The organism is Rhodococcus gordoniae (genome assembly GCF_001646655.1).
Lineage (GTDB): Bacteria > Actinomycetota > Actinomycetes > Mycobacteriales > Mycobacteriaceae > Rhodococcus > Rhodococcus gordoniae.
Genome location: NZ_LPZN01000050.1, coordinates 1 through 115,343, shown reverse-complemented (window position 1 = coordinate 115,343; position 115,343 = coordinate 1). Strand labels below are relative to the sequence as shown.

Sequence of the window (115,343 nt, the reverse complement as noted above, 5' to 3'; positions counted from 1 at the left end):
CCTGGCCGTAGCTGAAGTCCATGTTCACGTCCCGGACTTCCATCTCGGAGCCGGGCACCTTCGACCCGAAGCGCATCGTGATGCCTTCGTCGGGTTGTACGCGGATCACCAGCGCGTTCTGACCGAGCTCCTCGGTCATGGTCTTGTCGAACGGCAGGTGCGGGGCCCGCTTGAAGACCACTGCGATCTCGGTGACGCGGCGGCCGAGGCGCTTGCCGGTGCGCAAGTAGAAGGGCACACCCGCCCAGCGGCGGGTGTCGACCTCGAGGGTGATGGCCGCGTACGTCTCGGTGGTCGAATCCGCCGCGAAGCCCTTCTCCTCGAGCAGACCGACGACCTTCTCGCCGCCCTGCCACCCGGATGCGTACTGGCCGCGCGCGGTGGTCTCCTCGAACGGCTCGGCCGGCCGGGTCGCCGACAGCACCTTGATCTTCTCCGCGTGCAGCTCCGACGCCGCGAAGCTCACCGGCTCCTCCATCGCGGTGAAGGCGAGCAGCTGAAGCAGGTGATTCTGGATGACGTCGCGGGCTGCTCCGATGCCGTCGTAGTAGCCGGCGCGACCACCGAGGCCGATGTCCTCGGCCATCGTGATCTGCACGTGGTCGACGTAGTGTGCGTTCCACACCGGCTCGAACATCTGGTTCGCGAAACGCAACGCGAGGATGTTCTGAACCGTCTCCTTGCCGAGATAGTGATCGATGCGGAAGACGGATTCCTCGGAGAACACCTCACCGACAACCGAATTGAGTTCGCGTGCGCTCTCGAGGTCGTGCCCGAAGGGCTTCTCGATCACGACGCGGCTCCACGAGCCGTTGCGTTGCGCGGCCAGACCCGAACGCGACAGCTGCCCGCACACCACGGGGAAGGCGTCCGGCGGGACCGACAGGTAGAACGCGTGGTTGCCGCCCGTACCCCGTTCGCGGTCGAGCTTCTCGAGGGTCGTCGCGAGTTCCGCGAATGCCGCGTCGTCGTCGAAGGTGCCCTGCACGAAGCGGATCCCTTCCGCGAGGCGCTGCCAGACCTCCTCGCGGAAGGGGGTACGCGAATGTTCACGCACCGCGTCGTGGACCACCTGACCGAAATCCTCGTCGGCCCAATCCCTCCGGGCGAAACCGACGAGCGCGAATCCGGGCGGCAGGAGACCGCGGTTGGCGAGATCGTAGACGGCGGGCATCAACTTGCGCCGGGCGAGATCGCCGGTCACACCGAAGATCACCAGCGCGCACGGGCCGGCGATACGGGGCAGTCTGCGATCTCTGTTGTCCCGGAGCGGATTCACCCACTCCGCCGCACCGGATTCGGGCACGTTCAGCCCTCCGCGCCCGGCGCGTGAGCCGCGAGCTGTTCCGCCGTTGCCGCGAGCAGGTCCTTCCAGGACACGACGAACTTCTCCACGCCCTCGTCCTCGAGCTTGCGGAAGACGTCGGGAAGATCCACGCCGACCGAGGTCAGCGCGTCGAACACCTGCTGGGAAGCGGCGACGTTGCGTGTCACGGTGTCGCCCGTGACCTCGCCGTGGTCGGCGACGGCCTCGAGGGTCTTCTCCGGCATCGTGTTGACGGTATTCGGCGCGACCAGCTCGGTGACGTAGAGCGTGTCGGGGTAGTCGGGGTTCTTCACACCCGTCGACGCCCACAGCGCACGCTGGGGAACGGCACCGGCCTCGGCGAGCTGCTCGAAGCGCGTTCCGCCTTCGAACGCCCGCTGGTAGGCGGCGTACGCGAGTCGCGCGTTGGCCAAGCCGGCCTTGCCGCGCAGAGCCAGCGCCTGATCGGTGCCGATCTCCTCGAGGCGCGGGTCGATCTCGGTATCGACACGCGAGACGAAGAACGACGCCACCGAGCGGATCGCCGACAGGTCGTGCCCGGCGGCCTTCGCCGCGGTGAGACCGTCGAGGTAGGCCTCGATGACCCGCTCGTAGCGCTCGACCGAGAAGATCAGGGTGACGTTGACGCTGACACCCTCACCGATCACCCGGGCGATGGCCGGCAGGCCCGCCACCGTCGCGGGGATCTTGATGAACAGGTTCGGGCGGTCGACGACGCGCCACAGGTCGAGGGCCTGCTGGACGGTGTCGTCCGTCTTGTGCGCCAGACGCGGGTCGACCTCGATCGACACCCGTCCGTCGAGACCGCCGGTCGCCTCGAACACCGGTGCGAGGACGTCGCAGGCCGAACGGACGTCGTCGGTGGTGACCGTGCGGATCGCCTCGGTGGCGTCGGCGCCGGCTCCGGCGAGGTCGCGGATCTGCGCGTCGTAGGCGTGGCCCTTCGACAGGGCGGCCTGGAAGATCGACGGATTGGTCGTCACACCGACGACGCTGCGGGTGGCGACGAGCTCGGCGAGCTTGCCGGAGTCGATGAGGTCGCGCGACAGGTCGTCCAGCCACACCGACACACCCTGGGCGGACAGTTCGGCCAGCGCAGCGTTCTGCGTGGAGGTCTGCTGGGTCATCGGATCATCCCTTCACTCGGGTCAGCGAGCGGCGCGCAGCGTCGACGACGGCCTCGGCGGTGATGCCGAACTCGCGGTACAGGGTCTTGTAGTCGGCGGAAGCGCCGTAGTGCTCGAGCGAGACCGGCTCACCGGCGTCGCCGATCAGGCGGTACCACGGCATGGCGAGCCCGGCCTCGACGGACACGCGGGCGCGCACCGACGGGGGCAGGACCTCGTCGCGGTAGGCCTGGTCCTGCTCGAGGAAGCGGTCGAGCACCGGCACGGAGACGACGCGGGTGGCCACACCGTCGGCCTCGAGGGTCTCGCGGGCGGCGACGGCGAGCTGGACCTCGGATCCGGTCGCGAGGATCACGACCTCCGGGGTCCCCGAGGCCGCCTCGGCCAGGACGTAGGCGCCGCGGGCGACACCCTCGGCGGCCTTCTCCCGCGTGCCCTCGAGCACGGGGACGTTCTGGCGGGTCAGCGCGAGCGCGGTCGGGCCCGTGCGGTTCTCCAACGCGGCCTTCCACGCGAACGACGTCTCGTTGGCGTCGGCCGGGCGGATCACCGCGAGGTTCGGGATCGCTCGCAGCGCCGCGAGGTGCTCGATCGGCTGGTGGGTCGGGCCGTCCTCACCGAGACCGATCGAATCGTGCGTCCACACGTAGATCGACGGGGTCTGCATGAGGGCCGCGAGACGCACCGCGGGTCGCATGTAGTCGGAGAAGACGAGGAAGGTGCCGCCGTAGGGGCGGGTCGGGCCGTGCAGGGCGATGCCGTTGAGGATCGAACCCATGGCGTGCTCGCGCACACCGAAGTGCAGGGTGCGTCCGTAGGGCTGCGCGTTCCAGTCCTTCGTGGAGATCGCCTCGGGGCCGAAGGAGTCGGAACCGGGGATCGTGGTGTTGTTGCTGCCGGCGAGGTCGGCGGAGCCGCCCCACAGCTCGGGCAGCACCGGTCCGAGCGCGGCGAGGGCCTTGCCGGACGCCGAGCGGGTCGCGGGACCGCTCTCGGTGGGCTCGTAGGTCGGCAGGGCGTCGACCCAGCCCTCCGGGAACTCACCGGCGTACAGGCGGTCGAACAGCTCCTTGCGTTGCGGCTCGCGGGTGGCCCACGCGTCGAAGTCGGCCTGCCACGCCGCGCGCGCCTCGGCGCCACGCGTCACGACCTGCCGGGTGTGCTCGATCACCGCCGGATCGACGTCGAAGTTCTTCTCGGGGTCGAAGCCGAGGATCTTCTTGATCTCGGCGACCTCGTCGGCGCCGAGCGCGGCACCGTGCGCGTCGCCGCTGTTCATCTTCGTCGGGGCCGGGTAGCCGATGATCGTGCGGACGGAGATGAAGGACGGACGGTCGGTGACGGCCTTCGCGGCCTCGACGGCCTCGAGCAGTGCGGTGACGTTCTCGCCGCCCTCGACGGTCTGTACGTGCCAGCCGTACGCCTCGTAGCGCTTGGCGACGTCCTCACCGAGAGCGATCGCGGTGTCGTGCTCGATGGAGATCTTGTTGTCGTCGTAGAAGACGATCAGGTTGCCGAGCTGCTGGACACCGGCGAGCGACGACGCCTCGGAGGTCACGCCCTCCTCGATGTCGCCGTCGGAGGCGATCACGTAGACGTAGTGGTCGAACGGGCTCTTGCCTGCGGGCGCCTCGGGATCGAACAGGCCGCGCTCGCGGCGGGCAGCCATCGCCATGCCGACCGCGGACGCGAGACCCTGGCCGAGCGGGCCGGTGGTCATCTCGACCCCGGCGGTGTGCCCGTACTCGGGGTGGCCCGGGGTGAGCGAACCCCACGTGCGCAGTGCCTCGAGGTCGGCGAGTTCGAGACCGTAGCCGGACAGGTACAGCTGGACGTACAGCGTCAGGCTCGAATGTCCGCACGAGAGTACGAAGCGGTCGCGGCCGACCCACTCGTGGTCGGTCGGATCGTGGCGCATCACACGCTGGTAGAGGGTGTACGCGAGAGGAGCGAGGCTCATCGCGGTACCGGGATGCCCGTTTCCGACCTTCTGCACGGCGTCGGCGGCGAGCACGCGCGCGGTGTCGACCGCCTTGGTGTCCAGGTCGGTCCAGTCGGCAGGATGCGCAGGCTGGGTGAGGGTGCGGATCTCGTCTGTGATCGACACGAGCGTGAAGTCTCCTGACATGGGTGTACGGGGTCCCGGCGGGTGGAAGTCGGCCCGCGCGCTACTTCAGACTAGTGCGCTGCTCCGAACGGGTCGATTCGGTCCGGGCAACGGTCCGGTCTACCATCGTTCGTAGTAGAGGAGCGTCCGGAACCGGGCGACCGTGAACGGGCGAAACGAAGGTGCGGATCCGCGTGGGACAAGGAGACAGTGTGCGGGCAGGGCGACGGCCGGGAGGACACGGCTTCGGCGCCCCCGAAGCGCCGAGCGCCCCGCGCTCCGACACCGCGTGGGGCCGGATCTCCGGCACCGTCCTCGCCTACATCGCGTTGACGAAGCCGCGCGTGATCGAACTTCTGCTGGTCGCGACCATTCCCGCGATGCTGTTCGCCGATCGCGGGAACGTCGACATCGTGCTCATCCTGAGCACATTGTTCGGCGGCTGGATGGGCGCCGCGAGCGCCAACTCGCTCAATTGTGTCGTCGACGCCGACATCGACAAGGTGATGAAACGCACGGCGTTGCGTCCGCTGGCCCGGCAGACGGTGCCGACGCGCAACGCCTTCGTCTTCGGCATGGTGCTCGGTGTCGCGTCGTTCGTGTGGTTGTGGTGGCGGGCCAACCTGCTGGCCGGCGTCCTGGTCGTGGCGACCATCGCGTTCTACGTGCTCGTGTACACGATGGTGCTCAAGCGCCGGACCTGGCAGAACGTGGTCTGGGGCGGGGCGGCCGGGTGTATGCCCGTGATGGTCGGCTGGGCTGCCGTGACCGGTTCGCTGAGCTGGGAACCGGTCGTGCTGTTCCTGGTCATCTTCTTCTGGACGCCGCCGCACACCTGGGCGCTCGCGATGCGCTACAAGGAGGACTACAAGGCCGCGGGCGTGCCGATGCTGCCGGTGATCGCCACCGAACAGCACGTCACCAAGCAGATTCTGATGTACACCTGGGCGACGGTGATCGCGACGCTGGTGATCGTCCCGGCCGCCGGGGTGATCTACGCGGCGGTCGCGCTGCTCGCGGGCGCCTGGTTCCTGCTCGTCGCCCACCAGCTGTACAACAGCGTGCGCGGCGGAGCGTCGGTCAAGCCGCTCAAACTGTTCCTGCAGTCCAACAACTACCTCGCGGTGGTATGTCTCGGTCTGGCGATCGATTCCGTACTCGCACTGCCCACGATCGGCTCCTACTTCTGATCGTCACTCACACGACGACTGCTCCACAGCGACGCCCCGGCCGAACGGTCGGGGCGTCGTCGTGTGGGCTCGGTCGATCACGGGATCAGGACGATCGAGCCGGTGGTCCGGCGTCCCTCGAGATCGGTGTGGGCACGGGCGGCCTCCGCCAGGGGGTAGCGCGCACCGACACGGAGCTTCAGCGACCCGTCGGCGAGCGCCGCGAGCACGTCGCCCGCACGCCACAACAGCTCGTCGCGGTCTCGGGTGTAGTGCGCCAGGGTCGGGCGGGTGACGAACAATGATCCCGCCGGGTTGAGGCGCTGCAGGTCGAAGGGAGGGACGGGCCCGCTCGCAGCACCGAACAGGGCGACCGTGCCGCGCACGCGGACCGACGCCAGCGACGACTCGAAGGTCGCGGCACCGACACCGTCGTACGCCGCGGCCACCCCCTCGCCGCCCGTGAGGTCGCGCACGTGCCCGGCGAGGTCGTCGCCGTAGTGCAGTACCTCCGTGGCGCCGGCCTCCCGTGACAGGGCTTCCTTCTCGTCGGACGACACGGTGGTGATCACCCGCACACCCTTCGCGACGGCGAGCTGAGTCAGGATCAGCCCCACACCGCCTGCACCGGCGTGGACGAGCACCGTCTCGCCGGGCTGCGCCGCGTAGACGGAGTTCAGGAGGTAGTGCGCTGTCATGCCCTGGAGCAGGACGGAGGCGGCCTGGTCGGCCGGTACGGACTCCGGGACCGGGACCGCGATGTTCTCGGGGACCCGGACGAGTTCGGCATAGGAAGCGGGCGCCGCGCACCACGACACGCGGTCACCCACCGCGGTGTCGCGGACGCCCTCGCCCACCGCCACGACCGTGCCGGTGCCCTCCGAGCCGGGGATGTAGGGCAGGTCGGTGGGATAGAGACCCGTGCGGAAGTAGGTGTCGATGAAGTTCACGCCGATCGCGTCGGTGCGGACGAGCAGTTCTCCGAGGCCGGGCTCGGGGTCGGGTCTTGCGACGGAGACGAGGACGTCGGGACCACCGTGCTGTGCCACTTCGATCGCATGCATGCGGCTCACAGTATTCTGCAGACATGAGCGTGGAAACCCAGGTCGTGGCCGCACCGGCCGACATCGTCTCGTCCATCCGCAGCTTCGTCGCGGCGCACGGAGGTTCCGGCAAGGCCGTGCTGCAGCCCATCGGTCTGTCGGGCGTCCGGATCACCGTGGTCGCCGCCGACGGCACCCTCGGCGACCGTGTCGCGAAGGATCTGCCGACGGCGCGCGCCATCGTCGAAGAAATCCCTGACGTCACGGTCTCGGAGTGGGACCGTGAGGTCACCAGCATCGCGAACCCGCAGAAGGGGCACTGGGCGAGGATGGCCGGCTGGGTGGCGCGTCAGACCAAGTTCCCGAAGGCCCGCAACGAGCGCTGACGGACCCGACACCCCGTACGACGATCGCGGCCCCCTTCCCGAATTCGGGAAGGGGGCCGCGCCGGCTGTCGGTCAGACCGGAACGGGCTCGCGATCCGGGATCGTCGTGCGTGTCCGTCCGGCGGCCCAGACCGCGGCGGTGGCCGCCGTGCACAGTCCGGCCCCGGCGACGTGGCAGACGACCAGCACGGCGGGCACGTCCGTCCAGAACTGCACGAGGCCGATGCCGGCCTGCGCGACCACCAGGGCGAGCACGACCTTCAGACGGAGCGTGACGGCTCGCGGGGCGTGGACCGCGTAGACGGCGAAGGTCAGGCCGATCAGCAGCGCGAGATAGCCGACGAGCGCCTCGGCGTGCAGATGGACGAGATTGGTGATGTCGAGCGCGAGGCGCGGGACGGGATTCTCGACGCTCTTGTCGCCGGCGTGCGGGCCGGCGCCGGTGACCATCGTGCCGAGCACGAGGACCACACCGAGTGCGACTCCCGACAGTGCGGTGAGCCATCGCAGCGTCGGGGGCAGCACCTGCACCACCGTGCCGTCGTCCGGCTCGCTCACCTTCGCGTAGAGCACCGTTGCCAGCCACACCATGAGCATCGACGCGAGCAGGTGGATCGCGACCGTCCACCAGGCGAGACCGGCCAGCACGGTGATCCCGCCGATGATCGCCTGCAGCACGGTGCCCGCGGGCATCACCCATGCCCAGGCGATGACCTCCTTGCGGCGACGGGCCCGGGTGACGGCCAGCACGATCGCGGCGGCGACGGCCACGACCACGAAGGTCAGCAGCCGGTTGCCGAATTCGACGATCTGGTGAAGCGTGTTCACCCCGCTCGACACACCCACCGGGACCAACGAGCCGGGGAAGCACTGCGGCCAGGTAGGGCAACCCAGTCCGGAGGCGGTGACGCGGACGACCGAGCCGGTCACGGCGATGCCACCCTGGGTGAGAATCGTGAGGAACGCGATGATCTTCTGCGTCCGCAACGAGGGCAGGGGAAGACGGTCGACAAGGCTCAGGTAGCCGCGATACAACACGATTCGATGGTACGGCGTGAACCACTACACGCTGTAGTTGGGTTGCGCCGGATCGGGTATCCCGTCGCTCAGGTGAACCGGAAGCATCTCGCCGCGGCGGTGCCGCCGATCACCGTCCACACCACGAGCGCGACGATCGACAGCCAGTCGAACACACCCGTCGTGGCGCTCTCGAGCGCAAGGGTCAGCGCCCCGGACGGGACGATCCGCAGCAGGTGGGCCACCGCTTCCGGGATCACGTCGCCGAGTACCACGATGCTGCCGATCCCGAGCAGCACGAACCACACGATGTTCGCGAGGGCGAGCACGATCTCGGCACGGAGCGTTCCGCCGAGGAGCAGACCCAGTGTCGCGAACATCACCGTGCCGAGGGCGATGACGACCGCCCCGATGAGCAGATCGACGGGGGAGGGTCGCCAACCCAGCGCCAGTCCTATCGTTCCGAGCAGCACGGACTGCAGGGCGACGACTATCCCCACGGCCGCGCTCTTCCCGGCGATGATTCCCCACTTGGGAAGCGCTGTCGCGCCGATCCGCTTGAGGGCGCCGTAGCGCCGGTCGAAGCCCACGGCGATCGCCTGCCCGGTGAACGCCGTCGACATCACCGCCACCATCATCACCGCAGGCAGCACGCGATCGACCCGCGAGTCGCCGAGATCGCCGATCGGCAGCAGGGACAGCCCGATCAACAGGGTGATCGGGATGAACATGGTCAGCAGGAGTTGCTCGCCGTTGCGCAGCAACAACTTCAGTTCCATGACTGTCTGCGCCGCGAGCATCTTCGACGGCGAATTCGGCTGCGGTCGCGGGGTGAACGTCCCCTCCGCGAACCGGTTGTTCGCCAGACGATCGTGGGTCACGCTCACCCTCTCAACTCCCGACCGGTCAATTCGAGGAAGACGTCCTCGAGGCTGCGCTGATCCACGCGGATCTCGGTTGCCAGTGCTCCCAGGCTCGCGCACCAGGTCGCTGCCGCCGCCACGACCGACGGTTCGATCGTGCCCTCCACGAGATACCGCCCGGGATTGTCCTCACGGACCCGATGAGTGCCGGCAAGGGTCGACTGCAGTGCGCTCAGGTCGAGTCCGGCAGGCGCGGTCAGCCACAGCTGGCCCTCGGCGCCGTCGCGGGTGACCTCGTCGGGCGTACCCGCAGCGACCACCCGGCCGTGATCGATGATGACGATCTCGTCGGCGAGTTCCTCGGCCTCGTCCATGAGGTGAGTGGTGAGCAGCACGCTCACGCCGTCGCGGCGCAGGGCGTCGATCAACTCCCAGACGAGCAGCCGGGCCTGAGCGTCGAGGCCGGCCGTCGGTTCGTCGAGGAACACCAGTTCGGGGCGCCCGACCAGCGCGCACGCGAGCGCGAGACGTTGCTGTTGCCCGCCCGACAGTCGGCGGTAGGGGGTGCGGCGGGCGTCCGTGAGTCCGAGGCGCCGGAGCAGCCAGTCCGGATCGAGGGGGTCGGCCGAGTACGCCGCGACCAGGTCGAGCATCTCGCCGGCCCGTGAACCCGGATAGGCGCCTCCGCCCTGCAGCATCACCCCGATCCTGGGGCGGAGAGCGTCGGAATCGGCGACGGGGTCGAGACCCAGGACGCGGACGATGCCGGCGTCGGGAGTGACGAACCCCTCGCACATTTCCACGGTGGTGGTCTTACCGGCGCCGTTCGGACCGAGAAGGGCGAGCACCTGGGCGCGTTCGACGGTCAGGTCGAGACCGTTCACGGCGGTGACGCCCCCGTAGGTCTTGACGACGCCATCCAGGCGCACGGCCGGTACCGCACCGGCGGGAGAACTCGGGATCACAGGGTTCCAGCCTAGGCGTCCGCTGTTTCCGCCGGACGCGGTGGTGTGCGCTCCTGCAGTCGCCACGGCAGTCGGGAGCGTGTCGCGACGATGATCAGACCGACCACGACGATGGTCGCTATCGACGCCTGGACGATGATGAACGGTTGGTACTCGCTGCCGTTGGGCATGAGGATCATGCCGACCACGGACGAGAACGCGATGGTGGGGATCCGGAACACCGGGCGCGTCGCCCAGGCGGCGAGCGGGATCACCGCCCACAGCAGATACCAGGGTTGTACCACCGGGAAGAGAAGCACGATCGCGCCCAGCGACACGCCCAGCGCACCCACGGGATGGATCCGGCCTGTCAGCACCGCGAGCAGCATGCGCACCGTGATGAAGGCCGCCACCAGTGCGGCGATGGGGCGCGTGATGGACAGCACGGCCGTCGTGTGGTCGCCCAGGCCGAGCAGCACGCCCCCGAGCCCCGTGCCCATGCCCAGGAGGGTCGGGATCGACATCCAGCTGCGGACCTCGGTGGCGGTCCCGAGGGTCTTCGTCCAGCCGAAGCCCAGACCGCTGCCCCAGCTCACGGCCACGATCACGACGCCGGTCCCGACACCGAGGATCACGGCGGCGAGGATCACGGCGCGGAAGGTGGCACCCCACTTGCGGGCCAGGGCCATGCCGACGAATCCCAGCGCGAGCAGCGAGGGCACCTTGATCATCGACGACAGGGCGATCAGCGCCGTGCCGGCAGCGAGCCATCCCGCGAGACGCAGACGCGACACGGACTCGTCGCCCGGGTGGACCGCCCGCAACGAGAGTTCGACGCCGGCGAGCATGAGGCCGAGCATCAGGGCTTCGTTGTGGATGCCCGCGACCAGGTGGAACAGCAACAGCGGGTTGGCTGCGCCGAGCCACAACGCGCTCACCGACGCCACCCCGCACCGGCGGGCCAGCCGAGGCAACGCCCACACGATCAGGGCCACACCGACGAGCGCGAGCAGTCGGTGGACGAATATGCCGGCCACGATGTTCTCGCCTGTGACGTAGGTGATCTTCTCGCCGAGCCACAGGAAGGCCGGACCGTAGGGGGCCGAGGTGTCGCGCCAGATGTTCGGCACCGTCCGGGTCAGGACGTGGTCGACGCCCAGCGCTCCCGCCGGTCCGATCGCGTAGGGATCGAGTCCGCGTGCCGCGATCTCGCTCTGCGCGAGATAGGAGTACACGTCCTTGCTGAACATCGGTGGCGCCACGACGAGCGGGAGGATCCACAACAGCAGGGTGCGGTCGAGTTGCGACCGGGACAGTCGGTGCACGGGACCGTCCGGCGCGCTCCGGCCGATGGCGAATCGTCCGAGCAGCAGCCAGGCGAGGATCACCAGCGCCGTACCGATCATGGTCGTGGTGAGCGCGGCGCTCGGCATGCGCGCCGCCAGCCCGAGAGCTCGTACTCCCTGCACAGGGTTCTGCAGGACCGGCTGCGCCCCGGCGCCGAGCGCGCCGACCGCCATGAGCACGGCACCGGTGGCGCCGAGCAGCCGGATACGGTGCAGATACGTGTTCTCCGTCGCGTCGAGTCCGCGACCTTCGGCCTCGTCGCCGTGCAATACGACGGAGACGTCGGCATGGGGACCGGGGGCCTCGAGCCCCAGGGCGCGTCGGACCCACGCGTGCAGGTGTTCGCGGACTCCCGATCGACCCGACGACGGAGGAGTCGTGCGCGGGGCTGACAGGGAAGGAGTCGACGGCACGTCAGAAGCGTAACGGGAGGGTGGATGTGGTTTCCGCGGACTCCGTGATGAGGGTGTAACAAAGGGCACCCTTGGTGGACCGTACTCCTGAATTCCGTCACACTGGTGTTGTGAAATACCCGTCCGACACCACCGATGCCGCAGAACGCGCAGGTCACGTACCTGCCGCGGTGGCGTCGCGCGTCGAGGACGTACGCAGGAATCCTCCGTCGACCGGTCGCGAGATCCCGGAGGGTCAGACGCGCGCCGCGGTCGTGCAGCTGCTGCTCGAAGAAGGCCCGATCACCGCGCCGGAGATCGGCGACCGTCTCGGCCTGAGTGCCGCCGGTGTGCGACGCCATCTCGACGCGCTCATCGAGTCCGGCGAGGCGCAGGCTGCCGCACCTCCGCGCAGGCAGGGCCGCGGTCGCGGCCGACCGGCACGTCGTTTCCAGCTCACCGCCGTCGGGCGCGCCCGGCTCGGCCACTCCTACGACGATCTCGCCACCGCCGCGATGCGTCACCTTCGCGAGCTCGGCGGCGACGCCGCCGTGGAGGACTTCGCGCGTCGCCGCGTGGACTCGATCCTCGGGAATGTGGCGCCCGCCGACGAGAACGTCGACGACGTCGAGAGCGTTGCCGAGGAGATCGCCGGCGCGTTCACCGCCTCCGGGTTCGCGGCCTCGACCCGGCGGGTCGGCACCGGCGTGCAGATCTGCCAGCACCACTGCCCGGTCTCGCATGTCGCCGAGCAGTTCCCCGAACTCTGCGAGGCGGAGCAGGAGGCATTCGTGCGGATCCTCGGAACCCACGTGCAACGCCTCGCGACGATCGCCAACGGCGACGCCTTCTGCACGACCCACGTGCCCGTTCTCCCCAGAGCGGATGTGCCCCGGCCGGAGCCGCCCACGTGACGTCCCCCACTCGAGTGCTGCGAGACACCGGGCACAACACGAAGACATCCACCCACCCGTCGACCGTCGACGCACAGCCCGCGCCGACGCCCACCAGACTCCGGAAGGAGCTCGCATGACCGTCGCATCGGATCAGACGTCCGGCGCCGCGCCGCTGACGCAGGAAGAGACGATCGATTCTCTCGGACACTACGAATACGGCTGGGCGGACCCCGACACCGCCGGTGCCACGGCGCAGCGCGGGCTGTCCGAAGAGGTCGTGCGGGACATCTCGTCGAAGAAGAACGAACCCGAGTGGATGCTCGACATCCGTCTCAAGGCGCTGCGCACCTTCGACAAGAAGCCGATGCCGGTGTGGGGTTCGAACCTCGACGGGATCGACTTCGACAACATCAAGTACTTCGTGCGCTCGACGGAGAAGCAGGCCGCGAGCTGGGACGAGCTCCCCGAGGACATCAAGAACACCTACGACCGGCTGGGCATCCCGGAGGCGGAGAAGCAGCGCCTGATCGCCGGTGTCGCCGCCCAGTACGAGTCCGAGGTGGTCTACCACCAGATCCGCGAGGACCTCGAGAGCCAGGGCGTGATCTTCCTCGACACCGACTCGGGTCTGCGTGAGCATCCCGAGCTGTTCAAGGAGTACTTCGGCACGGTCATCCCGGCCGGCGACAACAAGTTCTCCGCCCTGAACACCGCGGTGTGGTCGGGAGGCTCGTTCATCTACGTTCCGCCGGGTGTACACGTCGACATCCCGCTGCAGGCCTACTTCCGCATCAACACGGAGAACATGGGCCAGTTCGAGCGGACCCTGATCATCGTCGACGAGGGCGCCTCGGTGCACTACGTCGAGGGCTGCACCGCGCCGATCTACAAGTCCGACTCGCTGCACTCCGCAGTGGTCGAGATCATCGTCAAGAAGGGCGGTCACTGCCGCTACACGACGATCCAGAACTGGTCGAACAACGTCTACAACCTGGTGACCAAGCGCACCAAGGTCGAGGCCGGCGGCTCGATGGAATGGATCGACGGCAACATCGGTTCCAAGGTGACGATGAAGTACCCGGCCGTGTGGATGATGGGCGAGCACGCTCGCGGTGAGGTGCTCTCCGTGGCCTTCGCCGGCGAGGGTCAGCACCAGGACACCGGCGCGAAGATGCTGCACCTGGCTCCGCACACCTCCTCGACCATCGTGTCGAAGTCGGTGGCGCGCGGCGGTGGACGTGCCTCCTACCGCGGCCTCGTGCAGGTCAACAAGGGAGCCCACGGCTCGAAGTCGACGGTCAAGTGCGACGCGCTGCTCGTCGACCAGATCAGCCGCTCCGACACCTACCCGTACGTCGATATCCGTGAGGACGACGTCACGATGGGTCACGAGGCGACCGTCTCGAAGGTGAGCGACGACCAGCTGTTCTACCTCATGAGCCGCGGACTCGACGAGGACGAGGCCATGGCCATGGTGGTGCGCGGGTTCGTCGAGCCCATCGCCAAGGAACTGCCGATGGAGTACGCCCTCGAACTCAACCGCCTGATCGAACTGCAGATGGAAGGGGCAGTCGGCTAAATGACTGCGGAAGCGAAGAACGCTCCGGCTACCGGAGTGCAGGAAGCCGTGCGCGGGGAGAACCGTGCCCCGGCGATCGACAACGCCGGCAAGCCGGCAGTCAACAAGGGCGAGGTCTTCACGTCGTTCGATGTGAACGCCTTCGAGGTTCCCTCGGGACGCGACGAGGTCTGGCGGTTCACCCCGCTGCGCCGCCTGCGCGGTCTGCACGACGGCACCGCCACCGCGACCGGCACCGCGACCGTCGAGGTCACCCCGGTCGACGGCGTGCAGGTCGAGACCGTCGCGCGCGACGACGCGCGGCTCGGACAGGCCGGTGTGCCGTTCGACCGGATCGCAGCGCAGGCCTACTCGGCGTTCGAGACCGCAACCGTCCTCACCGTCGGCCGCGAGGTCGTGGTCGCCGACCCCGTCACCGTGACGATCACGGGACCGGGTGAGGGAGCCGTCGCCTACGGTCACGTGCAGATCCGGCTCGAGGAGTTCGCCAACCTCACGCTCGTCATCGACCAGCGCGGTAGCGGCACCTACGCCGAGAACATCGAGTTCGTGCTCGGCGACAGCGCGCAATTGAAGGTCGTCGCGGTGCAGGACTGGGCCGACGACGCCGTGCACGTCGCCGCGCACCACGCCCGCCTCGGCCGCGATGCCGTGCTCCGTCACTTCACGGTCGCGCTCGGCGGCGATCTGGTGCGCGTGTCGGCGACCACCAAGTACGACGGTCCCGGCGGCGACGCCGAACTGCTCGGCCTGTACTTCGCCGACGCCGGTCAGCACTTCGAACAGCGCCTGCTCGTCGACCACTCGCAGCCGAACTGCAAGTCGAACGTCGTGTACAAGGGTGCGCTGCAGGGCGATCCGGCCTCCGGCAAGCCCGACGCGCGCACCGTGTGGATCGGCGACGTGCTCATCCGCGCCGAGGCCGAGGGCACCGACACCTTCGAGCTCAACCGCAACCTGGTGCTCACCGACGGAGCGCGCGCCGACTCGGTGCCGAACCTCGAGATCGAGACCGGTGAGATCGTCGGTGCCGGTCACGCGTCGGCGACCGGCCGCTTCGACGACGAGCAGCTGTTCTACCTGCGTGCTCGCGGTATCCCCGAAGAGGAAGCGCGTCGCCTCGTCGTCCGCGGATTCTTCCACGAGCTGCTCGAGCGCATCACGGTCGCCGAGGTCCGCGAACGGCTCGAGGCCGCCATCGAGGCGGAACTCGCCGCCGTCGGCGCCTGACGGCCGTCTCCCCGTACTCCCGATACCTCTCCACTAAGGAAACGCATTTCGATGTCCACACCTTCGAACGTCCTCGAGATCAAGGACCTGCACGTCCGTGTCGCTCAGACCGACGAGAACGCCGAACCCATCGACATTCTCAAGGGCGTCGATCTCACGGTCCGCTCGGGTGAGACGCACGCCATCATGGGCCCCAACGGCTCCGGCAAGTCCACCCTGTCGTACGCGATCGCCGGCCACCCCAAGTACGAGATCACCTCGGGCAGCATCACCCTCAACGGTGAGGACGTACTCGAGATGAGTGTCGACGAGCGCGCCCGCGCCGGCCTGTTCCTCGCGATGCAGTACCCGGTCGAGGTGCCCGGCGTGTCGATGTCGAACTTCCTCCGCACCGCCGCGACCGCCGTGCGCGGCGAGGCCCCCAAGCTGCGCCACTGGGTCAAGGAGGTCAAGCAGGCGATGTCCGAGCTGGACATCGATCCGGCCTTCGGCGAGCGCAGTGTCAACGAGGGCTTCTCCGGTGGCGAGAAGAAGCGCCACGAGATCCTGCAGCTCGGTCTGCTGAAGCCGAAGATCGCCATCCTCGACGAGACCGACTCGGGCCTCGACGTGGACGCGCTGCGCGTCGTCTCCGAGGGCGTGAACCGCTACCAGGAGAACGAGAACGGCGGCGTCCTGCTCATCACCCACTACACCCGCATCCTGCGCTACATCAAGCCGCAGTTCGTGCACGTCTTCGTGGGTGGCCGCGTCGTCGAGTCCGGTGGCCCCGAGCTCGCCGACGAGCTCGAGACCAACGGCTACGTTCGTTTCACCCAGGCAGCAACGCAAGGAGCGTGATCGGATGACGGTGCCGGTGCGGACCTTGGACATCGCCCGGATCAGGGCGGATTTCCCGATCCTCGCGCGCACGGTGCGCGACGGCAAACCCCTGGTCTACCTCGACTCGGGGGCCACCTCCCAGCGTCCGGTGCAGGTGCTGGACGCCGAGCGTGAGTTCCTCGCGACGCGGAACGCGGCCGTGCACCGCGGTGCGCATGCGTTGTCGGAGGAGGCGACCGACTCGTACGAGGACGCCCGCGCTGTCATCGCCGGCTTCGTCGGGGTCGACGTCGACGAGGTGGTGTTCACCAAGAACGCCACCGAGTCGCTCAACCTCGTCGCCTACGCCTTCGCCGACGACCGGTTCCCGCACCGGCTCGGACCGGGTGACGAGATCGTCGTCACCGAGCTCGAGCACCACGCGAACCTCGTTCCGTGGCAGGAACTCGCGCGGCGCACGGGTGCCACCCTGCGCTGGTACGGCGTCACCGACGACGGCCGCATCGACCTCGACTCGCTGACGCTGACCGAGGCCGTGAAGGTCGTGGCGTTCACGCACCAGTCGAACGTGACCGGCGCGGTCGCCCCCGTCGAGGAGATCGTGCGACGCGCGAAGGAGGTCGGCGCGATCGTCGTGCTCGACGCGTGCCAGTCGGTGCCGCACATGGCCGTCGACTTCCGCGCGCTCGGAGTCGACTTCGCCGCCTTCTCCGGCCACAAGATGTTCGGTCCCTCGGGTGTGGGTGTCCTCTACGGACGACGCGACCTGCTCGCCGACGTGCCGCCGTTCATCACCGGTGGCTCGATGATCGAGACGGTCACCATGGAGGCGACGACCTTCGCCGCACCGCCGCAGCGGTTCGAAGCCGGTTCCCCGATGTCCTCGCAGGCCGTGGGGCTCGGTGCCGCCGTGCGTTATCTGCAGGAGATCGGCATGGACGCGGTGGCCGCGCACGAGCACGAACTCACCACTGCGGCGCTCGCCGAACTCGCCGGCATCGAGGGCGTGCGCATCATCGGTCCGACCACCGCCGACCAGCGCGGTGGGGCCGTGTCGTTCGTCGTGGACGGAATCCACGCCCATGATCTCGGCCAGATCCTCGATGACGAGGGCGTCGAGATCCGGGTCGGGCATCACTGTGCCTGGCCGTTGCACCGCCGCTTCGGGGTGGCCGCGACCGCCCGCGCGTCGTTCGCCGTGTACAACACGCCGGACGAGGTGCAGGCACTCGGCGCGGCGATCCGGCGCGCCCAGAAATTCTTCGGGGAGGCGTGATCCGATGCGGATGGAGCAGATGTACCAGGAAGTGATCCTGGACCACTACAAGCACCCGCATCACCGCGGGCTGCGCGAACCGTTCGGCGCCGAAGTACATCACGTCAACCCGACCTGCGGCGACGAGGTGACGCTGCGTGTGCATCTCGACGGCGACACCGTTGCCGACGTCTCCTACGACGGCCAGGGGTGCTCGATCAGCCAGGCGTCGACGTCCGTGCTCACCGACCAGGTGATCGGTGCTCCGCTGGGCGATGCGCTGAAGATGGTCGACGGGTTCGTCGAGATGGTGAGCAGTCGCGGCACCGTCGACGGCGACGAGGAGTTGATCGGCGACGGCATCGCGTTCGCCGGCGTGGCGAAGTACCCGGCGCGCGTGAAGTGCGCGTTGCTGGGCTGGATGGCTTTCAAGGACGCGGTCGCGCAGACCGTGGACGCCGCCTCCGACACCCTGACGGACGGCGCGCACACCCTTTCGAGCGAAGGACAGAACCGATGACCGAACCCGCACCCGGCACCGTGAACACCGACGAGGATCCGACGGCCGACGCCGGCGCGGACGAGACCTCGACGCTCGTCGCGGCCACGGCCCCCCCGCTGGATCCGGGCCGCCTCGACGAACTCGAGGAAGCGCTGCGCGACGTCGTCGACCCCGAACTCGGCATCAATGTCGTCGATCTCGGTCTCGTCTACGGGATCTCCGAGGCCGACGAGATCGTGACCGTCGACATGACCCTCACGTCGGCGGCGTGCCCTCTCACCGATGTCATCGAGGATCAGGCCAAGGGCGCACTCGTGCGCAGCGGTCTGTGCGACGAACTGCGTATCAACTGGGTGTGGATGCCGCCGTGGGGTCCCGACAAGATCACCGACGACGGACGCGAGCAGCTGCGCGCACTCGGGTTCACCGTCTGATCCGGCTGCCTCCGGCTCCGAGCCCCGGCGCCTGATCTCCGACTTCTCGTCGGGGGTCAGGCGCCTTTGCGTTCGCCGGAGGTCTTCTTGGCAGCTGTCTTCTTCGCAGGACTCTTCCTGGCCGCCGTACTCGTGGACGCGGTCTTCTTCGCGGTGCTCTTCTTCGCGGGACTCTTCTTCGCCGTGCTCTTCGATGCGGTCTTCTTCGCGGGAGCCTTCTTCTTCGCGCCCTCGTCGTCTTCGTCGTCCTTCGAGGACTTCTTCCCGTCCGAGGACGAACCAGACGGAACCTTCTTACCCGCCGCGTCGACGCTGCGCTGCAGGGCAGCGACGAGGTCGAGCACCTCGGCGTCCTCCTCGTCGGTGTCGGGTTCGGCGACCTGGAAGACCTTCTCGCCACCGCGCGCGAGGGCCTCGTCGATCAGCGTGCGCAGCTCCACCTGGTATTCGTCGGTGAACTCGGTGGGATCGAAATCGTCGGACATCGATTCGACGAGGGTCTCGGCCATCGCGAGTTCGCGTTGTTTCGGCTTCTCGATGTCGTCGAGCGACTCGAACTCGGCCGCGCGTACCTCGTCGGGCCACAGCAGGGTCTGCAGGATGAGCAACCCGTCGCGGGTGCGCAGCGCCGCCAGTCGCGTGCGCTGACGAAGCGTGAAGTGCACCAGCGCCGTCCGGTCGCTCTGCTCGAGGGTCGCGGCGAGCAGGCCGTAGGCCTTCGGCGACGACGAATCGGGCTCGAGATAGTAGGACTTCTCGAACAGGATCGGATCGATCTGTTCGGTGGGCACGAACTGCAGGACCGGGATCTCGTGCTTCTCCGCCGCGGGAAGCTTCTCGAAGTCCTCGTCGGTGAGCACGACCCGCTCGCCGTCCTCGGAGTCGTAGGCCTTGTCGATCTCCTGGTAGGGAACGACCTCACCGCACTCGGTACACACGCGCTGGTACTTGATCCGCCCGCCGTCCTTCGCATGCACCTGGTGGAAGGTGATGTCGTGCGACTCGGTGGCCGAGTACACCTTCACCGGCACGTTGACGAGGCCGAACGCGAGTGAGCCTTTCCAGATCGACCGCATGTGTCCATCATGATCGACACCCCGGGAGAACGCTGGAAAGCTGCGAAACTCACCGGGCGGCTCGTCGAGACATTCACCACACCGTCGTAGCCGGGAGATCAGCGGAGCGACCGCAGGATCGTCATGCGCCGGGGCCGGGGTAGCACCCGGAACAGCCGCCACATCGCGCTCGCCACACCCGACGCGTCGTCGCGACCCGACAGATACGCCCGTTGCTGCGCGACCGGCAGGTCGAAGAACGCGTCGAAGAACTCGATCGCACCGTGCGCGTCGAGTCGCAGCAGGACCCGCAGTCCCATCTGCCGCATCGCCGCCACCGAACGGGCGCGGGCAGACCACAGGACATGCTGCGGGTCGTCGCCGCGGCGCATCGCGTCCACCACCGCATCCGCGGTGGACAGCGCCGTGGCCACCGCGTATCCCGTGGCCGGATGCATGAGACCGCCGCGGGCACCGAAACCGATCACCCCGGGCGACGTCGGTGCGCCCTCCACCGCGAAGCGCACCCGTTCGACCCGTTCGTCGCCGGTCGTGCACACCCCTCGTGCCGCGAGCCGGACACGGAGGCGTCGTTCGAGTTCGCCGAGGTCGAGTGCCGGGCGCCCGACGAGACAGGTCTCCTCGAGGATCGTGCGGCCGTCACCGACCGGCACCGCGTAGAGGAAGGACGGGACATCGTCCGGAGCGGTCCCGTTGTCGCGACGCCAGTCCATGAACCAGGCGTCGTGCCCGTCGAGGGCGGGTGCCGCGGTCGCGTCGTCCACGATCACGCCGAATGCCGTCTGCTGGGCGCGCTGCGGATCGGCAGGAACCCCGCGGGCGTCGACGACGTAGCGCGCACACACTCGGCGCCCGTCCTCGAGGACGACACCCTCCGATCCGACGTCGCGTACGCGACCCCGGACCACCGCGACCGCGCCGAGGTCGAGCACGTCCTGCAGCCGCGCCGTATCCAGCACCCGGTAGACGCGATCGAGGAGGCGGGGCCCGGTCGTCCACACGGCGGGTCTGCCGATGTGCGACGCCACCGTCTCCGCAGGTAACCAGGCCGGCAGCTCGTCGGCCCACGCCGCGTAGGTCGCGGTCCACCGACGCTGCGGGCGCACGTCGACGGCCGTCACGGACAACCCGGCCGCGGCCGCGCGGAACGCCAGTGCCCGGCCGGCGGGGCCGAGCCCGGCCACGACGAGGTCGGTAGGGGGACGGTGCGTCACGGGCGCCAGCCTAGGTCGCCCGCCGGTGGGGGCAGGGGTGCGCCGCGGGAGGGTAGCGAATCTCACCGTGAGGGTGGGGCCGCGCCACGGTAAAATGAGTGGTTCGTGTGCCCGGCTGTTTGCCACCATGGCACCCATCCACCGTCTTTCTTCCTAGGAGCCCGTGCGTGATCACCGCTACCGACCTCGAAGTCCGCGCCGGCGTGCGGACGCTGCTCACCGCCCCCGGCTCGGGGCTGCGGGTGCAGGCCGGGGACCGGATCGGCCTCGTGGGACGCAACGGCGCCGGCAAGACCACGACCCTGCGAATCCTCGCGGGTGAAGGCGAGCCCTACGCCGGCACCGTGATCCGCTCCGGCGACATCGGGTACCTGCCCCAGGACCCCAAGGAGGGCAATCTCGACGTCCTCGCCAAGGACCGGGTGCTCTCGGCGCGAGGCCTCGACGAGATCATGCGCAGCATGGAGAAGCAGCAGGCGCTCATGGCAGAGGCCGTGGACGAGAAGATCCGCGACCGTGCCGTGCGCAAGTACGGGTCACTCGAGGAACGCTTCGCGACCCTCGGTGGATACGTCGCCGAATCCGAGGCCGCGACCATCTGCCACAGTCTCGGTCTGCCCGACCGCGTCCTCGGCCAGCCCCTGCACACGCTGTCGGGTGGTCAGCGCCGCCGTGTCGAACTCGCCCGCATCCTGTTCGCGGCCTCGGACGGGTCCGGCGGAAAGTCCGACACCACGCTGCTGCTCGACGAACCGACCAACCACCTCGACGCCGACTCGATCACCTGGCTCCGTGGCTTCCTGCAGAACCACGACGGCGGGCTCATCGTCATCAGCCACGACGTCGACCTGCTCGCCGACGTGGTGAACAAGGTCTGGTTCCTCGACGCGGTGCGTGGCGAGGCCGACATCTACAACATGGGCTGGAAGAAGTACCTCGACGCACGTGCCACCGACGAGCAGCGTCGTCGCCGCGAGCGTGCGAACGCAGAGAAGAAGGCGTCCGCGTTGCAGAAGCAGGCCGCCAAGCTCGGAGCCAAGGCCACCAAGGCCACGGCCGCCCAGAACATGGCGAAGCGCGCCGAGAAACTTCTCGACGACCTCGACGACGTGCGGGTGGCCGACAAGGTCGCGAAGATCCGGTTCCCGACGCCTGCTGCATGTGGAAAGACACCGCTGATGGCGAAGGAACTGACCAAGGTCTACGGTTCGCTCGAGATCTTCACCGGTGTCGACCTCGCGATCGACCGCGGCAGCCGCGTGGTCATCCTCGGCCTCAACGGCGCCGGTAAGACCACCCTGTTGCGTCTTCTCGCCGGAGTGGAAACCCCCGATCTCGGCGAGCTCGTCCCGGGCCACGGTCTGAAGATCGGGTACTTCGCCCAGGAACACGACACCATCGACGACTCGGCGTCGGTATGGGAGAACATCCGGCACGCCGCGCCGGACGCCGGCGAACAGGACCTGCGGGGACTGCTCGGCGCGTTCATGTTCACCGGCCCCCAGCTCGAGCAGCCCGCCGGAACGCTCTCCGGCGGTGAGAAGACCCGGCTGGCGCTCGCGGGGCTCGTGTCGTCGGCGGCGAACGTGCTGCTTCTCGACGAGCCGACCAACAACCTCGATCCGGTCTCACGTGAGCAGGTGCTCGACGCTCTGCGCAGTTACGAGGGTGCCGTCGTGCTGGTCACCCACGATCCGGGGGCGGCCGAGGCGCTCGATCCCGAACGGGTGATCCTGCTTCCCGACGGAACCGAGGACCACTGGTCCCAGGAATACCTCGAACTCATCCAGCTCGCCTGATCGGCTCCGCTGGTCCGATCTGCGTCCGCGCACCCGGGCGGTCCTCTAGCCTGGGAAAGGGACCTTTGGCGAGGGCGCAGGGAGGATCCGATGGCGCGAAATTCCGGTGGTGGAGAGACGACCTACGCGAAGGGAGCCCGGGTTACGGGGGAATCGCGGGACCGCTTGCAGGAGGATCTGAAGCGCCGCTACGAGGAGGGTGCGAGCATTCGGACGCTCGCGCAGGAAACCGGTCGATCCTACGGTTTCGTGCACAACGTGCTCGTGGAGTCGCAGGTACGGCTGCGGGGCCGCGGCGGGCCGAACCGCCGCAGGGCGGCAGCGGGCGACGAGACGGGCTGAGCAGGCGACAGCGCGTGTCAGTCGCGTCGGCGCACCGATTCCTCGACGAGATCGAGGACCGCGACGAGATCCTGTTCGGCGTGCCCTGAGGCGAGGCGGGCGACGAGACCGTCGAGGACGAGGTCGAGATATCCGAGGAGAACTTCGGTCGGCACATCGTCGCGGAGCCTGCCCGCTTCGCGCTGTCGTTCGAGACGACCCACGGTGGCCTCGGTCAGTTCTGCGGAATGCTGCGTCCATGCCTTCGCGAACTCGGGATCGGTACGCAGGCGGCGGGTGATCTCGAGTCGGGTTCCCAGCCAGTCGAACTGGTCGGGCGTGGACAGCATGTCGCGCATGACCTGCACGAGACCCTCGTTGGCGGCGACGTCCGCCATGCGCCGTGCGTCCTCCTGCGCGAGCGCGAGGAACAGGCCGTCCTTGTCCTTGAAATGGTGGAAGATCGCACCGCGGGACAGGCCCGTGGCATCTTCGAGCAGTCGCACGGTCGCGCCTTCGTAACCGTATTCGGCGAAACAGCGACGGGCACCGTCGAGGATCTGCCTGCGCCGCGCGGCGAGATGGTCCTCACTGACCTTGGGCACGCGCCACTTCCTTTCCGCTCGAGGAGACGGCGGGCCCGAGACGAGTCTCGTCCCGGGCCCGCCGCTTCACACAGGTGTGACCGATCGGGTCACGTGCAGTGCTCTCTAGCCGCGGATCATGTTCCGCAGCACGTACTGCAGGATGCCGCCGTTGCGGTAGTAATCCGCCTCACCCGGGGTGTCGATGCGGACCACGGCGTCGAAGGTGACCTTCTCGCCGTCCTCCTTGGTCGCCGTGACCTTGACGGTCTTCGGCGTGACGCCCTCGTTGAGCTTCTCGATGCCCTCGATGTCGAAGACCTCGGTGCCGGTCAGGCCCAGGGACTTGGCCGACTCGCCCGCCGGGAACTGCAGCGGGATGACGCCCATGCCGATGAGGTTCGAGCGGTGGATGCGCTCGAACGACTCGGTGATGACGGCCTTGACGCCGAGCAGGCGGGTGCCCTTGGCGGCCCAGTCACGCGAGGAACCCGAACCGTACTCCTTGCCACCGAGGACGACCAGCGGGATTCCGGCCTCCTGGTAGTTCTGCGAGGCGTCGTAGATGAACGCCTGCGGAGCACCGTCCTGGGTGAAGTCGCGGGTGTAACCACCGGAGACACCGTCGAGCAGCTGGTTCTGCAGACGGATGTTCGCGAAGGTACCGCGGACCATCACCTCGTGGTTGCCGCGACGCGAACCGAGCGAGTTGTAGTCCTTGCGCTCGACACCGTGGGCGTCGAGGTACTGCGCGGCCGGGGTACCCGGCTTGATGGGCCCGGCCGGGCTGATGTGGTCGGTGGTCACCGAATCGCCGAGCAGCGCGAGCACACGCGCACCCTTGATGTCGGAGACCGCATCCGGATCCATCGTCATGCCGTCGAAGTACGGAGCCTTGCGGACGTACGTCGAGTTCTCGTCCCACGCGAAGGTGTCACCCTCGGGGGTCTCGAGGTTCTGCCAGCGCTCGTCGCCCTTGAAGACATCGGCGTAGGACTTGCGGAACATGTCCTGGCTGATCGCCGACTTGATGGTGTCGTCGATCTCCTGCGCAGACGGCCAGATGTCCTTCAGGAAGACGTCGTTGCCGTCGGTGTCCTTGCCCAGGGCGTCGGTCTCGAAGTCGAAGTCCATCGTGCCCGCGAGCGCGTACGCGATGACCAGCGGCGGCGAGGCCAGGTAGTTCATCTTCACGTCGGGGGAGATGCGACCCTCGAAGTTGCGGTTGCCGGAGAGCACCGCGGTGACCGAGAGGTCGTTGTCGTTGACGGCCTTCGAGATCTCCTCGGGCAGCGGGCCCGTGTTACCGATGCACGTGGTGCAACCGAAACCGCCGAGGTAGAAGCCGAGCTTCTCGAGGTACGGCCACAGGCCGGCCTTCTCGTAGTAGTCGTTGACGACCTGCGAACCCGGAGCCATGTTGGTCTTGACCCACGGCTTGGTGGACAGGCCCTTCTCGACCGCGTTGCGAGCGAGCAGTGCGGCACCGAGCATGACCGACGGGTTGGAGGTGTTGGTGCAGGAGGTGATGCCCGCAACCACGACCGCGCCGTGGTCGAGGACGAACTCGCCGCGCTCCTCCGAGACGACCTCGACCGGCTTCGACGGACGGCCGTGGGCCCCGTTGGCAGCCGAGTGGACCTCGACGGCACCGTCGTCCGCGAAGGACAGCACGGCCGGGTCGGACGCCGGGAAGGACTCTTCGACGGCCTCGTCGAGCTTGCTGTGCTCGGCCGGGAGGTTCTCCTCCACGTAGTTGTGGATGTCCTTGCGGAAGGCGACCTTCGACTCGGACAGCAGGATGCGGTCCTGCGGGCGCTTGGGGCCGGCGATCGACGGGACGACCGTCGACAGGTCGAGCTCGAGGTACTCGGAGAACTCGGGCTCGCGGCTCGGATCGTGCCACAGGCCCTGCTCCTTGGCGTACGCCTCGACGAGAGCGAGCTGCTCGTCGCTGCGGCCGGTCAGGCGCAGGTAGTTGATGGTCTCGCCGTCGATCGGGAAGATCGCTGCGGTGGAACCGAACTCGGGGCTCATGTTGCCGAGGGTCGCGCGGTTGGCGAGGGGGACCTCGGCCACGCCGGCGCCGTAGAACTCGACGAACTTGCCGACGACGCCGTGCTTGCGCAGCATGTCGGTGACGGTGAGCACGACGTCGGTGGCGGTCACGCCGGGCCGGATCTCACCGGTGAGCTTGAAGCCGACCACGCGCGGGATCAGCATGGAGACCGGCTGGCCGAGCATGGCGGCCTCGGCCTCGATGCCGCCGACGCCCCAGCCGAGCACGCCGAGACCGTTGACCATCGTGGTGTGCGAGTCGGTGCCGACGCAGGTGTCGGGGTAGGCCTGCCCGTTGCGGACCATGACGGTCGGGGCGAGGTACTCGATGTTGACCTGGTGCACGATGCCCATGCCCGGCGGGACGACGCGGAAGTCGTCGAAGGCGCCCTGACCCCAGCGGAGGAACTGGTAACGCTCGCCGTTGCGCTCGTACTCGAGGTCGACGTTGCGCTCGAGGGCGTCGGCACGACCGAAGTAGTCGAGGATCACCGAGTGGTCGATGACCATGTCGGCGGGGGAGAGGGGGTTGACCTTGTTCGGGTCGCCGCCCAGGGTGGTGACGGCCTCACGCATGGTCGCGAGGTCGACGACACAGGGGACGCCCGTGAAGTCCTGCATGATCACGCGGGCAGGCGTGAACTGGATCTCGATGCTCGGGTCGGCGGAGGGATCCCAGTCGGCGATGGCCCGGATGTGATCGGCCGTGATGTTGGCACCGTCCTCGGTGCGCAGCAGGTTCTCGGCCAGGACCTTCAAAGAGTAAGGAAGTTTCTCGGTGCCGGGGACGGCCGACAGGCGGAAGATCTCGTACGAGTTGTCTCCGACCTGCAGCGAACCCTTGGCGCCGAACGAATCACTACTGGTGCTCACGTCAGCTCCACTCGTCGTTTCGGCTGGCCGCCGACGGGGCTGTGTCGACGGCTGAAGCGAGGCACACGACTTCCACCCACGGCCCGTGGCCCGGATGCAGAATGTCGTGGCGTCTCGCACTCGATTCTAACAGTACGCTTGTCCTGTATTGAACCGAAGCCGGGGTTTGTCGTGCCGTCGCGGGGCGTCACGGGTATCGGTCCTGTTCGCGACGAGTGCTGCGAGCCGCCGTCGCGCGATCGCGTAGTGTTCTGCACTGCCGCACGGGTGTGGCGCTTCGTGTCGTTTCCGAGCGGCCGGACCGCCGGTCGCCCGGACTTTGTTCAGTACCACCGGAGAGAGATGTCTGCGCCACTGCTTCGTATACCGGGCCCTGCGCTCACGGATCTGCCTGCCGGGGTCTCCGTCGACAAAGTGCTCGCCGATCTTGCCGACGATCAGGTTGCGGCACCGTCGCAGTACGTCGACGATCTCGTCGCAGAGGTGCAGCGCGCGCACGAGAACGGGATCGACCTGAGTGTGGTCGTACTCGACCGGGACCCGCGTATGGATTCGCAGCTTCGCGACCTCGCGACGGAGGTGGGGGCCGAGGACGGCGGGACCGTGCTGGTCCTCAGCCCCGGCTGGGTCGGGACGTTCAGCGCGGATCTCGACCGGGTCACCCTCGAGGCGGCCCAGGACCGCACATATACCGGCGATCCGGTGGTGTCCACGCGCAACTTCGTCGATTCGGTGCTCGAGCCGTCGCCCCCCTGGACACTGATGACATTGCTGATCGTCGCCGTCGTCGCTCTTGCGGCCGGTGCGACCTTCCTGGCGAAGCGGCGCCGGACGGATGGTGACCAGACCGTTGCCGGAGGTAACGGAATGTCATCGCCCGACGCCTCCTGACGTCTCTTTCCCGTCACCACCGCGGGGTTGTCCGGGCCGCCCGTCCGACGATTCCGCCGAGATCCGGCAGATGATGCCGTTCGGTGTCCTCACGGTGTTCTTCGAACGATCTTCGTGACTGTCATGCGACATACCCCTGTGGTGTCGTACGGTTCTCATGACGCTCTTGGGGAAGGTGTGTCACAACCCGGTTCGTGGGGACGCTGTCCACAGCCGGTGTACGACCGCAGCGTGTGAGCCATGGGGTACCCACGGCTGACCGATGCTGCCTGCCTTCCTCGGGTCGTCCGGCCGGATGCCTTGGCCACCAGGTGCGATCGAGGGAGACGCAAGTGAGACGGTTCGGTATCCACGGGGGGATTCCGCGACGGTCGGGGCCGGACGGTGCCGGCCGGGCGCTCACTGCAGGCCCTCGGCCCGACAGTCCGACGCCCCGCCGTACCCCGCGGGCGCGCACCGGCACGCTGCTCGCCGGTTTGGGACTGGTCACAGCCGTACTTCTCACCGTCTCCACGACGGCCTCTGCCGCGCCGCCCCCGCCGCCGAACCCGTCCGACGCGGAGATCGATCGCGCAGGAGCGGCCGTGGCGGCCAATATCGATCGGGTCGGGCAACTGATCGTCCGGATCGCCGACGCCGATCAGCAACTCGCCGAGCTCGACGCGCAGGTCGCGATCCGACGCGAGGATGTCAACCGGGCCCTTGTCGACCTGCAGAACGCGCGCGATGCGGCAGATCTCGCCGAACGGGTGGTCGCGGATTCCCGTCGTGCACTCGACGACGCCGCCGATCGGATCGCCGCCGCGCAGCAGAACTTCGACGCGTTCGTCCGCGACAGCTACACACGCGGCGCCAATTCGGTGTCCCTCGCGGCCTTCCTCGACGTCGACGGTCCCGACGACCTGCTCGACCGTGCCCAGGTGATGCGGGTGCTCTCCGCCGGGCGTACCGCCGTGCTCGACGCGCTCCAGCGCGCCCGGGCCACGGAGGCCAACTCCCACTCGCGGGCGCGGGCGGCCAAGCTCGAGGCCGACGCGGCTGCGGATGCGGCCGAACAACGCAAGGCCGAAGCGGAGGCCGCGATCGCGGTCGCCCGTGCCGAACTCGGCCGGCAGGCCGCCGAGAAGTCGCGCATCGAGCAGGAACGTGCGGGCGCCCAGAGCGAGCTCGACACGGCCCGTGTGAACGTCGCCGGACTCGAGGGGCAACGCGCGCAGTATCTCGACTGGGATCGTCGCCGTGCAGCCGAGGAAGCGGCTGCCGCGGCGGCTGCCGAGGCGGCGCGGGTCGCGGCTGCGGGGGCGGCCGAGCGTGTCGCGGCCGACGCTGCAGCCCGGGCACGTGCGGCGGAACTCGCCAACGGCCGCCGCCCCCACACCCTGGTCGAGGAGTCACCCGCGGCGACCGACGGCGACGTCGCGTTGCCGGATGTCACCACCGAGTCCGGGGCACCCCAGGACGACGGCACCGGTACGGGTACGGATTTGCCGGACTACACCGAGGGTGGGACCGTCCCGGACTACACGGACGACGACACGGACGGTGGGACCGTCCCGGACGATACGGGTGGTGGCACCGTCCCGGACGACACCGAGGGTGGGACCGTCCCGGACGACACGGACGGCGGCACCGTTCCCGACGTGGACGACGGCACCGGTAGCGACGACGGCGGGATCGACTGGGACAACCCGGATCCGGGCGACCCCGTCGTGGAGAGCCCGGGATCCGGCACCGGCGGAACGGGCTCCCGTCCTTCCACATCTGATTCGCCGCCTCGCGCCCCGTCCCGTCCGAGCGTCACCGGTCCTGCCGCGGTGGAGGTCGTCATCGACCGCGCGATGTCCCAGATCGGCGTGCCCTACGCCTGGGGCGGCGGGAACGAGAACGGACCGACCCGCGGTATCCGCGACGGCGGTGTCGCCGATGTCCACGGCGACTACGCCAAGGTCGGCTTCGACTGTTCCGGACTGATGATCTATGCGTTCGCGGGCATCGGCGTCTCGCTACCGCACTACACCGGCTACCAGTACACGGCAGGCTCACAGATCCCGTCGTCGCAGATGAGACGGGGCGACATGATCTTCTACGGACCCAACGCCAGTCAGCACGTCGCGCTGTACCTCGGTGACGGACAGATGCTCGAGGCGCCGCAGTCGGGGTCGTACGTGAAGATCTCGCCGGTACGCTGGGGCGGCATGACACCGTACGTGGTGCGCATGGTGTCGTGAGGGCGAGGTTTGCCGCGGCCCTCGTGCCGCCGAGGACAGGCGCCCATCCGGTCGATCCGGGTGCGTCTCCCGGTCGGTGCAGGGGTGACGACACACCGAGCCGGCACCTGCAATAGTGGTGCAGCAGGTGTTTCCAACGGAGCGACGTAGGCGAAAGCGGTGGATTGTCGGTGACCTCACGCGAGGGTGGAACGTCCGGTTCGGCAACGCCGGGCAACCAGGGTGGCAACGACGGGCGGAAGAACAACCAGGCTGCGGCGGGTGCTGCGCCGGCGCCGAAGACGACCGGCGTGAACATCTCACCGGCACCGCGGGCGTCCGGTGTGAATACCCGTGAGCCCGGCGGCGACGCCCCTGCGAAGGCGTACGACCCGGCCGACGACGTCCGTCTCCTCGAACGGGCCGTCTACGAGGTCAAACGCGTGATCGTGGGCCAGGACCTGCTGGTGGAGCGGATGCTCGTCGGTGTTCTCGCCCGCGGCCACGTGCTGCTCGAAGGTGTGCCGGGCGTGGCGAAGACGCTGGCCGTCGAAACTTTCGCGAAGGTCGTCGGCGGGTCCTTCTCCCGGGTGCAGTTCACTCCGGACCTCGTGCCGACCGACCTCGTCGGTACTCGCATCTACCGTCAGGGACGCGAGGAGTTCGACACCGAACTCGGCCCTGTCGTTGCGAACTTCGTGCTCGCCGACGAGATCAACCGCGCGCCGGCGAAGGTGCAGTCGGCTCTGCTCGAGGTGATGGCCGAACGGCACGTCACCATCGGCGGGAAGACCTTCCCGATGCCTGAGCCGTTCCTCGTGATGGCAACCCAGAACCCCATCGAGAACGAGGGTGTCTATCCGCTGCCGGAAGCGCAGCGCGACCGCTTCCTGTTCAAGGTCCTCGTCGACTATCCGACGGTGGAGGAGGAGCGCGAGATCGTCTACCGGATGGGCGTCGCCGCTCCGGAGCCGAAGCAGGTGCTCGACAACGAGCAGCTCCTGCGCCTGCAGAAGATCGCCGGACGTGTCTTCGTCCACCACGCGCTGGTCGACTACGTCGTGCGTGTCATCTTCGCGACGCGGCAGCCCACCGAACTCGGGCTGCACGACGTGCAGGGCTGGATCGCCTACGGCGCATCGCCCCGAGCGACGCTGGGCATCATCTCCTCGGCACGTGCCCTCGCACTCGTGCGGGGCCGCGACTACGTGGTGCCGCAGGACATCGTCGACGTCATCCCCGATGTGCTCCGTCACCGTCTGGTGCTGTCCTACGACGCGCTCGCGGACGATGTCTCCGCGGATCAGATCATCACCCGAATCCTGCAGACGGTCGGCCTTCCGCAGGTCGCGCCGCAGGCGAACGCACCCGTGCCGTCGGCGACACCGGCTCCCGTCGATCCGCGGTCCGCGGCCGGCCCGCAGACACCCGTCGGTGCGCCCGGTCCGCAGGGAGGTGCGGGCGCGCGGTGAGCACACGTCCTCACGACGGGTCTCCACCGCGGTTCAGATCCGGTGAACTGCGCGATCCCGCGCTCACCGCCGCGCTCCGCACCCTCGAGCTGACCGTGCGGCGCCGTCTCGACGGTGTCCTGCACGGCGATCACCTCGGTCTGATCCCGGGGCCGGGTTCCGAACCGGGCGACGCCCGGGAGTACCAGCCGGGCGACGACGTGCGGCAGATGGACTGGTCGGTCACCGCGCGCACCACGCATCCGCATGTGCGTCAGACCGTCGCCGATCGCGAACTCGAGACGTGGCTCGCGATCGACCTGTCGGCCAGCCTGGACTTCGGTACCGGTCTGTGCGAGAAGCGCGATCTGGTGGTCGCGGCGGTGGCCGCGCTGGCGCACCTGACCACCGGCGGCGGAAACCGGATCGGGGCGGTGGTCTCCACCGGCAGCGAGACGGTCCGCGTCCCCGCGCGTGGCGGACGGCTGCATGCCCAGTCGCTGTTGCGGACGGTCGCGACCACCCCGCATCCGCCGGACGGGACCCGTGGTGATCTCCGAGGCGTCGTCGAGGCGCTGCGACGCCCTCAGCGCCGCCGGGGGCTCGCCGTCGTGGTGAGCGACTTCCTCGGTCCGCTCGACTGGGAGAGGTCCCTGCGGGCACTGTCCGGCCGTCACGAACTCCTCGCCGTGGAAATCCTCGACCGCCGCGACCTCGAACTGCCCGATCTGGGCGATGTGGTCCTCCACGACCCGGAGACGGGCCGCACCCGCGAGTTTACGACCACTCCGGAACTGCGGGCCGACTACGCGCAGGCGGCCGCCGAGCATCGGGCGGCCGTGCACCAGGCGCTGCGCAGCTGTGGTGCGCCCGTCCTGACCCTGCACACCGACCGCGACTGGATCGGCGATGTCGTGCGGTTCGTCGCGGCGCGTCGGCACAGCTACGGCGTACCCGCACGGCAGGGGGGACGATGAGCCTGTCCGGATTCACCTCACCGTGGTGGTTGCTGCTGCTGCTCGTCGTCGCTGCCCTCGGGGGCGCGTACGTGCTGGTCCAGCGTCGGCGCCAGGCGAACACGCTGCGCTTCACGAATCTCGAACTGCTCGAGAAGGTCGCTCCCGCCCGTCCCGGACGCGCCCGGCACATTCCGGTCGCCCTGCTGCTCGTGGGCCTGGTCTTCCTCACGGTGGCGCTCGCCGGTCCCACCGCCGAGCAGCGGGTACCGCGCAACCGGGCCACGGTCGTGCTCGTCATCGACGTGTCGCTGTCGATGGAGGCCACCGATGTCGCGCCCACCCGCCTGGCGGCGGCGCAGGAAGCCGCCAAGCAGTTCGCCGACGACCTGACGCCCGGCATCAACCTCGGTCTCGTCGCGTTCTCGGGTACCGCCTCGGTTCTGGTCTCACCGACCACCAACCGCGAGGCGACCAAGTCCGCGATCGACAACCTGCAGCTGAGCGAACGCACCGCGACCGGCGAGGCGATCTTCACGGCGATGCAGTCGATCGACACGCTCGCCGCGGTACTCGGCGGCAGCGACCAGGCGCCGCCCGCGCGGATCGTGCTCCTGTCCGACGGCAAGCAGACCGTGCCCGAGAGTCCCGACGATCCGCGCGGCGGGTTCACCGCGGCACGACAGGCCGCGGAGAAGGGCATCCCGGTCTCGACGATCTCGTTCGGCACGCAGACGGGAACCGTCACCATCGAGGACGATCGGATCCCCGTGCCCGTCGACGATCCGTCGCTCAAGGAGATCGCCAATCTCTCGGGCGGCAGCTTCTTCACCGCGGCGAGCCTCGAGGAACTCGAAGATGCCTACGACACGCTCGAGGAGCAGATCGGCTTCGAGACGACCCGCGGCGACGCGAGCCGTCCCTGGCTCATGCTCGGAGCGCTCTCGGTGATCGCGGGACTCGGCGCGGCGATGGTGCTGCGCCAGCGGCTGCCCTGATCCGCATTGTGCGCCTTCACGGAGCGTTTTCCGTCCTGGGCCGGCCACCAGATAGGTTGGAACGCATGACTGACGCAGAAAGTGCCGCAGCGTCCACGCGTGCGGGTGCCACCCCTCGATCCGTGCTCGTCACGGGTGGAAACCGCGGGATCGGCCTTGCCGTCGCCCGTCGGCTGCAGGCGGACGGCCACAAGGTCGCCGTCACCCATCGCGGTTCGGGTGCGCCCGACGGCCTGTTCGGTGTGCGGTGCGACGTCACCGACGCCGATTCGGTCGATGCCGCGTTCGCAGAGGTCGAGGATCATCAGGGTCCTGTCGAGGTGCTCGTGGCGAACGCCGGCATCACCGACGACACCCTGCTGATGCGCATGACCGAGGACCAGTTCACCTCGGTCATCGACGCGAACCTCACCGGCGCCTTCCGATGTGCCAAGCGCGCGAACCGCGCGATGCTGCGTGGCCGCTGGGGCCGCATGATCTTCCTCGGCTCGGTGGTCGGTCTCGCGGGCCAGGCCGGTCAGATCAACTACGCATCCTCGAAGGCCGGTGTCATCGGTCTCGCCCGCTCCGTCACTCGCGAACTCGGTTCGCGCTCGATCACGGCCAATGTCGTCGCCCCCGGTTTCATCGAGACGGACATGACCGCTGATCTGTCCGACGACCTGCGTGAGACCGCGAAGAAGTTCATCCCGCTGCAGCGCCTGGGCAGGCCCGAGGATGTCGCAGCCGTCGTCAGCTTCCTCGCTTCCGACGACTCCGCCTACGTCTCCGGCGCCGTGATCCCGGTCGACGGCGGCATGGGCATGGGCCACTGACGGTCCGGCGAACCATACCGCGGTCGCACCGACCACATCCGAATCTCACTGGAGGACCGACACACTCATGGGCGGACTGCTCGAGGGCAAGACCATTCTCGTCACCGGCATCATCACCGATGCCTCCATCGCCTTCCACACCGCGAAGGTCGCGCAGGAACAGGGCGCGAAGGTGATCATCACCGGTTTCGAACGTCTCCGGTTGATCGACCGGATCGCGCAGCGTCTCCCGCAGCCTGTGCCGCCGGCGATCAGCCTCGACGTGCAGAACCAGGAGGATCTCGACGGTCTCGCCGACAAGATCCGCGAACTCGCACCGGAAGGAATCGACGGTGTCGTCCATTCCATCGGTTTCGCGCCCCGATCGTGCCTGGGCAGCCCCTTCCTCGACGCGCCGTGGACGGACGTCGCGGTGGCACTCGAGGTGTCGGCCTACTCGTACGGTGCGCTCGCCAAGGCCGTCCTTCCCGTGATGAACGAGGGCGGTTCGATCGTGGGAATGGATTTCGATCCGTCCCGGGCCGTGCCGTTCTACAACTGGATGGGTGTCTCCAAGGCGACGCTCGAGTCGGTGAACCGTTACGTGGCCAAGGAGGTCGGCCCGCGCGGTATCCGGTCCAATCTCGTCGCCGCCGGCCCGATCAAGACGCTCGCCGCGAAGGCCATCGCCGGCGACGCGACCGGTCCGGGCGCCGAGATGAACCGGCTCAACGAGGGTTGGTCGGCCGCGTCCCCGATCGGCTGGGACGTCGATGATCCGACGCCTGTGGCGAAGACCGTGTGTGCGGTGCTGTCCGACTGGCTACCCGGGACGACGGGTTCCATCGTCTACGTCGACGGCGGGTTCCACTCCCAGGTCGGCTTCGGCGGCTGACCGCACCACGGAAGGCATTTCGATGACGAACACCCCCGAGGCGTACGACGCGCTGATGCTGTTGTCGTTCGGCGGACCGGAAGGTCCCGACGACGTGCGGCCGTTTCTCGAGAACGTCACCCGCGGGCGAGGTATCCCCCCGGAACGGCTCGACGAGGTCGCGCAGCATTACCTGCATTTCGGGGGTGTCTCGCCGATCAATGCCCTCAACCGGGCGATCATCGATGCCGTGCGCGTCGAGTTCGACGCGCACGGCATCGAACTGCCGATCTACTTCGGCAACCGCAACTGGCATCCCATGGTCGAGGACACCGTCACCCGGATGCGCGACGACGGGATCCGCAACGCGCTGGTGTTCGCGACGTCCGCCTGGGGCGGTTACTCGGGATGCCGGCAGTACCACGAGGACATCGCGCGGGCTCGGGACGCCGTCGAGAACGCTCCGCAGCTGACGAAGCTGCGGCACTTCTACGATCACCCGCTGTTCGTCGACGCCGTCACCGATGCGGTGCGCGCAGCGCGCGTCGAACTCGCGGACGAGGTGCGCGACTCCGCACGCGTGGTCTTCACGGCCCACTCCGTCCCGAGTTCCTTCGACGCGACGGGTGGTCCGCCGGAGGAAGGCGGACATCTCTACAGTCGCCAGGTCGCCGAGGCCGCGCGGCTGGTGGCCGAGGCGCTCGGCGAGGACGACTACGACCTGGTGTGGCAGTCGCGGTCGGGTCCGCCGCGGGTGCCGTGGCTCGAACCCGACATCGTCGACCATATCGAGGCCCTGCACGAACGCGGCGTGGCTGCGGTCGTGGTCGTGCCGGTCGGATTCGTCTCCGACCACCTCGAGGTCGTGTGGGATCTCGACACCGAAGCCCGCGACCGCGCCGCCGAGCTGGGCATGGGCTTCTCGCGCGCGGCCACGGCCGGAACCGACCCGCGCTTCGCTCGACTCGTCCGCGAACTCGTCGACGAACGGCGCGACGGGGTCACCGCCCGCCGCTGCGGCACCGAACCGCTGCTCGGAGCCGGGTGCAACGGGAGCCTGTGCGCCGTCGGGTGCTGCGAGCCGCCGAAACGCCCGGCCCGGCCCGCCGACTGATCTGGACTGATCTGTCGCACCGCCTCATCCGGCGGGTTGTCCGGCCGGTACGGCGAGGGGAAAGCGGAACCAGCGCGGCAGAGACCGACGCAGGACGCTCGGCCCGTCGACGACGACGGTGCCCGAACGCACGGCGTCCGACCAGGTGGCTTCGCCGCGCCGGATCTCGGTCAGCTCCCGCAACCCGGCCGTCACCCGGACCGAGACCTCGAATCCCGGGTTCTCGTCGCATACGTCGACCTCGTGGGGACCGATGACGAGCCACCACCGGCGCGCCGCGTGGGTGACCGCTGGGAAGACGAACTCGACGACCGTCCGTGATCCCGGCACGGCGGCACGGTCGACGTGCCGGTGCATGTCCCACATCAGCAGCCTCGGATCGAGATCGGCGTCGCCGAGCCTGCCGGTCCAGCGCGTCCCCCAGGCGCCGAGCGCGTCGACGACGGTCTCGAGGTCGCGTCCTGCGGGTGTGAGCACGTACCGGACGTCGGTTCCGTCCTCGAGGCGCTGCACGATGCCCGCCGCCGCGAGCCCGTGCAACCGCTTCGACAACAGCGTCGGTGACATGCGGGGCAGGCCCCGTCGGAGGTCGTTGAACCGTTCGCTGCCGAGCACGAGTTCGCGCACCACGAGCAGCGTCCACCTCTCGTCGAACAGTTCCATCGCCTTGGCGACGGGACAGAACTGCTGGTAGGGCGGGCCCATGATCGGATAGTAGGCCGGTCGGACCGCCGCGACCAGCACGAACGGACGGCGATGCGGTACAGATTGTGTACTGGAGGACACCGTCCCGGCCTTCCTACAGTCGATCTGTGACCCGGGGCCGCCGCCCGACGGTGCCGAAGCCGGGTCCCTCGACAGGAGGAATCCTCTGATGACCGACATCTCCACGACACACGACGCCGATCGCGTCCTCAAGGCCAAGCACCGGGCGATGTGGGCACTCGGCGACTATCCGGCGGTGGCGACACAGGTCATCGCCGAACTCGGACCCGCACTCGTGTCCGCAACCGGAATCGGTCCGGACGACCGCGTCCTGGACATCGCCGCGGGGTCCGGCAACGCCTCGATTCCGGCCGCGCTCACCGGAGCGACGGTCGTCGCCACCGACCTGACACCGGAACTGTTCGAGGTCGGTCGGCGTGACGCCGAGGCGGCCGGTGCGGATCTCGACTGGCAGGAGGCGGACGCCGAAGCGCTCCCGTTCGACGATGCGAGCTTCGACGCCGTGATCTCCTGCGTCGGAGTGATGTTCGCGCCCTACCACCGAGCCGCCGCCGACCAGCTGCTCCGGGTGACACGGCCGGGTGGCCGAATCGGCCTGCTGAGCTGGACACCGGGTGGCTTCATCGGACAGATGTTCGCGACGATGAAACCGTATGCGCCGCCGCCTCCTCCGGGCGCGCAACCGCCACCGCTGTGGGGCGACGAGGTGCACGTACGAGAACTGATCGGCGATCGCGTCACCGACCTGCAGGCACGCACCGAGAATCTCCGCGTCGAGTGCTTCGCGACCGGTGCGGACTTCCGGGACTTCTTCAAGGCCGCATACGGTCCCACGATCGCGGTGTACCGCAACATCGCCGACGATCAGGAGCGGGTCGCGTCCCTCGATCGTGAGCTCCTCGAACTCGCCCAGCGTCACGATCTCGGTGGCGGAGCGATGGACTGGGAATACCTGCTGGTCACCGCGCAGCGGAGCTGACCCGCCCCGCGCGGGCGTCCGGGTCCGGTGGCGCGGTGCGGTTGACCGATCGCACCACCCACCGGCCGGACCATTCGAGTTCGCTCACGGCGCCGTTGACGATGCGCGGCGCGGGTTCCGGTGACAACCGGTCGAGTACAGCGCGGATCAGTGCGCCGTGCGAGACGACCACGATCCGGCAGCCGGGGTGCATCGCGGCAGCGACGTCGAGTGCGCGTACGCCTCTCGTGGCGACTGCCCCCAGGGGTTCGAGTCCGGGGAAATTCCCGCCGGGCCAGCGCGCCTCGGCGTCCTCCCGGGTCGAGCCCTCGGCATCGCCGTAGGTACGTTCGGCCAGATCCGGAATCGTTCCGGACATCCCGATGCACAGATGGGCGGCCACGATTCGGCCGGTGTCGTACGCGCGTGACAGCGGCGAGGACACAACGGTGTCCCAGCCGGTGGGGTCGAGGAGGTCGAGTAGGCGCGCGGCGCCCCGTGCCTGCTCCCGGCCGACCTCGTCGAGTGGGACGTCGGTGCTGCCCTGCAGCAGGCCGCGCCGATTCCAGTCGGTACGCCCGTGCCGTACGAGAGCCAGTCGGGTGGTGTTCATCGACCCACCCCGGACAACACGTTCGCGTCCTCGTCGGTCGTCACCCTGCCGGTCGACGGGTAGAACAACGCGCGGTGGACGGACACTCCCACGCGGTCTCCGACCGCCGGACGTAACCCTGCGACGGCACAACGGAATTCGATACCGTGGCACGAGACGACGACGTCGCTGGCATCGCGTCCGAACAGCGACGACATCACGATGCCCTGCCTCGGCGCGTCCTGTGGTGCCGTCAACGTGATGTCGCCGGGAAGAACTGCGAGAGTGCCCGGCCCGGAGGCATCGTCCGGAATCGCATCCGGTCGCAGCCGGACGGCACCGTCGTCGCTGACGAAGCCGTCCGCCGACACGCTTCCGGTCAGCAGATTCGCATCCGACAAGAACGAGGCGACGAAGGCGGACCGCGGGCGGAGCACGAGATCCTCGGGTGTGCCGATCTGCAGGATCCGGCCGTGGTCGAGCACCACGACGCGGTCGGCGAGCGCCAGCGCCTCGGCACGATCGTGTGTCACGTGGACGACCGTGAGTTGCTGGGAGCGGGTGAGGGTGCGCAATTCGAGACGCAACCGGTCGCGGAGCGGCTCGTCGAGGGCGGACAACGCCTCGTCGAGCAACAGAGCGCGGGGCCGGCCGGCAAGTGCGCGCGCGAGCGCCACCCGTTGTCGCTGCCCGCCGGACAGGGTCGCCGGATCCCGCTTCTCCAGACCCGGAAGCCCCACCAGCTCGAGCACCTCGGCGACCCGCGACGCGCGGTGGGCACGCGGGAGCTTCGCGATCTCCAGCGGATACGCGACATTGCGGCCCACGTTCCGGTGCGGCCAGATGGCGTGGTTCTGGAACACCATGCCCAGACGGCGCTTCTCCGGGGGGACACTCCGAGTGCCGTCGGCAACGACGTCTTCACCGAGCCGGATCGTGCCCTCGGTGGGGTCGACAAAGCCGGCCACCGTGCGGAGCAGGGTCGTCTTCCCCGATCCGGACGGACCGACGAGGGCTACGAATTCGCCGTCCCGAACGTCGAGGTCGATGCCGGACAGTCCTGCGGTGCCGTCGGGGAAGCGCAGGTCGACACCGGTCAGGGTGATCGCGGACATGAAAAATTATCCGATCTGTGAGTAGTTCAGCGAGCCGCACGGGAAGCCGTGACCGCACCGAGGCCGGCGATTCCCACGAGCGCGACGAGCAGGGACAATGCCGATGCGGCGTTGTAGTCGCCGGCCTGCTGCAGATTGAAGATCGACACACCCAGCGTCTGGGTGCCCGGCGCGACGAGCAGCACCGACATCGTCAGTTCACGTACCGCGGTCACGGCGACCAGCACGCCTCCGGTCACGGCGGCCGGTACGGTCATCGCCCACGGCACGTCCCGCAGCGCTCGAAGCCGCGACGCGCCGGATGTGCGGGCCACCTCTTCCAGGGACTCGGACGTGGTCGACAGCGGGGCGCGTACGGCCTGGACGACGACTGCGAGGAAAGCCGTCACATAGGCGCAGAGGATCACCCACCGCGTGTCGAACAATCCGGTGTACCGGCCCAGAATGAGCCATCCGACCGCGATGACGAGGCCGGGCACCGCCTGCGGGAGCATCACCGTCAGGTCGAGCCCTGCATTGTCGCGGGATCGGGTGCGCGTGGTGAGCACGCCGATCGCCAGGCCGGCCACCGCGCACACGACGCCTGCGCCGACGGCCAAAATCAGCGAATTCTTCACTCCGACCGAGGTTCCCGGCGCGGTCACGGCCGCAACCATGCTGTCCAGGGTCAAGTTGTCCCAGGTCAGCGGAACGCCCGGCGCCGGTAGCAGCGCCTGCGTCGCGAGAGCCAGGACCGGCAGGACGGTCAGGCCGAGGCCGACGACCCACGCGGCGACACCGGCCGGGACGCGCGCACGCCCGAGCCGGATCTGTCGTCGTGCGGTGACGGCTCCGTCGAGTTGCCGGTGCCGGCGGGACAATCCGCGGTCCGTCACCACGGCGAGCACTGCGAGCGCCAGCAGGGCGACGCCGATGGTGGACACCACCTCGAGGGGACGATCGACCGTCCCCGACTGGATGTACCGGTAGACCATCGTCGACAGGGTCGTGTATCGCTCGGGCAGCCCGACGAGGGCCGGAATGCCGAAGTCGGCGAGGTTGCCCACCGCAGTGAGGGTGAACGCGGCGAGAAGTGCCGGTCGCAGCAGGGGGATCGTCACGGTGTGCATCGCCTGCCAGGGCGAGGCTCCGCCGATGCGCGCCACCTGCTCGAGGTCTCCGGGGATCCTGCGTAGCGCGGTCGAAATGATGAGATATGCCATCGGATAGGAGTGCACCGTCAGGAGGAACACCACCCCGTCGCCCCCGTAGATGTTCCAGAGCGGGCCTCCGACGTGGTCGGTCCAGAAGCGGTTGACCATTCCGCTGGGGCCGAGCAGCCCCGTCCAGGCGATGGCACCGACGAACGGCGGAATCAACAGGGGCGACAGCATGATCAGGCGGAGGGAGCCTCGGCCGGGTAGATCGGTACGGTCGAGGAACAACGCCATCGCGGTGGCCAGGACGACGGCGAACAACGCCGAGCATCCCGCCGAGACGACGCTGTTGATCGCGGCCCCGGCGATATCGTCGTCGAGGAGTTGCCCGATGTGCCGCCCGTTCGCGCCGAGCGCCACCACGGTCGCGAGTGGGGCGATGATCGCGGCGGCGACGAACACCCACACCGCGACCCGCACACCGAGGACGGGATCGGCCCGCCGCCCGGAGGGCATGCGGGCGGCGGGCCGAGTGCGGAGGTCAGCCGACGAGGTCATCGAACTTCCGGACAGCCTCGTCCTGGGTGTCCGTGATCGTCTGGAGGTCCGGTGTCAGCAGCGTGAGTTCGGACAGGGCGGGAGCACCGGCAGGTGTGCCCACGTCGTCCCGCACCGGAAGATACTGCTGTGAGACCGCGATTTCCTGCCCCTTCCTGCTCACGAGGAAATCGACGAACTTCTGGGCGGCTTCGGTCCGGTCGGAGTCGGTGAAGATGCCGGCGGGCTGGGTGATGTACGGGACACCGTCGGTGGGATAGGACACCGCGATCGGAGATCCCTTCGCGGCGAGTTCGCGGACGAGATAGTCGACGACGATGCCGACCGGTTGCGTCCCGGCCGCGACCGCCTGGCCGACCGGGCCGTTGCTCTCGGCGACGACGGGCTCGTTCGCGGCAAGACCGGCGAGCCACTGCTCGCCGAGCTCGGAGGTGTCGAGCCAGACGGCGGTGTTGAACGCCGCAGCACCCGAGACGTTCGGGTTCGGCAGGGTGATGCGTCCGAGATAGCCCGGATCGGTGAGCTCCTTCCACGAGGTCGGGGGCGTCTCGATGGCCGTCGTGTTGTAGGCGATGACGGTCGGGATGATCCGCGTGCCGACGTAATAGCCCTCCGGGTCGACGACATCGGGATTCAGCGCGTTCGACTCGGTGGGTGTGTACTGCTGCAGGAGCCCTTCGGATTTGTAGCCTTCGAAGGTCGGGGCGTCGGCGGCGAGCAGCACGTCCGCGCCGATCTCACCGGTGGTGCGTTCGGCCTCGATCCGAGCCGTCAGGTCACCGGTGCCGGCCCGGAAGATCTCGACACCGATACCTGTCTCATCGGTGAATACTGCGGCGATCTCGTCGATCTTGGCCTGTGGTTCGGAAGTGTAGACCGTGATGGTCTGCGCGTCGCCGGTGGACGAACCGGTCTGCTCCGAATCGGAGGCGGCCGGCTCCGAGCAGGCCGCGAGGGCGAATGCGGCGACCGTGCCGAGCGCGGCAACCGACACGAGACGGGGAAGGGATGTCACTTGTGCTCCTGTGATGGGACGACGGGGAGGGAGATGAGGATCAGGAGGCGACGGTGAGCGTAGGGCTCGACCGGAACAGCACCTCGGGGGTGCGCAGTGCCACGGGTAGGGCACGGACACCGGAACGGGAACACTGCACGAGCGAGTAGGCAGGGTCGTCGAAGGCGACGAGGGAGTCCCCCGGCGTTCCGATGTCCTGCAGGTAGGCCAGAGAGCCGCCGACCCAGACGGGGACCCCCGCGAACACACCGGCCATCGGGTGATGGAAATGGCCGGCGAGGATCGCGGTGACATCGGAACCATGCAGTACCGCGGCGAATTCGTCGGCGCGGGCGAGTTCACGGCCCGTCAACGTGGCGGCAGGCGACGGAACCGGCGGATGGTGCATCACGACCACCGTCCCGTACGGAGCCGGAGTCGCGAGTTCGTGCGACAACCGCTCGAGCTCGTCCGATGAGAGCGACCCCGGACTCGTGTCGACACCGAGCACCCGGAACCCTCGAAGGTGTTCCTCAGGATTCGTGCCGAACACCGACGCGAAGGCGACCGGGTCGTCGTGGTTGCCCGGCACCGTGAGCACCGGGCACTGCAGACGCGTGCGGATCTCGTCGAAGACCGCAGCGAGTCGCGGATAGGTGGAGGCCGCCCGCCGATGTGCGAGATCACCTGTGACGACCACGATGTCCGGCCGTAGACGCGACGTCGAGGCTCCCTCGATCACCGCACGGAGACGTCCCACGCCGTCGACACCGAAGAAGAATTCTTCGGTACCGCGCCCTGAGGGGTCCTCGGTACCGCGTGCATGGACGTCGCTCAGGTGCAACACCGTCAGTTCCGGTTCGCCGAGCAGGCGGGTTCGCAGAGCAGCGAGATCGTCCGCGGTGAAGCCGTGGGCATCGAGATATCCCGTCACCGACCCGTGTCGCCGACGAATGTGGTCGAGTGCCGACTGCAGGGCCGGGGCCGGGGAATCCAGGTGCAGTTCCACGGATTCCGCGTACTGTGCCGGGTCGAGCGTCAGATCGGAGAGCAGAATCCGCACCGCATTCTCGCGGTACGGTCGCAGCCGAGGCCCCGAGCACGAGTAGTCGTCGAGGATCGCCGAGTCGGGTACTCCGACCGCGGCCGCCGCCACTGCGACGACGAGTCCGGTGCGGTCCTTGCCTGCGGTGCAGTGCACGAGCGCCGGGGCGGGAGAGTACGCGAGGGTCCGGACGGCGTCGGTGAGAGCGGTGCCGCGCTCGTCGAGCAGGGTGCGGTAGATCGCGGTGATCTCACCGCTTCGGGGTGGGCCGGTCGCCGGATCGTAGAGCGGATGGTGCAGGACGTTCCACGATGCGGTGGCCGTGCTCCCCGGTCGCTCGCGGTTGTCCCGCAGATCGATGACCGTTCGGATCCCGATCTGCTCGAGCACCTTCCGCCCTTCGTCCGTCAGGTGGTCGAGCGTGGCGGAACGGAACAGTCGGCCGGGGGCCAGGTACGGCCCCGACACCGAGCGCACATTGAACACACCGTCGACCTCGATGGACTCCACGATTTGCCTCTCTCACCGTTCCACTGCCTCCGGAACACCGTTCCGGCAAGGCATATCGTGGGCGGTTGGATCGAACGTTCGGCCCCTTCGTCCGGAACGGGCGTTGTCGAACGGGTTAACAATCGGGAAGTGTGTCGGTCAGCGCTGCCGCCACCACGTCGTGGGCGCCGGTGTGAACCTCCGGATGCTCCGGGTGGGCGAGCACGGCTCGTTGCAGCGCGTACAGGATCGTGCTCTGCGACACGCGTGCCGAGAACGAGTCCGCTTCGTTCTCGTGGGCACCTGCACCGGCGATCAGCACATGATCCGAGATGCGTGTCAGTGGTGTGCCGGGGTAGCTCGTCACCGACACGATCGTGGCACCGCGCTCGTGTGCGGCGGTACATGCCCGGAGAGTGTGTGTGTTCGCGCCCGAATAGCTGACCGCGAGACACAGGTCGTCGGCGGTCAGGAGCCGGGCCGAGAACTGCTGACCGAGAATGTCGACCGGAGCCTCGACACTGCGACCGGCCGTGGTGAGGCGCAGGGCCGCGTCCTGGATCGGCGGCGACGAGAAACCGTTTCCTACCAACAGGATTCGACGGGCTCTCACGACGAGGTCGACGACCTGTGCAAAACCGGCCTCGTCGACGGTTGCGCGGGTCGCGGTGAGTGCTTCCGTCGCGGCCGAGAACGCCGAATCCAGAGGAGTAGCAGGAGGGTGCTCGGGATCCGGTGCCGCCCGGGCCAGTTCGAGACGAAGATGGTGGAAACCGCGGAAACCGAGACTCTGGCAGGCGCGTACGACGGTCGCCGGGGAGGTGCCCGATGCTGCCGCCAGCTCGGCGGTGGACAACTCCACCACCGCGGCGGGCTCGGTCAACACGGTGCGCACGACGCGCTGTTCGCCGGGTCCGAGCGTTGCGAGTCCGGAGCGCAGACGGGCGAGGGTGGCGCTCGAACGCCAGGATCGGTCGGAAGGATGCGACATATCGAGAACTGTCCTGTTCGTCCCCACGCCGGCGGACTCCGGCGAGCTCAGGATCGTCAGGTTAACGACGCTCCGGGCCGATCGGGCTGCGGGTGCTCACCGTTCATCCCGGCGTCACCGACGGGGGAGGGCGCCGTTCACCGATCGGTCACCGCGCGGCCCGGGAACGGTCAACGATGATGCTCGGCCCGCAGAGCAGCCGCGACCGCGCCGACACGGGCCTCGCGCACCGCGGCCCACAGCGGCTGCAGCGCGCCTTCGCGACCGGCGGTGCCCGAGACCGAACCGGCACGCAGACCCCCACCGCGGCCCGCCACGGTGAGGATCGCCGCCACCTGGTCGGCGGTGTCGAGGATGCGCACGGCACGTGCGGGCAGTGAGGGGGGATACCGGTGCCGGGCGAGTTCGGCGACCTCCTCGGCGATCTCCGCTCGCGGGTCGGTACGGCGACCGTCGGTGCCGACCGTCGGGATACCGCTCAGCGCGGAGGCGGCATCGCGTACCGCCTCCCTCATCGCGTACTCGGCCGCACCCAGACCACCGTCGAGTGCGATCTCGAGGACGGCGGGCAGGGTGAAGACATTCCACCGCAGGACGTCCGGACCCTCGATCACGGGCACCAGACCCAGTCCCGGGGTACCGGGCGCTCCCACGACGACGCCTTCGCCTGCCGCGAGTGCCGCCGATGCGAACGCGGTGCCGGCGGGCAGGGCGTGTACGGCGCCCGGGGCGGGAAGGACGAGACGCAGTCCCGCGCCGGCAGCGGTGTCGACGCGGCGGATCAGGGTGAGGAGCAGGGCGGCACCGTCGGCGACCCCCCGGTCGGGGAGGCCGGCTGCGGAGGCCGCCGCCGCATCGTGGGCACCCACGAGATGCATCGGCGCCCATTCGTGCAATGCGTCGATCACGTCGTCGGGGGAGGTGTGACCGGACAGCCACGACCCCGCCCACACGGTCAGCGTCAGGCTCGGAGAACTCACCCCGAAAGCATACGGCGGCCCGGGCGGTGGTCGGCGTGGCGGCGCGAGCCACCCCGCGCGATGTCCTAGGGTCGACCGGCGTGAGCCCACGCGACATATACGGCGGCGACATCTACGCCGGTCACGCCCGCACGAAGAAGAAAGCCGTTCCCGAACTCGCAGCGGATCGCGGTGTCGTCGTCGAGGACGCCGCATCCGGTTGGTGCGGTGCGATCGTGGGCATCGAGAAGACCTACGACGGCAATTTCGTGCGACTCGAGGACGCGCAGGGACGTACCCGGCTGTTCGCGATGCGGCCCGCGGCGTTCCTCGTCGACGGAACGCCCGTCACCCTCGTCCGGCCGAAGGCCCGTCCCGCGGCGCGGTCGACCCGGTCGGCCTCGGGATCGACCCGTGTCGACGGTGCGCGGGCACGCGTGGCGCGGGGCAGCCGGATCTGGGTGGAGGGCGTGCACGACGCCGCCCTCGTCGAACGGGTGTGGGGACACGATCTGCGGGTCGAGGGAGTGGTCGTCGAGCAGCTCGAGGGCCTCGACAATCTCGGTGCCCGCCTCGCCGAGTTCGAGCCCGGACCGGGCCGGCGTGTCGGTGTCCTCGCCGACCACCTGGTCACCGGGTCCAAGGAGGAGCGCCTCACCGCGAACCTCGGTCCGCACGTCATGGTCACCGGCCATCCCTACATCGACGTGTGGCAGGCGGTGCAGCCGAAGGCCGTGGGCATCGACGCCTGGCCCACCATCCCGCGCGGCGAGGATTGGAAGACCGGGGTGTGCCGTGAACTCGGCTGGGGCACACCGCAGGAGGGGTGGCGACGAGTGTACGGCGCCGTGAACTCGTTCCGGGACCTCGAATCGCATCTCATCGGCGCGGTGGAGCGTCTCGTGGACTTCGTGACCGAACCCGACGAGGGCTGAGGACCGGCGCACCTCGGACCGGTACACGAGCGGTTACGTGATGACTCGGTGATGTAATCCGGACAGGACGGAAGTCGAAGAAATAAAGAATTCCACCCCCGGAATCGCTCGTGCGTCACGGAGCATGGAGGAACGACGCGTGCGGCAGCTGTTCCACCAGGGCGTCTGCCGGGATGTCCGATTTGTGGTTCGATGGTGACCGTGGCCGCATTGATTTGGTTGATCGCCGGAGCGGCGTTGGCGGCCGGCGAAGCGCTCACGGGCGATTTCGCGCTGCTGATGCTCGGCGCCGCTGCGCTCCTCACCGGAGGTGTCTCCGCGGCGACCGATCTTCCGGTCTGGATCGACGCGATGATCTTCGCGGTGACATCGGTGGTGCTGCTGCTCGGCGTCCGGCCGATGCTGAGGCGGAGGTACTCCCTGCCGCCCGCTCTGCCGACCGGTATCGACGCTCTCCCCGGAAAGCATGCCCTCGTCCTGGAGCAGGTAGGGGAGCATTCCGGGCGCGTGAAGATCGACGGCGACGTGTGGACCGCCCGACCACTGGATGCCACCGAGGTGTACGAGCCGGGTACGACAGTGACAGTGATGCAGATAAACGGCGCGACAGCCGTCGTATGGAGGGGTGTCTGAGGATGGAAGCATTGATCGTGCTCGCCGTGGTGGTGGCACTGGTCGTGGTGGTCGTGGCGAAATCGGTATCGCTGGTACCTCAAGCGGAGGCCGCGGTCATCGAACGTCTCGGCCGGTACTACAGGACGGCATCGGGTCAGCTCACCTTCCTGGTGCCCTTCGTCGATCGTATCCGGGCGAAGGTCGATCTGCGCGAACGTGTCGTCTCGTTCCCGCCGCAGCCGGTCATCACCCAGGACAACCTCACGCTGAGCATCGATACGGTCGTGTACTTCCAGGTCACGAACCCGCAGGCCGCCGTCTACGAGATCAGCAACTACATCGCCGCCGTCGAGCAGCTCACCGTCACCACCTTGCGCAACGTCGTCGGCGGAATGACCCTCGAAGAGACCCTCACCTCCCGCGATTCGATCAACGGCCAGCTGCGGGGTGTGCTCGACGAGGCCACCGGACGGTGGGGACTGAGGGTGGCCCGAGTCGAACTCAAGAGCATCGATCCGCCGCCGTCGATCCAGGAATCGATGGAGAAGCAGATGAAGGCCGATCGTGAGAAGCGTGCCATGATCCTCACGGCCGAGGGCAACCGTGAATCGGCGATCAAGACCGCCGAGGGCGACAAACAATCGCGCATCCTCTCCGCCGAAGGCGCCAAACAGGCCGCGATCCTCGAAGCCGAGGCCGACCGGCAATCGCGGATTCTGCGCGCCCAGGGTGATCGCGCGGCCCGCTATCTCGAGGCCCAGGGCGAGGCGAAGTCCATCGAGAAGGTGTTCGCAGCGATCAAGGCCGGCAAGCCCACTCCGGAACTGCTCGCCTACCAGTACCTGCAGACGCTGCCGCAGATGGCGCAGGGCGACGCCAACAAGATGTGGGTGGTGCCGAGCGACTTCGGTAAGGCGCTCGAAGGGTTCGCGCGAACCCTCGGCGCGCCCGGTGAGGACGGTGTCTTCCGGTTCGAGCCGAGTCCCGTCGAAGAGGCGCTGCAGCGGCCCGAGGACGACAGTGCCGAGGTCGAGGACTGGTTCGCGACCAAGCGCGACCCGGAGGTGGCCCAGGCTGTCGCCGAAGCCGAGGCGGTCGCGCGCAAGCCGGTCGATCCTGCGGTCCGGACAGGTCTCGCAACAGAGGATGCGCAGGGCGCAGGCGGAGGCCGGTCGGCTCTGCCCACCCCGCCACCGGCGCAACGCTGGATGGCGAACGATGCGGCCGAAGAGGCGGCCGAACCGCCGCGACAACAGCAGTAGCCCAACGGATCCGAGTGGGAGGGTGCGCCGAGTGGCACAGCCTCCCACTCGCTATCGGCGTCCGAGCATCGGTAGCGCCATGGCCACCAGGATCAGCCCGGCGCCTCCCGCGGCGAGCACCGTCACGGACTCTCCGAACGCCGCCATGCCGATCATCAGTGCGACCACGACTTCGAGGTAGGACAGTCCGGACAGCTCCGCAGCACGAAGATGCTTCCCCGCGACCACGAGCAGGCCGAGGGCGAACAGACCGCAGACGACGAAGAACCCGGCGGCCCACAGCCACTGCGTCACGGTCATCCCCGACATGTCGGGTCGGGTCACCACGACCATCGCGCCCGTCGCGACGGCACCGAAGACGAAGTTCCACAGGGACCGGACGTCGGACGGCATGTCGGTGCGACAGCGGTAGCACAGCAGAGCCGCACCGTAGAAGAGACCCGAGGCCACGCCCAGCACCGTGCCCAGCGTCTCGTGCTCGCCCCCGGAAGGATCACCGCCCACCAGACCGGCGGCAAGGAGCATCCCGGCGAACGCGATCCCGATCGACAGCGCGTCGAGGCGACCGATCCCTTCCTTCAGGAACACCCGCGCGAGGATTGTCGCGACGACGGGACCGAGATAGTGGAGCACCACGGCCCGGGACAGGTCGGTCAACACCGTGGCGGACAGATAGGTCGCGAGGGACAGTCCGAGGAAGACGCCTCCTCCCACGACCGGCCAGGACAAACGGGTTCGGCGCACCTGCCCGAGTCGTCGGGACAACGCGATCAGGACGAGCATGCCGATCGCCCCCACCGCCATCCGTCCGAGGGTGAGTGCCTCGCCGAGAACCGCGCCGTCGGGTGTGGCCTTGCGGCCGAACAGGCCGGCGGCACCCATCGCCGTCGCGGACAACACGATCGCGGCGATTCCGAGCCGCCGGTTCGCACGCGGCGGCGACGTCGGAGTGGGGGAGGGAGGGAGAACAGGACCACTCGGCTCGGACAGCGAATCGACAGCGCGCGGCGGCGCGGACAGCGAAGTACCGGCGCGCGGCGGCGCGCCCAGGGAAACGGTCACACGTCTTCCTCGGGTCCAGGGTGCTCGAAGAGAGCACCAGCGGGTGATGTCGTTCCCCGCTCTGTCATCGGACCTGAGAGCTTTCGCGGACGTGATCCGCTTACACCTTCGGTGAACCCGGAAGAGTTGCTTTCCAGAGGAGCCTCGCCGTGGCGGTCTGGGGGCCTGAGAGATTCCCGGGGAGGTTGCTCCTTCGGCGCCCGCTGTGTGCGGGACTCTCCCGCCGCGGTTCGGTGGCTGTTCAGTTGTCCGTCGAGTATCTCATGGATCGGCAACGACCGATCCGCAGGGACGTTCGATGCGAGTACCCGCAGTACCGGCACTCGGTGGTTAGCTTGGTGGGCATGAGCACTCTGCCGAGATCGTGGATGCAGCTACGGATCGCTGCGGGGGTGTACCGATTTCGGGAGAGTCTGTTCGCTCTGCCCGCCCTCATCGTCGTCGCCGGAGCCGTGCTCGCGGAGGTGAGCGGCTACATCGATCGGAGCGTCGACCCCTTCCCCTGGGGCATGAAGATGAACAGCAATGCGGCGATCTGGCTGCTGAGCACCGTGGCGGGCGCCACGATCACCACCGCCGGTGTCGTCTTCTCGTTGACCGTCGTGAGCCTGCAGCTGGCCAGCAGTCAGTTCTCGCCGCGGGTGATGCGCTCCTTCATCCGGGACCGCGTCAGCCAGACGGTCATCGGAATGCTGGTCGCGACGTTCGTCTACTGCGTACTGACGCTGCGCCACATCGGCGCGGACGAGGCGGCGCCGGCCCCCACACTGTCGACCACTCTCGCGGTGGCCCTCGCAGTGTCGACCGTGGTTCTCATCATCGCCTATCTGAATCGGCTGGCTCACGGTCTGCAGGTCGGTGAGGTCGTGCGCAGCATCGCGTCGGAAGCCGAGAATGTCATCTCGCACACGGGTCGCAGCGCGAACCGCGAGCTCCACGCGGAGCGGGTGCCGGAATCGGATTTCTCGGAAGGCGCGACGGTGTACGCCCCGCGTGACGGCTGGGTGACCCAGGCGCCGGCCGAGCTCGTTCTCGCCGTTGTCCCACCGAGGGCCGTTGTACGAATGGAGACACGACCCGGCGCGTACATCCACCGAGGGGAACCTCTTCTCCGGATCCATCCGACGCCGGAGCGGGCTGTGACGCTACGGCGACTCGAGGCGGCCGTGGAGATTTCGAATGTACGTACCATGCAGCAGGACGTGGACTTCGCGCTGCGGCAACTCGTCGACATCGCGCTGCGCGCGCTGAGCCAGGCGATCAACGATCCGACGACCGCGACCGAAGTGGTGCTGCGGCTCGGAAGTCTCCTGCGCACATTACTGGTCACCGACAATCCGGCGCCGGCGATCGCGGGTGCGGAGGGTCGGATCCTGTTGCGTCCGTGGATCCTCTCTCCCGAGGAGTACATCGAGCATGCCTTCGAGCAGATCCGACAAGCCGGTTCGGCGCAGTTGCACGTCGCCACAGCGCTCGCCCGGGTGCTGCGCATGCTCGTCGACTACGTCTCGGAGCAGGGACGCACCGAGTACGTGCCGGCATTGCAACACCAGTTGCGCATGCTCGTCGACGCGGTCGTCGCCCGGCCGGAATTCCATCCGGACGACCTGGAACGGTTCCGCGCCGTCGCAGAGGGAGCGACGGATCCCGCAGAACACCGACCGGTCTGACCGGACTGCCGTGTAGGACCGGTGGGCGGCGGCTATCCATCGGTCACAGGAACCGGCCGATCGGGAGGACGAAGACATGACGACCCACTTCTCCGTCGGTGACCACGTCCGATGGAATTCGGAAGCCGGATATGTCGAAGGTGTGATCATCGACAAGCACACGAAGGACGTGGAATTCAAAGGACGCATGCGGCGGTGCAGTGAAGACGAGCCGCAGTACGAGATCCGGAGCGACAAGACGGATCACGTCGCGATGCACAAGGGAAGTGCGCTGCAGAAGATCTGACGCGAAGAGTCGACGGTCAGGTGATCAGTGCCTGACCGACGCCGCACACCGCGACCGCCCACAGCACCGACGTGGACGTGCCGATGATGAACTGTTCCGAAGCGTTCGGCTCGCGCAGTTCGGGATAGCGGGCGAGGCCTTTGACGGCCATGACGACGGCGATCCCCTCCGGCCACCCGGCGAGGATCGAGGCGGTGACGGCCCCACGTTCGAGAACTCCGATGACGCGGCCGCCGCGCAGCGGACCCGGGGGAGGAGTGGGAGCGGGACCGGCGTCGGGTTGCCGGCGAGCGATCCGGAACGCGACGAGGACGGCGGGCCCACCTCCGGTGATCGCAGCCGTCGCCGTGAGAACGAGTGTTGCCGCGAGTGTGACGCCCTGAACCGGTGTGGTCGCGGTGGCGGCGAGTGCGGAACCGGCGAGACCCGCAATGCTCAGCGACGCGGTCGGCCACACCGGCAGGCTCGGCCGCAGGACGAGCGCGGGTGCGAGGGCGGCGACGGCCAGGCACATCAGTGAGAGGACGGTCAACGGTCGGCCCTTTCCAGGAGTCGGCGCACGAGTTCGCGCCCGGCCAGTTCGGCCTGCCATCCGGCGGTGGCGAGGCGCTGGGATACCGCTTGCTTGCTGATGCCGAGGTGTTCGGCTATCCGTGCCTGCGACAGGCCCTCTCGGGCCAGGACGATCGCCTGATGCCCCTGTTCGGACCGGCGCAGGACGACGGTGGCGAGCAGGGTGAGCGCGGCATCGACATCTGCGGTGGCCGCGGTGTCGTCGCCCTCGGCCGCGACCTGCCCAGGGGCGTTCTTGGCCCGTTCGACCGCGGTGCGGGCGTGTTCGAACGCGCGCCCGCGACCCGCTCGGGTCTGTTCGGGCAGGGGGGTCTCCACCGCGCCGATCCCCACCCCGATGCTCCAGTGTTCCCGGCGGAGCAGCTCGAGGACGAGATCGACGACGAGGGCGGGATCGTCGGCGACGGCCTGGACCTCGTCGCCTGCGGTGCGATCGAACCGGCGGACCAGCGGCAGGTCGTCGAGGGCCATGAGCAGGTCCTCGACCCGATCCACGTCTCGCCGGCTTCCGCGCTGATCGACGGTAAGCACGAACATAGGTCAATCGTGGAGCCTTGACTCCTGAAAATCAAGCCTCCATGCTTGACCTCGTGGTGGGTGCTGCCGTACCGGCGGCATCGAGTGCGGAGCCCGCAGGTGCGGGTAGGCGCGCTTCGAGGAGCAATCCCGCCACACCGAGCGCGATGCATACGCCCGTGATCACCATCAGCCGCGGATCGGTCTGCCCGGTGAGAGCGTCGCCGAGGAGCACGACCGCTACGGTGCCCGGCAGGATGCCCACGACCGTGGCGAGCGTGTAGGGCACGAGGCGGACCGCCGAGACGGCGCAACAACAGTTCACGACGAAGAACGGGGCGGCGGCGATCAGCCGTAGCGAGCCGACCGCAAGCCATCCGCGACGCGCGAGACGTAGATCGATCGCCCTCGCCGCCGAGTGCGTGAGCCGCGACTCTACGACCTTGCGTCCGACCGCGCGCACGAGCAGGAACGCCAGGACAGCGCTGACCGTGCTCGCAGCGACCGTTACGCCGATGCCGACGGCGCTGCCGAACAGCACGCCGGCGCTGAGCGTGAACACCGTGCGCGGCACCGGGGCGATCGTCACGAGCGCGTGGACAGCGAAGAACGTCAGGACCAGGGCGGGGCCGTGCACCGATTCGGACCACTGCCGGATCTGGGCGATCGACGGATGTGGCACCACGAGAGCTGCAACGACGAGTGCCGCCACCAGGGCTAGAATTCCGAGCACTCTGCGGTATGCGGCAAGCCTCGTCACGGACGCCCACACTACCGGGCGACGCGTCCGCTTCCCCCGGAGCAGAGCCGGGAAGTGCGCACGATACCGTTTCATTCGAGGACGTCATTATCGAGCGCTAGGAAAACTGTGGTGATCCCCACAACGACCGCACGGTGTGTAGGGATAGCATCACACCGACGGCAACCTACCCTTTTCGAGGTTGCCCACCTCCGGCCGACAACGCCGTCCGTACAAAGCCTGCAAACCCGCAGTAGGAGGAATCGCCCGTGTCATTAGCTGCAGAAGCCGAGGATGCCGCGCGCGCATATGCGCAGTGGCAGGACGCGGTGGCGGGGGTGTTGGCCAAGTCCCGACGCGTCGACCCGGCCGAACTCGGACCCGAGCCGCAGCGTCTGCTCGCGACCACGACCTACGACGACATCACCGTCGCGCCGCTGTACGGCGTCCGCGACGAACGCGACGAAGCACCCCTGCCCGGCGAGTTCCCATTCGTCCGTGGCGGCTCGTCCACCCGCGACGTCAACAGCGGATGGCTTGTCGATGTCCGGTTCACCGGCACCGGTGCGGCCTCGGTCAACGAGCGCATCCTCGACGCCCTGAACAACGGTGTCAGCTCGGTGTGGCTCGGAGTCGGCGCCGGCGCCGTCCCCGTCGACGCACTCGACACCGCACTGAACGGTGTACTTCTCGATCTCGCGCCGGTCCGTCTCGATGCGGGCGCCGACGCGGTCGCGGCGAGCACGGCCGTCTACGGCGTGCTCGACAACCGCACCGACATCGAGGATCGTGCCGCCGTGCGCGTCTCCCTCGGTGCGGCGCCGCTCACCAGCGTGTTCTCCGAGCGTCCCGATGTCACCCTGGCCGAGGCCGTCGAGCTGGCCCGGGCCGCCGCCGACCGCACCGAAGCGGTGCGTGCCCTCACCGTGGACGGCACCGCCTTCCACAACGCCGGTTCGTCCGACGCCGAGGAACTCGGTGCCGCGATCGCCGCCGGCCTCGATTACGTGCGAGCACTCGTCGACGCCGGGGTTCCCGTCGCGGCCGCGCTCGGTCAGCTCGAGTTCCGTCTCGCCGCGACCGACGACCAGTTCCAGACCATCGCCAAGTTCCGCGCGGGTCGTCAGGTGTGGGCGCGCGTCGCCCAGGTCGCCGGTGCCCCCGAGGCCGGCAACGCCCCGCAGCACGCCGTGACCTCCGCGGCGATGATGGCCCAGCGCGATCCGTGGGTGAACATGCTGCGCACCACCCTCGCCGCCTTCGGCGCGGGTGTCGGTGGCGCCGACGCCGTCACGGTCCTGCCGTTCGACTCCGCACTGCCGGCCGGTGTGCTCGAGGTGTCCGAGGCGTTCTCCGCCCGGATCGCCCGCAACACCCAGCTGCTGCTGCTCGAGGAATCCAACCTCGGTCGCGTTCTCGATCCCGCCGCCGGTTCCTGGTACGTCGAGGAACTGACCGCGCAGATCGCGGAGAAGGCATGGGGCTTCTTCCAGGAGATCGAGGCGGCCGGTGGATACCGCGCCGCTCTCGATGCGGGTCTGATCGCCGAGCGTATCGCGCAGACGCGTGCCCGCCGCGAGTCCGACATCGCGCACCGCACGTTCTCGGTGACCGGTGTCAACGAGTTCCCGAACCTGGCCGAGAAGCCGCTGCCGGTCGGTGTCGCCGAGGCCGGCGCGTCCGCTGCGCGTTACGCCGCGCCGTTCGAGGCGCTGCGCGACCGCTCCGACACCTACCTGGCTTCGCACGGGGTCCGGCCGCGGGTGCTGCTCGCCCCGCTCGGACCGATCGCCGAACACAACGTGCGCGCGACCTTCGCGGCGAACCTGCTCGCCGCCGGTGGCGTCGAAGCGGTCAATCCCGGTCCACTGGATCTCGATGCCGATCTGTCGTCGCTGGTGAGCGATGCCGGAACGTCCGTCGCCGTGCTGTGCGGCACCGACGCCCGCTACGGCGAGCAGGCCGGCACGGCCACCGCCGCGCTGCGTGCGGCGGGTATCACGACCGTGCTGTTGGCCGGACCGGAGAAGGCCGTGGGGGACGCACAGGGCGACGATCGTCCGGACGGCTTCCTCACCGCGCGCATCGACGCGGTCGCCGCCCTCACCGACCTGCTGAACACTCTGGGAGCGTAAGTGAGCATCGAACACGAAATCGGCAGCTTCGCCGACGTCCCGTTGACGGACCCGGCCGCGCCGGCGCCCGCCGCTCCCACCGCGGAGCAGGCCGCCGCGCTCGTCGAGTCCGTCGCCGAGGCGAACAACTACAGCACCGAGGACGTCGTGTGGTCGACGCCCGAGGGCATCGACGTCAAGCCGGTCTACACCAAGGCCGACCGCGACGCAGTCGTCGCCGAGGGGTACCCGCTCGGCAGCTACCCGGGTCTGGCGCCGTTCGTGCGTGGGCCGTACCCGACGATGTATGTGAACCAGCCGTGGACCATCCGTCAGTACGCCGGCTTCTCCACCGCCGCCGAGTCCAACGCCTTCTACCGACGCAACCTCGCCGCCGGTCAGAAGGGTCTGTCGGTGGCCTTCGACCTGGCCACGCACCGCGGCTACGACTCCGATCACCCGCGTGTGCAGGGTGACGTCGGTATGGCCGGTGTCGCGATCGACTCGATCCTCGACATGCGTCAGCTGTTCGACGGCATCGATCTGTCGCAGGTGTCGGTGTCGATGACCATGAACGGCGCGGTGCTGCCGATCCTGGCGCTGTACGTCGTGGCGGCCGAGGAACAGGGCGTCAAGCCCGAGCAGTTGGCCGGAACCATTCAGAACGACATTCTGAAGGAGTTCATGGTCCGCAACACGTACATCTATCCGCCGAAGCCGTCGATGCGGATCATCTCCGACATCTTCGCGTACACATCGACGAAGATGCCGCGCTTCAACTCGATCTCGATCTCCGGCTACCACATCCAGGAAGCCGGGGCGACGGCCGACCTCGAGCTCGCCTACACCCTCGCGGACGGCATGGAGTACATCCGCGCCGGACTCGACGCGGGTATGGATGTCGACAAGTTCGCGCCGCGCCTGTCGTTCTTCTGGGCGATCGGCATGAACTTCTTCATGGAGGTCGCGAAGCTGCGTGCGGGCCGGCTGCTGTGGAGCGAGCTCGTCGAGAAGTTCGGTGCGAAGAACCCGAAGTCGAAGTCGCTGCGTACCCACTCGCAGACCTCCGGCTGGTCGCTCACCGCGCAGGACGTCTTCAACAACGTCGCGCGTACCTGCGTCGAGGCGATGGCTGCGACCCAGGGCCACACCCAGTCGCTGCATACCAATGCCCTCGACGAGGCGCTGGCACTGCCCACCGACTTCTCGGCACGGATCGCCCGTAACACCCAGCTGCTGCTGCAGCAGGAGTCGGGCACCACGCGGCCGATCGATCCGTGGGGTGGCTCGCACTACGTCGAATGGCTCACCCACGAACTCGCCAACAAGGCGCGTGCTCATATCGCCGAGGTCGAGGCCGCCGGCGGTATGGCACAGGCGATTTCGGAGGGTATCCCGAAGCTGCGCATCGAGGAGGCGGCCGCCCGCACCCAGGCGCGCATCGACTCGGGTCGCCAGCCGGTGATCGGCGTCAACAAGTACCAGGTGACCGAAGATCACGAGATCGAGGTCCTCAAGGTCGAGAACTCGCGTGTACGGGCGGAGCAGCTCGCCAAGCTCGAGCAGCTGCGCGCCGATCGCGACGAGGACGCCACCCGCGCCGCACTCGAGGCGCTCACCCGCGCCGCCGGTGCGCACAGCCAGGGTCTCGAGAACAACCTGCTCGCGCTGGCCATCGACGCGGCGCGCGCGAAGGCCACGGTCGGTGAGATCTCCGATGCCCTGGAGAAGGTCTTCGGCCGCCACCAGGCCGAGATCCGTACGATCAGCGGCGTGTACCGCGACGAGGCCGGCAAGGCCACCAACATCACCGCCGCGACCGAGCTGGTCGAGAAGTTCGCCGAGGAGGAGGGCCGCCGCCCGCGCATCCTCGTCGCGAAGATGGGCCAGGACGGTCACGACCGCGGCCAGAAGGTGATCGCCACGGCCTTCGCCGACCTCGGATTCGACGTCGACGTGGGACCGCTGTTCCAGACCCCCGAAGAGGTCGCCCAGCAGGCGGCCGACAACGACGTGCACGTCATCGGCGTGTCGTCGTTGGCCGCGGGTCACCTCACGCTGGTCCCTGCTCTCAAGCAGGCACTGGCCGAGGTGGGCCGCGAGGACATCATGGTCGTCGTCGGTGGTGTCATCCCGCCGGGTGACTTCGACGAGCTCTACGCGGCGGGTGCGGCGGCGATCTTCCCGCCCGGCACGGTGATCGCCGATGCGGCGAGCGGTCTGCTGACCAAGCTCGCCGCGCAGCTCGGCCACCACCTCGGAGGCTGACGTCGGCATGAGCGACACCTCGGTCGGCGCCGCGCAGACCCGTCGACGTCAGGTCGACGTCGACGCCCTGGCCGGGGCCGTGCTCGCCAACGAGCGGGCCGGCCTCGCCCGGGCGATCACGTTGATCGAATCGAACCGCGACGACCATCGGGAGCAGGCGCAGCAGCTGCTGTTGCGCCTGCTCCCGCAGGCGGGCAACGCAATTCGTGTCGGGATCACGGGTGTGCCCGGGGTCGGCAAGTCGACCTTCATCGACGCGCTGGGCATGTATCTGCTCGAGCAGGGGCATCGCGTCGCGGTGCTGGCCGTCGACCCGTCGTCGACTCGCACGGGCGGATCGATTCTCGGCGACAAGACGCGAATGGCGCGTCTCGCGGTGCAGCGGGACGCCTACATCCGGCCGTCGCCGTCGGCCGGCACCCTCGGTGGGGTCGCGAAGGCCACCCGCGAGACGATGGTGCTGCTCGAGGCCGCCGGATTCGATGTGATCCTCGTCGAGACCGTCGGTGTCGGGCAATCCGAGGTCACCGTGGCGAACATGGTCGACACGTTCTGCTTCCTGACCTTGGCCCGTACCGGCGACCAGCTGCAGGGCATCAAGAAGGGCGTGCTCGAACTCGCCGATCTCGTCGCCGTCAACAAGGCCGACGGAGAGTTCGAACGCGACGCGCGGGTCGCCGCCCGCGAACTCGCCGGCGCGATGCGGATGGTGCATCCGCACGACGCGATCTGGAAGCCGCCGGTGATCACCATGAGCGGCATGACCGGCAACGGTCTGGACACCTTCTGGAACACGGTGCTCGACCACAAGAAGGTGCTCACCGAGGCGGGCATGTTCGACGAGAACCGTCGTCGGCAGCAGGTGGACTGGACGTGGACGATGGTGCACGACCAGCTGTTGCGTCGCCTCGAGACGTCGCCGCGCGTGCGGGCGATCCGCAAGGATGTCGAGTCCGGGGTGCGCGACGGATCGCTCACCGCCGCACTCGCCGCCCGGCGGTTGCTCGATGCGTTCGACGGGGTGGACGACCCCGGAACTTCGGGCGAGGGCTCCTGACCGCATGAGCCGCCGCGTGATCGCGTCGCCGTCCTCGGTGCGTTCGCGATCGTCGCGGCGGCTCATCTCGTCTCCCGGCTCACGTACATCGCGGTCCAGGTCCTGATCGTGCGCGGTGTGCTCATTGCGCACGATCGGCGCGGACGGGCCTACAGGTCGAGCAGTTCCTTGGCGACGGTCACGGATGTCGGGGCGTCGAGCGATGGATGGTCGCCCCACTGACCGCCCGTGATCGACACCTCCACCTCGGGGAGCTGGATCTGCGTGACCGAGACGGCGGCGACGGAGACGGCCTGTCCCATGGTGTAGGCGATGCCCCCGGCGGCCTCGATGTCGGCGTCGGGAATCAGTTCGAGACCGCCGGTTTCGAGGTCGCTCGCCGATGGGACGGTGCCCGAGCCCGGAGCCAGGACGATCTCCACCGACCGGATCTCGTCGAGGCTCGTCGCGCTGTCCGGGGTCTCCCACGAGCAGTAGACGCTGTACTCGTCCACACCGCTCGACGAACGCAGGGTCAGACCTTCGATGTACGTGGCCACGGCGGGTGCGACATCGTCGCACGAACCGAAGCGGGCGAGGATGTCGCTGCCGAGTCCGGTCGGTTCGCCGACGGTGTCGGCGTCGAAGGGCGCGGTGTCGGTGGTTGCAGTATCCGAGGCTGTGGTGTCCGATGCGGTGTCGGACGAGGCGTCGTCGCCGGAGGAGCAGGCGCCGAGGAGCAGGGCGCCGGCGAGGGTCGCGGATGCGACCGCGTAACGGGTGGGATTCACACGGCGCATCGTAGCGTTCGTACGAGTTGTATGTGATCTTGGTTCCACAGGGGCGATCGACGGCCGCGACACCGGGTGCTACAGCCCGAGAAGCTGTTTGGCGACCGCCACGCCGCCCGCCGGATCGAGGACCGACGCGGCGTCGCGGCCGCCGACGGTGATCGACACCGACGCCTGCGGAAGTTCGACGCCGGTCGCGGTGAAGGCGGTGCCGGCCAGGTTGATCGGCATGCTGTGCGCGAATCCCCCGGCCGCCTCGATGGCAGTGTCGGGAAGCACCACGAGGCCGGTCTTCGCGGCGGTGGCGGGGGTGACGGTCTCGGGTTCGACGACGACCGCGACGGAACGGAGCCCGGAGGGCGGTTCACCGGCTTCGGCCTCCCATACACAGTTCACCCGTCGGGTGCTCACGATGCCGCCGGGGGCGGGGGTCAGCCCGTCGATGTAGCGCTCGAGGGGTGCGCCGATGGCCTCGCAACTCGGGTAGTTCTGTGTGATCTTCACCAGATACGGCGATTCGGCGGCGGCGGACGTCGGAGAACCGATATCGGCTGCATTGCGGATGTCGACCGTGGAATCCTCGGAGGAGCAGGCCGTCAGAGCCACACCGGCAGTGAAGAAGACGAAGGCACTCTTATGTATTCGCTTTTGTCGCACGCGGGCATGATAGCGGTTGTCATGCCTCGTCGGGAGACCATGGTGACGGGGTGGAATTCAAGCGAGTGTCGTTGTGCCCGGGTACGTTTCGAAGCTCCGGACGACCGCCCGCGAAGGGGGCCCGGTCGGTGTCTTCGAGCAAGGTCACCGGGGTCGGTTGCGTCAACGGTTCGAGCGATCCGCTCTTCTCCGCGGGAGTGAGGCGCGAACGCTTCCACGACACGATCAGCAGCGTGAGCCACGTGGCGACGATGAAGAGGTAGAGCGCGGCCAGTGCCGCGCCGGAGAGCCCGAACGTCCCGGCGAGCTTGTGCGCGTTGGTCAGCACGATGACCCCGCCGACGCCGGTACCGAGCAGAGTTGCGGGGACACGACTGACCAGCCAGGCCGCGATCGGCGCCGCAAGGGCACCGCCGAGAGCGAGGCCGGCGACGATCACGAGATTGCCGAGCGAGTCGTGACCGAGCCCGAACAGGAAACCCAGGCTCGCCGCGACCGCGACGAGGAACTCCGACGCGCTCACCGATCCGATCACGGTGCGCGGTGCCGTCTTGCCGCGGGAGAGCAGGGTGCTGGTGGTGATCGGTCCCCATCCGCCACCGCCGCTCGCGTCGATGAACCCGCCGAAGAAACCCAGCGGCGACAAGAACTTCGCGGTGTGCGGAGAGGTACGGGCATGCGCGACCGCCGGGGGCCGCACCGAGAAGCGCAGCGCGACGTACACACCGATGGCCAGCAGAATGCCGGCGGTCACCGGTTCGGCGGCCTCGGTCGACAGTCCCGACAGGACCGTCGCGCCGAGGAAGGCCCCGATGGCTCCGGGAACGCCGAGCCGCAACACGACCTTCCAGTCGATGTTGCGGAAACGCCAGTGCGATGCGCCCGATACGAGCGTGGTGCCCACCTCGGCGAGGTGCACCGCGGCGCTCGCGTGTGCCGGACCGACACCGCTGAACAGCAGCAGGGTCGTCGCGGTGACGCCGAAGGCCATGCCGAGAGCGCCGTCGACGAGCTGTGCGCCCACACCGACGAGCGTGAAAATGAGCAAATTGAACATATGTCTGCTCCGAAAGCTGGAAGAACCCGAGAAGATGGACGAGCGGCAGAGCGCTCAGCGACACTCCGGGGTGCAACACAGACAATCGAAGCAGGCGCCGCGGCGGGTGGGCCAGAACGACATGAGCGCGAGACGAGCGGCCGGAGCCACCTCGGTACTCGTCGCTTCCATGTTCTCGTCCTCAGGTCTCGTTGCGCGCGGATCGTTCGGTGCGGTCGAGCATAGCCCGTACTCGCGACGGAATCGCACTCGGCGGGCCCGGCGCGTCCGGTCCGGGCCCGCGGCGCGATGTCAGCCGAGGCGACGGGCGATGATCTCGAAGCCGGCCGCGCGAAGGCGTTCGGTCAGTACGTCACCGAACGCCACCGCAGGGGTCAGGACGCCGCCTCCGGCGTGCAGTGCCTCACCGCCGAGCGCGAGCGACAGGGCGGACTCGGCGAGCATCACGGCCGTGGCCTTGTAACCCGGGTCGCCCTGCGCTGCGAAGCGGGCGGTGTATCGGGCGCCCGACTCGGTCGAGGCATACAGATCGACGGTGAAGTAGCCGTTCTCCCGTGTCTTCTCCGACGGCCCCTCCCCGGGGGCGGGCAGGATCTTGTCGAGGACGAACCGCGTGGGTGCGAACGACAGGCCGGCGGCGAGAGCGCCTGTACCGAGTCCGACGAGTCCGGCGAGGACGGGGGACAGCGGCGAGGAGCCGACGCTCATGGTCTCCCGGTACCGGAACCGGCGTCCGTAGGCCCAGTCGCGCAGCGCGTTGCTGCGGCGCACGATTCGGGTGTTGTAGGAGGCCATGAAGAACGGGGCCAGCCGGCCCGAGACGCCGGGGGCGACGGATCTGCCGTCGACGAATGCAAAATCGTTCTGGCGACCGAGATCGGGTTCCTTCGACAGGTCGGGGGACAGAGAATACGGTCGCGCGGCGATCTTCCGGGCGGTGGAATCCTTGCGGACCGCATCGAGCTGCCTGCGGAGCGAATCGATGGTTCCACCGCTCACCCCGCCGCGCAAGGAGCCGAGCACGAAGGTGGTGTCGGTGAGGGGCAGGTTGCCGTCGGCCTCCGCGGCGCGGTAGAGAGCATGGACGCCGAGATCGGACGGCACGGAGTCGAAACCGCACGAGTGGACGATGCGGGCACCGGTGCGCCGGGCCACGTCGTCGAACCGGTCGATGCTCTCGCGGTGGAAGAGGACCTCGCCGGTGAGGTCGACATAGTCGGTGCCCGCCTCGGCGCACGCCTGCACGAGCGGCAGTCCGTACGCGGCATAGGGGCCGACGGTGGTGATCACCACGCGCGTGGATTCGGCGAGCGCCGTCAGTGAGGCAGGGTCGTCGGCGTTCGCCTCGATCAGGCGCCAGTCTGTTCCGAGGTCGGCGGCGAGCTTCTCGAGTTTGGTGCGTGAGCGCCCTGCGAGTCCGACGGCGACGCCGGTGGGGAGATTCTCGGCGAGATAGGCGGCGGTGAGGCGCCCGACGAAGCCGGTGGCGCCGTAGACGACGATGTCGAGATCCCGGGAGACAGTCATGCCCCCACCCTACTCAGGAGTAAGTCACGGGGGCGACCTTCGTCACACGAATCCGGTGCCACAGCACCACCCACGACACCACCACAGCGGCCGCGGCGAGGGCACGGACGGCCCCGAGTGCGGATTCCGGGTAGATCACGCCGGTCAGGTAGTGATCGATGAATCCGCTCGGCGGCAGACCCTCCCGGCCGGCGTTGCGGCGCGCCCAGTTCTCCATTGCCGTCAACGGACAGTCGAACCCTACGGCCACCGAGGCGGCTCCCCATGCCACGGCGACGACATGCGCGACGATGGTGCGGGGCCACCGCCACGCGAGGAAACCACCGAACACGACGTAGAGCACGAACAGCAGATGCACGAAGGCCGTGAGGTCGGCGACCACCCGGAACGCCATGTGTCCAGAGTAGAACGCTCGGCCGTGGAACGGACAGAGCCCGCAGTGCGGTGAGTCGGATGGGCGTCAGCCCGCCTTGATGACGAGCACCGGCACCGACGACTCGGTGATCAGACGCTGCACCGCCCGCTCGACGAGGAACTTGCCGGTCGCGGTGCGCCCGCGGCTGCCGATGACCACCCGCTCCGCGCCGCTGCGCGCGAGCAACTCGACGGTCGTGCCGACGGGATCACCGTCGTGGACGGCCGAGAGCAGTTCCCAGCCGTCGGCTCCCGCCACCTCGCTCACCTGTGCCCGCACGTCCTCCACCTCGTCGGGTTCGTCGAGCGGATGGAGCACCACCAGCGACTGCTGCCGGTCGGCGGCCTCCCGCACCGCGGCCTCGAGAGCGATCCGGCCTTCGGGGGTATCGGCGTGAACGACAGCGACAGTCATGACTCTCCTCGTGCGGGCACCGGGCGACGTCCTCCATTATCGCCGCGACGCGGCATCCGGGCGACGAGGGTCGGTGTGGAACCGGTCTCCACCGCCCCGGTCGTGTCGCGCCGATCTCCCCGGATCACCAGGGCGCCGGGCGGAAGTCCTTGAGGAAACATCCGTACAGATCCGTACCGGCCTCGCCCTGCACGATCGGGTCGTACACGCGCGCCGCGCCGTCCACGAGGTCGAGCGGGGCGTGGAAGCCCTCCTCGGCGAGGCGCATCTTGGTGTGGTGCGGCCGCTCGTCGGTGATCCACCCGGTGTCGACGGCGGTCATGAGGATGCCGTCGGTGAGCATCTCCTCGGCGCTGGTACGGGTGAGCATGTTCAGCGCCGCCTTGGCCATGTTGGTGTGCGGATGCCCGGCGCCCTTGTAACGGCGACCGCCGAACTGCCCTTCCATCGCGGAGACGTTCACGATGTACTTACGGCGGGCCGACGACGCGGCAAGCGCAGGACGCAAACGGTTGACCAGGATGAACGGCGCCACCGAGTTGCACAGCTGGACCTCGAGCAGTTCGAGCGGCTCGACCTCGCCGACGGTCTGCACCCAGCTGTTGGTGTGCACGAGATCCGGCAGCAACCCGCCGGCGTCGACGGCGACTCCGGCCGCGACCCGCTCGGGTGTCGCCGAACCGGCCACCAACGCCAGCGAGGTCAGCGAGTGCGCCGACAGGTCGACGGGCAGCGATCCGGCCAGTGCGGCCGGGTGGGCATCCGACGGCTTGCCGAAGGTCAGGACCTCGGGGCGTGGGCCGGCGGGCAACGGATCGGCCTCCGCCTGGGCCAGCGCCGAATAGGCGCCGGGGGAGCGGCGCACCGTCTGCGCCGCGTTGTTGATGAGGATGTCCAGCGGGCCCTGCGCGGCGAGGTCGTCGGCGAGGGCGACCACCTGGGCGGGATCACGCAGGTCGATGCCGACGATGCGTAGCCGGTGCAGCCAGTCGCCGCTGTCCTCCATCGCGCTGAAGCGGCGGATGGCGTCGTTGGGGAACCGCGTGGTGACGGTGGTGTGTGCGCCGTCGCGGAGCAACCGCAGCGCGATGTACATGCCGATCTTGGCCCGTCCGCCGGTGAGCAGGGCGCGCCGGCCCCGCAGATCGGTGCGGGCGTCCCGCTTCGCGTGGTTCTCCTCCGCGCAGGTCGGGCACAGTTGGTGGTAGAAGGAGTCCACCCGGGTGTACTTGTCCTTGCAGACGTAGCAGGGCCGCGGTCGCAGCAGCGTGCCCGCGCTCGTGCCGCGGCTCGCCGAGGCCAGCGGCAGGCCGGCGGTCTCGTCGTCGATGCGGGTGGGAGAGGCCGTGGCGGTCGCGGACAGCACCTGACGGTCGGCGTCGGCGCGCTGTTTACGGACCTCGTTGCGGCGCCGCCGCTTGAACTTCTTGAACATGTGTCCCACGGCCCGCTGCACGGTGATCGCATCGGGATGCTCGGCGGCGAGAGCGGCCGCTTGATCGAGCACCCGCAGGCAGGTGGCCAGGTCGTCGGGGTCGATGCGGGCGAAGCCGTCTGTCTCTGGTTCGGCCGTGGTGTCGCTGTGGAGGTTCATCTGCCTTTTTCCGTGTGCTGCTGTGGGCCCGATCGTATCGGGCAGGATGATCGTGTCCGCATTCCCTACGGAGGTACCGGAGGAAAGATGAGTCCGAACTCGCTCCTGTCCAAGAAGAAGTTCGCGGAACTCGGCCGCTTCCAGCAGGTGCTCGTGCTCCTGCTCGCGGCGGTGCAGTTGTCGCTCGCCGTGGCGGCCTGGGCCGATCTGGCGACTCGGCCGGCCGAGAAGGTCAACGGCAGCAAGCTGCGTTGGGCGCTGACGATCGCGGTGAACTTCTTCGGGCCGATCCGCTACTTCCGCAAAGGCCGCCGGGACTGAGCGGTCTGCCCGGACGAGCCGAAGGCCCCGAACCGATTTCGGTTCGGGGCCTTCGGGTTTCGGAGTGTCCGAGGGGGGACTTGAACCCCCACGTCCGTTAATAGGACACTAGCACCTCAAGCTAGCGCGTCTGCCATTCCGCCACTCGGACCTGATACTCGCGCCCGCTCGTCGTGGGCGCTGTGAAAGAGTAACCCACCGCGCCGACGGTCCCAAATCGCCGCCTCCACCTGCACTGATCCGAACTGTCGTGAGGGTGGGCGGGCGGTGGTAGACATACGGCCATGGCCATTGACACGAGTGCCCACCAGCCGTCCCGAGCAGAGGAGGAGGTCGTCGACCTCGTCTCCCGCCTCATCCGGTTCGACACCTCGAACACCGGCGAACCCACCACGACCCGGGGCGAACGCGAGTGCGCCGAATGGGTGGCCTCCGTGCTCGAGGAGGTCGGCTACGAGACGACCTACGTCGAATCCGGCGCGCCGGGCCGCGGCAACGTCTTCGCCCGGCTGGCGGGCGAAGACCCGAGTCGCGGTGCGCTGATGCTCCACGGCCATCTCGATGTGGTGCCTGCCGAGGCCGCGGACTGGAGCGTGCACCCGTTCTCCGGTGCCGTCGAGAACGGCTACGTGTGGGGACGCGGAGCGGTCGACATGAAGGACATGGTCGGCATGATGATCGCCGTCGCCCGCTACTTCAAGGTCGAGAACATCGTGCCCCCGCGTGATCTGGTGTTCGCGTTCGTCGCCGACGAGGAGGCCGGGGGCAAGTTCGGTTCGCAATGGCTGGTGGAGCACCGGCCCGACCTGTTCGAGGGCGTCACCGAGGCTGTGGGGGAAGTCGGTGGGTTCTCCCTGACCGTGCCACGTCCCGACGGCACCGAACGGCGCCTGTACATGGTCGAGACCGCGGAGAAGGGCATGCGCTGGATGCGCCTGACCGCGACCGGTGTCGCCGGGCACGGCTCGTTCCTGCACGAGGACAATGCCGTCACCGTGCTCTCCCGCGCCGTGGCCCGGCTCGGTTCCCACACCTTCCCGCTCGTGGTGAACGATTCCGTAGCCGAGTTCCTCTCCGTCGTGAGTGAGGAGACCGGGCTGGACTTCGATCCGGCCTCACCCGATCTCGAGGGGGCACTCGCCAAGCTCGGCTCGATCGCCCGCATCGTGGGCGCGACCCTGCGCGACACCGCGAACCCCACCATGCTCGACGCCGGCTACAAGGCCAACGTCATCCCGCGCACCGCGCACGCCGTCGTCGACTGCCGCATCCTGCCCGGCCGGCTCGCCGAGTTCGAACGCACCGTCGACGAGCTGATCGGCCCGAACGTCACCCGCGAGTGGATCACCGGACTCGAGCCGTACGAGACCACCTTCGACGGCGAGCTCGTGGACGCGATGAACGCCGCGATCCTCGCGCACGATCCGATCGGCCGGACCGTGCCGTACATGCTCTCGGCCGGCACCGACGCCAAAGCGTTCGCCAGGCTCGGGATCCGTTGCTTCGGGTTCGCGCCGCTGCAGTTGCCGCCCGACCTGGACTTCGCGGCCCTGTTCCACGGCGTCGACGAGCGTGTCCCCGTCGACGCGCTGCGCTTCGGCACCCGTGTCATGGAACACTTCCTCCTGCACGCCTAGAACACTCGACACCGTCACGAAAGGACCGGAATGGCTTTCGATTACGATCCGTACACGTTCCTGCCCGAGTTGCCCACCTTCGAGGTGACCAGTGCAGACTTCGCCGAGGGCGAGGAATGGAAACTCCCGCAGGCCAGCGGTGCGTTCGGAATCCCCGGGGGCGGCGACGTCTCCCCACAGCTGTCCTGGTCGGGTTTCCCCGCCGAGACGAAGAGCTTCGTCGTCACGGTGTTCGACCCGGATGCCCCGACGGGCTCCGGTTTCTGGCACTGGGCCGTCGCGAACATCCCTGCTTCCGTCACGGAGTTGCCGACGGGTGCCGGTAGCGCCGACTCGGACGCTCTTCCGGAGCAGGCCGTGACGCTGCGCCACGACGGCGGAGCCCACGGCTTCATCGGCGCCGCTCCGCCGGCCGGTCACGGCCACCACCGCTACATCGTCGCGGTGCACGCACTCGACGTCGAGGTGCTCGACGGCGTCACGCCCGACTCGAGCCCGGCCTTCCTCGGCTTCAACGTCTTCGGGCACGCCATCGCCCGCGGTCTGTTGACCGGCACCTACGAGGTGCGCTGACACAACGGATCGAGGGCTCGGGACCACTGGCGTCCCGGGCCCCCGATCCGTGTGACGATCAGACTCGTGCTGCGGCGCCCACCGCGTCGGCGATGGACCGGTAACCGTGCGCGCGCAGTTTGCGGGCGATGCCCTTGTTGATGCGGCGCGCCCAGAACGGGCCGCCGTAGATGAACCCGGTGTAGCCCTGGACCAGGGACGCACCTGCCAGGATGCGCTCGAAGGCCTGCTCGGGCGTCTCGATGCCGCCGACCGAGATCAGCGTGAACCGGTCGCCGACCCGTGAGCGCAGCCGGCGCAGCACCTCGAGCGATCGCTCGGCCACCGGCGCACCCGACAGACCACCCGCGCCGATCTCCTCGATCCGGCTCTGTGGGGTGTTCAATCCGTCGCGGCGGATGGTGGTGTTGGTGGCGACGATGCCGGCCAGGCCGAGTTCGAGCGCCAGGTCGGCCACCGCATCGACATCCTCGTCCGACAGATCCGGGGCGATCTTGACGAGCACCGGCACCGTCACGGTGTCGAGGACCGCGGCGAGGATCGGGCGCAGCGACTCGACGGCCTGCAGATCGCGCAGACCCGGGGTGTTCGGCGACGAGACGTTGACGACCACGAAGTCCGCGAGAGGACCGAGGAGCCGTGCGCTGTCGGTGTAGTCCTGCGCCGCCTGCTCGGCGGGCACCACTTTGGTCTTGCCGATGTTCGCGCCGATCGGCACGGTGCGGCGGCGCTGCCGCAGCCGGTTGGCGGCCTCACCGGCCCCGTGGTTGTTGAACCCCATCCGGTTCACGATCGCCCGATCCTCGGGCAGGCGGAACAGGCGCGGCTGCGGATTACCCGGCTGCGCCTGCGCGGTCACGGTGCCGACCTCGGCGAACCCGAAGCCGAGCGGACCCCAGACGTCCACACCGGTGGCGTCCTTGTCGAAGCCCGCGGCCAGGCCCACCGGGTTGGGGAACTCGACGCCGAACACCGAATTGCGCAGCACCGGGTCGTCGACGACGAGGATCTTCGACACCACGGTCCGCACCGGCTCGAACCTGGTCGCCCAGCGCATCGCCAGGAAGGCGAGATGGTGGGCTCGTTCCGGCGACAACAGGAACATGAGCCGAAGAAGCAAGCGGTACACGGACAACTCCCTGCAGGCCCGGGCGAGGCCCGGGGTGATGATCAGCGGACGGTGGGTTCGGGGACGTGATGGAGCGTCTTGCGGCGCCGGAGCAGCACGCGGCGGCTTCCGTCCGGGTACAGGCGCACCCGGGTGAGTTCCCAGCCGTGGAATTCCGCGGAGATCGCCAGCCGCATCGACGCACTCACCCGGGAGACGTCCCGGGGAAGTTTCAGCGGCACGTACTCGTATTCGTCGTTGCTGGTGTCCCAGCCGACAGGTAACCGGGTGAACCGGCCGAGTCGCTCGTTCGCCATCACTGTCCTTCGATCGGGATCCGTTGCAGACCGTCACCGGTCGCCGATGCGATCACCAGAGCCGCGTCGACCGGATCGACGGCGATCGAGTTCGGTTGCCGCACCGTTGCGAAGCGGTGGCGTTCTCGCGGGATCCCGGTCGAAAGATCGTAGCCCACGACCTCGTTGCTGCCGGTCAGAGTCACCCAGACCAGATCCCGTGTTTCGTCGTAGGTCACAGCGTACGGGGCGGGACCGACGGGATAGCGCTGCCGCAGGACGATCGCGTCGAGGGTGTAGACGAGCAGCTCGTCCCCGGTGGTGTCGGTGACCATCACGCGCCCGAACGGGTCGGTGGTCAGCTGCGTCGCTCCTTCACCGGCGCGCAGCGCGGGACCGAGATGGGCGTCGGCCAGGTCGAGTTCGGTGAGCGAGGTCTGCCGGCGGTCGAGCGCCGCGACGGCGTCCCCGGTGACGGCGAGGGCGTCGACGGAGGCGAGGCCACCGACCGTGGTGCTTACCTCACCGGAGCCGGGGTCGACGACCAGCACGCGGCCGTCGTCGGTCCCGACGGCCCAGCGACCGTCGGACAGCACGGCCGCCGACGATGCGGTGCCGTCGACCGGAACCTCGGTGAGCGTGCCCGCGGCAGCGTCGATACGCAGCACGGCACCGGATGCGGGAGCGAGCACACTGCCGTCGGGTCCGGCCACGACGGTCGCCGCGGACGACGGCAGGTCCACCAGACGCGGTTCGGACTCGGCGTCGTCGAACAGCGCCACCCGTGCTCCGTCGTCGACGAGCGCGGCGAAGGTACCGGTGGACGGTTCGACGATCAGGGCGTCGACCTGCAGGTCGAGGGGGCGGACATCGCCGGCGGGGGATGGGCCGACCTCGGGCGCGGCCGCCGGCGTGGCGGGTTCGATGGTCTGCAGTACGTCCGGGGTGCTCTCCGACGAGCAACCCGCCAGCGCGACCAGCGCGATCGCACCCACCATCGTGACCGCCCGGATGCCCGCTCTGCCCATCGTTGCTGCTCCTCGTCCTCGGATTCGATCCGCACCTGCCGGACGCCTCCCGGCGACCGGCGCGCCGACCCTCAGTGTTCCTGATGCCGGTCGCGGGAAAGAAATCAGGACGCCGCCCGCCGGGCCGGATGTGACCTGCTGCTCAGCTCTGCGCCGAGGCAGGCAGGTCGCGGCTCGGACGGCGGGGGCAGCACGACCACCACGGCATGTTCGTCGTGCCCACCTTCGGGAAAGGAGCGAGGTGTGATCGGTGTTGCCGGGATCACGCGCTCACGTCGTCGAGCGCCGCGGCGATCGCCGGCGGCAAGGCCAACTCCTCCGCGACCAGCACTCCGGTCAGTTGCGCGAGATCCCGTGCGCCCACGAGCGTCGACGCCACATGCGGTCGATCGCGCACCCAGGCCAGGGCCACCGCCAGTGGCGACGTGCCGAGGCCGTCGGCGGCCGTGGCCACCGCGTCGACCACCCGCACCGCGGATTCGGTGAGATAACGGCGCACTTCCTCGGTGTGCACATCGTCGGCGCCCCGCGAATCCGCCGGCACACCCGACCGGTACTTACCGGTGAGCACACCGCCGGCGAGCGGGACCGCTGCGAAGACACCCACTCCGTGATGTGCGGCCGCCGGGATCAGTTCCTCCTCGACACCGCGGGCGAGCAGGGAGTACTCGACCTGCGTGCTGATCAGCGGAGCCGGGCGCCGCGCCGCGGCCGCCGCGGTCGCGAGCTGCCAGCCGAGATAACCGCGCACCCCGACGTAGCGCACGCGCCCGCTGGTCACCGCGAACTCGAGGGCGTCCATCACCTCGTCGACGGGGGTGTGCGGATCCCACGTCGCGACCTGCCACACGTCGAGGTGGTCGGTGCCGAGTTCGCGCAGCGTCGCGTCGAGCTGGTTGAGCAGCCCCGAACGGGAGCAGTCCACCCGGCCGGAGCCGAGGGTGGTGGTGTCGATGCCGGAGCTGCCCGAGAGCACCAGCTGGTCGCGGGGCACCACGTCGTCGAGCAGTTCGGCGAGGATCCGCTGCGCGACCCCGTCTCCGTAGGCGGGGGAGGTGTCGACGAGCGTGCCTCCCACATCGACGAAGGCCGACAGCTGCGCCGCGGCCTCGTCGCCGTCCGTTCCGCGACCCCACGTCAAGGTGCCCAGGCCGAGCCGTGAAACCCGCAGGCCGCTCGCACCGACTGTCCTGTATTCCATAACCGTCCGCGTTTCCTCCCGACACGACGGGACGTCGCCGCGCTCGGCCACGACCCCGGTATTGCACCCTAATGCGCGCGACCCGCCGTACAGCGTCCGGCGCGCCGACCGATCGGTCACCACGTACCCTTCGCCGAGTGAGAATTGCTCCCTGCATCCGAGACCGTCGACCCGCCCCCACCGCAGCCTCCGTGCCGGGAGTCGCCGCATGATCGGCGAATCGATGACCTGGCTGCAGACGATCGTGCTCGGCATCGTGCAGGGGCTCACGGAGTTCCTGCCGATCTCCTCGTCCGGCCACCTGCGGATCGTCTCGGAGATCTTCTTCGGTGAGGATGCGGGCGCGTCCTTCACGGCGGTCACCCAGCTGGGCACCGAGGCGGCCGTGCTGGTCTTCTTCGCCGGCGACATCTGGCGGATCATGAAGGCCTGGTTCCGCGGTCTGTTCCATCGCGAGCACCGTGCCGACCACGACTACAAGATGGGGTGGTACGTCATCCTCGGCACCATCCCGATCGGCATCCTCGGTGTGCTGTTCAAGGACGACATCCGCACCGTCGCCCGCAATCTGTGGCTGGTCGCGACGATGCTCATCGTGTTCTCGATCGTCATCGCCGCCGCCGAGTACTTCGGTAAGCAGCGGCGCGATGTGAGTCAACTCACGCTCAAGGACGGTCTGATCATGGGTTCGGCGCAGGCGCTGGCCCTGATCCCCGGCGTGTCCCGCTCCGGCGGAACCATCTCCGCGGGCCTGTTCCTCGGACTCACCCGCGAGGCCGCGGCCCGATACTCGTTCCTGCTCGCCATTCCCGCGGTCGTCGCGTCCGGTCTGTTCAGCCTGCCCGACGCCTTCGAACCGGCCGGCGAGGGACTCGACGCCTCGGGGGCGCAGCTGCTCGTCGCGACTGTGATCGCGTTCGCGGTCGGCTACGCGGCGATCGCGTGGCTGCTGCGCTTCGTCGTCAACCACTCGATGTACTGGTTCGTCGGCTACCGGGTGATCCTCGGTGCGGTCGTGCTGGCGCTGCTCGCCACGGGCGTGGTCTCCGCCACCTGACAGACTGCCGGCAGGCCGTACCTCTAGGCTGGGCGCATGACGGTCATCCTGCTGCGGCACGGACGTTCGACCGCGAACACCTCGCACGTGTTGGCAGGTCGATCGCCCGGTGTCGAACTCGACGAGGTCGGCCACGTGCAGGCGAAGAATCTCGTCACCCGCTTCGCCGGGCTCGAGATCACCGAGATCGTGCGATCGCCCTTGCTGCGCTGTCGGCAGACGGTGCAGCCGCTCGCGACCGATCGCGGACTCGAACCGGTCGTCGACGAGCGGCTCGCCGAGGTCGACTACGGGCAGTGGACCGGACGCGAGCTGAAAGAACTGGTGAAGGAACCGTTGTGGGCGGTCGTGCAGCAGCACTCGTCCGCGGTGGTCTTCCCCGGCGGCGAAGGGCTTGCGCAGGTGCAGTCCCGTGCGGTCGCCGCGATCCGCGAACACGACCGGCGTCTGCGCGAGACGCACGGCAAGGACGTCGTATGGATCGCCTGCAGTCACGGCGACGTGATCAAGTCGATCCTCGCCGACGCGCTCGCGACCCACCTCGATGCGTTCCAGCGGATCGTCGCCGAACCGGCGTCGATCAGCATCGTCCGCTACACCGACACCCGGCCGTTCGTGCTGCGCGTGAACGACACCGGTTCGGACCTGTCCGGGCTCGCCGGCCCGTCCGAACCGAAGTCCGTGCCCGGCGGGGAGGTCCCCGGTGCGGTGGAGGAACCCGGCGACCCGCCTCGAGGGCACCGGCAGGAGACGGCGCGCGGATAATGGCAGTGACCGTCATGGCAGAGTGTGGGGACTCGAGGAGGTGTGATGGCCCGCGCGATACACGTGTTTCGAACCCCCGATCGGTTCATCGCCGGCACCGTCGGTGAACCGGGCGACCGGGTGTTCTACCTGCAGGCCGTGCACGAGTCCCGTGTCGTGAGCGTGCTGCTGGAAAAGCAGCAGGTGCAGATCCTGGCCGACCGGATGGGCCTGCTCCTCGAAGAGGTGCAGCGCCGGTTCGGCACCGTGATCCCCGACTACCCCGAGGTCGACGTCAGCCCGCTGGTGACACCGATCGAGGCGGAGTTCCGCGTCGGCACGATGGGTCTGGGCTGGGACGCCGATGCCGGCTCGGTGGTGGTCGAACTGCTCGCGGTCACCGACACCGAACTCGACGAATCGGTGGTGCTCGACGACACCGAGGAAGGCCCCGACGCCGTGCGGGTGTTCCTCACCCCGGTCCAGGCCCGCGAGTTCGCGGCCCGCTCCGAACTCGTCGTCTCGGCCGGTCGCACTCCGTGCCCGCTGTGCGGCGAACCGATCGGTGCCGACGGGCACATCTGCATCCGCACCAACGGCTATCTGCGCACCCCCGGATTCGATCCGGCCTCGTGGTTCGGCGAGGAAGAAAGCTGACCACGTGACGACGCCGGACGTGCGGACCGCGCTGACCGACGGCGACCTCACCGTCGTCGGACAGATCGTGCACGCGAGCAACGCCACCCTCGTGTGCGACGCGCGGCACGGCGACACCGTCGTGCGGTGCGTCTACAAGCCCGTCCGGGGCGAGCGGCCACTGTGGGACTTCCCCGACGGCACCCTCGCCGGACGCGAGGTCGCCTCGTACCTGATCTCCGAGGCGCTCGGCTGGGACGTCGTTCCGCTCACGGTGCTGCGCGACGGGCCGTACGGACCCGGCATGGTGCAGCGCTGGATCGACACGGTCGACTCGGTGCAAGGCGCCACGGAACGACTGGACTTGGTGGATCTGTGCCCGGCGGGCGCGGTCGCACAGGGGTGGCTGCCGATCCTGCGTGCCCGTGATCTGGACGGCGCCGAGGTGGTGCTCGTCCACGCCGACGATCCGCGCCTGCAGCGCATGGCGGTGCTCGACGTCGTCCTCAACAACGCCGACCGCAAAGGTGGGCACGTCCTCGAAGGTCTCGACGGACACGTCTACGGCGTCGATCACGGCATCTGCCTGCACCAGGACGACAAGCTGCGCACCGTGCTGTGGGGGTGGAGCGGCGAGACGGTCGATCCGGTCCTGCTCGCCGATCTCGACAAGTTGCTGCGCCGGTTCGACGGCGGGTTCGCCGAGGAGCTGCGCGAGCACATCACCGGCGTCGAGGTCCGCGCATTGCAGCGCCGGATCACCCGGCTGCTCGAGCATCCTGTGATGCCGCATCCGCGCGGCGACCGGCGCATTCCCTGGCCGGCGTTCTGAGGCATCCGCGCTTCGCCCGTCCCGCCCCGGGTGCCCGCGCGGAGCACTTCTCCGACTCCATTAGGCTCGTGGTCATGCAATCTTGGTCCGACGTCGCGATCCCGTCCGTCCCCGGCCAGGGGCCTCCGCTGCGGTTGTTCGACACCGCGGACCGAGCGGTGCGTCCGGTCACCCCGGGTGACACCGCGACGATGTACGTGTGTGGTATCACCCCCTACGACGCCACGCACCTCGGCCACGCCGCCACCTACCTGACCTTCGATCTGGTCAACCGCATCTGGCGCGACGCCGGCCACGACGTCCACTACGTGCAGAACGTCACCGATGTCGACGACCCGCTGTTCGAACGCGCCGAGCGCGACGGTGAGGACTGGGTCGTCCTCGGCATGCGCGAGACCGCGCTGTTCCGCGAGGACATGGAAGCCCTGCGGGTGCTGCCTCCGCGCGATTACATCGGTGCCGTGGAGTCGGTGAACGAGGTCGTGGAGCTCGTCGAGAAGCTCGTCGCCTCCGGTGCGGCGTACATCGTCGACGACGCCGAGTACCCCGACGTCTATTTCCGGACCGATGCCACCGAGCAGTTCGGCTACGAGTCCGGCTACGACCACGACACGATGATGCGGTTCTTCGCCGAGCGCGGCGGCGACCCGGAACGTCCCGGCAAGCGCGACCCGCTCGACGCCCTGCTGTGGCGCGCGCAGCGTCCCGGCGAACCGGCGTGGCCGTCGCCCTTCGGCGACGGACGTCCCGGTTGGCACATCGAATGCGCGGCCATCGCTCTCAACCGTATCGGCTCCGGTTTCGACGTGCAGGGCGGCGGCAGCGACCTGATCTTCCCGCACCACGAGTACTCCGCCGCGCATGCCGAAGCCGTCACCGGCGACCGGCGGTTCGCCCGGCACTATGTGCACACCGGCATGATCGGCCTCGACGGCGAGAAGATGTCCAAGTCTCGCGGCAACCTGGTGTTCGTCTCCAAGCTGCGCGGGGAAGGTGTCGACCCGGCCGCGATCCGCCTCGGCCTGCTGTCGGGCCACTACCGCGTCGACCGGCCGTGGACGGCCGAGGTTCTCGAGACCGCGCAGGCGCGACTGGCCTTGTGGCGGCAGGCAGCGGGGTTGTCGTCGGCAGCGTCGGCCGACGATGTGATCGCGCGTCTGCGGCAGCACCTCGCCGACGATCTCGACACCCCCAAGGCCCTCCACGCCCTGGACGGGTGGGCGACGTTCGCCGTCGAACGCGGGGGAGACGACGCATCGGCGCCGGGTCTGTTCGCCGACGCGGTCGACGCGCTGCTCGGCGTGCCGTTGCGCTGACGCGCCCGTGCGTGGTTGGGGTGGCACACGTCACCACAACCGCGCATAGGGCGGTTACGCCGACACTGCACGGATGTCCTCGGCGGTCGATGCCGACGAGAAGCACCGGCGCCTCCTGTGAACGTGGCATCGGAACAGGTTCCGTGCATCTGGTGGCCCGCACCGCTCCCACCTGGACGGATGCCGGACAGCGGTTCGTGCTGACGTTGGGGGACTGCGCAGCGGGTCGGGTCGACCGACGATCTCCTCGACCGTCGTCCGCATCAGGTCTCCGACGACAGCTTCAATTTTCCTGTCTCGCAGGCATCTTCGTTCGGCGGCCGGGATAACTGATCTGCGACGAGGTGACCGCGATGCTCGACCCGGACGTCACTGCGGCGCTGACCGCGGTCATCACCGAGGAAGCCCGCGATGGCCTCGGTGTGTTCTCGCCATCAGCCATTCATCATGCTCTTCTCGGTGCCGGGGTTGAACGCATGTGAGAGTGGAGGCGGCACACTTTGCTTCACGTGCAAGGCTGATCTACCGCCGGCATCCCATGAATCCATGGCAGAAAAACTCCAAACGTATCCCTTCGACCCGATGAGGGAACGGGACCGTTCGACGCTCGCAGTGTCCAGGGCCAGCCCTTCGTGGTGACGGTGACGAAGCGGGTCGCTTCGCGGGCTTGGTGGCGTCGATGACAGCGCGGGCCCGAGTTTCCTGCAGGTTGAGAGTCTGCGCATCGTGCGCCGCGCGTTTGCGTGGGTACTACCGGACTGCTCGCCATCCGTTCGGATGCGTCGGAGGGGTGTGGACGAGGCGTATGCCGGGTCTTCGGTCGGATCGTGCGCTTCCTCGAAGGGGGCATTCCCCTCTCGGAGAGTTTGTTCGATCGATTTCGAGCAGCGATCGTCTACATCGCTCGCCGCCAAAGGAATTGGTGTCCACATCTCAGGGGGAGGCGCCCCGCGGTGTTCGAAGCGGCCGGCTGTCCGGACCGGCAACCGGGATGTCGTACTTCGCCGACTCTGCGGCCGGGGCGAGCATCAGGTCGCGACATGAAGGTCAGGCCCGTGCTTTCTCAGACATGTTGCGGGGCGTTACCGGTGCGTTGAGCCGTTGCCAGATGGCGGCGGCAGCGCTTTGCAACGGTATGCGGACCTGTTGCTCGTTGTCGACCCGCCGCGCCGGTCCGAACACCGAGACGGCGGCGGCCCGGCCGTATCCCTGTGGGCCGATAGGAGCCGCCAGACACGCGAACCCTTCCAGACAGCCGTCGCGCTTGTAGGCAATGCGGGATTCCCGCACACGCATGATTTCGAGGTCGACAACGCACGGTGACGATGCGAGTGCAAGCAGAGCCGTGCCGATGGTGGATTGTCGTGCCGGCGTTCTGCTGCCTGCCCGCGTCTTGATCGTGGGGACGGACTCACCGCCGATCCGTTCCAGATAGACGACGTCGTCACCGTCGAGAACCCCCAGCTGGACGATGCAGCCGGTCTGCTGATGAAGCCACCGCAGACTGGGCAGGGCCGCCAGGCGCAGAGCGTCGTCGTTGACAGCTGCCGAGCCCAGCTCGACCATACGCATCCCCAGCCGATACCTCATGCCCTCGCGTCGGAGCCAATCCAGGGCCACCAACTGCTCCAACGTCCGGTGCACCGATGCCTGCGGGAGACCGGTGACCAGAGCGACCTGGGTCAGGGTCAACCCCGCCGGGGACGTGCCTGCCTCGGCCGCGAAGACATCGAGGATCCGAGCCGCCCGCCGCAGGACTCCGGTCGGCGGCCGGCCCGGGTCGTGTCCCCCCGGTTCTCTCGAGTTCATTCCGTGTCCTTCGCACCGAGTAGAGAAAATCGCCGAGCGATCTGTGCTGCCATTCGAGTAATAGCAGTTCATGTGTCCCGCATCGCCGATTCTTCCATTCACCGGAAGAATGGTTGGGGCTATACCGTTGAGGAGCCTGTAATCGGGGCATGACGGGAACACAGCGGTTTACACCCACAGCACTACTCGCCGGGCAGCGCGCCCTCGTCACCGGTGGGTCGGCGGGTATCGGTGCCGCGATCACCGCCGCGTTCGCCTCACACGGCGCGCACGTCCTCGTGGTAGACAACGCGCCGGCGCCGCCTCCCGCCTTCGACCTCGGCGCCGGAGGTACCGTCACGACCCTCCACTGGGACGTGCGCACCTCGCCGTGCCCGGCCGAAGTCGTCGATCACCGCCCATCCGTCGTCGTCAACAACGTCGGGCACTTCCTGCACCCACAGCAGCCGTTCACGGACAACGCCGCGTCGCTGTGGGACGAGCTGCACGAGATCAATTTCGCGCACGTCCTGCGCTTGACTCGGACGTTGCTGCCGGGGCTGATAGAGCGCGGCGGTGGATCGATCGTCAACCTGACGACGGTCGAATCACACCGGGCCATTCCCGGGCAGTCCGTGTACTCGGCATACAAGGCGGCGCTCACACAATTCACCCGGTCGTTGGCCGCAGAGGTCGGCCCATCGGGGGTCCGGGTCAACGCCGTCGCGCCCGACCTCATCGAAACGCCGCAGGTCCCGTACACCACCCTCGTCCCGCGCGACGACGTACCGTTGTGGCCCAACTGGTCGCCACTCGGCGGCCCCGGGCAGCCCGAGGACGTCGCCGGAGCGGTCTTGTTCCTGGCCAGCGATCTGGCGCGATTCATCACCGGCGGAACCATTCACGTCGACGGCGGCACTCACGCGGCCGGCGGCTGGGTGCCGCGGGGAGCCGGATGGACCAATCGCCCCCGCAACCCCTGATCACCCCGACCCCCGAACTCACCCACCTTTCCGGAGGATGCCCAGTAATGAAGATCCTTGTTGTCGGTGGCACCGGCATGATCGGCGCCGCTACCGCGACTCTGCTCGAGCAGTCGGGAGATGATGTCACCGTTGCAGCGCGCGGCTCGATAGCCAGTACGTCGCCGGTGGCCGACTTCCCGGTTTTGATCGGTGACTACACAGTCCCCACCTTCACCGCGGAACAGCTGTCGGCGTTCGAGGGCATCGTGTTCGCCGCAGGCCAGGACGTGCGGCACAAGCCGCGGGAAAGCGACGACCGAAGCTTCTGGCGCGACGCCCAGAGTGCCGGCGTGCCTCGCTTCGCCGCTCTCGCCAAGGAAGCGGGTGTGCGCCGTTTCGTGCAGGTAGGCAGTTATTACCATCAATTCGACGAACGATTCGCCGACGGCAATCCCTACGTCACGGCGCGTAAGGAAGCGGACGAACGGACCCGGGCACTTGCCGACGATTCGTTCGTCGCGTGCACGTTGAACCCGCCGTCGATCATCGGAGCCGTGCCCGGCCCTTCCGCCGAGCGGTATCGCCGCTTGGTCTCATGGGCGGCCGGCAATGAGCCGCAGATCCCGGACTTCGCCCCGCCGGGCGGCACGAACTACATGTCCGCCGAGTCGCTGGCGCACGCGGTCGCTGGAGCACTGCGCAACGCCGCGCCCGGTGCTGCGTACCTGGTCGGCGACGAGAACCTTCCGTACCGCGAGTTCTTCCAGCGTCTTGTCGACGCCGCTGGTGGCGGGCGCACCATCGTCGAACGTAACGAACCGCACCCGCTCTTACCGGATGCGGCGATCATGCAGGGGCGCGGGAACACCATTTCCTATGAGCCCAGCGCCGAGACATTGCGAGTGCTCGATTATCCCCGCGAGGACTGCACCCGCGCGATCCACGGCCTCGTGAAAACTGTCCGCGAGTACGAACAGAGCCTGGCATGACCGACGGCAGCGACAAGCACATCCGGAAGGTCGCACTGTCGGCCCTGTTCGGAACGGTGCTGGAGTACTACGACTTCCTGCTGTACAGCACGATGGCCGCGCTGGTGTTCGGCGACGTGTTCTTTCCCGGGGAGAACCAGGCGGTATCGACGATAGCCGCCTTCGGAACCCTGGCCGTGGGATACATTGCGAGGCCGTTGGGCGGGCTCATCTTCGGTCACTTCGGTGACCGCGTGGGCCGCAAACACATCCTGTTCGTGACGATGGCCCTGATGGGTAGCGCGAGCTTCATCATCGGCCTGCTACCCGGCTACGCGAGCATCGGCATGGCAGCCCCGGTACTGCTCGTCGTCCTGCGGCTCGTGCAGGGGATTGCCATCGGCGGCGAATGGGGTGGCGCCGCCTTGATGGTCGTCGAGCACGCTGATGCCGACAACCGCGGCAAGTGGGCCGGCGTAATGAATCTCGGCTCGCCCATCGGCTTTCTGATGGCAACCGTCGCGGTGGCGATCGTCAGTCTGCTACCCGACGAAGACCTGGAGACGTGGGGCTGGCGCGTGCCATTCCTGTTCAGCGCACTGCTGGTGGTGGTCGGCCTCTACATTCGTTCCCAGGTCGCCGAAAGCCCGGTCTTCGAGCAGGCGGTCAAGAAGGAGGCGGTCAAGAAGGAGGTGGCCACCACTGCCGACCGCATACCGTTGGCGCAGGTACTCAGGACGCCGCGTCCCGTACTGCTCGCCTGTGGTATCGGTATCGCGCCGTTCGCGATGACGGCGCTGATCACCTCGCACATCATCTCGTACACGACCGGGATCGGTTACGAACGATCCACCGTGATGCAGGTGCTGGTGCTGCTGTCGACGGTCTCACTGCTCGTCGTTCCACTGGCGTCGGCGTTGTCCGATCGTGTCGGTCGTCGACCGATCGTGCTCACCGGCGCCGTCGCGGCGATGCTGTTCGCGTTTCCGTTGTACATGCTGGTGGACTCCGGCTCGGTGATGTTGCTGGTGGTCGGCCTGGTCATCGGGCAGGTCATCCAGAACGTCATGTTCGCACCGCTGGTGCCGCTGCTGTCGGAGATGTTCGGTGCCACAGTGCGGTACACGGGAGCATCGTTGGGCTATCAGGGCGCAAGTCTGATCGGAGCCGGCTTCACGCCGCTGATCGCCAGCACCCTGCTCGCCACGCTCGGTGGGGGCAGTTGGCCGCTGAGCCTGATCATCGTCGTGACCGCTGGGATCTCGGTCGGCGCCATGGCGCTGACCGCCGAAACTCGCGGCGTAGCGCTCGGGGACGTCACCCCTGCAGGTGAGTCCGAAAACGTCCACGCTTCTGCGGAAAACTAGGGCCGAGTCGCCTGAGTCCGAGGGTTCGGTCGGACTCAGGCGGTGGGGTGAACGAGAAGAACTGCTGCAGGAAACAGGCCGAGCAACTCGACCTGCATCGACAATCAAAACGAATCCCTCATCGCGTTGTCCGGTCTGTCGTCAATACTTCCGGAGGACGGCATGAGCCCAGCAGCACGGACCTCGACGCCGAAAACCTCGAGGTAAAAGGAACTCCTTGATCGACATGTACGATCCTCGCACGTCGGATGTTCGGTGGGGGCACCACCGTGCACGAAATGCTCGGGGAATGTCGTTGACCCACAGCTCGTTCGGCCGCGCCCGATGGAACTTGCGGTCGACCGGATCGCCGACGGTGAAGACTCGTCACCGGATTCGGAAACCTTATGGTGAGCCAGGTCAACCGTGCACACAAACCGTTCCGACATCTGTATGGGGCCGGTAGGTAGCTGCCCGTGCCGGCTGCTCTGCTCCCGCAGTTCCTCGAGCTCTTACCGTCCGGGCACAGATCTGCGTTTACAGTAGGAATACAACTCTGACGACCGAGCGGACTCCCGTCGTGATTCCTGCAATGTGCTCCAACTGTGCGGGAGTAGCCCGGTCGCCTGCATGTGTCCCATCTACGGTACGAAAGAATACGTTCGCACCATGGAAGCAGGTAGGGATGCAGGCGAAAGACGAGAGCCACCGCGGCTTTCCCGACCGGGATCGAGAGTCCGATCGCACTGGAGCCCCGCGCGGTCAACTGGCCATCGTCACCGGGGCGAGTCGTGGGATCGGGCGTGCGATCGCGCGACGCATTGCGTCGGAAGGCATTGCTGTAGCCGCGGTTTCACGGACAATGCGTGCAGGTGACGGCGAATTCACCGGGTCCCTCGAGGAGACCGTGGCGTGCATACGACACGATGGCGGCCGTGCTGAGCCCTTTGTCGCCGATCTCGGCCGGCCCGACCTCGACCGGGCAGAACTTGTTGCCCGGATCGAAGATGTCATGGGTTGTCGTGCCGACATTCTCGTCAACAATGTCGCCGCAGAAAGACGTTACGACATTCCCTTCACGGAGATGCGAAGGGAGTGGTTCCTCGATTCCGTGGAAACCAACGTGTGGAACACCTGGGACCTCGTCAAAGCCGTGGTCCCGGGTATGCGTGAGCGTGGCGCCGGGTGGATCGTCAACATTTCCTCGCGGCAGGCAGGACCGCGCGTCGGTCCTCCGTTCCAGTTCCATCCGCTCGCCGGCTCAGTGCTGTACGGCGGCACCAAGGCCATGCTCGATCGGCTCACCACCGGCGCAGCGATGGAGCTGTATCCCGACAACATCGCGGTGAACAGCCTTGCCCCCAACCGCGGCGTCGCTACCGAGCACGCTGCCTCGGCCGTGCCGGGATGGCCGTCGGAACCGGAGGAGACGATGGCGGAAGCGGCGCTGCTCCTGTGTATGTCCGATCCCTCGCTGCTCACCGGGAAGGTAACTTACAGTCTGCCGCTGCTGCACGAGCACGACCGCGCCGTGCGCACACTCGACGGGCGCGGGCTGGTAGAGGGGTGGCAGCCGCACGAGCTGGACGAGTCCGGCTTCCTTCCCGATTACCTGCATTTTGCGCCTGCACCATCCGTACCCGAGTCGCTTCGTAGGTGACGCGGCTCCATCAACGCGGAGGCGCTGGAAAAGGCGCCTCCATCGTGTCGTCCACCAGTTGTGGACGGTCGGGGAGGCGGGTCCTGGATCATGCCTCCCCGATAGCGATCTTCTTGGCCCGCTTTCGTAACCGCGCAGTCGGACCCGGGGCATTTGGGCTCCCCGGTCCTACGAATGACCGGATCCACCCGTACACAAGAAGGTAGGACTTCGATGACCCGAATCACCGACATCCCCCCGGAGTTGACCGAGGCAACCGCGGCTCTCGTCGCTGCAACGCGCACGCTGATGTTGGCGGCGGCGACTACCACAGCAGATATCGACGCCATCCGCGCTGCGAGCACCTCGATTACGGAAGTGGCCGATATTCTCGGCGCGCGGCCGCGGAGTCGCCCGTTGCGTCCGGCGTTGGACGGGCCGGCACGGTCCCGAGAGACCGGCGGGCAGGTGCCATGGACGCAATTCAGCCACAACCCCATGGGTATTCCTCTGGCGATCTATTTCGGTGACGATGACGCACGAGCCAGGCTTGTGCCGAACGCGCTGCACGAGGGACCGCCGGACATCATGCACGGCGGGTTTGCCGCGCATTTGCTCGACTGCATGCTGGGCACGTTGATGCAGGCGCGTGGAGTCCGTTCCGTGACGGCGTCGCTCGAGCTGCAATACCCCCGGCCTACACCGCTGGGAGAGCCGCTGGATCTGTATTCGCGCATCGTCGACACCGTCGGCCGCAAGACCATCGCCGAAGGTTGGATCGAGTGCAACGGTGAACGCACCGTGGAGGCGCGGGGCATTTTCGTCAGCGTCATGCCCGTCGTGACCGCGCCTGTGCCCGGATAGGACGTCGGTCGAGGCCGGTGATCTTCTCGACACACCGACCTCGACCGCGGCCCTGCCCTGACCGGGAAAAGAGGTATCCGCATCTCACGGATAATGCACCGGGCCAGGAGAATTCGGTTCTTCCGGCCGCGGCCGACGACCGGTGCGGTGTGGTGTGGTGCGGTGCGGTGCGGTGCGCGGAGAATGCGCATCGCAGCCGGAACCGACGTCGCCGTACTCGCCTTCGTCTACTACCTGCTCGGCTTCGATGTCCCCGCGGATCCGGGCGGTGACCTTCGTCTTTGTAGACGGGACCTTCGAGGACATCGAAGCCGACGCCGTGCGCATCCTCGTCAACTTCGGCGTGAATCCGCTGTCGTTGCCGTCCGCAGTTTTCCGACGCAGATCCTGGGTGCCGCGTCGCGGACCATTCAGGAACCGATGCCGGCGAGGATCCTGCGAGAAGCGATCGGAAGGTTGTTTGCGCGGCCACTCTCGACGAATTGAGTCCGAATGCGATGCTTGTCGTCCTCCGTGAGCAGCGAGTACTCGCTCGTACGAGTGGCGGCGTACCAGACTCGGTCGGCCTCCCACGCGGTGGCGCGCAAGGGGCCCTTGTGAATCTTGCCGCTCCCGGTGGTCGGAACCTCGTCGACCACGCGGATGTAGGTCGGTCGCCATTTGGTGCCGAGATCCGGTTGAGCGTCGATGAAGGTGGCGAAATCGGCGGGGTCGAAGGTGGCGTCTCCGGCCATCACGACCACGCACATGACCTGATCGCCCGTCTTGGGGTCGGGCACGGCGTAAGCGTGTGCGCCCGAGAATTCGGGGTACCGCGCCATGATCCGCTCCAGTGGGGCGGCACCGAAGTTCTCTCCGTCCACGCGCATCCAGTCCGAGTCCCGGCCTGCGAAGTAGAAGTATCCGTCCGAATCCCGATACGCAAGGTCTCCTGTCCAGAAGTCTTCGCCACCGAACTTGAGTCGGTCTGCCATCGCTTCCGGATTGTTGTAATACCCTTCGAACGACTTGCCCCCTCCGAGGACCACGATTTCACCTGTGGCCTCCTCGCCGTTGATCAGGGCGCCGTTTTCGTCGAAGCGGGCACGCGGACATTCGATGTTGTCGTCGTTTCGTACCTCTGCGACTGCTCCGGATGCGGGGAGCCCGAGAGAGTTACGTGGCGAACCGGGAACCGGCACGATCCTGATCGCACCTTCACTCGCGCCGTAGCCCTCCCGCACTTCGCAGCCGAATCGGGCGCGGAACGCATCGACTTCGGCGGGGGAGGCCTCCGACCCGAAGGCGACCTCCAGATCGTTGACGCTGTCGTCGGGCGATTCCGGTACGGCCAGGATGTAACTCAGTGCGCGTCCGACATAGTTGAAATACGTGACCTTGTGTTCGCGGATATCCTTGCTGAAGGCGCTGGCCGAGAACTTTCGCACCATCACCACCGTCGAACCCTCCTGCGCGGCGGCGGCCAGGTTCATCATGATCGCGTGGCCATGGAACAGCGGCAGCATCAGGTAGGAGACCGAATTGCGGTGCAGCGAGATGCGGTCGGACATCTTCTCCGTGAGCCTTCCGAGCCTGCCCTGTGAGCAGATGACCGCTTTCGGTGCTCCGGTCGATCCCGAGCTGAACAGCAGTAGATAGATCGACTGCGGGTCGAGGCGGAGATCGGGGACAGCGGCACCGGAATGAGTGTTCAACAACTCGGCGTACTCCGCGGAGGCCACGTCCAGGACACGGTCTGCCGGCACGGCCAGGTGATCCGGATCGATGCTGTTCAAGTGGAGGGGTTCGGTGACCACGAGATCGCATTCGGCATGGGCGATGTCGTGTCGAAGCTCGGTGCCCCGTCGGGTCGGGTTGATGCCGACGATCACATCACCGCTCAGTGCCGCAGCGAGCAGCCAGAACACGTAGTCCGGCACGTTCTGCAGAAGAACTCCCACGTGTCGTTGGGTGCGTCCGGGGCGTGGCTGGACGAAATCGTGCAACAGCGAGGCGCGAACGGCCGCTTCCCGCACTATTTCGTCCCAGCTCCAGGTCGAGCCTTCGAATCGCAAACCCTCGTGATCGTCCCCGATTCGAGATCTGACCACCTTGGCGAACGTCTCCATCAACCGTCTCCCTCGTGAGTTCGGACCGGTAAGTGCGCACCACAATGCCAACCGCAGAGCAGTTGAGCAAGCGCTTGGTTTATATTCCGACCGTAGATGTGGCGCGTCCCACTGTCAACTTCGCGCGGTCTTGTAGAGCCGTTGTCGGGGTACGACATTCGGCGCCGTTCCGTCACCCCGGCCACCGGGGGACGGTCGAGTCCCGGCGGGGGAGTAGAACGCCAGCTCTGGACGGAAATCGTTGCTGCATAGGCTTGTACGTCGACACCGACGCGAGGCGTGCGCAGTGCCGGTAACCCCACCGTCCGCCGCGGGCCAGGTCGCCGGCGCGTGTTCCATCCAGCGGGAGCGTTCGCCGAAAAAGTCGCGTATCGTCCCCACCAAGCAAGTGCTAGGTAAACTCGCGAGAGGAGTTGTCGTGACAATTCGGATGGACCAAGGTGTGGCGAGTGGACCCGCGCGTGTGCCTCGCCCTGGCGTGGTGGAACGCCTCACGCAGATCCTCGACGCCTTTGCCGACGGCCCCCAGCACATGCTGCTCGAAGACATCACCCGGGCCACGGGACTGCCCCGCTCCACCGCATTTCGCCTCTTGACCCAGCTTGTCGATCTGCACTGGCTCGAGCGCGGATCTCGGGGCTACCGCCTCGGCGTCCGGGTGCAGCGGATCAGTGGGCGTGTGGGCGATTATTCCGAGCTCCGTGCGGCCGCCTACGACGTTCTCAACGAGCTGCAATCGAGAACCGGTGGGGTCGCGCACTTGACTGTTCTCGAAGGCACGTCGGTCCATTTCCTGGACAGGATCGGCGGCGTAGCACGCAACGGGATTCCGTCTCGGGTTGCGGTACGGGTGCCGGCTCAGGACACGGTCAGTGGGCGAGCCCTCCTTGCCTGTCTGATGCCCGAGCAGGTAGAGCTGCTCATGTCCCTGGGTGAACATCCCCTCCCTACCGACAGACTGTCGGCTCTGCACGCGCAACTGAATCGGGTGCGGCAACAACGCGGTGTGTCGCACGTACCCGGCGAGAAGTGCCCGCTGACCATCAGTGCCGTAGCAACACCGGTGCGCGGCCCGGACGGCGCGATCGCCGCCATCTCGCTCGCATGCCGCGGCGTGGTCGAACTCGGCAGGATGGCCCCGCTGGTCAGATCGGCCGCTCGGCGCACCTCCGAACTGCTGTTTCCGACCTCGGCAGAACGTCGGTTACGGACAGTCCACCGCTCCTCGAACGATCTTTACTGACGCGCGGAATCGCCGCGCCACCCGGGTCGGCTTCGGAGCTGTCGTCCCGGGCGGCAGAAGTCGCCCGGGACGAACACTCTCCTGTATTTCGACGCCGCTGACCTATCCGGCGCACGCCATCAGGCCGAGGACCCGATCGGCGGTGCGGAATCGAGTTGGCTGCCGAGTTCGGCAGCGATCGCATCGGCGCTTCCCAGGGTGAAGGCGGCCTGCCGCCCCCAAAGGAAGTAGCGATGGATGGGGAAGTCGACGTCTGCGCCGATTCCGCCGTGCAGGTGCTGCGTGGCGTGTACGACGCGCAACCCGCCACGCGAAGCCCACCACTTCGCGGTCAGGCACGCCGCCTCCGCCTCGTCCTCACGACCGGCATCGAGCAGCCATGCGGCCCGATATGTGGTAAGGCGGATCGACTCTGTGTCGAGGTACGCGTCGGCGGCACGCAGAGCGACAGCCTGATTGGTGGAAAGGGGCCGGCCGAACTGAACTCGCTCCGAGGTGTACGACGCCGTCATGCGGAGCGCCTCTGCACACACACCCAACTGGAAAGCGGCAAGTGCGACCCGGAGGCGTCGTCGGACCCACGCAACAATTTCGGTTCCGTCACCCGAAAGCTGGTCGTGGGCAGGAATTTCGGCATCTCCGAATCGGACGGCGGCGGCGTTTTCGCGGCTGGTCACAGCGAGCGGTTCGACGGTCACGCCGGCCGAATCGGTGGGAAGCACTGCGACGACGACCGAACCGTCGTCGCAGACCACAGGAGCAACGATCCCCGCAGCCACGGCACCGCCGGACACGGCGGTGATCGCCCCGTTCACGACCAGGGTGTCCCCCTTCCGGATCGCCGAGAGGGTCGAGTGTCCGCCGGGCGCGGACTCGAATGCGCCAGTGAGCAGCGTGGTGCCATCGAGCAACCCCGGCAGTAGTCGATCGATCTGTTCGGCGCTGCCGAACTCGGCAATCGGTAGCGCGGCGCCGGCCACCACAGACCACAACGGTATCGGTGCTACTCGCCGCCCCTGCTGTTCGAGCAGCGAAACGAGACCGAGCATCCCCATCCCCGCGCCTCCGGACTTCTCCGGGAGTGCGACCCCGAGCAACCCGGCTTCGGCCAGCGCCTGCCACAAGACACGGTCGAACCCGTTCTCTCGGGTCTCGACCTCGACCACACGATCCACCGTGGCGAGCGAAGTGAAGATCTGACCGGCCAGGTCGCCGAGTGCCGATCGGTCATCATCGAATTCGAAATCCATTGTCAGCTCCTCGTGCTGGACTGGGCCTCAGGACGACGCCGAGCGGCGAGTGTCATGCCCAGGCACTTGGCCGCCACGATCTCCCGCATCACCTCGTTCGTGCCGCCACCGAAGGTGTTGTTCTGTGCTCTGCGCGCGAGCGTTTCGACCCGGCCTTGGATCGCTGCTCCGGGCGTTCCCGGCCGTAGTAACCCGACCGCGCCCAGAACTTCCTGCAGCCGCCCGTATACGGTGACGACCGCCTCCGTGCCGAACACCTTCGCTGCCGCGGAGTCACCGCCTCCGAGAGTGTTCGCGGCAACGTCCGCGACCAGCCGCAGATTTATCAGATCGGCCGCGCCGAGCAATGTATAAACCTCGGCCAGCGTGCTACGAACCCAGGGAAGGTCGTACACCGCTCCGGACCCCGCCGGCTCCTTCTTCGCCCAGTCGAGGACCTCGTCGTACAGCTGGTTCGCGATACCGCCACGCGCAGCGAGCGCCACTCGCTCGTGGTTGAGCTGATCGGTGATCAGGCCCCAGCCGCCGTTGAGTTCGCCGACCACGTTGGTCAGTGGCACCCGCACGTCTTCGTAGTAGGTCGCCGAGGTGCTGATCCCGCCGACCGTGTGAATCTCGGTGACCGAGAAGCCCGGTGCGGTCGTGGGAACCAGGACCACGGAGATGCCCTTGTGGCGGGCCACGTCGGGATCCGTCCTTACCGCGAGCCACACCCAGTCGGCGTAGACTCCGGCGCTCGTGAAGATCTTGTTGCCGTTGATGACCAGCTCGTCACCCTCGATTCGAGCGCGAGTCTGCAACGCAGCAAGATCGGTTCCGGCACCGGGCTCGGTGTAGCCGATCGCGAAGATCAACTCGCCGGACAGGATCTTGGGGATGAAGAAATCCTTCTGTTCCTGTGTGCCGTACTTCATCAGTGCGGGGGCGACAGTGTTGAGTGTGACCAGCGACAGGGGGGCATTGGCTCGAATCACTTCGTCGTAGAACACGTACAACGCCTCGGGATCGTCGCCGCTGCCGCCGTACTCCTCGGGCCTGCCGAGCCCGAGCCAGCCGTCCGCGCCCATCTGCCGAAAGATCCGGTCGAAGACCGGCCCTCCTTCGGTCTGGTCCACGAGTGCACGTCGGTCTTCTTCATCGATGGTGCGCGCGAAGTACTCCCGCAGCTCGGTACGTAGCCGCCGTGACTTCTCGGACAGTTCGGGATGCATGTCGCCTCCTGCGATTCGAGTCTCGATCAACGCCATTGAGCAGCGAAGTCGTTGATGACCGTGAAAATTCGCTCCACTTCGCTGTCCGTGAGTCCGTGACTCATACCGAGGGTCATGCCCCGTTCGAACACGGCATCAGCTTCGGGCAACCCGTCTTCGGGCTGGCGGAACTCGATCCCGGACATCATCGGATGACGAGTGATGTTGCCGCTCCACACCGTTCGGGTGTCGATACCCTGTCCTTCGATGTACTCCTGGATATCGCTACGTGTGAAGGGCGCATCGGCGTTGATCATCACCGGGTAGCACAGCCACGCGGTGTCGAGACCTTCGGGCTCGACCGGCGTCGTGAAGAACTCCGGGAAGGCTCCGTACGCAGAAGTGTAGGACGCGAAGGTCTTCCGGCGACGCTCGTAGTTCTGTGCCAGCTTGTCGAGCTGGACTACTCCGTAGGCAGCACCGAGCTCGGAAGGCTCGAAGTTCCACGGCATGAGGTCGAAGATGAAATCGTTGTCGTAGTCGACGCCGTCGAGCTGCTCGCGGAAGACGCGACCCTTACCGTTGCCGAAGAGATTCGGCTCCGAGCGGCGACCCCAACGGCGCAGCAACAAGGCCCGGTCGCGCGTTTCCTCGTCGTCCATCATCACCATGCCGCCGGTACCCGCACAGGTGATGATGTGAGCCATCGAGAAGCTGGTCACGCTCAGGTCTGCGCGGGCTCCGGTCGGTGTGCCTCGCAGGGTCGCGCCGAGAGTGTCGCAGGTGTCCTCGATGACCTTGAGGCCGTGCCGGTCGGCGACCGCGCGAATCGCGTCCCAGTCGGGGCAGTTACCGGCCAGGTTGGGGATCAGAATGGCACTGGTGCGGCTCGTGACCATCGCCTCGATCTTGCTCACGTCGACGTTGAACGTGTTCGGCTCCACGTCGACGAAGGCGGGGATGAGGCCGGCGCGCACGATCGGCGCAACATCGGTGGAGAACGTCAGCGGCGAGGTGATCACCTCGCTGCCCTTCGGCAGGCCGAGAAGTTCGATGGCCAGGTACAGGCCCGAGGAACCGGAGTTGCACATCACGCCGAATTTCTTGCCGGAGATGGCGGGCACCCGGCGTTCGAGCTCGAGAACGTTCTTACCGATCCGCAGAGCCTGGTGGCCGCCGCGCAGAACGTCGACGACGGCCTGGATCTCTTCTTCGCCATGGGTGGCACGGGCATAGGTGATGCGATCAGTCATGTTCGATTCCACTTTCTGTATAGGGGGTATTCGACCGCTGCGTCAGCGGTCGACGGAAAGCACAATGGCGCTGTGCGGCACGGGAGAGCCGCCGGTAACCAGCACGTTGTCGAGGGTCTTCGCAGGCTGGTTCACCGATGCGCCGCGGATCAACCGGACGCCTTCGGCGATGCCGTTGACGCCGTGGATATATCCCTCGCCCAGCTGGCCACCGTTGGTGTTTATCGGCAGGCGGCCGTCGAGTTCGAGGTTGCCGTCCGCGATGAAATCCTTGGCCTCACCGCGGCCGCAGAACCCGTACTCCTCCAACTGGAGCAGCACCATCGGTGTGAAGGCGTCGTACAGCACTGCAGCGTCGATACCTCCGGGATCGACACCGGACTGTGCCCACAACTGTTTCGCCACCAGTTCGACCTCGGGCATCACGTCGATGTCGTCGCGGTAGTAGCTGCTCATCGAGATCTGCTGAGGACCCACGCCCTGCGCCGCCGCAGAGATTACGGCAGGGGGGTGGGGCAGATCCCTGGCTCGCTCGGTGCTCACGATCACCAGCGCCTGACCGCCGTCGCTCTCCTGGCAGCAGTCGAGCAGGCGCAGTGGGTCGGCAATCATCTTCGAGTTCTGGTGGTCCTCGATGGTGATCGGCCGGCCGTAGAACCACGCCTTCGGATTGTTCGCCGCGTGCTTGCGGGACAGTACGGAGATCTGCCCGAAGTCGGCACTAGTGACGCCGTACTGCTGCATGTAGCGGCGCGCGAGGAACGCCTCCTGTTGTGCCGGCGTGAGTAGCCCGTACGGATTGATCCAGTTGCGGTATTCCTGGTCGGTGTTCGCGTTGTAGGCGAACGGCGGGGGCCCCGCCCCGAACCGGTGTCCGGAACGTTCGTTGAACGCCCGGTACACCACGACGACGTCCGCGACTCCGCTCGCAACTGCGAGCGCGGCCTGCTGCACCGGGGCGCAGGCGCCACCGCCGCCGTGTGGAATACGGCTGAAGAACTTCAGTTCAGGGATTCCCAGTGCACGCGCGACGGCGATCTCCGGGTTGGTTTCCATGGTGAAGAGGGCGAAGCCGTCCACTTCCTCGACGCCGATCCGGGCGTCGTCCAGCGCGGCGAGCACGCTTTCGCAGGCGAGTTGCCATTCGCTGCGACCGGAGTTCTTGGAGAATTCGGTGGCACCGATACCTGCGATGGCGGCTGCGCGTGAGAAGCCTCCGATGCTCATCGTGTTCCTCCTTCGTGCGGCGTCACGAAGACCTCGGCGGTCACATGGACACCGCGATCGTTGGTGCCGAGCACCTTGACCGTGATCGTGTCGTCGCCGATTGCGGTAACTTCGCCGGTCATACGCATGGTGTCGCCGGGAAAGTTCGGGACGCCGAGCCGCAGGGAGACCCGCCGGATGCGCGAGGACGGTCCCGCCCAGTCGGTGATGTAGCGGTCCACGAACCCGTTGGTCGAATTGATGCTCATGAAGATGTCGGGGGTTCCGCGCTTGTTCGCCGCGCCGGGATCGTGGTGTACGTCTTCGAAATCCTGGGAGGCCATTGCTCCGGCCACGATGGTGGTCCGGTCCAAGGATAGGTCGAGGTCGGGCAACATGGTGCCTACCGAACATTCGGGCAAGCTCATGCGGCACCTCCGTTCGGGAGTCTCAGTTGCGGCAGGATCTCGCCGTGTGCGTGTTCGGCGAAGCAGACTTCGAGCTCCATTCCGATGTCGAGCCGATCGTGTTCGACACCTGCGATGTCGGCGACGATCCGGGTGCCTTCCTCGAGGTCGATCAGTCCGACGGCGAGCGGGTACTCGAAGGCCGGATCCTGCGGGTGGTGGATCACGGTCCAGCTGTGCAGGGTTCCTCGGCGAGCGGATTCGACGGTGTCCCAGGAGAACGACCGGCAGGCGGGGCAGGCGGGTCCTGGGGGGTGACGCAACGTCTTGCAGTCGGCGCAGCGTTGTATTTCGAGCCGTCCCTCCTTCGCCGCGGCGAACCAGAACTCGTTGTCCTGGGTGACGGTCAATCGGGGGACGGCAGTCATCGGGTCTCCTTGACGACGGTGGGATCGAAGCGGAGCAAACGGAACCGTTCTTCGACGAGCAACTCGCCGTGTTGGTTCTCGTAGCGTTTGTGCAGGGTGATGAAGCATCCGTCACCGAGTGCCGTGCGTTTGACCGGGGAGATCGACTCGATGGTGAAGTGCGCGGTGACGTGGTCGCCGGGAATCGTTTCCCGGTGGTACTCGTGCTGAACGTCGGTGGCGACGACCGAGGTGAACTTGTGCTCGTCGAGAAGGGCGAGCAGTCGCGAATATGCGGAGTCCTCGGTGATCTTCGCTGCACGGAGGCGATGCACCTCGCGCCAGCGGCGGTACCCGGCCATCACCCAGGTCGAGATCATGGCCGGCGGGCAGATCACATCGTCGCGGCCTGTGGCGCGGGCCGCTTCTCGATCGACGTAGATGGGGTTGACGTCGTCGTGCGCCTCTGCCCAGTTGCGGATCATGGCCTCGTTGACGGGGTATCGAGCCACCCGCGGGGGTTCGGCCTGCTGTCCGATGAACTGTTCGAATTGCTGGTCCAAGGTGTTCATAGCCCGGAAACCTTTCTTGAGCAAGCGCTTGATGCGGTACGCTAACCAGGGGTAAGTCCGTCCCGGCCGACCGCTCCCACTGAGTTGGAGCGCGGCGGTGTCGAAAGCCGATTCGAGTGACACAGGAGGCGCGGTGGCAAAGGCGACGGCCAGGCGTGAGCAGATCATGGATTTCGCGGCCGAACTCTTCGCGGAAAAAGGGGTCGGAGGAACCACTGTCCGCGAGATCGGTGAGCGGGCCGGTGTGTTCTCCGGGAGCCTGTACCACTATTTCCCCTCGAAAGATGCTCTGGTTCAGGAGATCCTGAGCCGATACATGGCCGATATCGAACGCAGGTTCGGCCGAGTGGTCGAGGAAGCCCGCACTCCGTGGGACACAGTGCGGGGGTTGATCCACGAGACTCTCGAGGTGATCGAGACACATCCTCATCCGACAGCCATCTATCAGCAGAACCGTCAGTACCTGCGTGAGCACGGACTGCTCGAGGCAGTGGACACCGCTTCGCGCGAGATGCGCAACCACTGGCTTCGCGCACTGTCCGCCGGGGTCGCCGACGGCACCTTCCGGTCCGACGTTCCCACCGACATCTTCTACCGAGCCGTGCGTGACTCGTTGTGGGCGAGCATGCACTGGCCGAGCCGCGCCGAGTACACCACCGAAGCGTTTACCGATCTGCTGACTACACTCTTCTTCGACGGCTTCGTATTGTCACGCCCTTCTCGCGGCAACGGCCGTCGTATCGAATCCGGTGAGGAACCGGCTGTCGCCGGCAAGTTCCGGTCCGAACTGAGAGCGGACCTCAAATCCGGCCGGCTCACACTCGGCGAGGTATTTCGAAGAGCAGACACGGATGAACTCCTCGGGACGACGAACGTGATGTACGTGCTGGAGTCGCTACCGAAGATCGGCAAATCCAAGGCTCGCGGTATCGCAGAATCCGTCGGAATCGCAGAAAGTGGACAAATTTCCGGTCTCGCACCCTCACAGCGAGCCGACCTTCTGGCTCGAATCCGTTGATGTCGAATCGGGACCGTTTCCGCTCGAGAATCTCTCGATCCTCTTCGCAACGGCGGAGATTCACGGTTCGGTCGTCGCGACCGCTGTTCGACCGGCTCACGACCGTGAACCCGCTCGGTGCGCCGTCGTACGAGGAAAGCTGGACGGCCGAGTAATCCGGATCACTTCGAGGTCTCACTGAGTGGTCAAACCGTCATGTATCGGAAAGTGATTCGCCACACTTTGTCGAATCCCCGAACAGCCGTCGGGCTGCCCGTGGCGACATGCCTGGGGGCCGGCCCTCGCGACTGTCCGACTTCCAACAGTGCAGCCCGTACCGGGGCTGCCCAAGTCTGGAGATCAGTTCATGACAAGTACGACAGACAGTCACGACCTGCCTGTTGCGGCGCAATCCGTTCCACGCGGACGTTTCGCTCGCCAACGCCCCGCATGGGTCATCATCGCAGTTCTGGTGGCGGTCGAGATCATCAGCGCCTTCGAGACGTCGATGGTCTTCGCCGCAATTCCGACATTCATTCGTGAGTTCGACAGCGACGCCGCCACCGTGGGTTGGGCGGTGACTGCCTTCCTTCTCGTCGCTGCCGCGTCCGCTGCAGTGTGTGGACGTCTGGGTGATATGTACGGGCGCGAGCGTGTGCTCGTGGTGTTGCTTGCCGCCGCCGCCGTCGGCTCGTTCATCAGTGCGATCGGCGACAGCATCGGCAGTATCATCGTCGGCCGCGCCATACAGGGTGTCGCAGGCGCAATTCTCCCGTTGTGTATCGGGGTGGCCCGTGCGCACCTTCCGACCGTGAAGGTGCCCGTTGCCATTGCTCTCATCTCCGGCTCGGCGATTGCCGCAGGCTCGGCCTCGCTGCTCGTCGCCGGTGTCATGATCGACTACGCGAGCTGGCACATGATCTTCATCGTGGCGGCGGTGTACGCAATCTTTGCTCTCCTTCTGGTGCTGTTCGTCCTGCCCTGGCAGGTTCCTACCGCCACCACGCAACGAGTCGACTACGTCGGTGCGATCACGTTCGCCCCTGCCATCGCGGCGGTACTGCTCGGCATCAACAAAGCCGGCGCATGGGGTTGGAGTGATCTCCGCACGCTCGGTCTCGTGCTCGGTGGCTCCGGAGTCCTTGCGCTGTGGGTGATGTGGGAACTGCGCGTGACCGATCCGATCGTCAACGTCCGGATGTTCGCGGACCGTAAGTTTGCGCTCACGATGTGTGCGACGGTGGTGATCGCCGCCGGCCCGATGGGTATCAGTACGATGATCATTCCGCTGGTCCTGCAGTCTCCGACCACAGGACCGTTCGGCTTGGGCGTCTCGGCGACCAATGCCGGTTGGCTGTCGTTCATCGGTTCGATGTTCGGCTTCGTCTGCACTCCGCTGAGCGGGCGCATCACGCGCGCTGTGGGTTCGCGGGTATCGATGCTGCTCGGTTCAGCCCTGTTCACCATCGGTAGCGCGATGATCATCGTATTCCACGACTCGATCGTCGGCATGACCGCGATGATCATCACCGTCTCGGTCGCGACCGCATTCGCCTACACCGCACTCCCGAACCTCATCATCGAGGCGGTTCCGGAAAGCAACACCAGCGAGGCGACCGGCACCAACGCGGTGCTGCGCACCGCCGGTCAAGGAATCGGCACCTCGGTCGCAACGGTGCTGCTGGCATCGACAGCAGCCGGCGCCGTCGGCGGGTTGAATCTGGTTGCCACCATGATGATTCTTGCAGGCTTGCTGACGATCGGCTTGACGTTGATGATCCGGCGGGGCAGCGTCTACACGAACGCGTAATCTCGGCCCCGATTTGTAATAGCCAACTGCTGCAGGACAATTGTTCCTGAGAACAGCGCTTCGGAGCCGAGTAGAAGAGCGGTCGCGTAGGGGATCAGGTCGCTGATCGAGCGCGTTGCCTCCTCGATGCCGACGTGGTCCGACCGATTTCGCGCACGCGTGGCAGCGTCCGGTCGGTGGCTCCGGCCCCTGCAACCGAAGAACTACATCCACGTCTTTTGCACTGCTCCAGGCAGATTCACAGAGAGAGGTTCTGCAAATGAAACCCGTGATTGTCGATGCCGCGCGCACCTCGTTCGGCAAGCGCGACGGCTGGGTCTCCGGTCTGCACGCCGCTGAATTGCTCGGGCTGGCGCAGCGCGGAGTGCTCGACCGACTCGATCTGGATCCTTCCCTCGTCGAGCAGGCTGTCGGCGGATGTGTCACTCCGATCGGAGAGCAGTTCGGCAACATCACCCGCACCGCGTGGATGCATGCCGGTCTACCCTCACATACAGGGGCATCCACGATCGACGCCCAGTGCAGCACCGCCCTTCAGTCGGTTCTTCTCGTCGCCGGTCAGATCGCCCTCGGCACCCTCGAGGTGGGGTTGGCGTGTGGCGTCGAACTGATGTCGCGGGTACCGCTGACCGCCAAGGTCGGGACCGGAGCCGGGACGCCTCGACCGGAGACCTGGTCGGTGGACATGCCCGATCAGTACACTGCCGCCGATCGGATCGCGCGACACCGTGGGTTCACGCGCGAGGAACTCGACCAATTCGGACTGCGTTCGCAGCAACGCGCTCGCGCCGCCTGGGACAACGGTTGGTTCGATCGGCAGATCATTCCTGTCGCAATCCCCGGCGACGGGCTCGGTACGCGAGTCACCCAGGATCAGGGCCTGCGCGAGACGAGCATGGAGGCGCTTGCCCGGCTGCGCCCCACGATCGACGGCGGCCTCCACACCGCCGGCACGTCGTCGCAGGTGTCCGACGGTGCGAGCGCAGCCGTGCTGATGTCCGAGAACAAGGCTCGTGACCTCGGCGTGAGGCCGCGGGCCAGATTGCTCGCGCAGTGTGTCATCGGCGGCGATACCGAGTTCATGCTGGACGGCCCGGTTGCCGCGGCGCATACCCTGTTCGAGCGCACAGGGATGACCGTCGCCGACGTGGACCTGTTCGAGGTCAACGAAGCATTCGCTGCCGTGCCCATGTCGTTCGCACAGGTCCACAAGGTCGATCCGGAGGTGCTCAATGTCGGCGGTGGTGCCATTGCTCTCGGTCATCCAGCAGGCGCAACGGGTATTCGTTTGCTGGCCACGGCAATCGACGAGCTCGAGCGTCGGGACAAGGAGATCGCGATGATCGCCATCTGTGCCTCCGCAGCCACCACGTGCGTAATTCTGGAACGGATGTAGACATGGCCATCGCTCTTGACGCAGACCATCGTGACCTTGCCGACGCCGTTGCCGGCCTGGCCCGCCGTCACGCACCGATCGCACGCACCCGTGAGACATTCGCGGAACTTGCGGAGGGGAAACGGCCCGAGATCTGGGACGCATGCGTCCAGCAAGGCCTGCATGCTTTGCATCTGGCCGAGGAAGATCACGGTGCCGGCGCCGGTCTCCCGGAGCTCGCCGTCGTGGCCGAGCAGTTCGGTCGTGCCCTTGCGCCGGGTCCGTGGGTATCTACCGTCATCGCCAGCGCACTGATCGCCACACTCCCTTCGGGCGAGGTCGTCACGGATCTCCTGCGCCGGTTCGTCGACGGTGCGACCGGTGCCGCAGTCACCGTGCCCGGACTCGTCGCGACGCCCGTCGAGCAGGGATGGACCGTAACGGGCCTTTCCGAACCGGTGCTCGGATTGCCGGGCGCCGACGAGGTGATCGTGTGTGCCACCACCGCCGATGGCGCGTGGGTGTGGTTCCGGCTTCCCTCGACTGCCGGAGAGATCGAAGTTGCCGAGGGTGTGGACCTCACTCGATCGATCGGGCGGTTGCGACTCTCCGGCGAGGTGGTGACCGCCGAGCACCTGCTGCCGCCGGTCGAGAGGGACGATGTGCACCTGATCGTCAACACCTTGCTCGGTGCCGAGGCCGCCGGGATCGCAGCGTGGGCGCTGGACACGGCCGTCGACCACGTCCGCAACCGGCACCAGTTCGGCCGGCCGGTGGGGAGCTTCCAAGCCGTGCAGCACAAGGCGGCGATGATGCTGGTACGGCGTGACATCGCTGCTGCCGCTGCATGGGATGCCGCGCGATCGGAACTGCACGGTCGAGAACAGCAGCGGCTCGCGGCCGCACAGGCAGCCGTGACGGCTGTGCCGGCTGCCGTCGACATCGCTCTGGAGTGTGTCACTCTGCTCGGCGGTATCGGCTTCACCTGGGAGCACGATGCGCACCTGTACTGGCGGCGAGCGCTGTCGATCACCTCGATCGTCGGCCCGGAAGAGGTCTGGGCCCGCCGGCTCGGCGAGCTCGCGATGTCCAGCGCTCGCGATTTCTCGCTGGTCGGTACGGACGCCCTTCCGGAACTGCGAGAGCGCGTCGGGGAGGTCCTCGACGAAGTGCTCTCGCTTCCGGACGACGCGGTGTACACCGAGGGGTGGGCGCCGGCGCGCGGCGGTGCACGCCGAGCCCGATTGGCCGAAGCCGGTTTCGTCGCGCCGCACTACCCTCTGCCGTACGGGTTGGCAGCCACGCCGCACGAACAGGCCGTGATCGCGGACGAATTCGCGCGCCGCGGACTCGAACAACCCACCACTGTGATCGGGGAATGGGTCCTGCCGACACTGTTGCTCCACGGCACCGAGGACCAACAGCGGCGGTTCGTTGCTCCCACGCTCCGGAGCGAGATCGTCTGGTGTCAGTTGTTCAGCGAGCCGGGCGCCGGCTCGGACCTGGCAGGATTGTCCACCCGCGCCCGCAAGGTGGACGGCGGCTGGGTGATCGCAGGTCAGAAGGTATGGAATTCGCTTGCGCATCAGGCTGACTGGGGTATCTGTCTTGCGCGAACGAATCCCGATGTGCCGAAACACGAAGGCATCTCCTACTTCCTCATCGACATGCAGAGCGAGGGACTCGATGTGCGGCCGCTGCGACAGGCGACCGGAAAAGCCGAGTTCAACGAGGTGTTCTTCGACGATGTCTTCGTGCCCGACGACTGCCTCGTCGCCGAACCGGGTCAGGGCTGGCGGCTCGCGGCCACGACGCTGGCCAACGAGAGACTCAACATGGGGACCGAACTCGCGCACGGCTCCGCCGCACGCGTACGCGGTCTCGTCGAGTCCGGCCGGCACGCTGCAGGAGACGACGCGGCGCTGCGTACTCTCGGGCGTAACACCGCCCGCGAGATGGCTTTGTCGGCAATGAACTTGCGTAGTGTGCAGGGTCGTCTGTCCGGTCTCGACGTCGGCGCGGAGATCAGCGTGCAGAAAGTTTTCAGTGCGATCGCGCAACGGGACGGTTCGCGAGCGCTTGTCTCGCTACTCGGCCCGGCCGGAGCCGTCGACGAGGGCGGGCACATGATCGACCACATCGGCCTGCCTGCAGTCCTGTTCGGCGGCGGTACCATCGAGATTCAGCTCAACGTGATCGCCCGTCGCGTACTCGGATTGCCCCGATAAGACCGCATACGCCGTCCGAGCCTGATCCGGCCTCGATAACGTTTACTCACTGACTGTTTCGGAATGAGTTCGCCGTGATGGGTGGCAGTCAGGAACGGTGTCGGGCACGGTGTCGACGGCAGCTGTAGAGCTCGTTCTCGACAGTCGAGTGCGGCGGCGTGACCTGCCGGCGCAGGGTGCACCGTCGGTGATCAGAACGACTGCGTTTACCGGATGTCGGGTGTGCTGAGAGGACCGTCGACCCGATAGAAAGCATCTGTGGTCTGCATCCCATGCCGAGGGCACAGGCGCAGTGGCGCCCCTGCGGAGAGGGAGGACGGCAGGCGCTTCGGCGCCGGCTTTGCTGTAGCCGTCCCTGAGGAAAGTATGAAGCGCTGCATCCGGCAGTGCGGTCTGCGAGAGTTCACGCAGTCGGGAAGGTATCGACCAGTTTCCACGTCGGCCTCGGACGACGACCTGCTGGGGACGACCTCGAAGGCCGACATGCCGATGGGACCTCGAGGGTCGAACACGTGCGGGTACATTCCCGAGTACGACGGAAGTAGGAAGTGCGCGACACGCCCGTCATCGACAGCTTGATTCTGCCGAATCGACACTGAGACCACGACTCCCGATCGGTCGGTCGCGCAGCTCGATTCGTTCAACGGCGAGGGAATCCTGGGGAGCGGACGTCGCTCGCCTCGGAGTCGTGGTGCCTCCTCGCGACTCCGAGGCGTTTCACGAACGGGTGCGCAGCAGGACGTTGTGCGGTCAGCAGTTCCGCCACACGGGCGGTCGTTTCTCGGTGAACGCGGCGGCGCCTTCCAGCGCGTCCTCGCTGGCGCACACGGCGTCGGACTCTGCCGAATTGACTTTCCAGATCGTGTTTTCGAGTCCGGACGCTTGTCCCTGCGAGATGATCTTCTTGCTCGCCTGTACCGCGATGGGTGCGTTGGCAGCGATGGCGTGGGCCAGACGTAAGGCTTCGGGCAGCACCTCCGAGGGTGAAACGACGACGTTGGCCAATCCCCAGCGAAGTGCCGTCTCGGCCGAGATCGGTTCGCCGGTGAATACTGCGTGCGCAGCGATCTTGGGAGGGATCTGATTGGGGAGGCGGATGAGCCCACCGCCTCCGGCGATGAGACCGCGTTTGACCTCCGGCAATCCGAGCGTGGCCTCAGAACTGAGCACGGCGAGGTCACAGGCGAGCACGATTTCGGTACCGCCGCCGGCCGCCACGCCGTTGACGGCGGCGATCAGGGGCTTGGACACGTAGTGCTCGACCAAGCCGGCAAATCCCCACTCGGGATGGTTCGTCGGCAGTACGGATCCGCCATCGGCAAAGGCCTTCAGATCGGCACCGGCACAGAACGCCCGTCCCGATCCCGTCAGGACGCCGACTCGCAGGTCGGGGTCACGATCGATCTCGTCGAGAGCAGCGCCCAGTGCATCGGACACCGCAGCGTTGACGGCATTGAGCACCTGCGGCCGATTCAGGGTGATAACTCCTACGGGTCCATCGCGGTGGAGCAGTACGACATTCTTTTCTTCGTCTGGCGTTGCCATAGCACTTCCCATTCCATCTATCGTCAAAGATCTCGTCACAACATCAGGGGCGACGGTCAGGTGACAATCCGACTCTTGAAGACCGGCATTCGAAACCGAGCGCTGAACATACCTGCAGAACGGACCTGTCCGACGATGATGGTCGGCGCGCCGGCGACGACAACCTACCCGATGACGGCAGACCGAGACATGTTCGCCGGAAGCGGACCCCCCATCAGAGCCGGGGGTGCGAGGGCCGCGTTACACCGCTATCCGCGACTCGACTTGATCCTCTCGACGGGGGCAGCGCCATCTGCCTCGACACCGCCGGTCGAACGGCGACCCTTCCAGGGTCAGCCCCAGCGGGACTGGCCGCCGTCGAGCGGAATCGTCGCACCGGTGAGGTATCCGGCATCCGGGCCGACCAGAAATGCCACTGCCCGGCCGATATCGCTTTCGGCATCACCGATTCTCCGCATCGGAATGCTCGCAATGAATGCTGCCGCCTCCTCGGGACGGGCGGCGATCCATCGCTCGAGGCCTGGTGTCCGGGCGTGTGGGGCGACTGCGTTGACCCGGATGCCATCCTTGCCCCACTCGCACGCAGCCGCTCGCGTCAAAGCGCGCACACTCTCTTTGACGGCCGCGTAACCACCGTAGTTGCTGGCGTCCCAGCGCACTGCGACGGAACTGACCATGTTGACCACCGCTCCGCCACCGCGTGCCTTCATGTGCGGATAGCAGGCTTGCATGGTTCGCAACGTCGCCACAGGACCTGAGTTCAGCCCGGCCGCAAGTCTCTCGGGATCGAGGTCGAGGATGTCGCCGAGCGGATTGAGACTGGCATTGTTGACCAGGATGTCGATGCCACCGAACAAGTCGACCGTTTCGGCGACCGACCTTGTGATCTGGTCGCCGTCCGCAATGTCGGCGACGATCGGCTCGCCCCGACCACCGAACTGCCGGATTTGCTCGCAGGTCTCGATCAACTTCGATTCGGTGCGACCGACCACCGCGATCGACGCGCCCTGCTTGGCCAACGCAAACGCAATTCCCTGCCCGACACCCTGGCCTGCGCCGGTAATGAGCGCGATCTTCCCGTCCAGTTCACTCATCTGAAAGCTCTCCACTACTCGCCGTCACGCTCGGCCTTCGGTGTGAGGCCGGAGCTTGTCGGTGGAAGAGTAGTCAGGTGGTCGCCATCACTTCGGTTGCATTCCCGGTAGCCAGGATTCGGGTGGGATGGCCGGGGAGTTCAAGTCCAGGAACAGTTCTCGACGAGTCGCTACCCGGAGTCCATCATCGGCGGTCTTCCGCCGGTTGTGTTGCGGACGCCCGAAGTCACTGCAACCCGACGCTGTGCTGCCGCCCAGTGAGACCTGAACCACAGCGTGAGCATCGCCCCGATATCAAGAAACAAGCTCTCGACATCGACGACCTACGACGACGGATGCAATGAACAGCTCGGTGGCCGCTCGGAGAGTGGCTGCGCGGTGAACGGCCGGCCCGTCGAACATCGACGGTGATCGGTCGGCACCGCTGTCCGAGAAGCGACGGCCCGTGCAGATCGAACCTTCTTCGGAAAGGCGTGATGGATGCTCGACCTCCACCGGTCTCCCCACGCGCGTGCGGAAGCCACTGCGCCGGATGCTCCCTTCGAACTCGTCGAGGAACAGGTCCGTGGCGTAGAAATGTCGGTGTTCCGCGACAGATACCGCTCTTGAACGCGTTGCTCGCCGAGTCGGTGCGGTACGGCGTACATGCCGTCGCATTGTCGGAAACTCGCTGCAACTGCTCGGCCTCGCTCCCATGGCTGCCTGCGAGACGCGATGCAGAGTGACGCCGAGAGACGCGCGGCCGGACAATCGGTCGGCGGGCGCGACTATTCGACTCGAGAGGTTCGCAGCGGGGGTCTGCAAGTTTGCGAAGTACCGGTTCGAACATTCGGGCCTGCGAGGAGGTGATGAAGGTGTACGAAGTGAAGGCTACCCACAGGGTCCTGGCGAATCGGTGACTCGCATGCGAGATCTACTCCGAGGCCTTCGTCGTCGATGGTGGGGCCGTCCTCTCCACCTGCGCCGGCCCTGCCAACGGTTACTGCCCGTGTGAGTCGGTGAAGCCGGAGTTCGACGACGTGTTCGAGATGAGCGAACGGCGACTCGAGGACGCTGTTCGGTGGGCGACGTCGATCTATCGTCCGCGGCGGAGATGACGCCGGAGAGTATGTAGCCGCGGTGGATATCCACCGACGTGCAGGGACGATCAGCTCGGTGGCGCGAAGAATTCGAGCGCGATGTTGTCGGGATCGCGGAACGACAGCCCGGAGCCGTACGCCGCGTTCTTGATGTCCCCGTGCGGGATTCCTAGACTGTCGAGCCGCTCGCGCCACTTCTCGAGCTCGCTCGCCGTGCAACCGAACGCGATATGGTCGAGCCCCGTGTTCCGTTCGTCGAAAGACCCCTGCGGTGGCGACCCGGAATGGGTGTGCAAGCCGAACAGCGTGCCGCCGTCGAGCGCGAAGACCGCGTGGTGGAAGGTGCCCGATTCGTCGTCCTCGTCGAGGGCGGGCATGGCGTCGAAGAGATTCGAGTACCACGCGGTGCTCGCAGCCAGATCCGAGACGGTGACGGCGACGTGGGTGAGTGCAGGAAAAGCCATGACAGTTTCCTCCGTCCGAAGCCCTCCTCATCGTAGACCTCGAGGCGATTGTGCCCACCCCTGTCGGCGAATCCCCAAATGTTTCCGAGAGTTCTCCCCGCGTTCGGTAACGCATTCCGTGAGAAAGAGATTCGACCATTACCTTTCGTGACCATGCCTTTGTCGCGTAGATCGTTCCTCACGGCCGGACTCGGAATCACCGTCGTCACCGCAGCTACCTCCATCGGCGTCACCGGATACGGGCGCGCCTCCGCACCGGGAGTGAAGGGCGACCCCTTTTTGCTGGGTGTCGCCTCCGGCGACCCCGCGCCGGACGGATTCGTCATCTGGACGCGGCTCGCCCTCGACCCGATTGCCGAGGACGGACTCGGTGGAATGCCGAATCGGAACGTTCCGGTGCAATGGGAAGTCGCGGAAGACGAGAAGATGACCCGCGTCGTCGCACGCGGCACCGAACAGGCCGTCCCCGACAGCGCCCACTCCGTCCACGTCGAACTGTTCGGGCTGCGCCCCGGGCGGGAGTACTTCTACCGGTTCCGCACCGGCAACCATATGAGCGCGGTGGGGCGGGCACTGACGACACCGGCCGCCACCGAGATCCCGGCCGCCCTCACGATGGCGTTCGCGAGTTGTGCCCAGTACGAACACGGTTACTTCACCGCCTACCGGCGCATGGCGGAGGACGATCCGGATCTCGTTCTGCACCTCGGGGATTATCAGTACGAGTACATCAGCGGTGACTACACGAGCGACACCGGTCTCGTGCGTTCGTTCGACGGGCCCGAGACCGTCACCCTGGCGAACTACCGTCAACGTCACGCGCAGTACAAAGCCGACGTCGATCTGCAGGCGGCCCATGCAGTCGCGCCCTGGCTGGTCGTGTGGGACGACCACGAGGTCGACAACAATTGGGCCGGTCCCGTTCCGGAGAATGCCGATGCCGCTGAGGGTAACGACACTACCGAGAACTTCCTCGCCCGCCGCGCAGCTGCCTTCCAGGCTTACTACGAGAACATGCCGCTGCGACCCTCGTCGGCGCCCTCGGGACACGACATGAAGATCTTCCGGCGGGTCCGGTGGGGGAATCTCGCCAACTTCCACATGCTCGACACCCGGCAGTACCGCGACGACCAGGCCGCCGGCGACGGCTGGAAGAAGAACGCTGTAGAACGTCACGATGAGGCACGAACACTCACAGGAACCGAACAGGAACAGTGGTTGCTCGACGGCTTCCGCACCTCCACCGCGCAGTGGGATTTCCTCGGCCAGCAGGTGTTCTTCGCCGAACAGGACAGGGATCCGAGCCCCGACACCGACGAGGTGAGCATGGACGGCTGGGACGGATACGCCGCCTCGCGGCGCCGGATCACGCAGGGCTGGGTGGACTCGCCGGTACGCAACGCCGTGGTCCTCACCGGCGACGTGCACCGGCACTGGGCCAACGACATCAAGGCCGACTTCGCCGACCCCGATGCCCCGGTGGTGGGTTCGGAACTGGTGTGCACGTCGATCACGTCGAACGGCAACGGTACCGGCGCGACACAGATCGGCCATATGCAGGCGAATCCGCATCTGAGGTTCTACAACGATCGCCGCGGCTATGTGCGCACCACGATCACCCCGGATGCCGTGCACGCCGACTTCCGGGTGCTGGACACGGTCACCGAACCGGATGCGCCGGTGTCGACGAAGGCGTCGTTCACGATCCTGTCCGGGCAACCCGGCCTGCAGGCCTAGGAACCCGGCAGTCCTCAGCAGCGGGGCACGCGCGAGGTGGACCTCCGGTGCGTGCGGTGCAGCGCGCGCCGCAGTTCGTCCCGGTCGTCGAACAACTGAATCCTCTCCCCGGAGACCAGGCGTGGCTCGCATCCCCGCCCGGCCACGACGACGACATCTCCGGGACCGGTGTGGGAGACGGCGATCTCGAAGGCGCGGCGACGGTCGGGTTCGACGACGACGCGGGCACCGTGCGCGGCATGCGCACCCTCGGCGACCGCTTCCCGGAGAATGCGCGGGTCTTCGGAGAGCGGACTGTCGTCGGTGACGACCACGACGTCGGCGTAGGTCGCCGCGGTGTGGCCGAGCGGAGATCGCTTGCCGGGATCGCGCTCCCCGGTCGCACTGATGACGAGAACCAGCCGCCGCTCGGGAGCGAGCGAGCGGAGGAACGGCAACAGTTCGCGTTGCCCGGACGTGTTGTGCATGTAGTCGACCAACGCGAGAACGCCTTCACCGGCGTCGACGCGTTCGAGTCGTCCGGGCACACCCGCGAGGGTTTCCAGACCCGCCGCGGCGTGCAGGACGTCTCCGTCGGCGGCGGCCACCGAGGTGAGCGCCGTCAGCGCATTGGCCACCTGGTGGGGTCCGAGCAGAGACAGTCGCACCGGCGCACGTCCGGCCGGCGTGTGCACGGTGAAGGTGGTGCCGTGGAGGTCGCACCGGATCGTGTCCGCGTATATGTCGGCGCGGGCATCGCGGGTCGAGTGCGTCCACACCGGTACCTCGGCCGACGCCGCCAAGCGTCGGCCGTACTCGTCGTCGATGTTCACCACGGCGGCCTGCGCGCGATCCGCGGTGAACAGTGCCGCCTTGGCGGCGAAGTACTGCTCCATCGTGTGGTGGAAGTCGAGGTGGTCGGGTCCGAGATTGGTGAAAGCGACGGTGCGGAACCGCACACCGTCGATGCGGCCCTGACTGATGCCGTGCGAAGACACCTCGAGCGTCACCGCCTGCACAGCCTGGTCGCGGAACTCGGCGAGGGTTCGGTGCACCACCGCGGCCTCGGGGGTCGTGCGGGTTGCGGCCCGAACCCCGGTGGGACCGCGGACGACGACACCGCCGATCATGCCCGTCACGACACCGTTCGCGGAGAGCGCGGTGTCGAGGAGATAGGTCGCGCTCGTCTTGCCGTTGGTGCCGGTGATGCCGTGGACCTGCAGGTCGTGGGAGGGATGACCGAGGATCCACGACGCCAGCGGACCGACCACGTCGCGAGGCCGATCGACGACGAACGTCGGCAGCAGATGCGACGGCCGGTCGCTGAGCCCCGCGACCGCACCGCGGGAGCCGGCTTCGGCCGCGAAGTCCAGGCCGTGGACGTGATGCCCGGGCAACGCTACGTACAGATCGCCCGGCTGCACCGTCCGGGAGTCGTCGCTGATCCCGGTGATCACGCGGTCGTGACCGTCCGGCGGCCCGACTCGCAGGACATCGCGGAGGTGCTCGGCGAGGTCGCGGATCCGGATCTGCCGGGAGGGGCGGCCAGGATCGTCCGGGTCGGGATGCACGGGGGCGGATACCCGGTCCGGGGCGAAATGATGCGCCGCCGGTGACCGGGGTGCACCGGCGTTCCATTCGCCCGCGACAGGCGGCGGAGTCACACGGTTACCCTCGAGGGATGACTGCGATTCCGGATTTCCCCGTCGGCACGAACACCACGATATCCGGTCTCGGTAGTTCCTTCGCCGACGAGTTGAGTGGCTTGTCGGTGCCGTGGCAGGGCACCGAGGCGCCCGAGCCCGAACTCCTCGCGCTCAACGAGGAGCTCGCGGTGTCACTGGGCCTGGACGTGGCGGCCTTGCGCAGCGCCGACGGGGTAGCCGTATTGGCAGGCTCGGCGGTGCCGGTCGGCGCCAAGCCTGTCGCGATGGCGTATGCCGGTCACCAGTTCGGCGGATACGCCCCGCTGCTCGGCGACGGTCGCGCGTTGCTGCTCGGCGAACTCGTCGACGGGGACGGCCGACGTGCCGACCTGCATCTCAAGGGTTCGGGCCCTACGCCGTTCTCCAGGGGCGGGGACGGTTTCGCGGTTGTCGGGCCGATGCTGCGCGAATATCTCGTGAGCGAGGCCATGCACGCGCTCGGTATCCCGACCACCCGTTCGTTGTCGGTGGTGGCGACCGGCCGGTCGGTGTACCGCGAGGGTGTCGAGCCCGGAGCGGTGCTGGCCCGGGTCGCGTCCAGTCACCTGCGGGTGGGGACCTTCGAGTTCGCGGTGCGACGGGGCGAGATCGTGCGCTCGCTTGCCGACCACGCGATCGCCCGGCACTATCCGCACCTGCTCGACCGGCCGGAGACCGGCGAGGACAACCGCTACCTGGGCTTCTTCGCCGCCGTGGTCGAGGCCCAGGCGGCGTTGGTCGCGCAGTGGATGCTCGTCGGTTTCGTCCACGGCGTGATGAACACCGACAACACCACCATCTCGGGAGAGACCATCGACTACGGTCCGTGTGCCTTCGTCGACGCCTTCGATCCGGCCGCAGTGTTCAGTTCCATCGACCACAGTGGGCGCTACGCCTTCGGCAACCAGCCTGCCGTCCTGAAGTGGAATCTGGCACGTCTCGCCGAAACCCTGCTCACATTGGTCGATTCCACCCCGGACGCGGCGATCGGCGCCGTCACCGCGGTTCTCGACAGTTTCGACGTTCGCTACGAGCACCATTACCGGGTCGGTATGGCGGCGAAGCTCGGCCTCTCCGAGGACGCGCTCGACCGGGTCTCGGTCGACGATCTGCTGGCCCTGCTGGAAGAGCACGGCGCCGACTGGACCGCGACCTTCCGTGCCCTCGCCGACGAACTGCGAGGAGATCCGGCATCCCTGGACATGCTCGTGCCGCGCGAGCGCACAGCGCCCTGGCTCGAACGCTGGCACGCCGCCGCGACGAGCGACAACCGTGGGGCGAAAGAGCGGGCCGAGGCGATGGACCGGGTGAACCCGCTGTACATCCCCCGTAATCATCACGTCGATTCAGCTCTGAAGGCCGCGACGGCCGGCGACCTCGCGCCGTTCGCGACACTGCTCGACGTGGTGACGCATCCCTTCGAGATGCGTGCCGAGTGGGCCGAATACGCCTTGCCGGCACCACGTTCGTTCGCCGAGTCCTTCCGGACCTTCTGCGGCACCTGACCGTCCGATCCCGCGCACCTCTGCTCGATCAGGAGCTCTCGGGGAGTCGGCCGTCTCGGCCGGCCCTGGACGAGTCGGGTGCCGGGCGGGCCGTGGTCGTCGGTGACGATGACGGTGACGGTGACGGTGACGGTGACGGTGTGCAGATGTACGGGATGGGTCGATCCGGCCCGAACTGTTGTGGACGACGGACCGACGACGCTTCGGCAGGTCGGCGCTCAGCGGGAACGATGGCGCTTCTTCCGCTTCTTCTTGTTCTTCGTGCGCCGGCGAGCGGATCGTAGCGGCGGTTCGTCCGCCGGCTCGGCGTCCTCGAGCAGCGCCCGCTGCATCTCGCGGCGGAGGCTGTTCATCAGTTCGGGGGAGCGCAACAGGAAGGTCGCCTCCTGCAGCGCCGCGTAACGGTCCTGGGAGATCAGGACGCCCGTGCCACGTTTGCCGACGATCTCGACGGCGACAGTGTCGTCGTTGACCTCTCGGACCAGTTCACCGAGCCGCTTGCGTGCGGCTTTCACGGACACGGACGTTGGTGGCACTCGCGGCGACTCCGATCTGTTCCCCCGACCCGGGCATCCTTTCATCACCGATGCCGGAATCGGGGGTGGACACGGCGGACACTCCGAACGAGATCACAGGAGTGCGCGCACGGAACGTGGTAGTGCGCTCGCGGAACCGGTGATCGGTGACGGGATCGGATCGTCGGCGACGGTACGCAGGGGCACCACTCCCGCCCACACGGAGTGGTCCTCGCCGTCCCCGCGATCCTCACCCGGACCGGCCGCCCGGACCTTCACGCTCGCCTCGGCGAGCGGCACCTCCAGGACGGTGGTGGCGGCCAGCTCCTTCGGGGTCGGCGACCGGACCTCGTCCCAGCGTCCCGGCATCAGATGTTCGCTCACCACCCTCAACGCACGTTCCTTCTCGTCCGGGACGACCGGTGTGGCCACTCCGAACAGCACGGCACTGCGGTAGTTCATGCTGTGGTCGAAGGCCGACCGGGCGAACACGAGTCCGTCGAGGTGTGTCACCGCGACGGACACCTCGATTCCGGCGCGGGCGGCGAGGAACATCCCGGCGCCGGTGGAACCGTGCAGCAGCAACCGGTCTCCGTCGCGTCCCATCGCCATCGGCAGCACCACGGGCGATCCGTCACGCACGAATCCCACGTGCGCGATGCGGGCCTCGTCGAGAAGGCGGTGCAGGACGGCGGGATCGTCGGTGCCGCGTTCGGGTTTGCGCGTCAGACGTGTGCGGTCGTTCATGGCTCCGATCGAAGCAGCGCCGCCGCGGCCGGGCAACCGGATTCCGAATCGAGTAGTGCGCTACTCGCGACCGTCGACGATCGCCGCCCCAGACTTCGTGTACAGGCACGTAGGTGCGCGACAATCGACCGGCCGACGGAGATGACGAGATGGACAAGATCGGTGACCATGCAATCGTTCTGGGCGCGAGCGTCGGCGGTCTGCTCGCGGCCCGTGCACTGGCCGACTCGTACCGCGCGGTGACGGTCGTCGAACGCGACGTCCTCCCGACCGGTGCGGAGAACCGCCACGGGGTACCGCAGGGGCGGCACGGACACGGGCTTCTCGCCCGCGGCGCCCGGTCCATGGACGAATTGTTCCCGGGTATCCTCGACGAACTGATCGCCGACGGCGCACCGGTGATCGCCGACGGCGACCTGTCGGAGATGCACTTCGTCCTCGGTGGCCACCGGCTGGCGCCGTCGGGTCGCTTCCGCGACCGCCGAGCCACCTACGTGCCGAGCAGGCCGCTGCTCGAACATCATGTCCGGCGGCGCGTGCGCGCCATCCCGAACATCACTCTCCTCGACGGGCACAACGTCGGCGACCTGACGACGACACCCGACCGCCGCCGGATCACCGGAGTGCAGGTGGGCAGCCGCGAGGGTGTTCGGAGCCTGACGGCGGATCTGGTGGTCGACGCGATGGGGCGCGGAGCCCGCACCCCGGCGGGTCTCGAGAAACTCGGTTACGGGCGACCGGTCGAGGAGCATGTCGTCGTCCACGTCGTGTATCGCAGCCAGCTGTTGCGACTCGCGCCGGGCACACCGATGGAGAAGATGGTGTTGATCGGCGCCGTGCCGGGTCGCCCCGCGGGCATGGCGCTGTTCGGCTACGAGCACGACACGTGGCTGTTCACGGTCGCCGCCATGGCTGGTCGTGAACCGCCACCGCGCCTGGACGGCATGATCTCCGCCGTGGAGGCGTACGCGCCCGAGCATGTCGTGACCGCGCTCCGTACCGCCGAACCCCTCGGTGAGCTGGCACAGCACAAGTTCCCGTCCAGCCAATGGCGACACTATGAGCGGATGCACCGTTTCCCGGATGGACTGCTGGTCTTCGGCGATGCGATCTGCAGCTTCAATCCGGTCTATGGTCAGGGCATGACGGTAGCCGCCGTCGAAGCGATGTCGCTGCGGGACTGCCTGCGGCGCGGTGAGGACGACCTGTCCCGCAGATTCTTCCGGGCCGCGAGGAAACCCATCGGCGCCGCGTGGCAGCTCGCGGTCGGCGCGGATCTGGCGCTGCCCGAGGTCGAAGGTTCACGCAGCGTGCAGACCCGACTCGGCAACGCGTATGTGGCGCGTGTCCTGGCCGCTGCCGAGAACGATCCCGTGGTCGTCGACCGATTCCTGCGGGTCAGCAGCCTGATGGATCCGCCGAGCTGTCTGTTCCACCCTGCGCTCGTGGGACGGGTGTGCGCGGGCAACCTTCGACGTCACCGGACAACCGACGGCGCACCGGCGGCGATCCCCAACGAGAGGCGGAAGGGTTTCCTCACCGCCCGCAGATGAATTCTCCTGACATCACCCGAGCTCTACACCCTGGTGATCGTCGACTGCTTCGCGGGGCGCAGCGTGGACGCGAAGCGGCGCCTCTACCGTGAGATCACCGAGCGGCTCGAAGTTCTGGGGATCCCCGCCGACCACGTCACGGTCATCGTCCGGGACATCCCCGCCGCGAGTTGGGGAATTCGCGGCGGGCAGGCTGCGTGCGACGTGGATCTCGGTTTCACCGTCGACGTGTGAGGACTGCACCCTCCCCGCGTCGATCTATGGGAAGAACTGCGGGTTCGAGGCGGTGGAGGGTTCCAGGAAGCCGAAGTTGTCGACCACATCCCAGAGGGGATCGTCGAACCCGATGTCGAAGGTGCAGTCGGACTCGCGTGGGTCGGGTACGAACGCCCACAGCAGTGCACCCGCGGTGCCGGCGGCGCGTTGACCTTCGATCTTCGTGGTGATGTGCTCGGCGCGGTCGACGAGCGATCCGCACGATCCGGCGAGCTCACCGATCTCCGCCACGAGCAACGGCTTTCCGACGGCCGTGGCCTGCGCGACTCGCCGGGCGAGACCGTTCCACTGATCGCCGGGCAAGGGCACGCCGTCGGCACCGTAGTCGTGGTACTGCACGGCATCGACATACGGTGAGGCGCTGACGAACCGGTATTCGTCGCCCTGGGTTCCGCACTGGCCGCCTCCGGTGTACCCCGCCGTGATCAAGGTGCGGGGGTCGACAGCGCGCAGTTCGGCACCGGCTGTATCGAAGAAGTCGCGCAGCACCTGGGCGGCCCCGGGCTCGCACGACCGGGTCCACCAATAGCACGCGGCGTCGGTGCAGGAACTCGTCTCCGGCTCGCCGACGAGCTCCCACGCCGCGAGAGAGGGGGAATCCCGGTAGCGGGCGACGGCAGTGTGCATCCAGTCCCGGTAGCTCATCACCACCCGCTCGTGGCCCGGGGTGAACTCGGTCCAGCCGTCGACGTACCACTGCCGGCCCTTGAAGACCTCGTCCTCACACGCACCGTCCTGAGGTGCCAGGACAGGTAGCAGCATCTGATCGTGCGCTTCGGCCGCCGCGAAGACCGCATCCATCGGTCCGAAGTCGAGTTGTCCCGTGAACCGGTTGACGGCCAGCGCCTGGAACAGATTGAATCGGGTGAGCGAATTCGGCGGCAGCGCGCCGAAATAGGCGTCGAGGTCGACCATGGCGCCGCATCCCCAGTTCACCGACCAATCGGTGGCGAGCTGGTAGGCATTGAACCCGGTGGGCCACCAGGCCCGACCGTCGAGCATGAAACCGTCCGGCGACGCGGTCACCCGCGCGCCCGGTGCCGGTGCGGCTGCCGCGGGGCCCGCGCCCAGGAGCAGGCCGACCACGGTCGCGGCGCCGACGATGAGTCTGGATACCCGAAGCCTCGTCATCTTCCGGATCGTAGGACCGCGAGGCAAGGGGGGAGCCCCGATCGACCAGCAACACGCCGCAGTGACCGTCGTCACGATCAGGCGAACTCGAAGGCCCCCTCCGCAGGGCGTGCGACCCGACGGGTCCGCGGAGATCCCAGCGCGCTCTCCAGATCGGACCCGTCGTGCTCGGCGAGCAGTTCGCCCCCCGACCACACCAGCAGCGTGGTGGCGACGGTGTGCTCGGCTACCGAATGCGACAGGTCGTAGTGCGCGCACCCCGGCACGCCCGCATAGGTGATCCACAGGTCGAAACCGGTCATGAACAGATCGAGGTCGAATTGCACGGACAGACCGAGCAGTTCGCTGCGACCGGTGTCGTCGACGCCGGCGAAGGCCTCGTCGAGGGCGAGCAGGCGCGGCGCGTGCGGGTCGGCCGAATCGAGCATCACGTGCGCCGCCGCGAACAACGGCAGGTGCAGGGAGACGGACTGTTCGCCACCGGACAACGCCGAGTGCCGGGCCGGGGTGAGGCGGTCCTCGCTGCCGTCCGCACCGACGAGACTGAACGAGAACACCCGCCACCGGCGGTAATCCAGCGTCGCGGCGAGGATCTCCGGGTACGACCGTTCCGGGTGCGCGGCCCGCTCCGCGCGGATCCGCGAGGCGAAATGCGCGCGGATCCCCGCGAGATCGTCCGGTGCCAGCATCGACGCGTCGCGGTCGAGGAGTTTGCACACCGCCCGGGCCGGCTCGTCGAGATGGTCGGCGAGCACCCAGTGCACCCCGATGGTGTTGCCCGAGGACATGTGCCGTTGCCGCATCTCGGTACCCATCCGGGCGATGAGGTCGCGGGCGTCGACGGTGCGCTCGTGGATCTGCTGCGCGAGACCGGTGAGGAGCGCGTCTTCGAGGATGCGCCGTTCGGAGTCGGTGAGCAGGGTCTCCTGTTCCTGCCGCGCTCGGGCGATACGTTGCGCGAAGGCCGCGACGGACGTGTAGCCCTGTTCATCCTGTACCTGCACGACGGTGACGCCCTCGGCGGCGTCCCAGTGCAGCCGGTAGTCGCGGCCCCGGGCGAGTTCGGCGTCGAACTCCTGCAGTGCGGACGTCAGCGCCGAGGCGGTGGACTTGCGAGTGGACTCGGAGGTCGTGACCGATTCGGTGGCGGTGTCGAGGGCACGGAACAGTGCGAGGACCTCGGTGGGCAGTACGTCGACCGGGTTGTCGGGGGACTGCCGGATCCGATAGGCGAGCTGATCGGCGTCGAGCCACGCGGCCGCGCTGGACGGCCAGACGTGTTCGGTGTCCACACCGAGCAGTATCAGCAGGTCGCGGCGGGCGAACGGCGCGAGTGTGTCGGCGTCGGCCCGGGCCTCGGTGAGCGCCGAGCGCAGGGCGGTCTCGGCGCCCGTATGGGCCGCGTCGGCCTTGCCGATTCGTTCGAGCGCCGCTTCGTGGGCCTTGCGGGCGGTCCGTTCGGCGGTCTTCGTCATCTCGATCCTGCGCCGCGCCTCGTCGAGCTGGGTGTCGAGGCGGTCGGCGCTCGCCCCGATGGACTCGCGCAGCGTCGCGAGTTTCTGCTGTTCGTCGGCCAGTCTTTCGGCGTTCTCCGCGGCGAGTTCGGCCGCGTTCTCGGCGGAGGCCCGTGCTTCCTCGAGGCGAAGATCGGTGTCACGGAGCCGATCGCCACAGGTGACCTGTTCGCGCAGGGCGCGCTGCAGGGCCTGAGCCTGCGAGCGGAAGTGCCGCACGGCCGCGTCGAGACTGTCGAGTTCCGTCGCAGTGAGCGGTGCCCGGTGCCGGCCGGCCGTCGATCGCAGGTGCTGTTCCTTGGTGGCGATCGCGGCGATCGCCTGGTCCAGGTCGCGGTCGGCGGCGGCCGCGGACTCGGATGCGGTCCGCAGCGCGCCGGCGCATTCGGTAACCTTGCGCAGCGCCGCGAGCACGGATCCGGTGCGCGGCAACGACTTCGCGGCGTCGTCGAGTGCGGTGAGCCGGTCGCCGATCTCGCGATCCTGCTCGCGCAGCGACTCCACGTCGGCGCGGCATTCGGCGATGGTGGTCTCGAGTTCGACGATGCGACGCTGCCGACGCCGGGCGCGGGCGGTGGCCCCGATGAACTCGACCTGCTCCTTGACGTGGCGACCGAGCTGCACTCCTTGCCGGAACCCGCCGTGCGCATCGACCGACACCCGCGCGCCCGGTCCGGGGTCGGTGGCCCACGCGATCGACGACAGCACCGCGGCGACCCGTTCCTCGGGGACGGCCGTATCGGGCTCGGGAACGAGTACATCCGCGAGCGTGGGACCGCTCGGCCGGTGCTCGGGCGCCAACGGCACCAACAATTGCTCCGACTCGATGTCCGGCAGGTCGCCATCGGTGATCCACCCGTCGAGCAGGTTCGCGGCCTGCAATGCCGCTTCGATACCGGCGGCGTCCTGTGTCGACACGTCGTCGCGGAACCGGACGAGCTGCCACAGCGGGGCGCCGACAAGATCGTCACGGTTGCCGGTGCGAGCGGGGAATACCGGGGGAGCGTCGTCGCGTTCGGCCGCGACGGCGGCGCGTTCGGTCTCGAGTTCGGCGATGCGGGTGCCGAGCGACTCGATCTCCGAGCCGCATACGCGACGCCGGAACCGCAGGTCGTCGAGCACCGGGCCGGTGTGCTCGGCGAACACCGCCGCCGGAGCCGGCGCATCGTCCTGACCGACGGTTCCGAAGGCGGTGTCGAGCGCTTCGAAGACCGGAGTGGACAGACCCACGGCCGCGAAGGTCTCGGCGCGATCGGACCACCACCGGCCCAGCTCGGCGGCGATCTCGCTGCGGGACAGCTCGACGATGGTCTCGGCAGTCTCCACCGCGGCCGACGCGGTGTCGCGTTGCGCGCGGGCACGCACCGCCGCGGCTTCGGCCCGTGATCGCGCCGCGGCGGCACCGTCGAG

At 67.7% G+C, this 115,343-nt stretch carries 102 protein-coding genes, 1 tRNA gene, 1 pseudogene and 1 riboswitch (1 of these 105 running past the window's edge); of the genes and pseudogenes, 51 read left to right on the top strand and 53 right to left on the bottom strand.

Annotated features, from left to right (window positions below):
* The 3 genes in view from zwf to tkt are tightly spaced (at most 4 nt apart) and all read right to left on the bottom strand, a layout consistent with a single transcriptional unit that may run on beyond the window.
* Positions 1-1,306, bottom strand: the 5' portion of a protein-coding gene (zwf, locus tag A8G18_RS17895) for a glucose-6-phosphate dehydrogenase (RefSeq protein ID WP_026003409.1). The gene continues 236 nt to the left of window position 1, outside the view; only the first 1,306 of its 1,542 coding nucleotides appear in the window; the start codon lies at positions 1,304-1,306; its stop codon lies beyond the left edge, outside the window.
* Positions 1,307-1,308: 2 nt separating this feature from the next.
* The gene (tal, locus tag A8G18_RS17890; protein ID WP_064064900.1) at positions 1,309-2,454 is read right to left on the bottom strand and encodes a transaldolase; all 1,146 of its coding nucleotides are present in this window, start codon (positions 2,452-2,454) and stop codon (positions 1,309-1,311) included.
* A 4-nt stretch (positions 2,455-2,458) separates the two neighbouring features.
* Positions 2,459-4,561, bottom strand: coding sequence for a transketolase (gene tkt / locus A8G18_RS17885; protein WP_064064995.1), 2,103 nt, complete (start codon positions 4,559-4,561; stop codon positions 2,459-2,461).
* Between the two features lie 212 nt (positions 4,562-4,773).
* Here tkt and A8G18_RS17880 point away from each other — a divergent pair, with 212 nt between their 5' ends.
* A complete protein-coding gene (locus A8G18_RS17880) occupies positions 4,774-5,751 on the top strand; it encodes a heme o synthase (RefSeq protein ID WP_064064899.1) in 978 nt (325 codons plus the stop codon).
* 77 nt (positions 5,752-5,828) lie between these two features.
* Here the strand turns inward: A8G18_RS17880 and A8G18_RS17875 are convergent, their stop codons facing one another.
* Entirely contained in the window at positions 5,829-6,794 is a 966-nt protein-coding gene (locus tag A8G18_RS17875; protein WP_064064994.1) for a quinone oxidoreductase family protein, read from the bottom strand.
* 23 nt (positions 6,795-6,817) lie between these two features.
* On the opposite strand from A8G18_RS17875, the gene A8G18_RS17870 reads away from it, so the two are divergent.
* The gene (locus A8G18_RS17870; RefSeq protein WP_016934848.1) at positions 6,818-7,159 is read left to right on the top strand and encodes a hypothetical protein; all 342 of its coding nucleotides are present in this window, start codon (positions 6,818-6,820) and stop codon (positions 7,157-7,159) included.
* Between the two features lie 72 nt (positions 7,160-7,231).
* On the opposite strand, the gene A8G18_RS17865 is transcribed toward A8G18_RS17870, so the two are convergent.
* The 4 genes from A8G18_RS17865 to mptB all read right to left on the bottom strand — a co-directional run bounded on the left by A8G18_RS17865 (position 7,232) and on the right by mptB (position 11,743).
* Positions 7,232-8,197, bottom strand: coding sequence for a COX15/CtaA family protein (locus A8G18_RS17865; RefSeq protein ID WP_064064898.1), 966 nt, complete (start codon positions 8,195-8,197; stop codon positions 7,232-7,234).
* 68 nt (positions 8,198-8,265) lie between these two features.
* On the bottom strand, positions 8,266-9,063 hold the full coding sequence (locus tag A8G18_RS17860) for an ABC transporter permease (protein ID WP_064064897.1): 798 nt from the start codon (positions 9,061-9,063) through the stop codon (positions 8,266-8,268).
* The gene (locus A8G18_RS17855) at positions 9,060-10,004 is read right to left on the bottom strand and encodes an ABC transporter ATP-binding protein (protein ID WP_064064896.1); all 945 of its coding nucleotides are present in this window, start codon (positions 10,002-10,004) and stop codon (positions 9,060-9,062) included. Before A8G18_RS17855 ends, A8G18_RS17860 begins: the two co-directional genes overlap by 4 nt.
* 11 nt (positions 10,005-10,015) lie before the next feature.
* Positions 10,016-11,743, bottom strand: a complete 1,728-nt coding sequence (gene mptB / locus A8G18_RS17850; RefSeq protein WP_064064895.1) for a polyprenol phosphomannose-dependent alpha 1,6 mannosyltransferase MptB — start codon at positions 11,741-11,743, stop codon at positions 10,016-10,018.
* Between the two features lie 110 nt (positions 11,744-11,853).
* Between mptB and A8G18_RS17845 the strand changes: the two genes are divergently transcribed.
* The 7 genes from A8G18_RS17845 (at position 11,854) to A8G18_RS17815 (ending at position 18,440) form a co-directional block, all read left to right on the top strand.
* The gene (locus tag A8G18_RS17845) at positions 11,854-12,636 is read left to right on the top strand and encodes a helix-turn-helix transcriptional regulator (protein ID WP_425337707.1); all 783 of its coding nucleotides are present in this window, start codon (positions 11,854-11,856) and stop codon (positions 12,634-12,636) included.
* A gap of 115 nt (positions 12,637-12,751) precedes the next feature.
* Complete coding sequence (gene sufB / locus A8G18_RS17840) at positions 12,752-14,197, top strand: Fe-S cluster assembly protein SufB (RefSeq protein WP_016935404.1); 1,446 nt, start codon at positions 12,752-12,754, stop codon at positions 14,195-14,197.
* Positions 14,198-15,427, top strand: a complete 1,230-nt coding sequence (gene sufD / locus A8G18_RS17835; protein WP_064064893.1) for a Fe-S cluster assembly protein SufD — start codon at positions 14,198-14,200, stop codon at positions 15,425-15,427.
* A 51-nt stretch (positions 15,428-15,478) separates the two neighbouring features.
* On the top strand, positions 15,479-16,267 hold the full coding sequence (gene sufC, locus A8G18_RS17830) for a Fe-S cluster assembly ATPase SufC (RefSeq protein ID WP_016934996.1): 789 nt from the start codon (positions 15,479-15,481) through the stop codon (positions 16,265-16,267).
* Positions 16,268-16,271: 4 nt separating this feature from the next.
* On the top strand, positions 16,272-17,525 hold the full coding sequence (locus tag A8G18_RS17825; RefSeq protein ID WP_064064892.1) for a cysteine desulfurase: 1,254 nt from the start codon (positions 16,272-16,274) through the stop codon (positions 17,523-17,525).
* Positions 17,526-17,529: 4 nt separating this feature from the next.
* Entirely contained in the window at positions 17,530-18,024 is a 495-nt protein-coding gene (gene sufU, locus A8G18_RS17820; RefSeq protein WP_064064891.1) for a Fe-S cluster assembly sulfur transfer protein SufU, read from the top strand.
* On the top strand, positions 18,021-18,440 hold the full coding sequence (locus tag A8G18_RS17815) for a metal-sulfur cluster assembly factor (RefSeq protein ID WP_064064890.1): 420 nt from the start codon (positions 18,021-18,023) through the stop codon (positions 18,438-18,440). Before sufU ends, A8G18_RS17815 begins: the two co-directional genes overlap by 4 nt.
* Before the next feature lie 56 nt (positions 18,441-18,496).
* On the opposite strand, the gene ku is transcribed toward A8G18_RS17815, so the two are convergent.
* Together ku and A8G18_RS17805 are read right to left on the bottom strand one after the other, a co-directional pair.
* Positions 18,497-19,516 (bottom strand): non-homologous end joining protein Ku, encoded by a 1,020-nt coding sequence (gene ku / locus A8G18_RS17810; RefSeq protein ID WP_064064889.1) that lies wholly within the window; start codon positions 19,514-19,516, stop codon positions 18,497-18,499.
* Positions 19,517-19,614: 98 nt separating this feature from the next.
* Positions 19,615-20,730 (bottom strand): lycopene cyclase family protein, encoded by a 1,116-nt coding sequence (locus tag A8G18_RS17805; RefSeq protein WP_064064888.1) that lies wholly within the window; start codon positions 20,728-20,730, stop codon positions 19,615-19,617.
* Positions 20,731-20,897: 167 nt separating this feature from the next.
* Between A8G18_RS17805 and A8G18_RS17800 the strand changes: the two genes are divergently transcribed.
* On the top strand, positions 20,898-22,529 hold the full coding sequence (locus A8G18_RS17800; protein ID WP_064064887.1) for an ABC-F family ATP-binding cassette domain-containing protein: 1,632 nt from the start codon (positions 20,898-20,900) through the stop codon (positions 22,527-22,529).
* A 90-nt stretch (positions 22,530-22,619) separates the two neighbouring features.
* A complete protein-coding gene (locus A8G18_RS17795) occupies positions 22,620-22,871 on the top strand; it encodes a helix-turn-helix domain-containing protein (RefSeq protein ID WP_026003301.1) in 252 nt (83 codons plus the stop codon).
* Between the two features lie 17 nt (positions 22,872-22,888).
* Here the strand turns inward: A8G18_RS17795 and A8G18_RS17790 are convergent, their stop codons facing one another.
* Positions 22,889-23,455, bottom strand: coding sequence for a TetR/AcrR family transcriptional regulator (locus A8G18_RS17790; RefSeq protein ID WP_016934200.1), 567 nt, complete (start codon positions 23,453-23,455; stop codon positions 22,889-22,891).
* 105 nt (positions 23,456-23,560) lie between these two features.
* The gene (acnA, locus tag A8G18_RS17785; protein WP_064064886.1) at positions 23,561-26,365 is read right to left on the bottom strand and encodes an aconitate hydratase AcnA; all 2,805 of its coding nucleotides are present in this window, start codon (positions 26,363-26,365) and stop codon (positions 23,561-23,563) included.
* Positions 26,366-26,707: 342 nt separating this feature from the next.
* On the opposite strand from acnA, the gene A8G18_RS17780 reads away from it, so the two are divergent.
* From A8G18_RS17780 to A8G18_RS17745, 8 genes are all read left to right on the top strand, one after another.
* Entirely contained in the window at positions 26,708-27,256 is a 549-nt protein-coding gene (locus A8G18_RS17780) for an Rv1476 family membrane protein (RefSeq protein ID WP_242496709.1), read from the top strand.
* 332 nt (positions 27,257-27,588) lie between these two features.
* The gene (locus A8G18_RS17775) at positions 27,589-29,484 is read left to right on the top strand and encodes an NlpC/P60 family protein (protein WP_084421925.1); all 1,896 of its coding nucleotides are present in this window, start codon (positions 27,589-27,591) and stop codon (positions 29,482-29,484) included.
* A gap of 170 nt (positions 29,485-29,654) precedes the next feature.
* Positions 29,655-30,935, top strand: coding sequence for an AAA family ATPase (locus A8G18_RS17770; RefSeq protein WP_115311449.1), 1,281 nt, complete (start codon positions 29,655-29,657; stop codon positions 30,933-30,935).
* A complete protein-coding gene (locus tag A8G18_RS17765) occupies positions 30,932-31,891 on the top strand; it encodes a DUF58 domain-containing protein (protein ID WP_016934892.1) in 960 nt (319 codons plus the stop codon). The genes A8G18_RS17770 and A8G18_RS17765 overlap by 4 nt, the downstream gene beginning before the upstream one ends.
* Positions 31,888-32,868, top strand: coding sequence for a VWA domain-containing protein (locus tag A8G18_RS17760; RefSeq protein ID WP_064064884.1), 981 nt, complete (start codon positions 31,888-31,890; stop codon positions 32,866-32,868). The genes A8G18_RS17765 and A8G18_RS17760 overlap by 4 nt, the downstream gene beginning before the upstream one ends.
* A gap of 65 nt (positions 32,869-32,933) precedes the next feature.
* The gene (gene fabG1, locus A8G18_RS17755) at positions 32,934-33,683 is read left to right on the top strand and encodes a 3-oxoacyl-ACP reductase FabG1 (RefSeq protein ID WP_064064883.1); all 750 of its coding nucleotides are present in this window, start codon (positions 32,934-32,936) and stop codon (positions 33,681-33,683) included.
* A 67-nt stretch (positions 33,684-33,750) separates the two neighbouring features.
* Entirely contained in the window at positions 33,751-34,557 is an 807-nt protein-coding gene (gene inhA / locus A8G18_RS17750; protein ID WP_016935267.1) for an NADH-dependent enoyl-ACP reductase InhA, read from the top strand.
* 22 nt (positions 34,558-34,579) lie between these two features.
* Positions 34,580-35,650 carry a ferrochelatase gene (locus A8G18_RS17745; RefSeq protein WP_064064882.1) on the top strand — a complete coding sequence of 357 codons (1,071 nt, stop codon included), beginning with the start codon at positions 34,580-34,582 and terminating at the stop codon, positions 35,648-35,650.
* A gap of 24 nt (positions 35,651-35,674) precedes the next feature.
* Here the strand turns inward: A8G18_RS17745 and A8G18_RS17740 are convergent, their stop codons facing one another.
* Positions 35,675-36,355 (bottom strand): winged helix-turn-helix transcriptional regulator, encoded by a 681-nt coding sequence (locus tag A8G18_RS17740; RefSeq protein ID WP_064064991.1) that lies wholly within the window; start codon positions 36,353-36,355, stop codon positions 35,675-35,677.
* 169 nt (positions 36,356-36,524) lie between these two features.
* Between A8G18_RS17740 and A8G18_RS17735 the strand changes: the two genes are divergently transcribed.
* Entirely contained in the window at positions 36,525-37,355 is an 831-nt protein-coding gene (locus A8G18_RS17735; RefSeq protein ID WP_064064881.1) for a class I SAM-dependent methyltransferase, read from the top strand.
* Here A8G18_RS17735 and A8G18_RS17730 read toward each other — a convergent pair.
* From A8G18_RS17730 to A8G18_RS17700, 7 genes are all read right to left on the bottom strand, one after another.
* Positions 37,336-37,947, bottom strand: a complete 612-nt coding sequence (locus A8G18_RS17730) for a histidine phosphatase family protein (RefSeq protein ID WP_016934591.1) — start codon at positions 37,945-37,947, stop codon at positions 37,336-37,338. The two genes, A8G18_RS17735 and A8G18_RS17730, sit on opposite strands and share 20 nt — an antisense overlap.
* The gene (locus tag A8G18_RS17725) at positions 37,944-39,041 is read right to left on the bottom strand and encodes an ABC transporter ATP-binding protein (protein WP_064064880.1); all 1,098 of its coding nucleotides are present in this window, start codon (positions 39,039-39,041) and stop codon (positions 37,944-37,946) included. Before A8G18_RS17725 ends, A8G18_RS17730 begins: the two co-directional genes overlap by 4 nt.
* Before the next feature lie 26 nt (positions 39,042-39,067).
* A complete protein-coding gene (locus tag A8G18_RS17720) occupies positions 39,068-40,735 on the bottom strand; it encodes an ABC transporter permease (protein WP_172506041.1) in 1,668 nt (555 codons plus the stop codon).
* A complete protein-coding gene (locus A8G18_RS17715; protein WP_064064879.1) occupies positions 40,719-41,750 on the bottom strand; it encodes an ABC transporter substrate-binding protein in 1,032 nt (343 codons plus the stop codon). Before A8G18_RS17715 ends, A8G18_RS17720 begins: the two co-directional genes overlap by 17 nt.
* 40 nt (positions 41,751-41,790) lie before the next feature.
* Entirely contained in the window at positions 41,791-43,284 is a 1,494-nt protein-coding gene (locus A8G18_RS22605; protein ID WP_084421923.1) for a tyrosine-protein phosphatase, read from the bottom strand.
* A gap of 115 nt (positions 43,285-43,399) precedes the next feature.
* The gene (locus A8G18_RS17705; RefSeq protein ID WP_064064878.1) at positions 43,400-44,254 is read right to left on the bottom strand and encodes a MurR/RpiR family transcriptional regulator; all 855 of its coding nucleotides are present in this window, start codon (positions 44,252-44,254) and stop codon (positions 43,400-43,402) included.
* A gap of 170 nt (positions 44,255-44,424) precedes the next feature.
* Complete coding sequence (locus A8G18_RS17700; RefSeq protein ID WP_064064877.1) at positions 44,425-45,234, bottom strand: hypothetical protein; 810 nt, start codon at positions 45,232-45,234, stop codon at positions 44,425-44,427.
* Between the two features lie 80 nt (positions 45,235-45,314).
* On the opposite strand from A8G18_RS17700, the gene A8G18_RS17695 reads away from it, so the two are divergent.
* The 3 genes from A8G18_RS17695 (at position 45,315) to A8G18_RS17685 (ending at position 48,025) form a co-directional block, all read left to right on the top strand.
* The gene (locus A8G18_RS17695) at positions 45,315-46,148 is read left to right on the top strand and encodes a DUF3097 domain-containing protein (protein ID WP_064064876.1); all 834 of its coding nucleotides are present in this window, start codon (positions 45,315-45,317) and stop codon (positions 46,146-46,148) included.
* 192 nt (positions 46,149-46,340) lie between these two features.
* Positions 46,341-46,781: an NfeD family protein gene (locus tag A8G18_RS17690; RefSeq protein ID WP_064064875.1), complete on the top strand. Its 441-nt coding sequence runs from the start codon at positions 46,341-46,343 to the stop codon at positions 46,779-46,781.
* Positions 46,782-46,783: 2 nt separating this feature from the next.
* Entirely contained in the window at positions 46,784-48,025 is a 1,242-nt protein-coding gene (locus A8G18_RS17685) for an SPFH domain-containing protein (protein ID WP_064064874.1), read from the top strand.
* Positions 48,026-48,076: 51 nt separating this feature from the next.
* Here A8G18_RS17685 and A8G18_RS17680 read toward each other — a convergent pair whose 3' ends face one another.
* On the bottom strand, positions 48,077-49,087 hold the full coding sequence (locus A8G18_RS17680) for a DMT family transporter (protein ID WP_064064873.1): 1,011 nt from the start codon (positions 49,085-49,087) through the stop codon (positions 48,077-48,079).
* Between the two features lie 143 nt (positions 49,088-49,230).
* Positions 49,231-49,320, bottom strand: a riboswitch (glycine riboswitch).
* A gap of 111 nt (positions 49,321-49,431) precedes the next feature.
* Between A8G18_RS17680 and A8G18_RS17675 the strand changes: the two genes are divergently transcribed.
* Positions 49,432-50,757, top strand: coding sequence for a DUF2254 domain-containing protein (locus A8G18_RS17675; protein ID WP_245207909.1), 1,326 nt, complete (start codon positions 49,432-49,434; stop codon positions 50,755-50,757).
* Between the two features lie 76 nt (positions 50,758-50,833).
* The gene (locus tag A8G18_RS17670) at positions 50,834-51,043 is read left to right on the top strand and encodes a hypervirulence associated TUDOR domain-containing protein (RefSeq protein WP_064064872.1); all 210 of its coding nucleotides are present in this window, start codon (positions 50,834-50,836) and stop codon (positions 51,041-51,043) included.
* A 16-nt stretch (positions 51,044-51,059) separates the two neighbouring features.
* On the opposite strand, the gene A8G18_RS17665 is transcribed toward A8G18_RS17670, so the two are convergent.
* From A8G18_RS17665 to A8G18_RS17655, 3 genes are read right to left on the bottom strand one after another with little or no spacing between them, the layout of a single operon-like run.
* The gene (locus A8G18_RS17665) at positions 51,060-51,575 is read right to left on the bottom strand and encodes a hypothetical protein (RefSeq protein WP_064064871.1); all 516 of its coding nucleotides are present in this window, start codon (positions 51,573-51,575) and stop codon (positions 51,060-51,062) included.
* The gene (locus tag A8G18_RS17660; protein WP_064064870.1) at positions 51,572-52,153 is read right to left on the bottom strand and encodes a helix-turn-helix domain-containing protein; all 582 of its coding nucleotides are present in this window, start codon (positions 52,151-52,153) and stop codon (positions 51,572-51,574) included. The genes A8G18_RS17665 and A8G18_RS17660 overlap by 4 nt, the downstream gene beginning before the upstream one ends.
* Before the next feature lie 31 nt (positions 52,154-52,184).
* Positions 52,185-52,865 carry a TVP38/TMEM64 family protein gene (locus tag A8G18_RS17655; protein WP_064064869.1) on the bottom strand — a complete coding sequence of 227 codons (681 nt, stop codon included), beginning with the start codon at positions 52,863-52,865 and terminating at the stop codon, positions 52,185-52,187.
* A 275-nt stretch (positions 52,866-53,140) separates the two neighbouring features.
* Between A8G18_RS17655 and A8G18_RS17650 the strand changes: the two genes are divergently transcribed.
* From A8G18_RS17650 to meaB, 3 genes are read left to right on the top strand one after another with little or no spacing between them, the layout of a single operon-like run.
* A complete protein-coding gene (locus A8G18_RS17650) occupies positions 53,141-55,006 on the top strand; it encodes a methylmalonyl-CoA mutase family protein (RefSeq protein ID WP_064064868.1) in 1,866 nt (621 codons plus the stop codon).
* Positions 55,007-57,253: a methylmalonyl-CoA mutase gene (gene scpA, locus A8G18_RS17645; RefSeq protein WP_064064867.1), complete on the top strand. Its 2,247-nt coding sequence runs from the start codon at positions 55,007-55,009 to the stop codon at positions 57,251-57,253. It abuts the gene before it with no gap.
* 7 nt (positions 57,254-57,260) lie between these two features.
* Positions 57,261-58,310, top strand: a complete 1,050-nt coding sequence (gene meaB / locus A8G18_RS17640) for a methylmalonyl Co-A mutase-associated GTPase MeaB (protein ID WP_016934943.1) — start codon at positions 57,261-57,263, stop codon at positions 58,308-58,310.
* A gap of 149 nt (positions 58,311-58,459) precedes the next feature.
* Here the strand turns inward: meaB and A8G18_RS17635 are convergent, their stop codons facing one another.
* The 7 genes from A8G18_RS17635 to A8G18_RS17605 all read right to left on the bottom strand — a co-directional run bounded on the left by A8G18_RS17635 (position 58,460) and on the right by A8G18_RS17605 (position 64,744).
* Complete coding sequence (locus tag A8G18_RS17635; RefSeq protein ID WP_064064866.1) at positions 58,460-59,089, bottom strand: hypothetical protein; 630 nt, start codon at positions 59,087-59,089, stop codon at positions 58,460-58,462.
* A gap of 69 nt (positions 59,090-59,158) precedes the next feature.
* Complete coding sequence (locus tag A8G18_RS17630; RefSeq protein WP_129976741.1) at positions 59,159-59,737, bottom strand: hypothetical protein; 579 nt, start codon at positions 59,735-59,737, stop codon at positions 59,159-59,161.
* A gap of 19 nt (positions 59,738-59,756) precedes the next feature.
* Complete coding sequence (locus A8G18_RS17625) at positions 59,757-60,794, bottom strand: sulfite exporter TauE/SafE family protein (RefSeq protein WP_064064864.1); 1,038 nt, start codon at positions 60,792-60,794, stop codon at positions 59,757-59,759.
* A gap of 291 nt (positions 60,795-61,085) precedes the next feature.
* Positions 61,086-62,321 (bottom strand): saccharopine dehydrogenase family protein, encoded by a 1,236-nt coding sequence (locus tag A8G18_RS17620; RefSeq protein ID WP_064064863.1) that lies wholly within the window; start codon positions 62,319-62,321, stop codon positions 61,086-61,088.
* A 13-nt stretch (positions 62,322-62,334) separates the two neighbouring features.
* On the bottom strand, positions 62,335-62,715 hold the full coding sequence (locus A8G18_RS17615; RefSeq protein WP_064064862.1) for a DUF2784 domain-containing protein: 381 nt from the start codon (positions 62,713-62,715) through the stop codon (positions 62,335-62,337).
* A 66-nt stretch (positions 62,716-62,781) separates the two neighbouring features.
* Positions 62,782-63,150: a universal stress protein gene (locus tag A8G18_RS17610; RefSeq protein ID WP_064064861.1), complete on the bottom strand. Its 369-nt coding sequence runs from the start codon at positions 63,148-63,150 to the stop codon at positions 62,782-62,784.
* Between the two features lie 124 nt (positions 63,151-63,274).
* Positions 63,275-64,744 carry an SDR family NAD(P)-dependent oxidoreductase gene (locus tag A8G18_RS17605; protein WP_064064860.1) on the bottom strand — a complete coding sequence of 490 codons (1,470 nt, stop codon included), beginning with the start codon at positions 64,742-64,744 and terminating at the stop codon, positions 63,275-63,277.
* A gap of 87 nt (positions 64,745-64,831) precedes the next feature.
* Here A8G18_RS17605 and A8G18_RS17600 point away from each other — a divergent pair, with 87 nt between their 5' ends.
* Positions 64,832-65,065: a PLDc N-terminal domain-containing protein gene (locus A8G18_RS17600; RefSeq protein WP_064064859.1), complete on the top strand. Its 234-nt coding sequence runs from the start codon at positions 64,832-64,834 to the stop codon at positions 65,063-65,065.
* Positions 65,066-65,130: 65 nt separating this feature from the next.
* Here A8G18_RS17600 and A8G18_RS17595 read toward each other — a convergent pair.
* A tRNA-Leu gene (locus tag A8G18_RS17595) sits at positions 65,131-65,216 on the bottom strand.
* Positions 65,217-65,349: 133 nt separating this feature from the next.
* On the opposite strand from A8G18_RS17595, the gene A8G18_RS17590 reads away from it, so the two are divergent.
* Positions 65,350-66,702 carry a M20/M25/M40 family metallo-hydrolase gene (locus A8G18_RS17590; protein ID WP_064064858.1) on the top strand — a complete coding sequence of 451 codons (1,353 nt, stop codon included), beginning with the start codon at positions 65,350-65,352 and terminating at the stop codon, positions 66,700-66,702.
* A gap of 30 nt (positions 66,703-66,732) precedes the next feature.
* Entirely contained in the window at positions 66,733-67,275 is a 543-nt protein-coding gene (locus tag A8G18_RS17585; protein WP_064064857.1) for a YbhB/YbcL family Raf kinase inhibitor-like protein, read from the top strand.
* 58 nt (positions 67,276-67,333) lie between these two features.
* On the opposite strand, the gene A8G18_RS17580 is transcribed toward A8G18_RS17585, so the two are convergent.
* From A8G18_RS17580 to A8G18_RS17565, 4 genes are all read right to left on the bottom strand, one after another.
* Positions 67,334-68,404 carry a quinone-dependent dihydroorotate dehydrogenase gene (locus tag A8G18_RS17580; protein ID WP_064064856.1) on the bottom strand — a complete coding sequence of 357 codons (1,071 nt, stop codon included), beginning with the start codon at positions 68,402-68,404 and terminating at the stop codon, positions 67,334-67,336.
* 41 nt (positions 68,405-68,445) lie between these two features.
* A complete protein-coding gene (locus tag A8G18_RS17575; protein WP_064064855.1) occupies positions 68,446-68,700 on the bottom strand; it encodes a DUF5703 family protein in 255 nt (84 codons plus the stop codon).
* Complete coding sequence (locus A8G18_RS17570; RefSeq protein ID WP_064064854.1) at positions 68,700-69,707, bottom strand: NHL repeat-containing protein; 1,008 nt, start codon at positions 69,705-69,707, stop codon at positions 68,700-68,702. The genes A8G18_RS17575 and A8G18_RS17570 overlap by 1 nt, the downstream gene beginning before the upstream one ends.
* A gap of 262 nt (positions 69,708-69,969) precedes the next feature.
* Entirely contained in the window at positions 69,970-70,908 is a 939-nt protein-coding gene (locus A8G18_RS17565; protein ID WP_059383563.1) for an aldo/keto reductase, read from the bottom strand.
* Positions 70,909-71,119: 211 nt separating this feature from the next.
* On the opposite strand from A8G18_RS17565, the gene A8G18_RS17560 reads away from it, so the two are divergent.
* The 6 genes from A8G18_RS17560 (at position 71,120) to A8G18_RS23600 (ending at position 75,975) form a co-directional block, all read left to right on the top strand.
* Positions 71,120-71,965, top strand: coding sequence for an undecaprenyl-diphosphate phosphatase (locus tag A8G18_RS17560; protein ID WP_172506100.1), 846 nt, complete (start codon positions 71,120-71,122; stop codon positions 71,963-71,965).
* Between the two features lie 36 nt (positions 71,966-72,001).
* Positions 72,002-72,730: a histidine phosphatase family protein gene (locus A8G18_RS17555; RefSeq protein ID WP_064064852.1), complete on the top strand. Its 729-nt coding sequence runs from the start codon at positions 72,002-72,004 to the stop codon at positions 72,728-72,730.
* A 45-nt stretch (positions 72,731-72,775) separates the two neighbouring features.
* Complete coding sequence (locus A8G18_RS17550) at positions 72,776-73,366, top strand: DUF3090 domain-containing protein (protein WP_064064851.1); 591 nt, start codon at positions 72,776-72,778, stop codon at positions 73,364-73,366.
* 4 nt (positions 73,367-73,370) lie between these two features.
* Positions 73,371-74,177, top strand: a complete 807-nt coding sequence (locus A8G18_RS17545) for an SCO1664 family protein (protein ID WP_064064850.1) — start codon at positions 73,371-73,373, stop codon at positions 74,175-74,177.
* Positions 74,178-74,251: 74 nt separating this feature from the next.
* Positions 74,252-75,493 carry a cysteine--1-D-myo-inosityl 2-amino-2-deoxy-alpha-D-glucopyranoside ligase gene (mshC, locus tag A8G18_RS17540; protein ID WP_064064987.1) on the top strand — a complete coding sequence of 414 codons (1,242 nt, stop codon included), beginning with the start codon at positions 74,252-74,254 and terminating at the stop codon, positions 75,491-75,493.
* A 353-nt stretch (positions 75,494-75,846) separates the two neighbouring features.
* Positions 75,847-75,975 carry a hypothetical protein gene (locus A8G18_RS23600; protein ID WP_280747361.1) on the top strand — a complete coding sequence of 43 codons (129 nt, stop codon included), beginning with the start codon at positions 75,847-75,849 and terminating at the stop codon, positions 75,973-75,975.
* Positions 75,976-76,540: 565 nt separating this feature from the next.
* Here A8G18_RS23600 and A8G18_RS17535 read toward each other — a convergent pair.
* Positions 76,541-77,302 (bottom strand): IclR family transcriptional regulator, encoded by a 762-nt coding sequence (locus A8G18_RS17535; protein WP_064064849.1) that lies wholly within the window; start codon positions 77,300-77,302, stop codon positions 76,541-76,543.
* A 149-nt stretch (positions 77,303-77,451) separates the two neighbouring features.
* Here A8G18_RS17535 and A8G18_RS17530 point away from each other — a divergent pair, with 149 nt between their 5' ends.
* From A8G18_RS17530 to A8G18_RS17510, 5 genes are all read left to right on the top strand, one after another.
* Positions 77,452-78,264 (top strand): SDR family NAD(P)-dependent oxidoreductase, encoded by an 813-nt coding sequence (locus A8G18_RS17530; protein ID WP_064064848.1) that lies wholly within the window; start codon positions 77,452-77,454, stop codon positions 78,262-78,264.
* Positions 78,265-78,311: 47 nt separating this feature from the next.
* Positions 78,312-79,235 carry an NAD-dependent epimerase/dehydratase family protein gene (locus A8G18_RS17525; RefSeq protein ID WP_064064847.1) on the top strand — a complete coding sequence of 308 codons (924 nt, stop codon included), beginning with the start codon at positions 78,312-78,314 and terminating at the stop codon, positions 79,233-79,235.
* Complete coding sequence (locus A8G18_RS17520; protein WP_064064846.1) at positions 79,232-80,581, top strand: MFS transporter; 1,350 nt, start codon at positions 79,232-79,234, stop codon at positions 80,579-80,581. The genes A8G18_RS17525 and A8G18_RS17520 overlap by 4 nt, the downstream gene beginning before the upstream one ends.
* Before the next feature lie 664 nt (positions 80,582-81,245).
* Positions 81,246-82,220, top strand: a complete 975-nt coding sequence (locus A8G18_RS17515) for an SDR family NAD(P)-dependent oxidoreductase (protein ID WP_245207908.1) — start codon at positions 81,246-81,248, stop codon at positions 82,218-82,220.
* Positions 82,221-82,433: 213 nt separating this feature from the next.
* Complete coding sequence (locus A8G18_RS17510) at positions 82,434-83,063, top strand: PaaI family thioesterase (protein ID WP_064064845.1); 630 nt, start codon at positions 82,434-82,436, stop codon at positions 83,061-83,063.
* Between the two features lie 410 nt (positions 83,064-83,473).
* On the opposite strand, the gene A8G18_RS17505 is transcribed toward A8G18_RS17510, so the two are convergent.
* The gene (locus tag A8G18_RS17505) at positions 83,474-85,171 is read right to left on the bottom strand and encodes an AMP-binding protein (RefSeq protein WP_064064844.1); all 1,698 of its coding nucleotides are present in this window, start codon (positions 85,169-85,171) and stop codon (positions 83,474-83,476) included.
* Positions 85,172-85,652: 481 nt separating this feature from the next.
* Here A8G18_RS17505 and A8G18_RS17500 point away from each other — a divergent pair, with 481 nt between their 5' ends.
* On the top strand, positions 85,653-86,414 hold the full coding sequence (locus tag A8G18_RS17500; protein WP_084421945.1) for an IclR family transcriptional regulator: 762 nt from the start codon (positions 85,653-85,655) through the stop codon (positions 86,412-86,414).
* 119 nt (positions 86,415-86,533) lie between these two features.
* Here the strand turns inward: A8G18_RS17500 and A8G18_RS17495 are convergent, their stop codons facing one another.
* The 7 genes from A8G18_RS17495 to A8G18_RS17465 are packed head-to-tail and all read right to left on the bottom strand — an operon-like array spanning position 86,534 to position 92,699.
* Complete coding sequence (locus A8G18_RS17495; RefSeq protein WP_064064842.1) at positions 86,534-87,664, bottom strand: acyl-CoA dehydrogenase family protein; 1,131 nt, start codon at positions 87,662-87,664, stop codon at positions 86,534-86,536.
* A 2-nt stretch (positions 87,665-87,666) separates the two neighbouring features.
* Positions 87,667-88,875: an acyl-CoA dehydrogenase family protein gene (locus A8G18_RS17490; RefSeq protein WP_064064985.1), complete on the bottom strand. Its 1,209-nt coding sequence runs from the start codon at positions 88,873-88,875 to the stop codon at positions 87,667-87,669.
* A 26-nt stretch (positions 88,876-88,901) separates the two neighbouring features.
* Positions 88,902-90,107, bottom strand: a complete 1,206-nt coding sequence (locus A8G18_RS17485; RefSeq protein ID WP_064064984.1) for a DegT/DnrJ/EryC1/StrS family aminotransferase — start codon at positions 90,105-90,107, stop codon at positions 88,902-88,904.
* Between the two features lie 42 nt (positions 90,108-90,149).
* Positions 90,150-91,334 carry a lipid-transfer protein gene (locus A8G18_RS17480; protein ID WP_064064841.1) on the bottom strand — a complete coding sequence of 395 codons (1,185 nt, stop codon included), beginning with the start codon at positions 91,332-91,334 and terminating at the stop codon, positions 90,150-90,152.
* Entirely contained in the window at positions 91,331-91,741 is a 411-nt protein-coding gene (locus tag A8G18_RS17475; RefSeq protein ID WP_064064840.1) for a hotdog family protein, read from the bottom strand. The genes A8G18_RS17480 and A8G18_RS17475 overlap by 4 nt, the downstream gene beginning before the upstream one ends.
* Positions 91,738-92,148 carry a Zn-ribbon domain-containing OB-fold protein gene (locus tag A8G18_RS17470; RefSeq protein WP_064064839.1) on the bottom strand — a complete coding sequence of 137 codons (411 nt, stop codon included), beginning with the start codon at positions 92,146-92,148 and terminating at the stop codon, positions 91,738-91,740. The genes A8G18_RS17475 and A8G18_RS17470 overlap by 4 nt, the downstream gene beginning before the upstream one ends.
* Positions 92,145-92,699: an FAS1-like dehydratase domain-containing protein gene (locus A8G18_RS17465; protein WP_064064838.1), complete on the bottom strand. Its 555-nt coding sequence runs from the start codon at positions 92,697-92,699 to the stop codon at positions 92,145-92,147. The genes A8G18_RS17470 and A8G18_RS17465 overlap by 4 nt, the downstream gene beginning before the upstream one ends.
* A 133-nt stretch (positions 92,700-92,832) precedes the next feature.
* On the opposite strand from A8G18_RS17465, the gene mihF reads away from it, so the two are divergent.
* From mihF to A8G18_RS17445, 4 genes are all read left to right on the top strand, one after another.
* Entirely contained in the window at positions 92,833-93,717 is an 885-nt protein-coding gene (mihF, locus tag A8G18_RS23230; protein WP_064064837.1) for an integration host factor, actinobacterial type, read from the top strand.
* A gap of 346 nt (positions 93,718-94,063) precedes the next feature.
* Positions 94,064-95,506, top strand: a complete 1,443-nt coding sequence (locus A8G18_RS17455; protein WP_084421919.1) for an MFS transporter — start codon at positions 94,064-94,066, stop codon at positions 95,504-95,506.
* A 259-nt stretch (positions 95,507-95,765) separates the two neighbouring features.
* Positions 95,766-96,902 carry a steroid 3-ketoacyl-CoA thiolase gene (locus A8G18_RS17450; RefSeq protein WP_064064836.1) on the top strand — a complete coding sequence of 379 codons (1,137 nt, stop codon included), beginning with the start codon at positions 95,766-95,768 and terminating at the stop codon, positions 96,900-96,902.
* A 2-nt stretch (positions 96,903-96,904) separates the two neighbouring features.
* The gene (locus tag A8G18_RS17445; RefSeq protein WP_064064835.1) at positions 96,905-99,109 is read left to right on the top strand and encodes an acyl-CoA dehydrogenase family protein; all 2,205 of its coding nucleotides are present in this window, start codon (positions 96,905-96,907) and stop codon (positions 99,107-99,109) included.
* A gap of 750 nt (positions 99,110-99,859) precedes the next feature.
* Here the strand turns inward: A8G18_RS17445 and A8G18_RS17440 are convergent.
* The 3 genes from A8G18_RS17440 to A8G18_RS17425 form a co-directional block, all read right to left on the bottom strand.
* Positions 99,860-100,654 carry a crotonase/enoyl-CoA hydratase family protein gene (locus A8G18_RS17440; protein WP_115311451.1) on the bottom strand — a complete coding sequence of 265 codons (795 nt, stop codon included), beginning with the start codon at positions 100,652-100,654 and terminating at the stop codon, positions 99,860-99,862.
* A gap of 332 nt (positions 100,655-100,986) precedes the next feature.
* A complete protein-coding gene (locus tag A8G18_RS17435; protein ID WP_026003410.1) occupies positions 100,987-101,748 on the bottom strand; it encodes an SDR family NAD(P)-dependent oxidoreductase in 762 nt (253 codons plus the stop codon).
* Positions 101,749-102,895: 1,147 nt separating this feature from the next.
* Positions 102,896-103,291 (bottom strand): VOC family protein, encoded by a 396-nt coding sequence (locus A8G18_RS17425; RefSeq protein ID WP_064064833.1) that lies wholly within the window; start codon positions 103,289-103,291, stop codon positions 102,896-102,898.
* A 153-nt stretch (positions 103,292-103,444) separates the two neighbouring features.
* Here A8G18_RS17425 and A8G18_RS17420 point away from each other — a divergent pair, with 153 nt between their 5' ends.
* Entirely contained in the window at positions 103,445-105,028 is a 1,584-nt protein-coding gene (locus A8G18_RS17420; protein WP_064064832.1) for an alkaline phosphatase D family protein, read from the top strand.
* Positions 105,029-105,042: 14 nt separating this feature from the next.
* On the opposite strand, the gene A8G18_RS17415 is transcribed toward A8G18_RS17420, so the two are convergent.
* A complete protein-coding gene (locus A8G18_RS17415) occupies positions 105,043-106,671 on the bottom strand; it encodes a Mur ligase family protein (protein ID WP_245207907.1) in 1,629 nt (542 codons plus the stop codon).
* A 17-nt stretch (positions 106,672-106,688) separates the two neighbouring features.
* Here A8G18_RS17415 and A8G18_RS17410 point away from each other — a divergent pair, with 17 nt between their 5' ends.
* On the top strand, positions 106,689-108,197 hold the full coding sequence (locus A8G18_RS17410) for a protein adenylyltransferase SelO (RefSeq protein WP_064064831.1): 1,509 nt from the start codon (positions 106,689-106,691) through the stop codon (positions 108,195-108,197).
* A 218-nt stretch (positions 108,198-108,415) separates the two neighbouring features.
* On the opposite strand, the gene A8G18_RS17405 is transcribed toward A8G18_RS17410, so the two are convergent.
* Both A8G18_RS17405 and A8G18_RS17400 read right to left on the bottom strand, forming a co-directional pair.
* A complete protein-coding gene (locus tag A8G18_RS17405; protein ID WP_245207906.1) occupies positions 108,416-108,712 on the bottom strand; it encodes a type II toxin-antitoxin system Phd/YefM family antitoxin in 297 nt (98 codons plus the stop codon).
* 114 nt (positions 108,713-108,826) lie between these two features.
* Positions 108,827-109,459: a pyridoxamine 5'-phosphate oxidase family protein gene (locus A8G18_RS17400; RefSeq protein ID WP_064064829.1), complete on the bottom strand. Its 633-nt coding sequence runs from the start codon at positions 109,457-109,459 to the stop codon at positions 108,827-108,829.
* 149 nt (positions 109,460-109,608) lie between these two features.
* On the opposite strand from A8G18_RS17400, the gene A8G18_RS17395 reads away from it, so the two are divergent.
* Positions 109,609-111,012, top strand: coding sequence for an FAD-dependent oxidoreductase (locus tag A8G18_RS17395; protein ID WP_064064828.1), 1,404 nt, complete (start codon positions 109,609-109,611; stop codon positions 111,010-111,012).
* A 6-nt stretch (positions 111,013-111,018) separates the two neighbouring features.
* Positions 111,019-111,246: pseudogene (locus tag A8G18_RS17390) on the top strand (tautomerase family protein); the annotation flags it as partial.
* A 24-nt stretch (positions 111,247-111,270) separates the two neighbouring features.
* Here the strand turns inward: A8G18_RS17390 and A8G18_RS17385 are convergent.
* Together A8G18_RS17385 and A8G18_RS17380 are read right to left on the bottom strand one after the other, a co-directional pair.
* A complete protein-coding gene (locus A8G18_RS17385) occupies positions 111,271-112,419 on the bottom strand; it encodes a glycoside hydrolase 5 family protein (protein WP_064064827.1) in 1,149 nt (382 codons plus the stop codon).
* 77 nt (positions 112,420-112,496) lie between these two features.
* Positions 112,497-115,343, bottom strand: a 2,847-nt coding sequence (locus A8G18_RS17380; RefSeq protein WP_064064826.1) for an SbcC/MukB-like Walker B domain-containing protein, incomplete at its 5' end; no start/stop codon positions are given.

Excerpts from the sequence above, each read along its gene's own strand:
- tal (WP_064064900.1), bottom strand. The coding sequence starts at position 2,454 with ATGACCCAGCAGACCTCCACGCAGAACGCTGCGCTGGCCGAACTGTCC.
- A8G18_RS17875 (WP_064064994.1), bottom strand. The coding sequence starts at position 6,794 with ATGCATGCGATCGAAGTGGCACAGCACGGTGGTCCCGACGTCCTCGTC.
- A8G18_RS17870 (WP_016934848.1), top strand. The coding sequence starts at position 6,818 with ATGAGCGTGGAAACCCAGGTCGTGGCCGCACCGGCCGACATCGTCTCG.
- sufB (WP_016935404.1), top strand. The coding sequence starts at position 12,752 with ATGACCGTCGCATCGGATCAGACGTCCGGCGCCGCGCCGCTGACGCAG.
- sufD (WP_064064893.1), top strand. The coding sequence starts at position 14,198 with ATGACTGCGGAAGCGAAGAACGCTCCGGCTACCGGAGTGCAGGAAGCC.
- sufC (WP_016934996.1), top strand. The coding sequence starts at position 15,479 with ATGTCCACACCTTCGAACGTCCTCGAGATCAAGGACCTGCACGTCCGT.
- A8G18_RS17825 (WP_064064892.1), top strand. The coding sequence starts at position 16,272 with ATGACGGTGCCGGTGCGGACCTTGGACATCGCCCGGATCAGGGCGGAT.
- sufU (WP_064064891.1), top strand. The coding sequence starts at position 17,530 with ATGCGGATGGAGCAGATGTACCAGGAAGTGATCCTGGACCACTACAAG.
- A8G18_RS17815 (WP_064064890.1), top strand. The coding sequence starts at position 18,021 with ATGACCGAACCCGCACCCGGCACCGTGAACACCGACGAGGATCCGACG.
- ku (WP_064064889.1), bottom strand. The coding sequence starts at position 19,516 with ATGCGGTCGATCTGGAAAGGCTCACTCGCGTTCGGCCTCGTCAACGTG.
- A8G18_RS17795 (WP_026003301.1), top strand. The coding sequence starts at position 22,620 with ATGGCGCGAAATTCCGGTGGTGGAGAGACGACCTACGCGAAGGGAGCC.
- A8G18_RS17780 (WP_242496709.1), top strand. The coding sequence starts at position 26,708 with ATGTCTGCGCCACTGCTTCGTATACCGGGCCCTGCGCTCACGGATCTG.
- A8G18_RS17760 (WP_064064884.1), top strand. The coding sequence starts at position 31,888 with ATGAGCCTGTCCGGATTCACCTCACCGTGGTGGTTGCTGCTGCTGCTC.
- fabG1 (WP_064064883.1), top strand. The coding sequence starts at position 32,934 with ATGACTGACGCAGAAAGTGCCGCAGCGTCCACGCGTGCGGGTGCCACC.
- inhA (WP_016935267.1), top strand. The coding sequence starts at position 33,751 with ATGGGCGGACTGCTCGAGGGCAAGACCATTCTCGTCACCGGCATCATC.
- A8G18_RS17745 (WP_064064882.1), top strand. The coding sequence starts at position 34,580 with ATGACGAACACCCCCGAGGCGTACGACGCGCTGATGCTGTTGTCGTTC.
- A8G18_RS17740 (WP_064064991.1), bottom strand. The coding sequence starts at position 36,355 with ATGGGCCCGCCCTACCAGCAGTTCTGTCCCGTCGCCAAGGCGATGGAA.
- A8G18_RS17735 (WP_064064881.1), top strand. The coding sequence starts at position 36,525 with ATGACCGACATCTCCACGACACACGACGCCGATCGCGTCCTCAAGGCC.
- A8G18_RS17730 (WP_016934591.1), bottom strand. The coding sequence starts at position 37,947 with ATGAACACCACCCGACTGGCTCTCGTACGGCACGGGCGTACCGACTGG.
- A8G18_RS17725 (WP_064064880.1), bottom strand. The coding sequence starts at position 39,041 with ATGTCCGCGATCACCCTGACCGGTGTCGACCTGCGCTTCCCCGACGGC.
- A8G18_RS17720 (WP_172506041.1), bottom strand. The coding sequence starts at position 40,735 with ATGACCTCGTCGGCTGACCTCCGCACTCGGCCCGCCGCCCGCATGCCC.
- A8G18_RS17705 (WP_064064878.1), bottom strand. The coding sequence starts at position 44,254 with ATGTCGCATCCTTCCGACCGATCCTGGCGTTCGAGCGCCACCCTCGCC.
- A8G18_RS17690 (WP_064064875.1), top strand. The coding sequence starts at position 46,341 with ATGGTGACCGTGGCCGCATTGATTTGGTTGATCGCCGGAGCGGCGTTG.
- A8G18_RS17685 (WP_064064874.1), top strand. The coding sequence starts at position 46,784 with ATGGAAGCATTGATCGTGCTCGCCGTGGTGGTGGCACTGGTCGTGGTG.
- A8G18_RS17675 (WP_245207909.1), top strand. The coding sequence starts at position 49,432 with ATGAGCACTCTGCCGAGATCGTGGATGCAGCTACGGATCGCTGCGGGG.
- A8G18_RS17670 (WP_064064872.1), top strand. The coding sequence starts at position 50,834 with ATGACGACCCACTTCTCCGTCGGTGACCACGTCCGATGGAATTCGGAA.
- A8G18_RS17660 (WP_064064870.1), bottom strand. The coding sequence starts at position 52,153 with ATGTTCGTGCTTACCGTCGATCAGCGCGGAAGCCGGCGAGACGTGGAT.
- meaB (WP_016934943.1), top strand. The coding sequence starts at position 57,261 with ATGAGCGACACCTCGGTCGGCGCCGCGCAGACCCGTCGACGTCAGGTC.
- A8G18_RS17635 (WP_064064866.1), bottom strand. The coding sequence starts at position 59,089 with ATGCGCCGTGTGAATCCCACCCGTTACGCGGTCGCATCCGCGACCCTC.
- A8G18_RS17625 (WP_064064864.1), bottom strand. The coding sequence starts at position 60,794 with ATGTTCAATTTGCTCATTTTCACGCTCGTCGGTGTGGGCGCACAGCTC.
- A8G18_RS17620 (WP_064064863.1), bottom strand. The coding sequence starts at position 62,321 with ATGACTGTCTCCCGGGATCTCGACATCGTCGTCTACGGCGCCACCGGC.
- A8G18_RS17615 (WP_064064862.1), bottom strand. The coding sequence starts at position 62,715 with ATGGCGTTCCGGGTGGTCGCCGACCTCACGGCCTTCGTGCATCTGCTG.
- A8G18_RS17610 (WP_064064861.1), bottom strand. The coding sequence starts at position 63,150 with ATGACTGTCGCTGTCGTTCACGCCGATACCCCCGAAGGCCGGATCGCT.
- A8G18_RS17605 (WP_064064860.1), bottom strand. The coding sequence starts at position 64,744 with ATGAACCTCCACAGCGACACCACGGCCGAACCAGAGACAGACGGCTTC.
- A8G18_RS17600 (WP_064064859.1), top strand. The coding sequence starts at position 64,832 with ATGAGTCCGAACTCGCTCCTGTCCAAGAAGAAGTTCGCGGAACTCGGC.
- A8G18_RS17590 (WP_064064858.1), top strand. The coding sequence starts at position 65,350 with ATGGCCATTGACACGAGTGCCCACCAGCCGTCCCGAGCAGAGGAGGAG.
- A8G18_RS17585 (WP_064064857.1), top strand. The coding sequence starts at position 66,733 with ATGGCTTTCGATTACGATCCGTACACGTTCCTGCCCGAGTTGCCCACC.
- A8G18_RS17575 (WP_064064855.1), bottom strand. The coding sequence starts at position 68,700 with ATGGCGAACGAGCGACTCGGCCGGTTCACCCGGTTACCTGTCGGCTGG.
- A8G18_RS17570 (WP_064064854.1), bottom strand. The coding sequence starts at position 69,707 with ATGGGCAGAGCGGGCATCCGGGCGGTCACGATGGTGGGTGCGATCGCG.
- A8G18_RS17565 (WP_059383563.1), bottom strand. The coding sequence starts at position 70,908 with ATGGAATACAGGACAGTCGGTGCGAGCGGCCTGCGGGTTTCACGGCTC.
- A8G18_RS17555 (WP_064064852.1), top strand. The coding sequence starts at position 72,002 with ATGACGGTCATCCTGCTGCGGCACGGACGTTCGACCGCGAACACCTCG.
- A8G18_RS17550 (WP_064064851.1), top strand. The coding sequence starts at position 72,776 with ATGGCCCGCGCGATACACGTGTTTCGAACCCCCGATCGGTTCATCGCC.
- mshC (WP_064064987.1), top strand. The coding sequence starts at position 74,252 with ATGCAATCTTGGTCCGACGTCGCGATCCCGTCCGTCCCCGGCCAGGGG.
- A8G18_RS23600 (WP_280747361.1), top strand. The coding sequence starts at position 75,847 with ATGCTCGACCCGGACGTCACTGCGGCGCTGACCGCGGTCATCACCGAG.
- A8G18_RS17535 (WP_064064849.1), bottom strand. The coding sequence starts at position 77,302 with ATGAACTCGAGAGAACCGGGGGGACACGACCCGGGCCGGCCGCCGACC.
- A8G18_RS17530 (WP_064064848.1), top strand. The coding sequence starts at position 77,452 with ATGACGGGAACACAGCGGTTTACACCCACAGCACTACTCGCCGGGCAG.
- A8G18_RS17525 (WP_064064847.1), top strand. The coding sequence starts at position 78,312 with ATGAAGATCCTTGTTGTCGGTGGCACCGGCATGATCGGCGCCGCTACC.
- A8G18_RS17520 (WP_064064846.1), top strand. The coding sequence starts at position 79,232 with ATGACCGACGGCAGCGACAAGCACATCCGGAAGGTCGCACTGTCGGCC.
- A8G18_RS17515 (WP_245207908.1), top strand. The coding sequence starts at position 81,246 with ATGCAGGCGAAAGACGAGAGCCACCGCGGCTTTCCCGACCGGGATCGA.
- A8G18_RS17510 (WP_064064845.1), top strand. The coding sequence starts at position 82,434 with ATGACCCGAATCACCGACATCCCCCCGGAGTTGACCGAGGCAACCGCG.
- A8G18_RS17505 (WP_064064844.1), bottom strand. The coding sequence starts at position 85,171 with ATGGAGACGTTCGCCAAGGTGGTCAGATCTCGAATCGGGGACGATCAC.
- A8G18_RS17495 (WP_064064842.1), bottom strand. The coding sequence starts at position 87,664 with ATGGATTTCGAATTCGATGATGACCGATCGGCACTCGGCGACCTGGCC.
- A8G18_RS17490 (WP_064064985.1), bottom strand. The coding sequence starts at position 88,875 with ATGCATCCCGAACTGTCCGAGAAGTCACGGCGGCTACGTACCGAGCTG.
- A8G18_RS17485 (WP_064064984.1), bottom strand. The coding sequence starts at position 90,107 with ATGACTGATCGCATCACCTATGCCCGTGCCACCCATGGCGAAGAAGAG.
- A8G18_RS17480 (WP_064064841.1), bottom strand. The coding sequence starts at position 91,334 with ATGAGCATCGGAGGCTTCTCACGCGCAGCCGCCATCGCAGGTATCGGT.
- A8G18_RS17475 (WP_064064840.1), bottom strand. The coding sequence starts at position 91,741 with ATGAGCTTGCCCGAATGTTCGGTAGGCACCATGTTGCCCGACCTCGAC.
- A8G18_RS17470 (WP_064064839.1), bottom strand. The coding sequence starts at position 92,148 with ATGACTGCCGTCCCCCGATTGACCGTCACCCAGGACAACGAGTTCTGG.
- A8G18_RS17465 (WP_064064838.1), bottom strand. The coding sequence starts at position 92,699 with ATGAACACCTTGGACCAGCAATTCGAACAGTTCATCGGACAGCAGGCC.
- A8G18_RS17455 (WP_084421919.1), top strand. The coding sequence starts at position 94,064 with ATGACAAGTACGACAGACAGTCACGACCTGCCTGTTGCGGCGCAATCC.
- A8G18_RS17450 (WP_064064836.1), top strand. The coding sequence starts at position 95,766 with ATGAAACCCGTGATTGTCGATGCCGCGCGCACCTCGTTCGGCAAGCGC.
- A8G18_RS17445 (WP_064064835.1), top strand. The coding sequence starts at position 96,905 with ATGGCCATCGCTCTTGACGCAGACCATCGTGACCTTGCCGACGCCGTT.
- A8G18_RS17440 (WP_115311451.1), bottom strand. The coding sequence starts at position 100,654 with ATGGCAACGCCAGACGAAGAAAAGAATGTCGTACTGCTCCACCGCGAT.
- A8G18_RS17435 (WP_026003410.1), bottom strand. The coding sequence starts at position 101,748 with ATGAGTGAACTGGACGGGAAGATCGCGCTCATTACCGGCGCAGGCCAG.
- A8G18_RS17425 (WP_064064833.1), bottom strand. The coding sequence starts at position 103,291 with ATGGCTTTTCCTGCACTCACCCACGTCGCCGTCACCGTCTCGGATCTG.
- A8G18_RS17420 (WP_064064832.1), top strand. The coding sequence starts at position 103,445 with ATGCCTTTGTCGCGTAGATCGTTCCTCACGGCCGGACTCGGAATCACC.
- A8G18_RS17410 (WP_064064831.1), top strand. The coding sequence starts at position 106,689 with ATGACTGCGATTCCGGATTTCCCCGTCGGCACGAACACCACGATATCC.
- A8G18_RS17400 (WP_064064829.1), bottom strand. The coding sequence starts at position 109,459 with ATGAACGACCGCACACGTCTGACGCGCAAACCCGAACGCGGCACCGAC.
- A8G18_RS17395 (WP_064064828.1), top strand. The coding sequence starts at position 109,609 with ATGGACAAGATCGGTGACCATGCAATCGTTCTGGGCGCGAGCGTCGGC.
- A8G18_RS17385 (WP_064064827.1), bottom strand. The coding sequence starts at position 112,419 with ATGACGAGGCTTCGGGTATCCAGACTCATCGTCGGCGCCGCGACCGTG.